We start from the raw sequence: 115,343 nt of genomic DNA on the forward strand, positions 1-115,343 counted from the left end.
TGCAATGGCTGGTCGCGGCACTGTCGGTAGGTTTGGGTTTCGGGATGCAGGAGATTTTCGCCAACTTCATCTCCGGCATCATGATCCTGTTCGAACGTCCGGTGCGGATCGGCGACACCATCACCATTGGCAACCTGTCAGGCACGGTCAGCAAGATCCGTATCCGCGCCACGACCATCACCGACTTCGACCGCAAGGACATTATTGTCCCGAACAAGACCTTCATCACCGGGCAATTGATCAACTGGTCACTGACCGACACCATCACCCGCGTCACCCTGAAACTGGGGGTCGATTACGGCTCGGACTTGGAGTTGGTGCGCAACCTGCTGCTCAAGGCCGCCCACGAAAACCCGCGGGTACTCAAAGACCCGCCGCCTATCGTGTACTTCCTGAACTTCGGCGAAAGCACCCTCGACCACGAGCTGCGCATGCACGTGCGTGACCTCGGCGACCGCAACCCGGTACTCGACGAGATCAACCGCTTTATTAATCGCGAGTTCAAGGCACACCACATCAACATCTCGTTCCGCCAGGTGGAGGTCTACCTCAAGAACATGCAGGGTCAGGAATACAAGATGGTGCCCATCGAAGCCGCAGACAAAACCAGTGCACCGGTCCCGCCAGCGCCCCCTGCCGCCAAGGACGCACCCGAGCCACCGGACATCAGACTCGACTGATACGCTTAATCCCAGCAGAATGGTCGGACATTCTGCTGGAGGTGGCCCTTGAAAGCCCTCGACGAACTGACCTTCGACAACCGCTTCGCCCGCCTGGGGGATGCGTTCTCCACTTCGGTCCTGCCCGAGCCCATCGCTGATCCGCGTCTGGTGGTGGCAAGTGCTGCAGCCATGGCGTTGCTCGATCTCGATCCGGCACAGGCCGAACTGCCGGTCTTCGCCGAAATCTTCAGTGGGCACAAACTCTGGGCCGACGCCGATGCGAGGGCCATGGTGTATTCAGGTCACCAATTCGGCTCCTACAACCCACGGCTGGGCGATGGTCGCGGCCTGTTGTTGGGCGAGGTTTACAACGACGCTGGCGAACATTGGGACTTGCACCTCAAGGGCGCCGGGCAGACCCCTTATTCACGCATGGGCGATGGCCGGGCGGTATTGCGCTCATCGATCCGAGAGTTTCTGGCCTCTGAAGCTTTGCACGCACTGGGCATCCCCAGCAGTCGAGCCGCGTGCGTGATCGGCTCAAGCACACCCGTGTGGCGGGAGAAGCAAGAACGTGCAGCCATGGTCCTGCGCCTGGCGCCGAGCCATATCCGCTTCGGCAGTTTCGAGTATTTCTTCTACACCAAGCAGCCGGAACGCCTGAAAGAGCTGGGCGAGCACGTGCTGGCGATGCATTTTCCCGACTGCCTGGAACAGCCTGAGCCGTACCTGGCGATGTTCCGGACAATCGTCGAGCGCAATGCCGAGTTGATTGCCAAGTGGCAAGCCTACGGTTTCTGCCATGGCGTCATGAACACCGACAACATGTCGATCCTGGGCATCACTTTCGACTTCGGCCCGTTCGCCTTTCTCGATGATTTCGACCAGAACTTCATCTGCAACCACTCCGATCACGAAGGTCGTTACTCCTTCAGCAATCAGGTGCCCATCGGCCAATGGAACCTCAGCGCCCTCGCTCAAGCCCTGACACCGTTCATCAGTGTCGAAGCCCTGCGTGAAGCCCTCGGTCTGTTCCTGCCGTTGTACCAGGCTCATTACCTGGACCTGATGCGCAGCAGACTGGGCCTGACCCGCGCCGAAGACGGCGATACCCAACTGATCGAACGCCTGCTCAAACTGATGCAGAACAGCGGCGTCGACTACACCCTGTTCTTCCGTCGACTGGGTGATGAGCCCGCCGCCCTGGCCTCCACCCGCCTACGCGATGACTTTGTCGACATCAAAGGCTTCGATGTCTGGGCCACTGACTACCAAGCCCGGATCGCCCGTGAAGACAATGGCACCGAGCAACAACGCCAAGCACGCATGCACGCGGTCAACCCGCTCTATATCCTGCGCAACTATCTGGCACAAAAAGCCATCGACGCCGCCGAAGACGGCAACTATGAAGAAGTGCGCCGCCTGCACACCGTGCTGAGCAACCCCTTCGAAGAACAGCCCGGCATGGCTAACTACGCAGAACGGCCGCCGGAGTGGGGGAAACATCTGGAGATAAGCTGTTCATCCTGAGGCCAGGGACGGTGGGGCCAGACTCTTTTTCAGGCAGTTGTATATTTGCCAGGACTTCGAACAGGGTGAGGAGACGGTCGTCCTCGGTGTTTTGAACACCCCCGCCCTCGCTGATCCTGCCCAGCAGGCGGGTCTCATAATCGCCCGGGTATTGAGCCTGCTCGATAGGGGGTAATGATTTGTAGTGGGACAGCACTTCAGCATAGAACTTAGGTGTGTTGACGTTACCCTCACTTTCTTGCCTTGATTGGGCAATCACCTCGACTCGCCATTTTTGTTCTATATCATTAGCGTCATATGCAGCAGCTCGCCTCTCATTCACAGTATACGAACCGCTGTCATCGTAAATGATGAGGGCGAGTTGCTCGGTTGTCAGGTCAGCAAACGGACTCTTGGTACTCCTATCGCCCGTGCTGGCAAGGTTCACATACGCCGTAGCGTGCCGAGCCCTCGCTAATAAATCAGGATCGTCAGTTTCAGGCTTTTCCGCGTCATGCCTGACTCTTTGCGCATTGTAGCTATCGCCTAAAAAATCATCTTTCAACTTTCGAGCCATATCACCGAGCTCGCCACGGCTCGTATTTTTATCACGCACCTCCGCTCGCGCCGCGCTGTCACTCAACTGGCGAGACAGCGTTGATACCTTCACCGTGTCGGTTGAAGCGATTGCAGACTGGGCCGGCGTGCTGTCACTCATTGATATAGGCTGGGTGAGTATTACCGTACTGGATGAACTTACCGGCGAAGCCTGTATATTACTAATCATGTACCACCCCTGTTAATCGATAAAAACACGCCTTACAAGACTCTGCTCTGCACGCAGATATACCTGCAGAGCACGTCCTGTAAACCTGATAACCGACGTGTTATTTCATTGCAAATTCAACAGCCCATGCGTGAGTAGCAAAATCAACGGATGTGATCTTTACGTCACACCGAGCGCCCCCACTGGCGACTGCATTTTTATTCCATTTCGGCAGTTCCACGCCGCGCACACGCGACTTGAGATACGTCGTTGTGAACTGACAAGCCTTGGAGCCTATCTGGTAATGCACAACGGCATAATTCACATCCGGCGAAAGATTGCTTTGCACTTTATAACTGTCGAAACTTCCCTTCTCTACCTTATCGCCTGGGGTGGGCGAAGCATTCGCCTTGGTGCCGGCCCCATTTTTGCCCACGGCACTGTAGATCGCCGCCGCTGTGCCGTTATTTTTAAAAGTAACACTGACCGCCGGCCCGGCCTGCGCTGCCGAGGAAACAGTGACAGCCGCCAGCATTACCGAGAAAACGATGGGATTGATAATGTGCATTGTGATAGTCCAACTTGAGTCGAGGGTATTGTTTTTATATTGAAAACCGAACACTGCTTATTTATTAATAGGGGGCGATACGGGACCTCGACACTTATACATAGACGCTTATTCAAGAAAAACAACAGATTGATTGCTGTTGCCAGGGAAACTCTGAAAAAGGTTTCCAAATCTGGTGAAATACCCTCCATCACATGAGCTGAACGGTTGAGCCCCATGAAGCAGATTTCTTTCGCTGATGCTGAGTACGCAGGTAAACGTAAGCGGACCCGCCGTGAGATTTTCCTGAGCGAGATGGACAAGGTCGTGCCCTGGAAGGGGTTTATTGCGTTGATCGAACCGCATTATCCAAAGGGTGTTGGGGGACGTCCGGCGTATCCGTTGATGGCGATGTTGCGTGTGCACCTGATGCAGAACTGGTTCGGCTACAGCGATCCGGCCATGGAAGAATCGCTGTATGAGACAACGATTCTGCGCCAGTTTGCGGGTTTGAATCTGGAGCGCATTCCCGACGAAACCACGATCCTCAACTTCCGTCGCCTGCTGGAGAAAAACCATCTTGCCAGGGGCATCATGGAGGTCGTTAATGGCTATCTGGGCGACCGAGGCTTGATGCTTCGTCAAGGCACTATCGTTGACGCCACGATCATTCATGCGCCGACCTCGACCAAGAATAAAGAGGGTAAACGCGATCCCGAGATGCATCAGACCAAGAAAGGAAATCAATATTATTTCGGGATGAAAGCGCATATCGGGGTGGACGCTGATACGGGCCTGACCCATAGCGTGGTGGGCACGGCAGCCAACGTCGCGGACGTTACCCAAGTCGATCAGTTGTTGCACGGCGAAGAGAGCCATGTCTGCGGCGACGCGGGCTACACCGGGGTGGAAAAGCGGCCGGAACATGAGGGGCGCGAGATGATCTGGTCGATCTCCGCCAGGCCCAGCAGCCGTCGCAAACATGGTGAAAAAAGCGTCATTGGCCGTGCGTTGCGCAAGATCGAATATGCTAAATCGCAAACTCGGGCCAAGGTTGAGCACCCGTTTCGGGTCATCAAACGCCAATTTGGTTACACCAAAGTGCGGTTTCGCGGACTGGTAAAAAACACCGCGCAGTTGGTAACACTGTTTGCGTTGTCGAACCTGTGGATGGCGCGCCGACATTTGCTGGAGCCTGTAGGACAGGTGCGTCCGCAGTATGGAAATTAAGGGTTAATAAGCGCCTAAAACCGGCTTATTCATCGAAAAAAGTCGATATTTCAGAAATTTCAGCGAGGTATTCTCTTTTTGAGCGTCTGACGCCCGATTTTCTGTAAAAAGAAGGCCTTACTTCAGACCTTCCCCAGAGACTATCGAGCTCGATTGCCGAGCACCACTCCCTGAACGGGTAGTTGACTATCCCACAGGGACAAGTACCTAGGCCTGTAGGAGCAGGCTTGCCTACGATCGACTGCTTATTCGCACTCAAGACTGCGCGCCCCCGGTCATCCCTACAGATTTCCGGAAACTCACCGCCTATAGTTTAATCACTTGGATCTTTTCTAATAAAAGCCGACTTGATTCTCGACGCCAGCATCACCATTTATCTCAAATGCACACACTGCCAACGGAGCCTCCCATGCCAGACCCACTCCTGATCCCCTGCCCGCACTGCAACGGGCTCAATCGCATCCCGGCCGACCGCCTTGGCGATCAGCCTAAATGTGGGCGCTGCAAGGCGCAGGTAGTGCTGAGCAAGCCTTTCGAACTGACTCAGGGCGACTACGCCAGCCAGATCAAAGGCGATCTGCCGCTGTTGGTGGACGTGTGGGCGGCGTGGTGCGGCCCGTGCAAGTCTTTTGCTCCCGTCTTCGAACAGGCGGCCAGTCAGCTGTCAGGGCGCTGCCGGCTCGCCAAGCTGGACAGTGAGGCCAACCAACAGCTGTCGGCTCAGCTAGGCATTCGTTCGATCCCCAGCTTGATCCTGTTCAAGAATGGCCAGGAAGTCGCGCGTCAAAGTGGCGCCTTCCCTTTGCCGCAGCTACTGGCCTGGTTGAAAAGCCAAGGGATTTAGACGTTTTTCAGCAGCGGCACAGGTGCTGACTTTTCTGTAGGCCGATTCCGAAACAGGGTTTTCCGGCACCTGCTGCCGCGCTTTACTACTAGCCTTCCTTACTCTACTTGAGCGATGGGTAAGGACTATCTATGACATTTGTCATCAGGGAAGGTGATCTCACTACCACGGACGGTTTTGTCATAGCGGCTTCCGCCAAGGCAATCGTGTTGCTGCGCAAACTGGCGAGGATGGGCGACCCCGTGTGGTGCCCGGCGTGCGATAGCGTCGGTTACATCGCCCAAGGCAATCCAACTTACGTTGACGAGTATGTCGCGGTGGCAACCCACGGCCAGTGGGTGCAGTGCGGCTGCATGCTGGGCAGCCATCGATTGTTGGCGACACAAGACAGCATTCAGGCCGATATGGAGGCGACGATTCCCATCCCGGCAGACCTCGCCGAAGCCGCGCGGATGGCCGCCGAACAATGGTCCCGCGCCATCCACGACGGCTCATTGCGCGAGAAGTTGTTTTCACCTCTGCGACAACCCTCCAGTGCGGTAGGTGTCAGCGCTGAGCTCCCGATTCAAGCAGGTCGTGCAGATCAACGAACTGCTGGGTCAACTTGTGCCGTGGCTCGAGATGGATCAACGGAATGTTGGCCTGATGCGACTCGCGCATTTTCACCGAACTGTTGAGGTAAACCGGCAACACCGGCAAACCTTCAGCGATCAGCTCATCGAGGATTTGCTGCGGCAGACTGGCGCGGGACTGGAATTGGTTGACGATAATGCCTTCCACTTCCAGGCCCTCGTTATGATCTTCCTTCAGCTCTTCGATTTCCTTGAGCAGGCCATACAGCGCCTGACGCGAAAAACTATCGCAGTCAAAAGGGATCAATACCCTGTCGGCAGCGATCAGCGCCGAAACCGCGTAAAAATTCAGCGCAGGCGGTGTATCCAGATAAATCCGGTCGTAATCCTCGTCCAGTTCATCAAGAAGTTTTCGCAACTTGTTGATCTTGTGTTTGGCCTCAAGCTTGGGCTGCAAGTCGGCCAGCTCTGCCGTGGCGGTTACCACGTGCAGGTTGTCGAAGGGCGTTTCATAGATATCGACCTTATTCTTCTTGGCAAACGGACCTGACGACAGGGTTTGCTTGAAGAAATCGGCGATGCCCATCGGAATATCGTCGCCGGTCAAACCGGTGAGGTACTGCGTCGAGTTGGCCTGGGCATCAAGATCGATCAAAAGCGTCCGATACCCTTCGTGAGCGCTGACTGCCGCCAGGTTGCAGGCGATACTGGACTTACCCACTCCGCCTTTCTGATTGAACACCACGCGCCGCATGAATAGACCTCCTTGGTTCTGTAAATGGCCTTGATGAATGGGCCCGAGTCTAAGCAAAGCGGGTGACAAGGGCGAGCGCTTCATCTGAAAAGACGCCGATAACGGACTTAGGCTTACATAATTAATAGCGATTTTCCTACACAGCGAAGTCGAAATTAAAAATGCATAACGAAGGAACTATTTGTCTAAATAAACTATTCGTAACAGCATTTGCTACTCATCAGCCCCATCGGGATAATGCGCGCCTCTCGGCTAAAGCGCCTCACCCGAATGGGTGCCGTTTCGGCGAACCGTGCTCAAATGGGTGTTGTCTCGGAAAACCGCAGCGAAAGGCATGCCCGCAGGGGCGGGAAGAAAACTCGTGATCACGTTCAACATCGCACAATGGCGCGCCTGGGCCCCCGGCCTGGAAACGGTCGAGGACTGGCAGCAATGGAGCCTGAGCCCTTCCCTTTTAGACAGTGGGGATATGGCGCCCGACGTCTCGTTTTTGCCCGCTATGCAGCGCAGACGCTTGAGTCGCCTGGCGCGGATGGCTTTCAGCGTTGGCTGGCCATTGGCTGAAGGTCTTGAACAGCTTCCGCTGGTGTTCGTCTCGCGCCATGGCGAAACCCCTCGGACCCTCGACATCCTCTCCGATCTGGCCGCCAATCAGCCGCTGTCGCCCACCCAGTTCAGCCTCTCAGTGCACAATGCCGTGATTGGCCTGTGGTCGATCATGCGCGGTGAAACCAGTGAGATGACGGCGCTGGCTGCAGCGGGTGACGGCCTGGAACACGGTATTATTGAAGCCGTTGCCCTGCTGGCCGAGGGCTCGCCAGCCGTGCTGCTGATCGTCACGGAAGACCAGCCACCTGCAGCTTATGCCGACTGGATCGAGGACGTGCCCTTTCCCTACGCGGTAGGGCTGCTGCTGACCCCTGGCACCGACTGGCAGTTGTGCCTGAGCACCGGCAGCGAAAACATGTCCCATACAGAGTGGCCTCACGCCCTCAACCTGTTGCGCACGTTAACGAGCGAGCAGACCACCTGCCAACATTCATGGAAAAACCGATTGTGGACCTGGCAACGGACCCGCTGAGCAAGCGCCGCGACGCCTATTATTGGCGCCTGCTGGCTACCGCCCTGAGCTTTGCCCTTTTCGGGGTGGTCGGCCTGTGCCTGCGATTGGTGTTTTTCCCTTTGTTGAGCTGCCTGCCCGGCGATGCGCAACGCCATCGGTCCCGCGCCCGACGCACGATCAGTTGGCTGCTCTGGCGGTTCATCCGATTTATGGCACGCACCGGCGTGCTGACCTATGACGTCCAGGGCGCGGAAAAACTCGGCCGCCCGGGCCAGATGATCATTGCCAACCATCCGTCGCTGATCGACGTGGTATTTCTGATCGGGTTGGTGCGCAATGCCAATTGCGTGGTCAAACAGAGCTTGTGGCAGAACCCCTTTACCCGGGGGCCGGTGCGTTCCGCCGATTACATCAGCAATGATGGCAGCATGGAGATGCTCGATGCTGCCGCAGACGCTCTACGCAGCGGGCAGACACTGATTATTTTCCCGGAAGGCACGCGCACCACGCCGGGGCAGGTGCCTGCCTTTCATCGTGGCGGAGCCTCAATCGCACTGCGAGGTGCGAAACTCATTACCCCGGTGACGATCCAAGTCAATCCCAGCACCCTGACTAAAGCCCAGCCCTGGTATCGCATCCCAAAGCGCCGGGCGCACTTCAGTTTGCGCGTTGGGGCCGATATAGATCCACAAGCCTTTGCTGTGCTTGGCCCGGCACCCATAGCCTCGCGCAAGCTCAACGATTATCTGCATCAGTACTTCATCAAGGAGCTCGCCAAAGATGAGCGATCTGCACCTGGAAATTAAACAGCTGATTATCGACGCCCTGGGCCTCGAAGACATCAGCACCCATGACATCGGCAACGATCAGATCCTGTTCGGCGAAGGCCTTGGCCTGGATTCGGTAGACGCCCTGGAGCTGGGCCTGGCGATTCAGAAACGTTACGGCATCAAGATCGACGCCGACGCCAAAGATACCCGTAATCACTTCACCAGCGTGGACAGCCTTGCGGCGTTCGTCAGCGCCAGACAAGCGGCCTGAGGAATAACAATGCAAACCCGTGAAGACATCTTCGACACCCTGCGCAGTGCGCTGGTTGAGCTGTTCGAACTTGAGCCTGAGCGAGTCAACCTGCAAGCCAACCTGTACCAGGACCTGGAAATTGACAGCATTGATGCCGTGGACCTGATCGACCACATCAAACGCAAGACCGGCAAGAAAATCGCCGCTGAAGACTTCAAAGCCGTACGCACCGTCAACGATGTGGTCGAGGCGGTTTACCGCCTGGTCAATCCGACCGCATGAGTCGGCTGATCGCCCTTGGCCTGCTGTTGGCTGGCGTGCTTTACCCCTTTGCGGTGTATTTCGGCATTGAACATTTCGCCCCTTGGCAGTTTGCCTTGCTGCTCGGAGGGCTATGGCTGGCGCGGGCGCTGACGGGAAAACGCCGTCCTGGCAGCGTGTTGACGGCCGTTGTCGCCCTGGGTTTTTGCCTGCTGCTGGGGCTGTTCAATAGCCCGTTATTACTGCGCTGGTACCCGGTGCTCGTCAGCGGATTCATGTTGAGTCTGTTCGGCCTCAGCCTGATCTATGGCCCACCCGTCATCGAGCGATTGGCACGCCTGAGCGAGCCTGACTTGCCCGTGATCGCGATCCGCTACACCCGACAGGTGACCCAGGTCTGGAGCCTGTTTTTTCTGTGTAATGGCCTGCTCGCAGCGGCGTTGACCCTGTGGGCGCCATTGAGTTGGTGGACGCTGTACAACGGCTTGATCGCTTATGGCCTGATGGGCCTGCTGTTTGCCGGTGAATGGCTGTTACGTCAACGTGTAAGAGGTCGCGCATGAATTGGATACCACTTGAGCACCTGTTGCTCGAGGCTTTGCCTGCCCGCGAACTGACGATGGCCCCCGCCCTGGACCACGCCCGTTTCTGCGAGCAGGCCCTGAGTGTTGCCGCCGGTCTCCAGGCCCGAGACGTCAAGCGCCTTGCGCTGCATCTGGAAGACGCCGGTCAGCTGGCCGTGGCCTTGTTCGGTGCATGGCGTGCCGGTGTCAGCGTGTTATTGCCCGCAGACCTGCAAGCACAAACCCGCGAGCGCTGGTCGAACGACGTCGACCTGTGGCTCAGCGATCAGGTGGGCGACACACACCTGGATGAATTACACGCCGCGCCGCTGTCGCCCACCGCGCTGGACCTCGACACCTGTCGCCTGAGCCTGTGCACGTCAGGCTCCAGTGGCGAACCGAAGCTGATCGAAAAGCGTCTGCGCCAGTTGGCCAATGAAGTCAAAGCACTGGAAGCGCTGTGGGGCGCCGACCTCGGCACGTCCTGCATCATCGGCAGCGTTGCCACCCAGCATATTTACGGCTTGCTGTTCCGGGTGCTGTGGCCGCTGTGTGCCGGGCGCCGTTTTGTGCGCAAGCAGCTGCCATTCCCCGAAGATTTACAGCGAACCAGTCGCGAACATCCGACATTCGCCTGGGTCGCCAGTCCGGCACTGCTCAAGCGCATGGGCGACAACCTCGATTGGCCGGCCTTGAGCAGCGTGCGCCGCGTATTCTCTTCGGGCGGTGCGCTGCCCGCCGAAGCCGCGCGCAGCTTGCAGCAGCGTTTGGGCCAATGGCCAACCGAAATCCTCGGCAGTTCGGAAACCGGCGGCATCGCCTGGCGTCAGGGCGACAGCCTGTGGCAGGGTTTTGAAGGAGTGCAACTGAGCCAGGACAGCGACGGCGCCCTGCTGATCGAGTCCCCTTACTTGCCTGTTGGCCATGTCGAACACACGGCCGACGCCGCGCGCTTCAGCGCTGACGGACGTTTTGAATTGCTCGGCCGGCTGGACCGCATCGTCAAGCTTGAAGAAAAGCGTATTTCCCTGCCGCAACTGGAACACGCGCTGGCGGCACATGAGTGGGTCAGCGAGGTGCGTCTGGGCGTGGTTCAAGAGAACCGGGCGTCCCTCGGCGCGTTGGTGGTTCTCAGCGAAAGCGGTCTGCATGCCTTGCGCAATCAAGGCCGACGTACGCTGACCGAGCAACTGCGCCGCCATTTGCGCCCGTATTGCGAGGCCATCGCCCTACCGAGGCGCTGGCGACTGCTGCGTCAGCTACCGCTCAACGCCCAAGGCAAACTGCCACAGGCCGAGGTCGAAGCCCTGCTGCTTGCTGCGCGTCCCAAAGAGCCGGAACTGCTCAGCCAGCAGCAAGTAGGCGGCGAGTGGCACCTTGACTTGATCATTCCCGCGGACCTGGCTTATTTCAGCGGACACTTCCCGCAAACCCCGGTACTGCCGGGCGTGGTGCAGGTCGATTGGGCGCTGAGCCTGGGCCGGCGCCTACTGGATCTGCCACCGCGATTTGCAGGCATGGAAGTGTTGAAGTTCCAGCAACTGGTGCGCCCTGGCGATCAGGTTGCGCTGACCCTGCGTTTCGATGCCGAGCGCAGCAAACTGTATTTTGCCTACCGCAACACAGAAGCTGCCTGCTCCAGTGGCCGTATCGTGCTGGAGGCTGCGCATGCATAACCCTTGCGCGGTGATCCCGGTCTATGACCACGAGCGGACGGTGTCCGCCGTCGTGCACGAACTGCTGAAGGCAGGCCTACCCTGTGTGCTGGTCGACGACGGCAGCAGCCCGAGTTGCGCGGCGGTGCTGCAAGCGTTGGCCGGAGAAGAGAACGTCTATCTGGTGCGCCTGCCGATCAACCAAGGCAAAGGTGGCGCGGTGATGACCGGTTTCCGCGAAGCTGCGCGCCTGGGCTTCAGTCATGCACTGCAAGTGGATGCCGACGGTCAACATGATCTGAACGACGTATCACTGTTTCTCGACGCCTCGCGCCGTGCTCCCCTGGCGGTGATTTGCGGCTATCCGCAGTACGACGCCAGCGTGCCCAAGGTTCGCCTGTATGCACGCTATCTGACCCACTTCTGGGTCTGGGTCAACACCCTGTCGTTTCAGATTCGCGATTCAATGTGTGGCTTCCGGCTCTACCCCCTGGCACCGACTATCAAGCTGATCGACTCGGTGCAGGTGGGCACGCGGATGGACTTCGACTCGGACATCCTAGTGCGCCTGTCCTGGCGCAATCAGCCAATGCGCTGGCTGCCGACCCGTGTTCATTACCCGCTGGACGGGGTGTCGCACTTCCGGCTGTTCCGCGACAACGTACTGATCACGAAAATGCACACCAAACTGTTCTTCGGCATGTTGGTGCGTATGCCGCTGATCCTGTGGCGTCGGTGGCGACATGAGTGAGCCGACGAACGAAGCCAAAAAACATTGGGCCGCTCATCAGGAGCGTGGCAGCTTTCTGCTGATGAAACTGATGGCCTGGGGCGTGCGTCATTTCGGGCGACGCCTGCTGACTCCCGTGCTGTACGGCATCGTCCTGTACTTCTTCGTATTTGGCCCTGGCGCCCGACAGAATGCCTGGCAATACCAGCAGTACCTGGCCAGCTGGAGCAGACAATCGGCGCTACGCCCCACCCGGCGGAGCGTGTTCAATCAGTTCATCGCCTTCGCCGATGCACTGCTGGACAAGCTCGACGTATGGAACGGCAAGCTCACGCTGGACCAGATCACGATTGTCGATCACGACTTGCTGCGCAACCAGTTGCGCAGTGGGCGCGGGCAAATGCTGGTCGGCACCCATCTGGGCAATCTCGAAGTCTGCCGCGCGCTGGCCGAACTGGGTGAACGGGTCACCATGAACGTGCTGGTGCACACCAAGCACGCCGAACGCTTCAATCGCCTGTTGGGTGAAGCGGGGGCCACTAATCTGCGCCTGATTCAGGTCAGCGAGCTGAACCCGATGATCATGCTGCAATTGAGCCAACGCCTGGATAACGGTGAATGGCTGGCCATTGCTGGCGACCGCGTCCCCCTGCATGGCGGGCGCAATGTACGGGTGGATTTCCTTGGCCACCCCGCCGCATTCCCGCAGGGCCCATGGCTGTTGGCGGGCTTGCTGCAATGCCCGATCAATTTGATTTTCTGCCTGAAGGGCGCCAGCGGTTATCGCGTCATTCTCGAACCTTTCGCCGAGCGCATTAAATGGCGGCGCAGTAATCGCGAGCAGGTGGTCGCCGGACATGTCCAGCGCTACGCCGCACGCCTCGCCCATTATTGCCTTGAGGCACCACATCAGTGGTTCAACTTCTACTCATTCTGGAAGACCGATGACGATCCAAGCGCTTGAACCGGTAACCTTCGGCGAACGGCCGTTGCGTATTGAAGAGGTGCTGCTTCTGGCCAATCGCCAAGTGCCGACGCAGCTGCAAAACGACAGCGCATTTCGCCTGCGCATCGCCAAAGGCGCGCAATTTCTTGATTCCCTGTTGGACAAGGAAGGCGTGATCTATGGCGTAACCACCGGTTATGGCGACTCCTGTGTCGTCGCGGTGCCGTTGCAGCACGTCGAAGCGCTGCCACGTCACTTGTACACGTTCCACGGCTGCGGTCTCGGTAAAATGCTCGACGCACAAGCGACCCGTGCGGTACTCGCTGCGCGGTTGCAGTCGCTGTGCATGGGCGTTTCCGGGGTGCGCGTGGAGTTGCTGGAGCGCCTTCAGGCCTTTATCGACCAAGACATCCTGCCGCAGATCCCGGAAGAAGGCTCAGTGGGCGCCAGCGGTGACCTGACGCCGCTGTCTTACGTGGCCGCGACCTTGTCAGGTGAGCGCGAAGTTATGTTCCGTGGCGAGCGCCGCGCGGCCGCTGACGTGCACCGCGAGTTGGGCTGGGAGCCGTTGGTCCTGCGCCCGAAAGAAGCGCTGGCCTTGATGAACGGCACCGCAGTCATGACCGGCATCGCCTGCCTCGCCTTCGCCCGCGCCGATTACCTGCTGCAACTGGCGACCCGCATCACCGCCATGAACGTGGTGGCCTTGCAGGGCAATCCCGAGCATTTCGATGAACGCCTGTTTGCCACCAAGCCACACCCAGGGCAGATGCAAGTCGCCGCCTGGTTGCGCCAGGACCTGGCCATCGATGCACCGACCGCGCCCTTGCACCGCTTGCAAGATCGCTATTCGCTGCGTTGCGCCCCCCATGTCCTGGGCGTGTTGGCCGACAGCCTGAACTGGCTGCGTTCATTCATCGAAATCGAGCTGAACAGCGCCAACGACAACCCGATCATCGACGCTGAAGCCGAACGCGTACTGCATGGCGGCCACTTCTATGGCGGCCACATCGCGTTCGCCATGGACAGCCTCAAGACCCTGGTAGCCAACGTCGCCGACCTGCTGGATCGGCAACTGGCATTGCTGGTGGACGTGCGTTACAGCCACGGCCTGCCAAGCAACCTGTCAGGCGCCAGCGCTGAGCGGGCAATGCTCAACCACGGGTTCAAGGCAGTGCAGATCGGCACCAGTGCCTGGACAGCCGAAGCCTTGAAAAACACCATGCCGGCCAGCGTGTTCTCGCGTTCCACCGAATGCCATAACCAGGACAAGGTCAGCATGGGCACCATCGCCGCCCGTGATGCGATCCGCGTACTGGAGCTGACCGAGCAAGTAGCCGCCGCCACCTTGCTCGCGGCCAACCAAGGTGTCTGGCTGCGCAGTCAGGCTGACGATGCTCGGCCCCTGCCGCCCGCGCTGGCAGCCATGCACGAGCAACTGAGCAAAGATTTCCCGCCCGTGATCGAAGACCGTGCGCTGGATGGCGAACTGCGGCTGTGCCTGCAGCGGATCGCCGACCGCCACTGGAGGCTGCATGCGCAGTAAGGGCCTGATCCACACTGACACCGAAATCCAGGTGCCATTTTTCGACATCGACATGATGAACGTGGTCTGGCACGGCCATTACATCAAGTACCTGGAAGTCGCCCGCTGTGCGCTGCTCGACCAACTGGACCACAACTACCAGCAGATGCTCGATTCCGGCTACGCCTGGCCGGTCATTGACCTGCAATTACGTTATATACGCGGCGCAGTTTTCGGCCAGAAGCTTAACGTTCGCGCCAGTCTGGTGGAGTGGGAGAACCGCTTGAAGATCAACTACCTGATCAGCGACGCCGTCACGGGCGAGCGCATGACCCGCGCCACCACGATTCAAGTGGCCGTGGAGATTACCAGCCACGACATGCAACTGGCATCGCCCAAAGTGTTCACCGATGCGGTACAGAGAGCGCTGCCATGAACCGCCTTTACCACCTGTTGTTCGCCGTTGCGCTGCTTGGTCTGTCATCGCTGGCCAACGCCTTTGACCTGCAACAACTGAGCACGCAACTGGGGAAACCCTCAGTGATTCATGGCGATTTCATTCAGGAAAAACACCTGCGCGCCCTGCCCCAGCCGTTGACCAGCAAGGGTAAATTCGTCCTCGCCAAGGACTATGGCCTGCTCTGGCTGCTGGCGACACCGCTGAAACAGGATTATCGAATCAGTACCGTCGGGATCGCCCGCCGCGATGCCAATGGTTGGCAATTGCTGCCGAACAAGAGCGCAGGCGCCGAGCAAAACCGGCTGTTCCTCGCCGTACTGCAAGGCGACAGCAGTGGCCTGCAACGCGATTTCGACCTGCAACTTAAAGGCGATGCACAGGCGTGGCAACTGACCCTGACCCCGCGCTCGTTGCTGCTGCAACAGGTGTTCAAACAAATCAATATTGACGGCGGCGAACTGGTTCAGCGTATCGAACTGCTTGAAACTCAGGGTGACAGCACCCTGCTACGCATGATCAACAGCAGCGCCGCTGGCACCTTGAGCGATGCGGAGCACCATGACTTTGTTGACTAGACGCCAGTCGTTTGAACGCTGGATGCCGCGCCTGTTCCTGGTACTCTTGCTGGCCATGCTGGCCCTGGCTGGCTGGCAATGGCGCAACGGTCCTCCACTGTCGGCGAACTTGATGGAGCTGGTGCCCGGCTCAACCCCGGATGCCCTGGAACTGCGCGCCGAAGAACGCATGCAAGAACCCCTCAACCGCGAGATGCTGGTGCTGGTTGGCCACGCGGATCGCCAGCACGCCATCGATCTGGCCCAACAGCTGGGCGAAAAATGGCAGGCCAGCGGGTTGTTCGAGAAGGTTCAATGGAACCTGCAAACCGACATCCCGGGGCTGCGCCAACAATTGCTCCAGGGGCGACTGGCGATGTTGTCGCCCGCCGACCGCAGCGAGTTGATCGAGCAACCGCAAGCGTTCATTCAGCAACGCGTACAGAGTCTGTTCGACCCCTTCACCGGCTTCAGTCTGGTGCCCAGCCAGGATGACTGGCTCGGCCTGACCGGGCGTATCCAAAACAGCCAGCCGCAGCATGGTTCCGTGCAGCTGGATCTCGGCAGTGGCGCGTTGATCGCCAACGCCGACGGTAAAAGCTGGGTGTTGCTGCGCGCACGAACCCGAGGCAATGCATTCGACATGCACTTGCCCCTGCAGGTCGCCGACCTGCTCAGTGCCGCGCGCGAACAAGCCCGCCAGGCTGACGCGCAATTGCTCGCCGCCAGCGGTTTGCTATACGCCGCCGAGGGCCAACGCCAAGCCTCCCGGGAAATCACCTGGGTCGGCGGCGGCGCCACGCTGGGTATTTTGTTGCTGCTGCTGCTGGCGTTTCGGCGCTGGCGCGTACTGCTGGCATTCGTGCCAGTGGTGGTGGGCATGTTATTCGGCGCGGTGGCCTGCGTGGCGCTGTTCGGCCACATGCACGTGATGACCCTGGTGCTGGGTTCCAGCCTGATCGGGGTCGCGGTGGATTACCCGCTGCATTACCTGTCGAAAAGCTGGAGCATGAAGTCCTGGCGCAGTTGGCCAGCCTTGCGCCTGACACTCTCGGGCTTGAGCCTGAGTCTGGCCACCAGTTGCATCGGCTATCTGGCCTTGGCCTGGACGCCTTTCCCGGCCCTGACCCAAATTGCGGTGTTCTCCGCTGCCGGGCTGGTCGGCGCCTATTTGACTGCGGTGTGCCTGCTGCCAGCGATGCTCAACAACATGGAGCTGCGTCCGGCCACCTGGCCGCTGCGTATCGCTGAGTGCTTGTTGAGCATGCGTGAAGCCCTGCTCGGCCGCATCGGCACGCCCGTGTTGCTGGGGCTGCTGCTCACATTCTGTGCCGCCGGGCTGTGGCAACTGACCAGCAAAAACGACATCCGCCAATGGATCAGCGCGCCGCCGCAATTGCTGGCCGAAGCCCAAACCATTGCCCGTATCACCGGCTATCAGCCAACCAGTCAGTTCTTCCTTGTGCGCGCCGCCGATCAGCAGCAATTGCTCGAACGGCAGACCAAGCTGAGCCAGCGGCTGGACCAACTGATCAGCCTCGACAAGTTGCAGGGCTACTTGGCGCTTAACCAATTGCTCAGTCCGCCCGAAGAGCAACGCCGCGTGCGCGATGCTCTGGGCAAACTGCCGTTGTATTGGCAGCCGCTGATTGAGCTGGGCGTACCGGCCAGTGCGCTGCAAGCAGAGCTGGCACGCTTGCAGGCACTACCGACTGAGGACATCGACATGGCGTTGGCCGGTCCTTTGGGCGAACCGTGGCGCGGGCTGTGGCTGGGGGCTACACCTGATGGCGTGGCCGGCATGGTCAGCCTGCAGGGCTTGAATAACCCGGCATTGTTACGCGTACAGGCGCTGGACCTTGAGGGCGTGCAACTGGTGGACCGTCTCGGCGATCTGAACAACGTGTTCGCCGCCACCCAAATCAGCGCTGCGGAGCTCAAGCTGTTGTCCTGTGGCCTGATCGTGTTGCTGTTGATTCTGCCCTTCGGTCTCAGTGGCGCCCTGCGGATCGTCGCCCTGCCACTGTTGGCGGCACTGTGCAGCCTGGCAAGCCTCGGCTGGCTGGGTCAGCCGCTGACCTTGTTCAGCCTGTTCGGGCTGCTCCTGGTCACAGCCATCAGCGTCGATTACGCGATCCTGATGCGTGAGCAGGTCGGCGGCGCGGCGGTCAGCCTGCTCGGCACCCTGCTCGCCGCCGTCACCACCTGGCTGTCGTTCGGCCTGCTGGCGGTTTCCAGCACGCCTGCGGTGAGCAACTTCGGCCTGTCCGTAAGCCTCGGCCTGGCGTTCAGCTTCATGCTCGCCCCGTGGGCCGGTCGTCAACCGCATACACCCGCCATCGCCGAGTCGGCAGCATGATGATCGCGCTGTTCTGGCTGCTGGCCTTGCTGATGTTTGCGCTGGCGACACGCCTGGGTCGCTACGTTGGCCTGATTCCCATCGTCAGCCAATTGCTCCTGGCGACGTTCGGCCTGCCGTTGCTGATGGTGTTCTGGATCGAGCCGCATTGGCAACTCAGCGGCGCACAACTGGTGGAGCCCGTTTGGTTGAAGAGCCTGTACGGCCTGGGTTTCGCCCTCGTGCTTGGGCACATCCTCAGCGACGTGATCGAGCTGGACATGGACCGGCAAAGCCTGAAAATCGCCGTGCCGAGCTTTTGCGTGCCCTTCTGCTGCGGGCTGGCGTGCGCGTTCTGGCTGCTGCCGGAGCAAGCGTGGCTAAGTTCGCTGGCGGTCGGCCTGGTGTTCGCAATCACGGCGATTCCCGTGTTGTTTTTATACCTGCACCACATCGACTACCCACCTGCGGCGACCCGACGCCTGGTACAGACTGCGATCCTGATCGACCTGACCTGCTGGAGTCTGTTCGCCATCGCCCAAGGCAGCCTGCACCTGAGCAGCCTGTTGCTACCGCTGCTGGGCGCCTGCGTACCGTTGCTCTTCAGGGCGCTGCGTCTGCGCCAGCCATGGGTCTATAGCCTGACCTTTTTCGCACTGCTGGTGGTCGCCGAGCACTACAAACTCAACGCCTTGATCCTGGGTATCGGCTACCTGTTTTGCATGGCCTGGCTCAAGCAACCCTTCGTACTGCCACTAAGCCCCGAACGGTTCAAACGCCTGCAGAACACACTGGCAATCCCCCTGATCCTGACGTTCGGGATCGTCCAGATCAACGTTCACAGCGCGGTAAGCAGCCTCAGTTGGCTGCAACTCGGCGCGCTGCTGGCGCTGCCGATTGCCAGCAAAGTGTTCGGCAACTGGCTCGGTCTGCGCTGGGCTACGCCGTCGTTTACTGGCGCAAGCCGCTGGCGTGAAAGCCTGCTGCTCAATATTCGCGGGTTGAGTGAGATCGTCTTCCTCAACCTGCTGCTGCAACAACAGCTGATCAGTCCTGCGCTGTACTTCGCGCTGATGCTGATGGGCTTGATCGCGACCCTGATGCCCGCATTCGCGGGCATGAACCGAATGATTGTCAAACCCGCCGAACAGGCAAGGAGCCCTTGTGCCAACAGCTGAAATGGAAAGACGCCAGGTCGTAGTAATTGGTGCCGGTCCCTCTGGCGCAATCGCTGCGGCACTGCTCAAGCGTCAGGGACACGACGTGCTGATCATTGAGCGCCAGCTTTTCCCACGCTTCTCCATTGGCGAGAGCCTGCTCTCGCACTGCCTGGATTTCGTCGAAGAAGCCGGCATGCTCGACGCCGTGGAGGCCGCTGGTTTTCAAGTAAAAAACGGCGCGGCCTTCGCCTGGGGCGAGCGCTACACCCATTTCGACTTTGGCGACACCTTCAGCAACGGCAAGCCGACCACGTTCCAGGTGCAACGCGCCACCTTCGACAAGTTGCTCGCCGATCAGGCTGAACTGCAAGGCGTAGAAATTCGCTATCTGGAAGAAATCACTGCAGCCAATTTCGATGGCCCGCAACCGCAGCTGCGCGCACGCCGCGAAGATGGCAGTGAGTACACCCTCGAAGCGGACTTCGTGCTGGATGCCAGCGGCTATGGCCGGGTACTGCCGCGACTGCTCGACCTGGAAGCACCGTCGAACTTTCCGATTCGCCAGGCGGTGTTTACCCACATCGAAGACCGCATTGATGACATGCAATTCGACCGCGAGAAGATCCTCGTCAGCATTCACCCCACGCATCGCGACATCTGGTTCTGGCTGATCCCGTTCAGCGATGGCCGCTGCTCGTTGGGCGTGGTCGCTTCGGCCGAGCACTTTCAACGCAAGCCAGAGGATCTGGAGGCCTGCCTGCGGGCGTTTATCGACGAAACACCAAGCCTCTCTGGCCTGCTGCAAAACGCTGTGTGGGATACCCCGGCGCGCGCCATCAATGGTTATTCGGCCAACGTCAAAACCCTGCACGGCCAGGGCTTCGCTCTGCTGGGTAACGCGGCAGAGTTTCTCGACCCGGTGTTCTCTTCCGGCGTGACCATCGCCATGCGCTCGGCAAGCATGGCTGCCGGCCTGCTGCATCGTCAGTTGCAAGGCGAAACCGTCGATTGGCACACCGAGTTCTCCGTGCCGCTCAAGCGCGGCGTCGACACGTTCCGTGCCTATGTCGAAGGCTGGTACGAAGGCACCTTCCAGGATGTGATCTTCCATTCCGACAGTCCTCCGGAAATCCGCCGCATGATCAGTGCAATCCTCGCGGGTTATGCCTGGGATGAACGCAACCCCTTTGTCAGCGAAGCCAAGCGCCGCTTGCGGGTGATCTCGGAAGTCTGCGCGAGCACAGCCCAATGAGCAGCGCCTACCTGAGCGACAGTTTCGTCGAGGAAACCCGCTTCGGCTTATGGTTCCTGCGCAGCCACACGTGGCAGCACCACGTCCTGCGCGTGGCGATCAATGATTTGCGTAGGCTCTTTGATCAAGGCGCGCCCGGCATCGCGCCACCGGCTGACGCCGTGCTCCTGGATGCGGGCTGTGGCCAGGGGAAATCCTTCCGCTACTTGCAGCAGGTGTTCGCCCCGGCGCGTTTACTGGGCGTGGATGCCGACCCGCAAAGCCTGTCCGTGAGCCGCGATGAAGCGATGCGCCAAGGCATCAATGTCGAACTGATCGGCAGCGATTGCGCGCACTTGCAACTGCCGGATGCCAGCGTCGACCTGCTGTTCTGCCACCAGACTTTTCACCATCTGGTGGAGCAAGAACAGGCCCTCGCCGAGTTCTATCGGGTGCTGAAGCCGGGCGGTTATCTGCTGTTCGCCGAATCGACCAAGGCCTACATCGATACCTGGGTGATCCGCTGGCTGTTCCGCCATCCGATGCAGGTGCAGAAGAGCGCCGGGCAATACCTCGACATGCTGCGCGGACAGGGCTTTGAGTTCGGCCCGCACACTGTTTCGTACCCGTATTTATGGTGGAGTCGTTCAAAGGATTTCGGCCTGCTGGAGCGCTTTGGACTGCGCCGCCCCGCGCCATTCGGTCAGCGCGAAGAAACCCTGGTCAACGTCGTCGCGCGCAAACCCGTGCAAGGTGGCGCAGGATGATTCGCGGCCTGCTGCTGAGCGTTTGCCTTCTTTTGCTGTGCGCCTGCGCCAGCCGGGCGCCCCTGCCCGAGACACTGCCGCACCTGCCGTTGCCGCTGCAATTGCACATCCAGCGCGAGCAAGCGGGCCAACGCCAGGATTGGTTGTTGGTGATCCAGCAAGAAGAGGCCAGTTTGCGTTGGTCGCTGCTCGACCCGCTGGGCATTCCTCTCGCCCGCCAGCGCTTGAACAACGGCACATGGCAGGCCGATGGTCTGTTGCCGCCCAATCCGGAAGCACGCGAGCTGTTCGCCGCGCTGCTGTTCGCCCTGACGCCGGCCCCTGAGTTACGCAGCCGCTATCCTGCCGCGCAATCCCAGGCCCGCCAACGCAACTTGGGCACGCGCTGGCGCGTCGATTACCGTCAACCGCAGGTCTTCAGTCTGCGGCTGGAGCAGGGCCTGAGTTACAACGTCAGCCCGTTGAATGACGAGGCCACGCCATGACCGCCTACCTCAATGCCCTGGGGTTGATTTGCGCCCTGGGCAATAACAAAACCGAGGTCGCGCGCAGGTTGTTCGCAGGCGATGACTCAGGCATGATCGACGAGAACGACTGGGTTCCGGGTCGGCGCTTGCCGGTCGGTGCCGTACACGACGTATTACCTCAGATTCCTCCCGAGTTGGGCCAGCAAAGCAGCCGCAACAATCAACTCCTGCTGGCCGCCGCCCTGCAAATCAAAGACGATATCCAGCAAGCCATTGAACGCTATGGCCGCTCGCGTATCGGCGTGATTCTCGGCACCAGCACCTCGGGGATCGATGAAGCCAGTCGTGGCATTGCGATGTATCTGCGCGAGCAGCGATTCCCCTGCGATTATGACTATCAGCAACAGGAACTCAGCGCCCCGGCGAATTTCCTCGCGGCCTGGCTGCAACTCAGCGGCCCGGCTTACGTCATTTCCACCGCCTGCACCTCCAGCGCGCGGGCGCTGCTCAGTGCGCGGCGCTTGCTGGACATGGGGGTGTGCGACGCGGTGCTGTGCGGTGGCGTAGACACCCTGTGCAAGCTGACGCTGAACGGGTTTTCCGCACTGGAAGCGGTATCGGAACAGCGCTGCAATCCATTTTCGCGCAATCGCAACGGGATCAACATCGGCGAGGCAGCGGTCTTGTACCTCATGACCCGCGAGGCCAGCGGTGCCACGTCGATTGCCCTGCTCGGTGCGGGCGCGAGCTCTGATGCCCACCATATTTCCGCACCGGAACCCAGTGGTCGCGGCGCGCGCCAAGCCATGCAAAAAGCGCTGAACAATGCCGGCCTGCATGCAGAGCAGATCGATTACCTGAACTTGCACGGCACCGCCACGCAGCACAATGACGCGATGGAAAGCTTCGCCGTGCAGGCGATTTTTCCAGACGGCGTGCCCTGTTCATCAACCAAACCCATGAGCGGCCACACCCTCGGCGCTGCCGGAGCGCTGGAAGCAGCATTCTGCTGGCTGAGCCTGGCCCCGGAAAATACGCAACAGGCATTGCCACCGCACCTCTGGGACGGCGAAGCCGATTCCCAACTGCCCGCTTTGAAATGGGTTGAGCCCGGCCAGCGCCTGCTGCACACCCGACCACGCCGACTGATGAGCAATTCCTTCGCCTTCGGCGGCAATAACGTCAGCCTGATTATAGGAGACGCCCCATGATCGATTGGCCGATTGCCGAACTGGTGCCCCACGCCGGAGACATGATCCTCATCGATCAGGTCCTGACGTTCGACGAAGAACAAATTCACACCCGTCTGAAAGTCCGCCCTGGCGGCTTGTTCAGCCGCGCCGATGGTAGCCTCCCAGCCTGGGTCGGGATCGAACTCATGGCCCAGAGCATTGCCGCCTACGCGGGTTGCAAGGCGCGCGCGCAAGGCCATAAGGTCCAACTCGGCTTTTTGTTGGGCACGCGCAAGTTCGAATGCAACGTCGAGCACTTCCCCGCAGGCAGCGAACTGACCATCCACGCCCTGCGCTCACTGCAGGATGACAACGGCATGGGCGTCTTCGAGTGCCACCTGACCGGCCCCGGCATCAAGGCCATGGCGCGGGTTAACGTGTATTGCCCACCCCTGCCCGCTGACTATCTCGCTGAAGGAGTTTGCGCATGACTGAATCAATACTGGTCACCGGCTCCAGCCGTGGCATCGGCCGTGCCATCGCCCTGCGTCTGGCCCAGGCCGGTTACGATCTGATCCTGCATTGTCGTAGCGGCCGTACTGAGGCCGAAGCGGTTCAGCGGGAAATCCAGGCCTTGGGCCGACAAGCGCGCATACTGCAATTCGACGTCGCCGACCGGGCTGCGTGCAAGGCGATTCTCGAAGCCGATGTGGACACTCACGGCGCCTATTACGGCGTTGTCTGCAATGCCGGTCTGACCCGTGACGGCGCCTTTCCGGCGTTGACCGACGAAGACTGGGACGTGGTCATGCGCACCAACCTCGATGGTTTCTACAACGTTCTGCACCCGGTAATGATGCCAATGATCAGGCGTCGCGCCGCTGGGCGGATAGTGTGCATCACATCGGTTTCGGGCTTGATCGGCAATCGTGGACAGGTAAATTACAGCGCCTCCAAGGCAGGTATCATTGGGGCTGCCAAAGCGCTCGCCATCGAACTGGGCAAACGCAAGATCACCGTCAACTGCGTCGCCCCCGGCTTGATCGATACGGCAATGCTCGACGAAAATGTGCCCGTGGATGAGCTGATGAAAATGATCCCCGCGCAACGCATGGGCACCCCCGAAGAAGTCGCCGGTGCCGTGAATTTCCTGATGTCGGCCGAAGCGTCCTACATCACCCGTCAGGTTCTGGCGGTCAACGGAGGCCTGTGCTAATGAAGCGCGTAGTTGTTACCGGCATGGCCGGTATTACATCGCTGGGCAGTGACTGGACCAGTATCGAAGCCAATTTCAACGCCAACCGCAGCGGCATTCGGCGGATGGATGAGTGGGACCGTTTTACCGAACTCAACACCCGCCTCGCCGGCCCGATCGACGATTTCGCGGTGCCTGGACACTGGTCCCGCAAACAGTTGCGCAGCATGGGTCGCGTGTCGCGGCTCGCCGTCGGCGCGGCTGAACAGGCGTTGCTCGACGCGGGCCTGCTCAACGACCCGATCATTCGCGACGGGCGCATGGGCGTTTCCTGTGGTTCGTCCACCGGCAGCACCGATGAAATCAAAGCGTTCGGCAACATGCTGATCAACTCCGTCGCCGAGGGCCTGAACGCCAACTCCTATGTGCGGATGATGCCGCACACTACGGCGGCGAACATCAGCATCTTCTTCGGCCTGACCGGGCGTTTGATACCGACCTCCAGCGCCTGCACCAGCGGCAGCCAGGGCATCGGCTATGCCTACGAATCGATCAAGTTCGGTCGCCTGCCGCTGATGCTGGCCGGTGGCGCCGAGGAGCTGTGTCCGACCGAAGCCATGGTCTTCGACGCGCTGTACGCCACCAGCCTGAAAAACGACGCCCCGCACACCAGCCCTCGCCCTTACGACAGCGACCGCGACGGCCTGGTGATCGGTGAAGGCGGCGGCATGCTGGTCCTCGAAGAACTGGAACACGCCCTGGCCCGGGGCGCGCACATCCACGCCGAGATCGTTGGCTTCGGCAGCAACGCCGATGGCGCACACGCCACGCGTCCGGAGCAGACCACCATGCGTCGCGCCATGGAGCTGGCCCTGGAGGACGCCCACCTGAGTGCCGACGCCATCGGTTACGTCAATGGTCACGGCACCGCCACCGAACAAGGCGACATTGCAGAGACCCTGGCGACCCACAGCCTGTTCGGCGCGCGGATGCCCATCAGTTCGCAGAAAAGCTTTCTCGGCCACACCCTGGGCGCCTGCGGTGCGCTGGAGTCGTGGTTCTGCATCGAGATGATGAACCGCGACCGCTACATCCACACCCTCAACCTCGATGCTGTCGATCCGCGTTGTGCCGAACTTGATTATTTACGCGGGGAATCGCGGCATATGAGCAACCAATTCGTGATGAACAATAACTTCGCGTTTGGTGGTGTGAACACTTCACTGATCTTCCGACGCTGGTAGTAGCCCCACAAATACCCTGTAGGAGCTGACTTGTCTGCGAATCGGCTGCGAAGCAGTCGCAAAATGACTGACGTCACCACCGCATGAAGGTCCTCCGGCCCTTTTCGCAGACAAGTCAGCTCCTACGCCCTCCGGGCAGAATCGAGATCCAGTTTTCTGCGCGACAGCACGGCGGCGAAGACGAGGTGGGGCCTCTTACAGCGCTACCGCCTGCTTGGTCAACAATTCGACGAATGCCTTGGCCATCGGTGAATGCTGGTCCCGGCGCTGCACTAGCCAAACCGCCGTATTGGCCTCTGCATCGAGCAACGTTCGGTAGACCACGCCGTCGATACGCATGCGCTGGTAGGACGCCGGCAACACCGTCACCCCCAACCCTGCGGCCACCAGCCCGATAATGGTCATCGCCTCGCCCGCCTCTTGGGTGATCAGCGGGCTGAACCCTGCCTGGCGCGCCAGGTTGATCAACTGCGCGTACAAGCCGCTGCCATATGAGCGCGGGAAAAACACAAAGGGTTCAGCCGCCAACGCCGACAGCTGCAGGCCTTTTTCACTGCCCACCGCCAACGGGTGATCGGCACGTATAATCGCCACCAGCGGTTCGCGGAACAACTCCACGGCGACCAACGATTCCGGCAAAGGCAAGGGACGCATGATGCCGACCTGCACCGACTCATCCACCAGCGCCTCGGCCACTTCCTTGCTGCTCATTTCCTGCAACGCCAGGTGAACCGCCGGGAAGGCCTGACGGAACGCAAAAATCACCTGCGGAATGCTTGAGTTGAAAGGCGCCGAGGAGGTGAAACCGATTTTCAGCTCGCCTAACAGCCCCAACTGCGCACGCCGCGCCACGTCGGCCGCTTTGTCGACCTGGGCCAACACCAGACGGGCTTCGGCCAGAAACAGCCGACCGGCTTCACTCAGCTCGACGCGACGATTGGTGCGCTCGAACAACCGCGCCCCTACCTCCTGTTCAAGCGCCTGAATTTGCTGGCTCAACGGCGGTTGGGAGATACCCAGTGCTTGCGCGGCCCGGCCGAAATGCAGCTCTTCGGCCACCGCAATGAAATACCGAAGATGTCGCAGTTCCATGGATTCACCATTAGGTCGTTTTAAATATCAAACAGGTCGAACAATATATTGGAAAGAATCATTAGCGAGCTATATTCTTTTTCACATTGCCCGACCCGTTGACCCATCGAGGTCCATTGTGAAAATTGCTGCTCACCCCCACGCTAACGATATCGAGTCTTCGCCTACCGGCGATGTCGCGATGGCGTTGAGCGAGATCTACATCGAAAAAGGCACGCCGATGTTCATGCGCACGGTGCTGGCGTTGTTCTCTGGCGGCTTTGCGACCTTTGCCCTGCTGTACTGCGTGCAGCCGATGATGCCGGTCCTGTCCCATGAGTTTTCAATCAACGCAGCGCAAAGCAGCCTGATTCTTTCGGTAGCCACGGGCATGCTCGCGATTGGTTTGCTGATCACCGGCCCCATTTCGGATCGGCTAGGGCGTAAACCTGTGATGGTGACGGCGCTGTTTTGCGCCGCGCTGTTTACCATGATCAGCGCACTGATGCCGACCTGGGAAGGCATCCTGTTGACACGCGCACTGGTCGGCCTGTCCCTCAGCGGCCTGGCAGCGGTCGCCATGACCTACCTCAGCGAAGAGATCCATCCGCAGCACATCGGCCTGGCCATGGGCCTGTACATCGGCGGAAACGCCATTGGCGGTATGAGCGGGCGTCTTATCACGGGGATCCTGGTCGACTTTGTCAGCTGGCATACCGCGATGCTGATCATCGGCGGTCTGGCATTGATTGCCGCTGCGGTGTTCTGGAGGATTCTCCCCGAGTCGCGCAACTTCCGCCCACGCTCGCTGCACCCACGCAGCCTGCTCAACGGCTTTACCCTGCAGTTTCGCGATGCCGGTTTGCCGTGGCTGTTTCTCGAAGCCTTCCTGCTGATGGGCGCGTTCGTCACGTTGTTCAACTACATCGGTTATCGCTTGCTGGCTGAGCCTTACCACCTGAGCCAGTCGCTGGTCGGACTGTTCTCCGTGGTGTACCTGTCCGGTATCTACAGCTCGGCGAAAATCGGCGCGTTAGCCGATAAACTCGGACGGCGCAAAGTCTTGTGGTCGGTGATTGTGCTGATGCTGGCGGGCGTCGCCCTGACGATGTTCACCCTGCTGCCAGTGGTGATCGTCGGCGTACTGATGTTCACCTTCGGCTTCTTCGGCGCCCACTCGGTCGCCAGCAGCTGGATCGGCCGCCGCGCCCTCAAGGCCAAAGGCCAGGCGTCATCGCTCTATTTGTTTAGTTACTACGCGGGCTCCAGCGTGGCCGGTACCGCAGGTGGGATGTTCTGGCACTACGCAGGCTGGAATGGCATTGGCCTGTTCATCGGCGTACTGCTGCTGATCGCCCTGGCTGTGGCGTTGCGCCTGGCCCGGTTGGCGCCGCTGGTGACTCGCAACTGAAAGCATCGCGGGCAAGCGCGCGCCTACAGGTTTGTAGGCGCGCGCTTGCCCGCGATGGGTCGCTAAGCGGCCGCAGTCAGCTTACTGGTGATACTGCGCCGAGAACTCATGCACAGCTTCCATGAAGACGCCAGCATTGACCGGGTCGACTTCAGGGGTAATGCCGTGACCGAGGTTGAAGACGTGTCCGGTGCCGCTGCCATAGCGGGCGAGGATGCGGGCGACTTCGGCGCGGATGGCTGTAGGGTTAGCGTAAAGCACGGTAGGGTCCATGTTGCCTTGCAACGCGACTTTGTTGCCGACGCGACGACGGGCTTCTCCGATGTCGCAGGTCCAGTCCAGACCCAAGGCATCAGCACCCGCATCGGCGATGCTTTCAAGCCACAGACCGCCGCCTTTGGTGAACAGGATGACCGGCACTTTGCGCCCGTCGTGTTCACGGATCAGACCGCTAACGATTTTACGCATGTAGGCCAGGGAGAACTCCTGATACGCGGCGTCTGACAGGCTGCCACCCCAACTGTCGAAGATCTGCACCGCTTGCGCACCCGCGAGGATCTGGCCGTTGAGGTACGAGGTCACCGACTGCGCCAGTTTATCCAGCAACAAGTGCATGGCTTGCGGGTTGTCGTAGAGCATGGCCTTGGACTTGCGGAAGTCTTTCGACGAGCCGCCTTCGACCATATAGGTCGCCAGGGTCCACGGGCTGCCGGAGAACCCGATCAGCGGCACACGGCCGTTGAGTTCACGGCGGATGGTGCTGACCGCGTCCATCACATAGCCCAGGTCTTTCTGCGGATCAGGAATCGGCAGGGCTTCGATATCGGCCAGGGTGGAGACGGTTTTTTTGAAGCGCGGACCTTCCCCGGTTTCGAAGTACAGGCCCAGGCCCATGGCGTCGGGGATGGTCAGAATGTCGGAGAACAGGATCGCCGCGTCCAGTTGTGGATAGCGGTCCAGCGGTTGCAGGGTGACTTCGCACGCGAACTCCGGGTTCATGCACAAGCTCATGAAATCACCGGCCTTGGCCCGACTGGCGCGGTATTCCGGCAGGTAGCGACCGGCCTGACGCATCATCCACACAGGGGTGACGTCGACGGGTTGCTTGAGCAGGGCACGAAGGAAACGGTCGTTCTTCAGGGCAGTCATGTCGGCATCCGGTTAAAAAGTGCGGGTATTTTCTCAGAGCGCAACGCAAAAGGCACGGCATGAGCCGTGCCTTTTATGTATCGAGGCGATTTGTCGCAGGAATCAGAGGTCGCGCCACCCTGTCGGGGTGATCACAGACCCAGGTAATCCAGGATTCCTTCGGCGGCATTTCGGCCTTCGAAGATCGCAGTCACCACCAAGTCAGATCCGCGAACCATATCGCCACCGGCGAAGATTTTCGGGTTGCTGGTCTGGTGCTTGAACTGCGCCTGTTCCGGAGCAATCACGCGGCCCTGGCTGTCAGTCTGGATGCTGAATTCCTCAAACCACAACGACGGGCTTGGACGGAAACCGAATGCGATGACCACGGCATCGGCCGGGATGATCTCTTCGGAGCCCGGGATTGGCTCGGGGCTGCGACGGCCACGGGCGTCTGGCTCGCCAAGACGGGTCTCGACCACCTTCACGCCTTCGACCTTGTCTTCGCCAACGATAGCGATTGGCTGACGGTTGTAGAGGAATTTCACCCCTTCTTCCTTGGCGTTCTTCACTTCTTTACGCGAGCCGGGCATGTTCGCTTCGTCGCGACGATAAGCACAGGTCACCGATTTGGCGCCTTGGCGAATCGCGGTGCGGTTGCAGTCCATCGCGGTGTCACCACCGCCGAGCACCACAATCTTCTTGCCCTTCATGTCGACGAAATCTTCCGGCGCCTTTTCGAAGCCCAGATTGCGGTTGACGTTGGCGATCAAGTAATCCAGTGCATCGTGCACGCCTGGCAGGTCTTCACCGGCAAAGCCACCCTTCATATAGGTGTAGGTGCCCATGCCCATGAACACAGCATCGTATTCTTCAAGCAGTTGATCGATGGTGACGTCCTTGCCGACTTCGGTATTGAGGCGGAACTCGATACCCATGCCGGTGAAAACTTCGCGACGATTGCTCAGCACGCTTTTTTCCAGCTTGAACTCCGGGATGCCGAAGGTCAGCAAACCGCCGATTTCCGGGTTTTTGTCGAACACCACCGGGGTCACGCCACCGCGCACCAGCACGTCGGCACACCCCAGGCCCGCAGGCCCGGCACCGATCACCGCAACACGTTTGCCGGTCGCTTTGACCTTGGACATGTCTGGGCGCCAGCCCATGGCGAACGCGGTGTCCGTGATGTACTTCTCCACCGAACCGATGGTGACCGCACCAAAACCGTCGTTGAGGGTGCAGGCACCCTCACACAGACGATCCTGAGGGCATACCCGGCCACAGACTTCCGGCAGGGTGTTGGTCTGGTGTGACAGCTCGGCAGCCGCCAGGATATTGCCTTCGGCCACCAGTTTGAGCCAGTTGGGAATGAAGTTGTGCACCGGGCACTTCCATTCGCAGTACGGGTTGCCGCAACCCAGACAGCGGTGGGCCTGATCGGCCGACTGCTGGGGTTTGAACGGTTCGTAGATTTCTACGAACTCTTTCTTGCGTTGACGCAACAGTTTCTTCTTCGGATCTTTGCGCCCGACCTCGATGAACTGGAAGTCATTATTTAGACGTTCAGCCATGTTAAAACCTCATCAAACACTTCAGGCGCATATCACTGCGGGTTGGCACGGGTGCTGGAAAGCAACGATTTCAAGCTGGCAGCCTTAGGCTTGACCAACCAGAACCGACGCAGATAGTCATCGAGGTTTTCGGTGAGGTGACGACCCCACTCGCTATTGGTTTCCTCGACGTATTCGGCCAGCACGCGTTGCAGGTGGCTGCGATAAGCCTCCATCGTTTCGCCGCTGATCCGTTGGATTTCCACCAGTTCGTGGTTGACCTTGTCAACGAAGGTGTTGTCTTGGTCCAGCACGTAGGCGAAACCACCGGTCATACCGGAGCCGAAGTTATAGCCCGTTTTACCCAGTACACAGACGAAACCGCCTGTCATGTATTCACAGCAGTGGTCGCCCGTGCCTTCAACGACGGTGTGGGCACCGGAGTTACGCACTGCAAACCGCTCGCCAGCGGTACCGGCCGCGAACAGTTTGCCGCCGGTTGCACCGTACAGACAGGTGTTGCCGATGATGGCGCTGTCCTGAGTCTTGTACGCGCTGCCGACTGGCGGAACGATGACCAGCTTGCCGCCGGTCATGCCCTTGCCGACGTAGTCGTTGGCATCGCCTTCCAGGTACATGTTCAAGCCACCGACGTTCCACACGCCGAAGCTTTGCCCGGCCGTGCCTTTGAAACGGAACGTGATCGGCGCCCTGGCCATGCCCTGGTTGCCGTGCAGCTTGGCGACTTCACCGGAAATCCGCGCGCCGATGGACCGGTCGCAGTTGCAGATATCCATGGAGAAGTCAGCGCCGCTGAGGCCGACGATTGCAGGCTTGGCCATCTCGACCATTTTCTCGGCCAGCAAGCCTTTGTCGAACGGCGGGTTGCGTTCCACCTGACAGAACTGTGGCTTGTCCGCCGGGATATAGTCGCTGCCCAGCAGCGGCGTCAAATCCAGGTGCTGCTGCTTGGCGGTTTCGCCCGGCAGGATTTCCAGCAGGTCAGTACGCCCGATCAGTTCTTCGAGGGTGCGCACGCCCAGCTTGGCCAGCCACTCGCGGGTCTCTTCGGCGACGAAGGTGAAGAAGTTCACCACCATGTCGACGGTGCCGATGTAGTGATCTTTACGCAGCTTCTCGTTCTGCGTCGCCACGCCGGTGGCGCAGTTGTTCAGGTGGCAGATGCGCAGGTATTTGCAGCCCAGGGCGATCATTGGCGCGGTGCCGAAGCCGAAGCTTTCAGCGCCGAGGATCGCCGCCTTGATCACGTCCAGACCGGTTTTCAGACCACCATCGGTCTGCACCCGGACTTTGCCGCGCAGGTCGTTGCCGCGCAGGGTCTGGTGAGTTTCAGCCAGGCCGAGTTCCCACGGAGCGCCCGCGTATTTGATCGAGGTCAGCGGCGAAGCACCGGTACCACCGTCGTAACCGGAGATGGTGATCAGGTCGGCGTAAGCCTTGGCCACACCGGCTGCGATGGTGCCTACGCCCGCTTCTGCCACCAGTTTGACCGAAACCAGCGCCGCCGGGTTGACCTGTTTCAGGTCAAAAATCAGCTGCGACAAGTCTTCAATCGAGTAGATGTCGTGGTGCGGCGGCGGTGAAATCAGGGTCACGCCAGGCACCGCATAACGCAGCTTGGCGATCAAACCGTTGACCTTGCCACCGGGCAACTGACCACCTTCGCCGGGCTTGGCGCCCTGAGCGACTTTGATCTGCAGCACTTCGGCGTTGACCAGATATTCAGCGGTAACGCCAAAACGACCGGTCGCCACCTGCTTGATCTTCGAGCTTTTCACCGTGCCATAACGCACAGGGTCTTCGCCGCCTTCACCGGAGTTAGAGCGTGCGCCCAAGCGGTTCATCGCTTCGGCCAAGGCTTCGTGCGCCTCAGGCGACAGTGCGCCGAGGGAAATCCCGGCGGAGTCGAAGCGCTTGAGAATTTTCTCCAACGGTTCGATTTCCTCAATCGCCAACGGCTGATCGAGGGTCGTGACCTTGAGCAGATCGCGAAGCATCGACACCGGACGGTTGTCGACTAACGCGGTGTACTCCTTGAACTTGCTGTAATCCCCCTGCTGCACGGCGGCTTGCAAGGTGCTGACAACGTCCGGGTTGTACGCGTGGTATTCGCCGCCATACACAAACTTGAGCAGACCGCCCTGCTGGATTGGCTTGCGCGGGCTCCAGGCTTCGAGGGCCAACAGCTTCTGTTCGGCTTCGAGGTCGACGAAGCGCGCACCCTTGATCCGGCTTGGCACGCCACGGAAGCTCAGGTTGACGATTTCATCGGCCAGGCCGATGGCTTCGAACAGCTGCGCACCACGGTAAGACGCGACGGTCGAAATGCCCATCTTCGACAGTATCTTCAGCAGCCCTTTGGAGATGCCCTTGCGGTAGAACTTGAACGCTTCGTCCAGGTCCGCAAGGACTTCACCGGTACGGATCAGGTCGGCCAGCACTTCATAAGCGAGGTACGGGTAGATCGCAGACGCACCGAAGCCCATCAACACTGCAAAGTGGTGCGGGTCACGAGCGGTGGCCGTTTCAACCAGGATGTTGCTGTCGCAACGCAGACCACACTCGGTCAGACGGTGGTGCACGGCACCCACCGCCAGCGCGGCGTGAGCAGGCAACTTGCCTGGCGCGATGTGACGGTCACTCAGCACCAGCTGAGTCTTGCCGGCACGCACGGCTTCTTCAGCCTGATCAGCGATGTTACGCACCGCAGCTTCGAGCCCGACGCTCTCGTCATAGTTGAGGTCGATGAAATGACGCTCGAAACCTGGACGATCCAGGGTCATCAACGAGCGCCATTTCGCCGGAGAAATGACCGGCGTGCTGAGGATCACGCGTGAAGCGTGCTCAGCCGATTCCTGGAAGATGTTGCGTTCGGCACCCAGACAGATCTCGAGCGACATGACGATCGCTTCACGCAGCGGGTCGATCGGCGGGTTGGTCACCTGCGCGAACTGCTGGCGGAAATAATCGTAAGGCGTACGTACACGCTGGGACAACACGGCCATTGGCGTGTCGTCGCCCATCGAGCCAACGGCTTCCTGACCCTGTTCGGCCAACGGACGCAGCACCTGATCACGCTCCTCGAAGGTGACCTGGAACATTTTCATGTATTGCTTGAGCTGGTCAGTGTCGTAGCTGGCCACGCCTTGGTCGTCGACCAGCGTCGCCTGGATACGCAAGGCGTTCTTGCGCAGCCACTGCTTGTACGGATGGCGCGACTTCAAGCGGTTGTCGATAGCGTCGGTATCAAGGATCTGACCGGTCTCGGTGTCCACCGCGAAGATCTGCCCCGGGCCGACACGACCCTTGGCGATAACGTCTTCAGGCTTGTAGTTCCACACGCCAATCTCTGACGCCAGGGTAATGAAACCATTTTTGGTGGTGACCCAGCGCGCCGGGCGCAGACCGTTACGGTCGAGCAGGCAGACCGCATGGCGACCATCGGTCATGACCACGCCAGCCGGGCCGTCCCATGGTTCCATGTGCATGGAGTTGTATTCGTAGAACGCGCGCAGTTCGGCGTCCATGGTCTCGGCGTTCTGCCAGGCAGGCGGAATAAGCATGCGCACGCCACGGAACAGGTCGATACCGCCGGTGACCATCAGCTCAAGCATGTTGTCCATGCTTGAGGAGTCGGAGCCCACGCTGTTGACCAGCGGGCCGAGCTCTTCCAGATCGGGGATCAACTCGTTGGCAAACTTGGTGCGACGGGCCTGCGCCCAGTTGCGGTTGCCAGTGATGGTGTTGATCTCGCCGTTGTGGGCAAGAAAACGGAACGGCTGAGCCAGCGGCCATTTCGGCAAAGTGTTGGTAGAGAAACGCTGGTGGAACACACAAATCGCGGTTTTCAGGCGTTCGTCACTGAGGTCCGGATAGAAGGCCGTCAGGTCCGCTGGCATCATCAAGCCTTTGTAGATGATGGTCTTGTGCGAAAAACTGCAGATGTAGTGATCGGTGTCCGCAGCGTTGGACACCGACGAACGGCGACGGGAGCTGAACAGTTTGATGGCGAACTGTTGATCGCTCAGGCCTTCGCCACCGATGAACACCTGCTCGATTTGCGGCAGGCGCTCCAGGGCCAGGCGGCCGAGTACGCTGGTGTCGATCGGCACTTTGCGCCAACCGATCAGTTGCAGGCCAGCGGCCTGGATTTCGCGATTCATGTTCGCGCGCGCAGCTTCTGCCTTGGCGGTGTCCTGGTTGAAGAACACCATGCCGACGGCGTACTGCTTGGGCAGGTCAATGCCGAAGTGTTCGCTGGCCATTGCGCGCAGGAATGCATCCGGCTTCTGTATCAGCAGGCCACAGCCGTCGCCGGTCTTGCCGTCAGCGTTGATCCCACCACGGTGGGTCATGCAGGTCAGGGCTTCGATAGCCGTTTGCAACAGGTTATGACTGGGTTCGCCTTGCATGTGCGCAATCAGGCCGAAACCACAGTTATCCTTGAATTCATCTGGATGGTACAGACCTGCTTTCATAGACACTTTCTCACCAGGCTGCCTCTTGTCGAGGCAAATTTCTTTTCAATTCAACCACTTACCAACCGCGCCGAACGTATGCCAGCTTTGCGGGGGCAAAAGGGAGGTCATTGTACACATCGACACAAAAGCTCACAAACTTAACGACCAGCAGCCGTAAATCTATGTCGCATTAATGAAAGGTTTAAGGCCAGATAATGTGCTAGTCAAAACATTTTTACGAGCCCGGCCTGCGAGCCCAAGAACATTTATGACGTCCGGGACGCAGACACCACAAGGCGCGCTGCTCGAAAGCAGCACGCACATGCGATATTCCGGGGGAGCAGTGCAGGCGGCCTGGATAAGGCCGCTGCGACTTCAGTGCGTTGCAGCCAGTTCCTGTTGGACGCTGGCGACAGTACGAGGCCAAGGTTTACCAGCCTGAACCTTGGCTGGCAATACCTTGATGGCTGCAAGGGCAGCAGCGCGGTCAGAAAAGTTACCGTAGGTCACTACATACAGTGGCTTGCCTTGCAGGTTTTTCTTGAAATACCGGTACTCGCCACCGTTCTCTTTAACGATCGCCTGAGCAGCGGCTTCCGAGCTTGTACCCACAATTTGCACGACATAATGGCCCGGCGCCTGACCGGCGTACCAGTTACCACCCGAGACTGGCGCGGAGGAGGCAGCAGGTTTTTCCGTTACTTTTTCCGCTACTTTTGGCGCTGGCTTGGCTGTCGCGACCTGAACGGGCGCTGGCTTGACGACTGGCGCTACTGGCTTGGCAGCGGCAACAGCTGCAGCCGGACGGGCTGGCGCCGGAGTCGGTGCCGGGCCTGCTGGCACACCTACTGGCGGAGCCGTGGTGGTGACTGTAGGCGGCTGACGCGAGGTGCTGCCAGCGGGACCCGGCTCATCATCCTCTGCGTTGCCAGCTGCCTCGGCCAATGGCCCACGCATGACGGGCTGCGATTTACCTACCAACGGTAAAGGCATCGGCTGCGAGTTACCGGCAAACTCAATGGCCGGACCACCCTGATTATTCGATTGCTGAGCAGTCGGCTGCCCCTGACCCAGCGGCAGTTGTGCTTGCGCATTCGCTGGCGGCGCTGCAGGCGCGGTGGCGCTGTTGTTGCTACGGCCTGGCATCAACCATGCGGCCATTATCCCGACCACGACTACTGCACCCAAAGCCAACACATGTTTTTTCGGCATCTTGAACCCCATACTTGGACGCTTGACCGCAGTGCGGCTGGCGATCATCGCTTCGATCATTGCATCGCGGGCGACCTGGTTGATCGCGCCCGGCCAACCATCGGAGCGCTCATGGATATCGGTGATCTGATCAGCCGTGAACAACTCGATGCCTTGACCTGCACCGTCCAGGCGCTGAGCCAGGTACTCGCGGGTTTCTTCTTCGGTGTACGGTTGCAACTCAATGACGTGAAAACGCTCTTCCTCGGCGCTGAGCTGCTCCAGACGGTCGATCAATGACGACTCGCCGAACAGGAACACATGCGGGCGACCTTCAGGCGTACCTGCTGCCAACCCGAGCAAAGCTTCGAGTGCGGATTCGCCGAGTTGTTCGGCGTCGTCCACCAATAAATAGACCTCCTGTCCGGTCAGCGCCAATTGCACGACCTGAGACAGGATCGCACGCATTTCCGGCTGAACCACGTTCAGGGCCTGAGCGACCTGACGCATGACACCTGCAGCGTCGCTGGCGCCACGCGCAGAAACCACCACGCTCTGCACCGATTGTTTGTTGGTGCTGGCGACCAGCGCCTGGCGCAGCAACGTTTTACCGCTGCCGTGCGGGCCTGTGACTACAAGCAGCAACTGGCTATAGCGCGCCAGGTGATGAAGCTGACCGAGCACGGGTTTGCGCTGAGCCGGGAAGAACTTGAAGCCAGGTACCCGCGTTGCAAAGGGGTCATGACTCAACTGGTAATGGCCGAGGAAGGCCTCGTCGGCGTGCAAACTAGTCATGGATTTTCATTAACCTCTAAGCTGATCCACCAAGGCGCGGTAGTCCGCCCCCAGCGTGGCCTGTAATACTTCTTTTGGATAATCGGCAGTCACAACGGCTTCGCCGATCCGCCGCAGCAGGACCAGGCGCAAGCGACCATCGATCACCTTCTTGTCAATTGCCATGTGTTCGAGGAAGTCATCCACAGTCATCTCTTCTGGCGGCACGACTGGCAGCCCGGCGCGCTGGAACAGACGAATCCCGCGATCACGTTCTTGCTGGGTGATCCAGCCGAGACGCGCAGACATCTCAAGCGCCATCACCGTACCCGCCGCCACGGCTTCACCGTGCAGCCAGACGCCATAACCCATGTGGGTTTCGATAGCGTGGCCGAAGGTGTGACCCAGGTTAAGCGTCGCGCGCACCCCCGTCTCTCGCTCATCGGCGCCCACCACCGCGGCCTTGGCCGCACAGGAGCGCTCGATTGCAACCGTCAGGGCCGCCTGATCGAGGGCCCGCAACTGATCGACATTTTCTTCCAGCCAGGTCAGGAACGGCTCATCGCAGATCAGGCCGTACTTGATGACCTCAGCCAGCCCCGCCGACAACTCGCGCGCAGGCAGGGTATTGAGCGTCGTCGTATCAATCAGCACCACATTGGGCTGATAGAACGCACCCACCATGTTCTTGCCCAACGGATGGTTGATGCCGGTCTTGCCACCCACCGACGAATCCACTTGGGACAGCAAGGTGGTGGGCACCTGGATGAAATCCACGCCGCGCTGATAGCAGGCCGCAGCAAAACCAGCCATATCGCCCACCACCCCGCCACCCAAGGCGATAACAGTGGTACGGCGGTCATGCCGAGCGGTGAGCAAGGCATCGAAAATGGTTTGCAGGGTTTCCCAGTTTTTGAAGGCTTCGCCATCGGGAAGCACTACGGGCAGCACGTTGTAAGTGCTCAGCGTGCGAGTCAATCGCTCAAGGTAGAGTGGCGCGACAGTCGCATTGGAAACAATCGCCACTTGTCGTCCGGCGATGTGCGGCGCCAGCAGATCAAGCCGATCCAACAAGCCTTCGCCAATGTGAATCGGATAGCTTCGCTCGCCAAGCTCGACCTTAAGTGTCTGCATGTGTCCCCACGTTGTTTAACAAGTGCGCGTGTCGCGCCATCGCTGAATTCTGGTTATAAAATCATGGCCTTACGCCACGCTGCGGCGCGGGCTTAATGTGCCGGAGGATAGCGCATTTCGACGCGCACATTAACGAGGAGCAAGCTCGGCCAGACGCGTAAGGATGTCCAGCACCACCATCCGCGGCGGCCGCTCATCGGTTTCCACCACAAGATCGGCGATTTCCCGGTAGAGCGGATCACGGATTGCCAGCAGATCGCGCAATACCCGTGCCGGATCGGCGTTACGCAGCAACGGCCGATTGCGATCACGGGCTGTACGTTCGACCTGCTGCTCGACCGAGGCGTGCAAATACACCACACGCCCTCCGGCATGCAGCGCCTGACGGTTTTCACTGCGCATCACTGCGCCACCACCGGTCGCCAGCACGACACCATCGGACTCGCACAGCTCAGCAATCACCGCCTGCTCGCGGTCGCGAAAGCCCGGCTCGCCTTCCTTATCGAAAATCCACGGGATATTGGCGCCGGTACGCAGCTCAATTTCCTTGTCGGAATCTTTGAACGGTAGTCGCAGCTCTTTGGCCAGCAAGCGACCGATGGTGCTTTTGCCCGCCCCCATCGGTCCAACAAGTATCAAATTTCGCACAGAATCAACGACTCACAGCAATCGCCTGGTTGTTCATGATACGCGGAGTCAGGAATACCAGCAGCTCGGATTTTTTCTCTGAAACAACGTCACGCCGGAAAAGCCGGCCAACATACGGCACATCGCCAAGAAATGGCACCTTGTCGACGATTTTACTCTGCGTATTAGAGAAAACACCGCCGATGACGATGGTTTCGCCGTCAGCCACCAGCACCTTGGCGTTGACTTCGTTTTTCTTGATTGGCGGTACACCCAGCACGGTATTGATGTAATCCGGCTCATCCTTGGTAACCTTGACCTCCATGATAATGCGGTTATCAGGGGTGATTTGCGGCGTCACCTCCAGGGACAGCGACGCCTCTTTGAAAGACACCGACGTCGCGCCACTGGAACTGGCTTCCTGATACGGGACTTCAGTCCCCTTGAGGATCTTCGCGGTCTCTTTATCGGAGGTCACGACCTTGGGTTGGGAAACGATCTCACCGTTACCGGTTTTCTCCATGGCACTCAACTCAAGGTCCAGCAGCACGTTATCGGTCACGAAAGCGATACCGATCCCGGACGTCGCGTTGGCAGCGCCCAGATCGACGAAAGGTGAGTTGGAGTTAGTGACGACACCATTGGCGCCGGTCACCGTACCTTTGCCGCCGACAGTCGCATTGTTGCTACCGCTGCGATTGCTCGAACCTCCCCAGCGCACGCCCAGCGCCTTGTCATAATCGACGTTGGCCTCGACGATGCGTGCCTCGATCATCACCTGTCGCACGGGGATATCCAGCTGCGAAACAATCCTGCGCAGCTCATCGAGACGGTCCTGAGTCTGGTAGGCAATGATGTTGTTCGTCCGGTCATCGACGGTGATCGAGCCGCGCTCATCGGCTTTGGTCTCAGCGCTGGTCACCGACTGGAACAGCTTGGCGATGTCGGCCGCCTTGGCGTAATTCACTTGCAGCAGCTCGCGGCGCAACGGCGCCAACTCGGCAATCTGCTTCATCGACTCCAGTTCCTGACGTTCGCGAGCGGCGATTTCATCCGCAGGCGCGACTAACAGGACATTGCCGATCTTGCGTTTATCCAGTCCTTTGGTTTTCAGTACCAGATCCAGCGCCTGATCCCACGGCACGTTCTGCAAGCGCAAGGTGATCCCGCCCTGCACTGTGTCGCTGGCCACCAGATTGAGGTTGGTAAAATCGGCAATCAGCTGCAAGACCGAGCGAACGTCGATGTCCTGGAAGTTCAGCGACAGCTTTTCTCCGGTGTAGATCGGCTTGTCTGCATTTCGACGATCCAGGTCTTCGGACGTCAACGGCCGCACACTGATGGTCAGTTTGTTATCGGTCTGATAGGCCGAATAATCAAACGCGCCAGTCGGCTCGATGCTGATACTGGCCTTGTCACCCGCTACGCTGGCATTGACGAACTGCACAGGCGTGGCGAAATCCTTGACATCCAACCGAACGCGCAAGGGGTCCGGGAGCTGGGTTTTCGCGAAATTGACCCGGATTTTGCCACCTTGCTCCTGAATGTCCGGGGCGATGCCTGGGTCACTCAGTTCGATGATGACGTTACCTTCCCCCAACTCACCGCGCTGGAAATCGATGTTCTTGATCGCTTTTCCCACGGCAACATAGGGCCTGGCAGGTGCTGCGGCCGGAACTGAAACCCGTGCAGACGTGGGCGCCGCGCCTGGCTTGATCCCCTGAGCAGAGGCTGCGCCCTGACCCACGACCACGAACAGGTTATTACCCTCGACCCGCGAGCTGTAGGGCGCAAGCACCGTCATATTGATAATGACCCGCGTGCGGTCTTTGGCCTCGACCACCACCACACTGCGAGCATTGCCCACGCCCAAATCACGACTTTTGGTCGCCAGTTGGCTGGTCACACCGGGCAAATCCAGAGCAATACGTGCGGGTTGCTCAGTGGTATAGCCGCGCGGCGCGGGGATTGGTCCGTCGAAGGTCAGCTTCAACTCGACCCGATCTCCTGGCAAAGCGGCGACATCCAGAGCTTTCAAGTTAGCCGCCTGGAGCATCGGCGAAACCATCGCTATCCATAGCGAAATGCCGACAACCGAGAAAATCCTAGTCATTATCAATTTCCGTTGTGCTGACCCGAGGGTGTTGTAAATGCTGGCCCCGTCCGTCACCGGACGAGTGAAAACTACTGCGCTCGGCAATACTGCGTGTTCGCACATCTCGCTCATGAGCGTTCCTTGAGGGAAATACTGCGTGGCCGTTCGAGCCATGCACCCTCGCCATCAGGCACTATTTCGACGACATCGACCTGCGAGTCGCTGATTGAAACGATGCGACCATGATTGCGCCCCAGATAATCACCGACTTTCATGCGGTACACACCAACGCCACCACCACCACCACCACCACCACCACCACCACCGCGCATCAGGGCAAAGATCCCCGAGTCGTTGGCCATCGTGCCGACCATTTCGAATTGCTCGATATTGAAGCCTTCGAGGAATTGCTTGACCCGCGTTTCATCCGGTTTGACCTGCTGCGAGCCCTTCTGCCGACGGACCAAATCAATCTTGACGAGCGGCTGGAACGGGCTACGCAGTGCAGCGGCGCTGTAGGTAAAGGCTTCGTAAGGGCGGAACTTTGGCAATGGCTCGATAACGCCCGTCGGGCGTGCCCGCACTTCATCCATATAGGTCTGCAAGTCGCCAAACTGATTGCCATTGTCGCAACCGGACAGCCCGATCAAAGCCACACTCATGCACAACAGTCGAGCGGCCCTCATTGCTGCTGCCCTTTATCGTTATAACGGTAGGTCTTGGCCAGAATGCTCATGCGCAGCTTTTGCGTACTGCCAGGCTCCACGGGTTTGATCTCGAAATCATGCAAGGTCACGATGCGCGGCAGACTGGCCACGCCGCTGACAAAGGTCGCAAGGTCGTGATAGGCACCGACCACCGTGATCTGGATCGGCAATTCGATATAGAACTGCTGAGCCGCTTCCGGCAGCAATTTGATCTCTTCGAACTCAAGGCCACTGCCCAGACCGGTGCGGGTGATGTCTTCGAGCAACCCAGGGACTTCAGTGTCGCTGGGCAATTGCCGCAATAATGCGCCGAAGGACGTCTGCATTTCCGTCATCTGCGCTTTGTAGGCCTCCAGGTTTGCAGCCTTGAAAGCCTTCGTGGCAAATTGCTCTTTGAGCGCGACTTCGGTCGCTCGCGACTGGTCGAGCTGATCCAGCAAGTCTTTGAGGTAAAAGTTGTAGCCCAGCGCCAGGACCACGATCAACACCATCGCCCCGGCGATGGATTTGACTGCCGCTGGCCATGAGCCAAGGTTGTTCAGGTCCAGATCGTTGAAGTCGATCTTGCGCAGGCTGTCCAGCCATTCCTTTGGATTCATGGCTTGACCCCTTTAATCGCAGGCTGAGTCTGACGCACCGTTAACTGGAAGGTGTTTGTCTGGTCGACCGCACCCGCCGGGTTGGCCTTGACCTCGTTGAGACTAGGCGCCTCAAGCCAATCAGAGGCGTCGAGATTACGCATCAGGTCCGAAACACGGTTGTTCGATTCAGCGGCACCGCTGATGCTAATAATCTTGCCGGTCATTTTTACATCAGAGAAATACACGCCATCAGGCAAGGTACGCGCCAACTGATCGAAAATTCGTCCGATGATCGGGCGATTGCCTTGCAGGTCCTGAATGATTTTCATCCGCTCCAGCAATTGCTTGCGCCGCGCCTTCAACTCGCTGATTTCTTTAATCCGGTCATCGAGCAGGGTAATTTCTTTCTGCACATACCCATTGCGCGCCACTTGGTGGTCGACCGCATTGCTGATGTATTGATCGCCAAAGAAGATCACGCCGACGGCAATGACCAACACCCCGACAAGCGCCGTCAGGAAACGCTTCTTTCGCTCTTCGCGCAGTTGTTCGCGCCACGGTAACAGGTTGATCCGCGCCATCAGTCAAAGCTCCTTAACGCCAGACCACAGGCAATCATCAAGGCCGGAGCATCACTGGCCAGCGCCCCCGCGTTGACCTTGCTACTTAGCGCCATGTCGGCGAACGGATTGGCCACCAGCGTGGGCGTGCCCAGACGTTGCTGAATCAAATGGTCCAGGCCTGCAAGCGAAGAGGTACCACCCGCCAGCATGATGTAATCCACGGTGTTGTACTGACCGGCCGCAAAAAAGAACTGCAACGAGCGGGTAACTTGCTGAACCACGGCATCCTTGAACGGCTGCAGCACCTCGCTGACATAGTCATCCGGCAGACCGCCCTGTTTTTTCGCCAGGCCCGCTTCTTCTACCGCCAGACCATAACGACGCTGAATTTCTTCAGTCAGTTGCCGGCCGCCGAACAATTGTTCGCGGGTATAAATAATCCGACCGTTGTGCAGCACGCTCAAAGTAGTCATGGTGGCGCCGATGTCGACCACCGCCACGGTCAGCTGCTCGTGATCGTTGCCCAACTGCGCAGCAAGCAGGCCGAAGGCGCGCTCCAACGCATACGCTTCGACATCCACGACCTTGGCATTGAGGCCCGCCAGCGCCAGGGCGGCTTCGCGAACCTCTACGTTTTCCTTGCGGCAGGCGGCGAGCAGGACTTCAACGCGCTCGGGGTTGCGCGCCGAGTAACCCTGCACTTCAAAATCGATGGCGACTTCTTCAAGGGGATACGGAATGTACTGATCAGCTTCAATCTTGAGCTGACTTTCCATGTCATCGTCCGACAGGCCAGCGTCCATCTCGATGGTCTTGGTGATCACGGCAGAGCCGGCCACTGCCACGGCGACGCTTTTGACATGAGTCTTGGCCTTGACCAACACCCGTGACAATGCCTGACCGACCCCGTCGAGATCGGCGATATTTTTTTCGACTACAGCGTTGGCGGGTAGCGGTTCGACCGCGTAGGACTCAACTTTGTAGCGAGTGCCGGAACGACTCAATTCAAGGAGTTTTACCGAGGTGGAGCTAATATCGATCCCTAGAAGGGTATTGGCCTTCTTACTGAAGAGTTCGAACACAACCGATTCCCTATGAGTTTCCGTCACTTACGGATTATTGAGTGTCCAATGCCTGTGCCAGCCGCCTTGACAGTAGCGCAAATCACGCTCCGACACGAAAAATGCTTATAATGCCCAAGCGTTTTTTCGTAAAGCCAAGCTTCAAACCGTGTTCATTTGTAGATGCCTGCGCTTAACCCATTCTTTTATCTGGAAATCCAAAAGCCTTGATACGCCTGCTGAAGTTTTTCTGGTGGTCATTCGTCGCTGTGTTCTGCGGGCTGCTGCTCGTTTTGAGCGGTGCATTTTTGTACCTCAGCCCGGGCCTGCCTTCCGTCGAGTCGCTGAGAAGCATCCAATTGCAAATTCCGCTGCGGGTTTTCAGCAGCGACGGCAAATTGATTGCAGAGTTCGGCGAAATGCGCCGCTCCCCTATTCGCTTCGCCGACATTCCACCCAATTTCATTAACGCCCTGTTATCGGCAGAAGATGACAACTTCGCCAATCACTACGGCGTTGACCCCAGCAGCCTGATGCGCGCCGCCTCCCAATTGGTGAAGAGCGGCCATATCCAGTCCGGCGGCAGCACGATCACCATGCAAGTCGCGAAAAACTTCTTTTTGACCAGCGAAAGAAGCTTTTCCCGAAAAACCAACGAAATCCTTCTGGCCCTGCAGATCGAGCGCGAACTGAGCAAGGACGAAATCCTTGAGCTGTACGTCAACAAAATCTACCTGGGCAACCGCGCTTACGGCATCGAAGCTGCGGCGCAAGTGTATTACGGTAAATCGATCCGCGACCTGAGCATTGCACAGATGGCGATGATCGCCGGCCTGCCCAAAGCACCTTCGCGCTTCAACCCGTTGGCCAACCCCGTGCGGGCCAAAGAGCGTCGCGACTGGATTCTGGGGCGCATGCACAAATTGGGCAAGATCGATCAGAGCGCCTATGAAATCGCCCTGGCCGAACCCATCAATGCCAGCTACCACGTCCAGAGCCCGGAAGTAAACGCGCCCTATATCGCCGAAATGGCCCGCGCCGAAATGGTCGGCCGTTATGGCAGCGAAGCGTACACGGAAGGTTTCCGCGTCACCACCACGGTACCCAGCAATCTTCAGGAAAATGCAAACACCGCCGTTCAGGAAGGATTGATCAGCTATGACCAACGTCACGGCTATCGTGGTCCGGAAAGCCGTCTGCCCGGCAAAACCCGTGATGCATGGGCACTGGAGCTGACCAAACAGCGTTCCATCAGCGGCCTCGAGCCGGCGATTGTCACTCAAGTCGATAAAGCCGGCCTGCATGTGCTGTCCCGCAACGGCGAAAAAGAAGAAGCCGTCTCCTGGGACAGCATGAAGTGGGCACGACCGTTCCTTAATACAAACAGCTTGGGTGCACGCCCACAACAACCATCCGATGTCGCGCAAGTGGGCGATCTGATCCGGGTGCAGCGTCAAGTGGACGGAAGCCTGAAGTTCAGCCAGACCCCGGCAGTGCAAAGCGCACTGGTGTCGCTGGACCCCCAAAATGGTGCGATTCGCGCGCTGGTCGGCGGCTTTGCTTTCGAACAGAGCAATTACAACCGCGCCATGCAGGCCAAGCGTCAACCGGGCTCGAGCTTCAAGCCGTTCCTGTATAGCGCCGCGCTGGACAACGGCTACACCGCCGCCAGCCTGGTCAACGACGCGCCTATCGTGTTCGTCGATGAGTACCTGGACAAAGTCTGGCGGCCGAAAAACGATACCAACACGTTCCTCGGCCCGATCCGTTTGCGCGAAGCGTTGTACAAGTCACGCAACCTGGTGTCCATCCGCCTGCTGCAAGGCCTTGGCATCGACACCGCGATCAACTACATCACCCGCTTCGGCTTCAACAAGCAGGATCTGCCACGCAACCTGTCGCTGGCCCTGGGGACTGCAACGCTGACGCCGATGGAAGTCGCCACTGGCTGGAGCACCTTCGCCAACGGCGGTTACAAAATCAGCCCGTACCTGATACAGCGCATCGAAAACCGTGACGGCGCAACCCTGTTCGTCGCCAATCCGCCGAGCGTACCGGCCAATGACGCCAAGCCCGCGGCCAACACCGCCACCTTTGCCGTCAATGACAACCCGAGCATGGTGCCCGCCTCGTCGACCTCAACGACCAACGAGCCACAAGCGCCAGCCGTCGCCGAGCGCATCGTCGATGGCCGCACCACCTACATCCTCAACAGCATGCTGCAGGACGTGATCAAGCGCGGTACCGGCCGCCGCGCCCTGTCGATGAACCGTCCGGACATCGCCGGCAAAACCGGTACGACCAACGAGTCTAAGGACGCCTGGTTCACCGGTTACAACGCGGACTACATCACCAGCGTCTGGACCGGGTTCGATCAGCCGGAAAGCCTGGGTCGCCAGGAATTCGGCGGCACGGTCGCCCTGCCGATCTGGATGAGCTACATGAGCGCCGCCTTGAAAGATAAACCACCGCATGTTCAGGCCGAACCGGAAGGCATCCTCAGCCTGCGAGTCGACCCGGTCAGTGGCCGTGCCGCAACGCCGAGCACGCCCAACGCGTATTTCGAGCTGTTCAAAAGCGAAGATACGCCACCCAGCGTGAACGAAGTGGGCGGCGGCAATGCACCCAACAGCCCGCTACCTGCGGATGAATCGGCGCCAATCGATCTGTTCTGATGCCCTTGCCTTCCATAAGGAATCTGTTGATCACAACAGACTCCTTGTGGAAGCACCCTGATTGGCACCCACAAAAAAACCCTGCATCGCTGCAGGGTTTTTTGTGTATCGCAACCAGGACTTAGCCGTTGAAAACGTCATCGACGCTCTTGAGCGGGTAGTTCTTCGGATACGGCAGGGTGGCTACGCCGGTTTCGATGGCGGCTTTAGCCACGGCATCGGAGATCACACCCAGGAGGCGCGCATCCATTGGCTTCGGAATGATGTATTCGCGACCGAATTCCAGCTTGATACCACCGTACGCATCGCAGACTTCCTGAGGAACCGGTAGCTTGGCCAGTTTACGCAGGGCGTGGGCGGCAGCGATTTTCATCTCTTCGTTGATACGCTTAGCACGAACATCCAGTGCGCCACGGAAGATGAACGGGAAACCCAATACGTTATTGACCTGGTTCGGGTAGTCCGAACGGCCAGTGGCCATGATCACGTCATTGCGAGTGGCGTGAGCCAACTCTGGGGCGATTTCCGGATCCGGGTTCGAGCACGCGAACACGATCGGGTTAGCCGCCATCAAGCTCAGGTTTTCAGCGCTCAGCAGGTTCGGGCCGGACAGCCCCACGAACACATCAGCACCTTTCAAGGCATCGGACAGTGTGCGTTTTTCAGTCGCATGGGCGAACACGGCTTTGTACTGATTCAGATCGTTACGGCCAGAATGAATCACGCCAGTACGGTCGACCATGAAAATGTTTTCGATCTTCGCCCCCATGCTCACCAGCAACTTCATGCAGGAGATGGCTGCTGCGCCTGCACCCAGGCAAACGATTTGGGCGCTGTCCAGGCTTTTGCCTACGATTTCCAATGCGTTGATCATGCCGGCCGCAGTAACAATCGCCGTGCCGTGTTGATCATCGTGGAACACCGGAATGTCACATTGTTCAATCAGCGCTTTCTCGATCTCAAAGCACTCTGGCGCCTTGATGTCTTCAAGGTTGATGCCGCCAAAGGTGATGGAGATGCGCTTAACGGTGTCGATGAACGCTTGCGGGCTTTCTGCATCGACTTCGATATCGAAAACGTCAATCCCTGCGAAACGTTTGAACAGCAAGCCTTTACCTTCCATCACTGGCTTGGAAGCCAATGGACCAAGGTCACCCAAGCCAAGAATAGCGGTGCCGTTGGAAATGACCGCTACCAGATTACCCTTGCCGGTGTACTTATAAGCAAGCTCAGGATCACGGGCAATTTCGCGCACCGGCTCGGCAACGCCCGGGCTGTATGCCAGGGCCAGGTCACGCGCAGTGGCGGTAGGTTTGGTTATCTCGACACTCAGTTTCCCGGGGCGAGGCTTGGCATGATATTCGAGAGCGGCAGTTTTCAAATCTGACATGTGGGCATTCCGCTTTTTTACTGTTGGACTGACGGACCGCCGAGGATACGCAAGAAGGAAAGTCCTCACAAGACTGACTAGTCACTTCTGTCAAGGCCCGGCCTCTACGACTTTACGCCAAGGGGGACGGAACACAAGACCAGGACTGTCTACAACTCAAAAAGCAAACTGCCTACACTTTTTATTGATCGAGAAAACTCAGCATCGCGGGATGAGTAATGGGCAACATCCAGCGCGCCTGCCCTGACTTGAGCCCGCCACGACGCGAACGATCAATCACCCAACCACGCGCTTCGATGCTCCGGCCTTTAAGGCGCTCCAGTCGAGAGACGTCGAACTGACTCACTAACTTCGGCGCGATCCGCAACACCAGCGAGCCCTGCAACTCAATCCACACGCCGCCAGCATTGCGCTGCACGTCGCTGACCTGCCCGGAGATCAGGGCAAAACCGCCGCTATTGATTTTCCCGACCGGCTGTACCGGCGACGTACGCCACACCCCCAACCCGGCTTGGCGCGCACTGCGCTCTGCCCGCTGCAGGCAGTCGAGCAGGGCGACATTGGGGGCGATCACCACTTGATAGGCCAAACCCTCGGCCAACAACTGCGCCTCAAGGTTTTCGCCCTGACGACCATAGACGTTGGCCAGCGTACGACCGTAATGATCCTTGGGCTCCTGGCCCACCTGCAGACTGACCCGGCCGTCGTTTTCGTCGACCAGACTTTGCAGGCGGCGCCTGGCGGCATCAGCGAAAGGCTCGGCGGAACGGCCTTTCTTGCCGGTCTCTGGCGCATTCAGTCCAATCATCCGCACACTGCGGCCATCGCTCAGGCGCAGGGTATCGCCATCCACGACCCGCTGGACCGCGAATACAGGCAGGGAGTCGGGCGCCGGGCACAAGGCCTGGGCTGCCGTCAGCCAAATCGCGGACATAAAAAAGGCGCCCGCGAGGGACGCCTTTTTAAGCAGCCTGGAGTAGTCCAATGGACCTTCCAGAACGGCCAGCCTTACTCTGCAGCAGCTTCAGGAGCTTTGGCTGCGCCGAAAGCACCGAAACGCGATTTGAACTTGTCGACACGGCCGCCGATATCAAGAGTCTTCTGCTTGCCGGTGTAGAACGGGTGGCACTCGTTGCACACGTCAAGGCTCAATGGCTTGGCGAGGTTGGAGCGAGTGTGGATCACGTTGCCGCAGCTGCAAGTCGCGACAATGGCTTCGTAAACTGGATGAATGTCAGCTTTCATGGGTACTTCTCCGGGCTAGCGTGCCGCCGCGCAACACTATTGTTGAACACCGCACGTAATTAGGCTGCGGATACTACCAGACATCGCCAACGACGCAAGCGAACGTTAAAACCGGCCGTCTGCTAAGATCGCCGCTTCGTCACAGACCGTTACAGAGAACCCTCCGCGTGCCCGACGCCATTTTGCGCCTCGCTCTGCCCTCGCCGCTCAGACGCTTATTCGACTACCGCGCCCCCACCGGGGTGTTGCGCAGTGCGTTACAGCCGGGCATGCGCGTACGCGTGCCGTTCGGTCGGCGCGAGATGATTGGCATTCTGGTGGAGATCACTGACCACAGTGACGTCCCGGCTGAAAAGCTCAAACCGGCCGTGGCCATCCTCGATGAGCATCCGCCGCTGCCGCCTTCGCTGTTCAAACTGTGCCTGTGGACATCGCAGTATTACCAGCACAGCCTCGGCGACACCTTGAGCTGGGCCTTGCCGGTACTGCTGCGCCAGGGCGAACCCGCCGAAGCGCGGCAAGAACGATTCTGGCAAGTGGCTCCCGGCGCCAGACTCGATGACCCGCGCATCGCCCGCGCACCGAAACAGCGTGAGGCCCTGACCACCCTCGCCCAGCATCCGCATGGCGTGGCCAATCAGTTACTCAGCAAACTGATGCTCAACCGGGAAAGCCTGAACCTGTTGCTGGCCAAGGACATGGTCAAGGCCGAAGTGCGCCGCCATGCGCCGAGCGAACGTCATGAGCGCTGGCTGGCGCAACCTGAGCTGCCACTCAACCCCGAGCAACGCGCCGCATACGAAGCCATTCGTGCCGGCTTCGACACCTTTCATGCATTTCTGCTGGCAGGCGTCACCGGCAGTGGCAAAACCGAAGTCTATTTACAGCTGATCCGCGAAACCCTGGAAGCCGGCAAGCAGGCGCTGGTGTTGATCCCGGAGATCAACCTCGGCCCGCAAACCCTGGCGCGCTTCGAACAACGTTTCAACGCACGCATCGCGCTGGTGCACTCGGCGGTCAATGACCGGGATCGCCTGGATGCCTGGCTGGCGGCGCGCGACGGCGAGGCCGACATTATTATCGGCACCCGCTCCGCGCTGTTCACGCCAATGAAGAACCCCGGCCTGATCATTATTGATGAAGAGCACGACGGCTCCTATAAACAGCAGGAAGGTCTGCGCTACCACGCCCGCGATCTGGCGTTGGTGCGGGCCCGGCAGGAAAACATTCCGATTGTCCTCGGATCCGCCACGCCATCACTGGAAAGCCTGCACAACGCCTACACCGGACGCTACGGCCTGCTGCGCCTGAACCAACGCGCAGGCGGTGCGCAACAACCGCGCTTCCTGCGGCTGGATGTGAAGAGCCGGCCACTGGACAGCGGTATTTCCGGACCGATGCAGCAAGCCATCGCTCAGACTCTGGCTGCAGGCCAGCAGGTCCTGGTGTTCCTCAACCGTCGCGGCTTTGCGCCGACCTTGCTTTGCCACGACTGCAGCTGGCTCTCGGAATGCCCGCGCTGCGACGCGCGCATGACTGTGCACCAGCGTTCCGGCGAATTGCGCTGCCACCATTGCGGCCATGTCGAGCGTGTCCCTCGACACTGTCCGGCATGCGGCAAGGTCGACCTGCGCCCTGTGGGTGCGGGCACCGAGCGTGCAGAAGAGCGCCTGGGTATTTTGTTCCCGGACTTCCCCGTGCTGCGGGTCGACCGCGACAGCACCTCGCGCAAAGACGCAATGAACCAGCTGTTCGCCACCATTCAGCGCGGTCAGCCGTGCATTCTGGTCGGCACCCAAATGCTCGCCAAAGGGCACCACTTCCCCCGTGTGACCCTGGTGTCGATTCTGGATGCCGACGGCGGTTTGTTTTCCGGCGACTTCCGCGCCAGCGAGCGCATGGCGCAGTTGATCGTTCAGGTCGCAGGGCGTGCAGGACGGGCCGAAGAACCAGGCAAAGTGATCATCCAAACGCATCTGGCCGACCACCCCCTGTTAATTCAGCTGACCGAGCAAGGCTACTTCGCCTTCGCCGAACAAGCGTTGAGCGAACGCCGGGCCGCTGGCCTGCCACCGTTCTCGCACCTGGCGCTGCTGCGCGCCGAAGCGCACAAGCCGGGGCAGGCCGAAGGCTTTCTCGACAACGCCTGCGCCGAAGCCGAACGCTTGCTGGCTGAAATGAATCTGGGCGCCATTGAGTTACTGGGCCCGGTCCCGGCGCCGATGGAGCGGCGCGCCGGCCGCTACCGCGCGCAATTGCTACTGCAAGCCAGCGCCCGCGCGCCCCTGCATCGCTTGCTCAGCGCATGGCTGCTGGTGCTTGAAAACATGCCCAGCGGGCGTCAGGTGCGCTGGTCGCTGGACGTGGACCCGGTTGATTTGTATTAAGGGCCAAAGCCGGCATATTTAAGACCGCATGTCCATCATGGTTGGCAAGCCTGCCCTCGCAACGGATAATGCCCAGTTTTTCCACCAGCGCATCCAGGCGCCGCCGCGCTTGCGGTCGAAAGAGAAGACCATGAAAGACACCATTCGCCAGCTGATCCAACAAGCCCTGACCCAACTCGTCAACGAAGGCGTCCTGCCGGAAGGGCTGACACCGGCGATCCAGGTGGAAAACGTGCGGGACAAAACCCACGGTGACTTCGCCAGCAACATCGCGATGATGCTGGCGAAGCCTGCCGGTTTGAAACCCCGCGATCTGGCGGAAAAACTGGTTGCCGCGCTGCCCGCCGACGCACAGGTCAGCAAGGTCGAAATCGCCGGCCCCGGCTTTCTCAACTTCTTCCAGAACACCCAGGCTCTGGCAGCACGTCTCGATGCCGCGCTGATCGACCCACAACTGTCAGTCCGCAAGGTCGGTCCCGTACAACGCGTGGTGGTCGACTTGTCCGCGCCCAACCTGGCCAAAGAGATGCACGTCGGCCACCTGCGCTCGACTGTTATCGGCGATGGCGTGGCCAATGTGCTGGCGTTCCTGGGCGACACTGTGATTCGTCAGAACCACGTGGGAGACTGGGGCACTCAATTCGGCATGCTCCTGGCGTACCTGCAGGAAAAACCGACGACCAGCGATGAGTTGTCGGACCTGGAAAACTTCTACCGTGCGGCCAAGCATCGCTTCGACGAATCCGAAGAGTTCGCCGAGCGCGCCCGAGGCCTGGTGGTCAAACTGCAAGCCGGTGACCCGGAATGCCTGACGTTGTGGGAACGCTTCAAAAACATATCGTTGTCTCACTGCCAAACAATTTACGACCGTTTGAACGTCAACCTGACCCCGGCTGACGTCAGGGGCGAAAGCGCCTACAACGATGACCTGGCCAACGTGGTCAGCGACCTCAAGGCTGCAGGCCTGCTGGTCGAGAGCAACGGCGCCCAGTGCGTGTTCCTCGAAGAGTTCAGGACCGCTGAAGACACGCCTCTGCCGGTGATCGTGCAAAAGGCGGGCGGCGGTTATCTGTACGCCACCACCGACCTGGCCGCGATCCGCTACCGCAGTAATGTGTTGAAGGCCGACCGCGCGCTGTACTTCGTCGATCAACGTCAGGCCCTGCACTTCCAGCAGGTGTTCGAAGTCGCCCGCCGCGCCGGTTTCGTGACCAATGGCATGCACATGGAACACATGGGCTTCGGCACCATGAACGGCGCCGATGGCCGTCCGTTCAAGACCCGTGACGGTGGCACCGTCAAGCTGGTAGACCTGCTCGACGAAGCCCAGGAGCGCGCCTACACCCTGGTGAAAGAAAAGAACCCGGAAGTCGCTGAAGCCGAATTGCGCAGCATCGCCAATGCAGTAGGGATCAGCGCGGTGAAATACGCCGACCTGTCCAAGCATCGCACCAGCGACTACAGCTTCAACTTCGATCAGATGCTCAGCTTCGAAGGCAACACCGCGCCGTACCTGCTCTACGCTTACACCCGCGTCGCCGGTGTGTTCCGCAAGTTGGGCAAGCCGTTCGACATCAACCAGGGGCATATCGTGCTTGAGGCGCCTCAAGAGCAGGAGCTGGCGGCCCGCCTGGCGCAGTTTGGCGAAACGTTGAACAACGTCGCGGAAAAAGGCACGCCGCATGTACTGTGTGCCTACATCTATGAGCTCGCCGGTCTGTTCTCCAGTTTCTACGAGAACTGCCCGATCCTCGGTGCCGAGAACCCGGAACAACAGCAAAGCCGTCTGCGTCTCACCGCACTGACTGGCCGCACCCTCAAGCAAGGCCTGGAACTCTTGGGTCTGGAAACTCTGGAGCGTATGTAAGTTGGCTGCGAAAAAAAAACCTGCTCCCAAGCGCGGCGCCAGCCGTTATCAGGCACCCGCGAAGAAGCCGATTCCAGGATGGTTGTGGCTGGCGATTGGCCTGTCGGTGGGTGCTTTCATCGTGTTTTTGATGAAACTCGAACCAGGCGGTACTGACGTCAAGCGGGTTAAAGAAGACGCCAAGGCCGCGAAAATCGCCGAGGCGAACAAGACGGCACCCAGCCCGCAGGCACCGGCGAAGCCGAAGTACGACTTCTATACCTTGCTGCCGGAGTCCGAAGTCATCGTGCCGAACGAAGCCGTGCCCGAAAAAACACTGCCCGCGGTCGTAGCGCCGGTTGCACCGGTCACGCCTGCGCAAGCGGCGAAGATTGACACCGCCCGCGCCCAAGCTGCACTCAGCGGCCTGACGCCCCCGCCAGCGCCACCGGTGGCCAAACCGGCTGCGGTGACGAAGTTCTTCTTGCAGGCCGGTTCGTTCCGCAAGCAAGCCGACGCGGACAAGGTCCGGGCGCAGATCATTCTGCTGGGGCAAACAGTGCAGGTTGAATCCGGCACCGTGAAGGACGAAATTTGGTATCGGGTGCTCGTCGGTCCTTACAGCAATCGTGAGCAACTGACCATCGCGCAGAAACAACTGGCGGGCAGCGGCTTCAGCAATCTGCTGTTACAACAGCGTCAGGGTAAGTGATCCACCTGTAGTCCAGGTCAAAGCGGCGTGTCGGATACGCCGCTTTGACGAATAGATTCACTCCCCCAGTGGATCATCCGCGCTCCGTGGGGGCGAGTTCCTGCGCAAAAGCGATCTGCCCAGACAGCCCGTATCCAGATATTTCCATTCACCCCATGACATACCCCATGGTTGAAATGTCAGCCACCACCCCCATATGAGTTTCCATTAGGGCATTTTCGCCCCGCTGCGTGGAGACGCTCCTTTGACCACCATCGTTTCAGTGCGCCGTAACGGCAAAGTCGTCATGGCTGGCGACGGCCAGGTTTCTCTCGGCAATACCGTCATGAAAGGCAACGCGAAAAAAGTTCGCCGCCTGTACCACGGCGAAGTCATTGCCGGTTTCGCCGGAGCCACCGCCGACGCCTTCACCCTTTTCGAACGTTTCGAAGGCCAACTTGAAAAACACCAGGGCCATCTGGTCCGCGCGGCCGTTGAACTGGCTAAAGAATGGCGCACCGACCGCTCCCTGAGCCGCCTGGAAGCCATGCTGGCGGTCGCCAACAAAGATGCATCGCTGATCATCACGGGTAACGGCGATGTCGTTGAACCTGAAGACGGTCTGATTGCCATGGGCTCCGGTGGCCCCTACGCTCAAGCTGCCGCGCGCGCCCTGCTGATGAAAACCGAACTCTCAGCCCGCGAAATTGCCGAAACCGCACTGGGCATCGCTGCCGATATCTGCGTGTTCACCAACCACAACATCACCATTGAGGAGCAGGACCTCGCCGAATAAGCCGTTTCCCATGCCGTTTGCATAAACAGCCATGCGCGCTTTTTTCAGCTAGAGGACCGCCACTACCATGTCTATGACTCCCCGTGAAATCGTCCACGAACTCAATCGCCACATCATTGGCCAGGACGATGCCAAACGCGCCGTCGCCATCGCTTTGCGTAACCGCTGGCGCCGGATGCAGTTGCCTGAAGAACTGCGCGTCGAAGTCACGCCAAAAAACATTCTGATGATCGGCCCGACCGGTGTCGGTAAAACCGAAATCGCCCGTCGCCTGGCCAAACTGGCCAACGCGCCGTTCATCAAGGTCGAAGCGACCAAATTCACCGAAGTCGGCTATGTCGGCCGCGATGTCGAATCGATCATTCGCGATCTGGCCGACGCCGCGATCAAGCTCCTGCGCGAACAGGAAATGACCAAGGTCCGCCATCGCGCCGAAGACGCTGCCGAAGAACGCATCCTCGACGCCCTGCTGCCGCCCGCACGCGCTGGCTTCAACGAAGATGCCGCACCGAGCACCGATTCCAATACCCGTCAGCTGTTCCGCAAGCGCCTGCGTGAAGGCCAGCTGGATGACAAGGACATCGAGATCGAAGTCTCCGAGTCCGTCGGTGTCGATATTTCCGCGCCGCCAGGCATGGAAGAGATGACCAGCCAGCTGCAAAACCTGTTCGCCAACATGGGCAAGGGCAAAAAGAAAAGCCGCAAGCTCAAGGTCAAGGACGCACTGAAGCTGGTCCGCGACGAAGAAGCCGGGCGCCTGGTCAATGAAGAAGAACTGAAAGCCAAGGCGCTGGAAGCGGTTGAGCAGCACGGCATCGTGTTTATCGATGAAATCGACAAGGTCGCCAGACGCGGCAATTCCGGTGGCGTCGACGTGTCCCGCGAAGGCGTGCAACGTGACCTGCTGCCGCTGATCGAAGGCTGCACCGTGAACACCAAGCTGGGCATGGTCAAGACCGACCACATCCTGTTCATTGCTTCCGGGGCGTTCCACCTGAGCAAGCCGAGCGATCTGGTGCCTGAGCTGCAAGGCCGTCTGCCTATCCGCGTTGAACTCAAGGCCCTGACACCGCAGGATTTCGAGCGCATCCTCAGCGAGCCGCATGCGTCGCTGACCGAGCAATACCGCGAACTGCTCAAGACCGAAGGCCTGAACATCGAGTTCTTGCCCGACGGCATCAAGCGCATCGCCGAGATTGCCTGGCAGGTCAACGAGAAGACCGAAAACATCGGCGCGCGTCGTTTGCACACGTTGCTTGAGCGCCTGCTCGAAGAGGTGTCCTTTAGTGCTGCCGACCTGGCCAGCGCGCAAGATGCAGAAACCATCCTGATCAATGCCGACTACGTCAACAGTCACTTGGGCGAACTGGCCAAGGACGAAGACCTCTCGCGGTATATCCTTTAACACGCACTTAACTGGAACCGGCAGGGCCGCTCGCGGCCCTGAACCTCATGGCCAATACCAAGCTCCCCAGCGCAATCAATCTGCACAAAGCTTCGAAAACCCTGACGCTGAAATACGCGCCCGACGAGGAATACCACTTGAGCGCCGAGTTCTTGCGGGTGCACTCACCATCGGCCGAGGTTCAGGGTCATGGCAAACCGATCCTGCAATTTGGCAAGCTCGGCGTGGGCTTGAGCAAAATCGAACCGGCCGGGCAGTACGCACTAAAATTGACCTTCGACGACGGTCATGACAGCGGATTGTTCACCTGGGACTACCTGTACCAATTGGCGCAACGCCAGGAACAGCTGTGGACCGATTATCTTGCCGAGCTGAAAACAGCTGGTAAATCCCGCGACCCCTCCGAGCAAATCATCAAGCTGATGCTCTAGCCCAACCGTCTGACCTTTTAGGGCGACGTTTCTAATTCTGTTTGCTTCAATATTCCTCGCAGAGGCCAACGACTGGCCCTGCTTGCGATTTTTTGAAATCTCGGGTAACCAATAGATCTGGCAAGTTCCCTGCATCCAATCCGTGCAGAGCTGGCGCGTGCGATGACGCAACAGATGAGATCCGGCTGCCGCGAAAAAGACAGGACTCATCTTTGCGCAAACACCTGCCGGGAGCATGTGGTTTAGCCATCATCGGTCACCCGAGCAGTAGTACCGGCAGGCGCCTGTGTCACTGATCCACAGCGATGTCCGGTACTCGTCTCAGGACAATGGAGCGTCGTAGATGAGTATCAAGAACAACGATGACTTGCAGCGCCAAGCCTCGGAAAACACTCTGGGGCTAAACCCCGTGGTCGGCTTGCGGAGTAAAGATTTGCTGACCACTGCTCGGATGGTTCTAACCCAAGCCCTCAGGCAACCTTTCCACAGCGTCAAGCATGTCGCTCATTTCGGTGTCGAACTGAAGAATGTTTTGCTAGGGAAATCCAGTTTGCAACCTGCCAGCGACGACCGTCGATTCGCTGACCCTGCCTGGAGCCAGAACCCGCTGTATCGCCGTTATCTACAAACCTACCTGGCCTGGCGCAAGGAGTTGCACGACTGGATCAGTGACAGCAATCTGTCAGAACAAAACATTAATCGTGGTCACTTTGTAATCAATCTGATGACCGAAGCCATGTCGCCAACCAACAGCGCCGCCAACCCGGCTGCGGTCAAACGGTTTTTCGAAACCGGTGGCAAAAGCCTTCTCGACGGGTTGTCACACTTGGCCAAGGACTTGGTGCATAACGGCGGCATGCCGAGCCAGGTCAATATGGACGCCTTCGAAGTCGGCAAGAGCCTCGGCACCACCGAAGGCTCGGTGGTCTTTCGCAATGACGTGCTTGAACTGATCCAGTACAAACCGATGACCGAACAGGTGCTTGAGCGGCCGTTATTGGTCGTTCCACCGCAGATCAACAAGTTCTATGTGTTCGACCTGAACCCGGATAAAAGCCTGGCACGCTTCTGCCTGCGCGGTGGCGTGCAGACGTTTATCGTCAGTTGGCGCAACCCGACCAAGGCACAGCGGGAGTGGGGCCTGTCGACCTACATCGACGCGCTCAAAGAAGCGGTTGACGTGGTCCGCGCTATCACCGGCAGCAAAGACATCAACATGCTGGGCGCTTGCTCCGGCGGCATCACCTGCACCGCGCTGCTGGGTCACTACGCCGCGCTGGGCGAGCAGAAGGTCCATGCCCTGACCTTGTTGGTCAGCGTGCTGGATACCACCCTCGACAGCGAGGTCGCGCTGTTTGTCGACGAAAAGACCCTGGAATCGGCCAAGCGCCACTCCTATCAAGCGGGCGTACTGGAAGGCCGTGACATGGCCAAGATTTTCGCCTGGATGCGCCCCAATGACCTGATCTGGAATTACTGGGTCAACAATTACCTGTTGGGCAACGAACCGCCAGTCTTCGACATCCTGTTCTGGAACAACGACACCACCCGCCTACCCGCCGCGTTCCATGGCGACCTGATCGAGATGTTCAAGACCAACCCGCTGATCCGCGCCAACGCCCTTGAAGTGTGTGGCACACCGATCGACCTGAAAAAGGTGACCAGCGATGTGTTTAGCCTGGCAGGCACCAACGACCACATCACGCCATGGGGCTCGTGCTACAAATCGGCCCGTCTATTCGGCGGAAAGACTGAATTCGTACTGTCCAGCAGCGGCCATATTCAAAGCATTCTCAACCCGCCGGGCAACCCCAAGTCACGCTACATGACCAACCCCGAGCTGCCGGTCGATGCCAAAGAGTGGCAAGAGAACTCGACCAAGCACACCGATTCCTGGTGGCTTTACTGGCAAAGCTGGCAAGCAGAGCGCTCAGGTAAATTGAAAAAGGCGCCGAGCGTGCTCGGCAACAAAGCACACCCGGCTGGCGAAGCTGCACCGGGCACTTACGTACACGAACGCTAAACAACAAAACAGGGTGCTGATGGATATCTGGAAGTGCCATCAGCCTCCGACGCGCGGTCACGTGACGAGCAGTAATACGAGGATCACCTCAACCCGTCTGGAAAAGCGCAGGACGGCTTAGCCAGCGGTTTAACCCATAGGGCCCGCGCATGTCGAAACCGTTTGTTTTTCGTACCATCGACCTGGATGGTCACACCATCCGCACGGCCGTCCGCCCAGGCAAGGGTGATATGACACCGTTGCTGATTTTCAATGGCATCGGCGCCAACCTGGAGCTGGTATTTCCGTTCGTCGACGCGCTTGACCCGGACATGGAAGTGATCGCCTTCGATGTGCCGGGTGTCGGCGGCTCTTCCACGCCCAGTCGCCCCTTTCGCTTTCCCGGGCTGGCCAAGCTGACCGCGAGGATGCTCGACTACCTGAATTACGGCCAGGTCAATGTGATCGGGGTGTCGTGGGGCGGCGCGTTGGCGCAACAGTTCGCCTACGACTATCCAGAACGCTGCAAAAAACTGGTGCTCGCCGCGACAGCCGCCGGCGCAGTCATGGTGCCGGGCAAGCCTCGTGTGCTGTGGTTGATGGCCAGCCCACGGCGATATATTCAGCCGTCCCATGTGATACGCATCGCGCCGGAAATCTACGGTGGCGCCTTTCGTCGGGACCCTCACCTGGCCGCCAATCACGCCGCCAAGGTCCGATCGTCGGGCAAGCTGGGTTATTACTGGCAGCTGTTTGCCGGGATGGGCTGGACCAGCATCCATTGGCTGCACAAGATTCGTCAGCCTACATTGATCCTCGCGGGCGACGACGATCCGCTCATTCCTTTGATAAATATGCGCATGCTGGCTTGGCGGATACCCAATGCCCAGCTACACATAATCGATGACGGTCATTTATTTTTGATCACCCGTGCCGAAGCGGTGGCGCCCATCATCATGAAATTCCTACTGGAGGAGCGGCAGCGCGCGGTCATGCATCCGCACCCGACCCCGATTCATCGATAGGTAAAGGGCTTTAGTCATGGCCTGACGAAGGAGTGTTGCCCCATGCGAGACAAGCCAGCGAAGGAATCTGTGCCCACCCCGGCCACATTCATCAATGCGCAAAGCGTCATCAGTGGTTTGCGCGGGCGAGATGTGTTTTCCACGCTGCGTAGCGTGGCCGTCCAAAGCCTGCGTCACCCGGTCCACAGCGCACGTCATGTGCTGGCCCTGGGTGGTCAGTTGGGTCGCGTCATACTGGGTGACAACCTGCACACGCCCAACCCTCGTGACAGCCGCTTCGCGGACCCGACGTGGCTGCAAAACCCCCTCTATCGACGCGGGCTGCAGGCCTATCTGAGCTGGCAGCATCAGCTCAAGAGCTGGATCGATGATAGCGAGATGTCCGAGGATGATCGCGCCCGTGCGCACTTCATCCTGTCCTTGCTCAGCGATGCCCTGTCACCCTCCAACACCCTGCTCAACCCGCTGGCGGTCAAGGAGCTGTTCAACTCCGGCGGCAGCAGCGTATTCAAGGGCATCAGCCACCTGGTCGATGACCTGATGCACAACAATGGCCTGCCCAGCCAGATCACCAAAGATGCATTCGAGGTCGGCAAGACCGTCGCCACCACCCCCGGTGCAGTCGTGTTTCGCAACGAGCTGCTGGAGCTGATGCAGTACAAGCCGATGAGCGAAAAGCAGTACGCTCGGCCTCTGCTGATCGTTCCGCCGCAAATTAACAAGTACTACATTTTCGACCTCAGCCCGGCCAACAGCTTCGTCCAGTACGCACTGAAAAACGGCCTGCAAGTGTTCATGATCAGCTGGCGCAACCCGGATGTGCGTCATCGCGAATGGGGGTTGTCCAGCTACGTCGAAGCTGTCGAAGAAGCGATGAACGTATGCCGCGCCATTACTGGCAGCCGCGAAGTGAACCTGTTGGGTGCCTGCGCCGGCGGCCTGACCATGGCCGCACTGCAAGGCCATCTCCAGGCCAAGCGACAAATGCGCCGGGTCTCCAGCGCAACCTACCTGGTCAGCCTGCTGGACAGCCAGATCGACAGCGCAGCAACCTTGTTCGTCGATGAAGAGACCCTGGAAGCCGCTAAGCGCCGCTCTTACCAGCAAGGTGTGCTTGATGGCCGCGACATGGCCAAAATCTTCGCCTGGATGCGCCCCAACGATTTGATCTGGAATTACTGGGTCAATAACTACCTGCTGGGCAAGGCGCCGCCGCCCTTCGACATCCTCTACTGGAACAACGACAGCACACGCCTGCCGGCCGCCCTGCATGGCGACTTGCTGGACTTTTTCAAATACAACCCACTCAGCCACCCCGGCGGTCTGGAGGTATGCGGCACGCCCGTTGACCTGCAGAAAGTCACCGTCGACAGCTTCAGCGTGGCAGGGATCAATGACCACATCACACCGTGGGACGCGGTCTATCGCTCGACCTTGCTGCTCGGCGGCGACCGGCGCTTCTTGCTGGCCAACAGCGGTCACGTACAAAGCATCCTCAACCCGCCAGGCAACCCCAAATCGAGCTACATCGAAAACGGCAAACTCAGCAGCGACCCCCGGGCCTGGTACTACGATGGAGAAACCGTCGAAGGCAGCTGGTGGCCGAACTGGTTGAACTGGATTCAGCAGCGCTCCGGCGCACAACGAGAAACCCTCATGGCCCTCGGCAACCAGAACTACCCACCGATGGAGGCCGCGCCTGGAACCTATGTGCGTGTGCGCTGAGATGCAAATCCTCTGTGGCGCCGCGAACACACACTGCGTGCATTCCTGATTAACCCACACAAGAAGACCGGATGAAAACACGCGACCGTATCCTTGAATGCGCCTTGCACTTGTTCAACCAACAGGGCGAACCTAACGTCTCGACACTGGAAATCGCTAACGAACTGGGGATCAGCCCCGGCAATCTCTACTACCACTTTCACGGCAAAGAGCCGCTGGTCATGGGCTTGTTCGAGCGTTTCCAGACAGAACTGTCGCCGCTACTCAATCCCCCGGCCAACGCACAGCTCGCGCCGGAAGACTACTGGGTGTTTCTGCACCTGATCGTCGAGCGCCTGTCGTATTACCGCTTCCTGTTCCAGGACCTGTCCAACCTCGCGGGCCGTCTGCCAAAACTGGCACGCGGTATCCGCAACCTGCTCAACGCACTAAAACGCACCCTGGCATCGTTACTGGCACAGCTGAAAGCACAGAGGCAACTGGTCAGCGACACACAAGCGCTGGGGCAACTGGTGGAACAGATCAGCATGACCCTGCTGTTCTCCCTGGACTACCAACGCATCCTCGGCAAAGAAGGCGAAGTACGCGTCGTTGTCTACCAGATCATGATGCTGGTCGCGCCCCACCTGATCCCCGACTCGCGGCAGGGGGTGGAGAAGCTGGCGATGCATTATCTGGAGGAGTAGTTGAAACCGACCACTCCATCACGCAACGACTCGTCACGTGCTGCACTTATGTCTCTCTAACAGGTAACGCACAAACGAAAAAGCCCGACCTTGCAGCCGGGCTTTTGGCAGTCCGTAAAAATCAGGACTGGCTGGCGGGCGTCGACGCAGCGGTCGTTGCTGGCGCAGGGGTTGCCGCTGAAGCAGCAACGGCAGTTGGCGTTGCTGCTACTGCAGGTTTGGCCGCAGCGGGCTTGGGTGCTGCTGCTTTTTTCACTGCGGGTGCTTTCGCTGCTGCGGGCTTGGTGGCGGCTGGTTTAGCTACCGATTTCGCGGCAACAGGCTTGGCAACCGGTTTCGCGGCTGGCTTGGCGGCTGCCGTTTTGGCCGGCGCTTTAGCCGCGGGTTTGGCCACTGCCTTGGCCGTTGCCTTGGCTACGGGTTTAGCCGCAGGTTTTGCAGCGGCTTTGGAGGACACAGGCGTCACCGACGCGCCGGTCAGTTTCTCGATTTGCCTGGTCAGGAGATCGACCTTGCTGTGCAGTGCCTTGACTTCGTTGCGGCTTGGGACACCGAGGCGCGAGATGGCGCTGTTCAGGCGTTTGTCGAAAGCACCTTCGAGCTCGCTCCACTTACCCAGCGCAAGGTCCTTGACGTCGCCCACTCGGGATTTTGCCGATTGCGCTGTTGCCTTCGCTGCATCGACTTGCTTGTCGACGCCGCTCTTGGTCTGCTTTTCGGCCTTCTCGCCGTCTTTGACCAGGGTTTCGAAAAGCTTACTGCCGTCATTGCTGATTTTTGAGTAAGCGCCTAAACCAGCCAGCCAGATTTGACGGGAGTATTTTTCAACCTCGCCAATCCAGGAGCTGCCTTCTTTTTCAATCTTCTTTTTGCCAGCCATCCCGATCTCCTTATTGTTTATGCGCGACACGTTCAAGCAATGCCGTCAGCCCATCGAGCTTAGCAGAGAGTGTCTCAACATCATGTTTAGACGCAATGCCAAACCGATTCAAGGCGCGGCCAACACGGCGGTCAAAAGCCTTCTCGACTTTATGAAGTTGCACTTCGAACTTGCCCTTGACGCCTGCCACGTCGTCTTTGATCGTGTCGATCTCGCTGTTGGCCGCATCGAGCTGCTTGTCGACGATTTTCTTACCCTTTTTTTCAACTTCTTCGCCGGTCTTGATCAAGTCTTTTACATACTCGGCGCCTTCTTGACCGGCCTTGGAGTAGGCACCCAAGCCAGCCAGCCAGATTTTGCGGGCATACAGTTTTACTTCGGAAAGGGCCGTAGCTTGCTCGGCATCAACTTTCTTCTTCAGGGCTACTTTGGCCATGGTGCACCTCACGCTCAAAAAGGTTGGAGGAACTGCCCACGGGTTGATGGGCATGAGCACAAAATAATCAGAAAAATTAGAATGCTCACCCTAGGTTGGTGGCTATTTTGCGGGGGGGGGCGGGCTGTGGAGCGGTAACGCGTTTAATCGATAAACATCACACAGCCGCGAGGGGATTCAGGAATTCAAGCCAGCAGTTCTTTGTCCAGGACCCTCTCCACCTCGGATTTGATCGCGCCGCTCATTGCCGAGAGGAAAAAGTTCAGCTCGATGCTGACCCTGATCAATGTGTCTTCGACCTCGATTTTCCCCTTGGCGCCCTTGCCCTCGAGCTCCACTACATCGCCTGACCATGTCGGTTTCAGCGCATATTTATCCGCCAGCTTGAGCACCAGATGCTCGGCCTTTTCCCGCGCAGCTTCGCGGCCAAGGGCGTGTTCACGTTCAACAGTTATTTGGGCCATGCAAGGACTCCTTGGTCGGTTTCGAGCCACATTCTATATCGCGCCACCATGAGCAGCGAGACCAAGAGGAGATGTCAACCATGAGCCTTGTCAAGACAAAGGCTGCCCCGACGATTAGAATGGCCCCACTTTATTCCGGTGACAGCGATATGAACGATCCGCGCAAAGGCAGCGATGCCGAACCCACCACTCACTTCGGCTACAAAAACGTACCGGAAAGCCAGAAAGCCGAGAAAGTCGCTGAGGTTTTCCACTCCGTTGCGGCCAAGTACGACTTGATGAACGACCTGCTGTCCGGTGGCATGCACCGGTTGTGGAAGCGCTTTGCTATCGAGTTGTCTGGCGTACGCACGGGCAATCGCGTGCTGGACATCGCTGGCGGCACTGGCGATCTGGCAAGAAAGTTTTCGCATCTGGTCGGTCCGACCGGCGAAGTCGTACTGGCGGACATCAACGCCTCGATGTTGAAAGTCGGCCGCGACCGTCTGCTGGACCTGGGTGTGGCTGGCAACGTCAAGTTCGTTCAGGCCGACGCGGAAAAGCTGCCGTTCCCGGACAACCATTTCGACTGCGTGACCATCGCCTTCGGCCTGCGCAACGTGACGCATAAAGAAGACGCCCTGCGCTCGATGCTGCGTGTCCTCAAGCCCGGCGGGCGCTTGTTGGTCCTGGAGTTTTCCAAACCGACCAACGCGCTGATGTCCAAGGCCTACGACGCTTACTCATTCGCGTTCATGCCGCTGATGGGCAAACTGATTACCAATGACTCGGAAAGCTACCGCTATCTGGCGGAGTCGATCCGCATGCACCCGAATCAGGAAACCCTCAAGTCGATGATGGTAGAAGCCGGTTTCGACCGTGTGACCTATCACAACATGACCGCAGGCATCGTTGCCCTGCATCGCGGCATCAAGCCCTGATGTTACTCAGCGGCTTGCTCGCCAGCGTCGAGCTCGGCATCAACCGTGTGCTGCGCATGGACAGCACCGCCCTGCCACGCCTCGAACGCCTGGCAGGCAAGATGATTGCAGTCGATTGCCGTAACCCGGCCTTTCAGCTGTTCATTTTGCCCAGCGATGAAGGCTTGCTGTTGGCGGCACACTGGGCCGCTGAGGCCGACTGTACCCTGCGTGCGCCAGCCTCGAGTTTGCTGCGTCTAGCCCTGAGCCAGGACAAAACCGCCGTACTGCATGGCCCTGAAGTCGAGCTTGAAGGCGACAGCGCCGTATTGCTGGAACTGGTCGGCGTGCTGCAAGACCTTGAGCTGGACTGGGAGTACGAACTCTCGCGCTGGCTCGGTCCGGTCGCCAGTCCTTTGCTCGGGGGCCAACTGCGCAGCAGCGCCCGCTGGACCCGCGACAGCCTGACCAACCTCACGCACAACCTCGCCGACTACCTCAGTGAGGAATCGCGCACCCTGGTCGGCCAACGTGAAGCCGAAGCCCGCTTCGCCGAGCTGGACCAGACCAGGCTCGACCTTGAACGTCTCGAGGCGCGCTTCGAGCGCCTTGCCCTCTCCCTCAAATCCAGCGATAACGCATGAAGCTGCTTGCCGTCCGCCGTCTGTTTCGCATCCAACGCGTCGTGATCCGCTACCGTCTCGATGACTTGTTGTTTGCCCTGCCGCTGCCCTGGTGGATGCTCGCCCTGCGTTATGCCATGCCGTGGCGCTGGTTCCCGCGTAAACCCCTGGAGCTGAGCCGTGGCGCACGCTTGCGCATGGCGCTGCAGGACCTCGGGCCGATTTTCATAAAATTCGGCCAGCTGCTCTCCACCCGCCGCGATCTGCTCCCCGAGGACATCGCCGACGAGTTGATGCACTTGCAGGACCGCGTACCGCCGTTCGATTCGCAGCAGGCCATCGGCCTGATCGAAGAGCAGCTCGGCGCAAAAATCAGTGCCGTGTTCAGCCGCTTCGATGTCGCACCGCTGGCCTCTGCCTCGGTCGCGCAGGTGCATGCCGCGCAGTTGAAAACCGGCGAAGAGGTGGTGGTCAAAGTCGTGCGCCCCGGCCTCAAACCGATCATCAGCCAGGATCTGGCGTGGTTGTTCATACTGGCCCGCGTGGCCGAACGGCTCTCGGCCGATGCACGTCTGCTGCATCCGGTAGAGGTGGTCAGCGATTACGAAAAGACCATCTACGACGAACTCGATTTGTTGCGCGAGGCCGCCAACTCCAGCCAGCTGCGACGCAACTTCGAAGGCTCGCCGCTGCTCTACGTGCCTCAAGTCTATTGGGACTGGTGCCGCCCCAAAGTACTGGTGATGGAGCGCATCTACGGCATTCAGGTCACGGACCTCGCGACCCTGGCCGATCAGCGCACCGACATGAAAATGCTCGCCGAGCGCGGCGTGGAGATTTTCTTCACCCAAGTATTTCGTGACAGCTTCTTTCATGCCGACATGCATCCCGGCAACATTTTCGTCAGCACCGTGCAGCCTTGGAGCCCGCAGTACATCGCCATCGACTGCGGCATCGTCGGCAGCCTGACGCCCGAAGACCAGGACTATCTGGCGCGCAACCTGTTTGCGTTCTTCAAGCGTGACTATCGTCGCGTGGCCCAGTTGCACATCGACTCGGGCTGGGTGCCGGCGCATACCAAGCTCAACGAATTCGAAGCCGCGATCCGCACTGTTTGCGAACCGATTTTCGAGAAGCCGCTTAAAGACATTTCGTTCGGCCAGGTGCTGATGCGTTTGTTCCAGACCGCACGCCGCTTCAACATGGAAGTCCAGCCACAATTGGTGCTGTTACAAAAAACCCTGCTCAACATTGAGGGTCTGGGGCGCCAACTGTACCCGGAACTTGACCTGTGGAGCACCGCTCAACCGTTTTTGGAGCGCTGGATGCGCGAGCGCGTCAGCCCGAAAACCCTGCTGCACAACCTGCACACGCAGGTTGAACAGATACCCCACCTGGCCAACATGACCCGCGACCTGCTGGAGCGCATGTCCAAGCCCCACGCCTCCGCACCGCAGCCCGCGTGGCGTGAGCGTGGCGACGGCTGGGCGTTGCGTCTGACTGGCGCAGGTTTACTGGCAGGCGGCGCGGTACTGGGCTCGACCCTGGCTGCCAGCGGCACGGCCCTGGTCGCGCTGGCAGCATGGCCAGCCTGGGTCATGTTGGTGGCAGGTCTGTATCTGGTCGTGCGCCGATAGCCAGCAGCGCAGGTCGCTGGCACACTATTCAATCGCCGAGGCCTCAAGGCCCGGCTTGCGGAGTCGACGATGAAAGACTGGCTGGACGAGATTCACTGGAACAGCGATGGTTTGGTGCCTGCGATTGCCCAGGACCATGAAACCGGACGCGTGCTGATGATGGCCTGGATGAATCGCGAAGCGCTGAGCTTGACCGCGACCGAGAACCGGGCCATTTATTGGTCGCGTTCCCGTGGCAAACTCTGGCGCAAAGGTGAAGAATCCGGGCATGTGCAGAAGCTTCACGAATTGCGCCTGGACTGCGATGCCGACGTGATTATCCTGAAGGTCGAACAGATCGGCGGGATTGCCTGCCACACGGGTCGTGAAAGCTGCTTCTACCGGGTGTACGACGATGCCGGCTGGAAGGTTGTCGACCCGGTGCTCAAAGACCCGCACGCTATCTATCAGGCAGGACACACACATGACTGACACCCTGGCCCGTCTGGCCGAAGTGCTTGAAGCACGCAAGGGCGCCGCTGCCGACAGTTCTTATGTCGCCAGCCTGTACCACAAGGGTTTGAACAAGATTCTGGAAAAGGTCGGTGAAGAATCGGTCGAAACCATCATCGCTGCCAAGGATGCCGCCATCAGCGGTGATTGCAGTGATGTCATCTATGAGACCGCGGACCTGTGGTTTCACAGCATGGTGATGCTTGCAGCTTTGGGTCAGCATCCGCAAGCTGTACTCGATGAACTGGATCGGCGCTTCGGGCTGTCCGGGCACGCTGAAAAAGCCGCACGCTCTGCCGACTAAACACGCACCTCGAGGAGGAAAGTTTCATGGGTATTTTTGACTGGAAACACTGGCTCATCATTTTGGTTGTCGTCGTATTGGTGTTCGGCACCAAGAAACTCAAAGGCTTGGGTACGGATGTTGGCGAATCAATCAAAGGCTTCCGCAAAGCCATGAACGATGAAGAGAAACCTGCTGAACAGCAGCCGCCGATGCAACCGCAGCAGGCGCCTCAGGGTTCGACCCTGCATGAGCCACAGACCATCGACGCGCAAGCACATAAAGTCGAAGAGCCAATCCGCAAAGACTAGGTCGTGTTGAATGTTTGGTATCAGCTTCTCTGAACTGCTGCTCGTCGGCCTCGTTGCCCTGCTGGTGCTTGGCCCCGAGCGCCTGCCGGGTGCTGCACGTACTGCTGGCCTTTGGGTCGGGCGGCTGAAGCGCAGCTTCAATGCGATCAAACAGGAAGTCGAGCGCGAAATCGGTGCCGATGAAATTCGTCGGCAGCTGCACAACGAGCACATTCTGTCGTTAGAGCAGGAAGCCAAAAAGATTTTCGCGCCGCAACAGGCACCGGTCGAGCCCGTCGCGACGGTCAGCCCGCCAGTCGAGGCACAGACCATCGCGCCGCCGACACCGGCATCGCAGCCGGAAACGCCCGTCGTCGCGACTGAACCGGTTGCCGTTGTCCCGGTCCCCGTTGCTCCAGCAGCTCCAGCAGCTCCAGCAGCTCCAGCCGAGGCTGCCCCGGTCGCACACGTCAGCCCGGTGCCAAGCGCACCGCCCGTCAACGATTCTTCTTTGCCACCGCGAGCCCCATGAGCGCTGATATCCCGGAAAACGATCAGCAAATGCCGCTGATCTCGCACCTCACCGAGCTGCGCACACGCCTGTTGCGTTGCGTTGTGGCAATTTTCCTGATCTTTGCCGGGTTGTTTTACTTCACCCAAAAGATCTACACCCTGGTTTCCGCACCTCTGCGGGTGTATTTGCCCGAAGGCGCGACGATGATCGCCACCGACGTGGCCTCGCCGTTCCTGACACCGTTCAAGCTGACCATGATGTGCTCGCTGTTTCTGGCGATGCCGGTGATCCTGCACCAGATATGGGGCTTTATTGCACCCGGTCTGTACAAGCATGAAAAGCGCGTCGCCGTGCCGCTGCTGGTTTCGAGCATTATCCTGTTCTATTCAGGCATGGCCTTCGCGTACTTTTTGGTGTTCCCGCTGATTTTCCACTTCTTCGCCAGCGTGACCCCGGAAGGCGTTTCGATGATGACTGACATCGCCAGTTACCTGGACTTTGTCATGACCTTGTTCTTCGCCTTCGGTGTCGCTTTCGAGATCCCGGTAGCGGTGGTGTTGCTGGTATGGATTGGCATCGTCGATGTCAAATACTTGAAAAAAATGCGCCCGTACGTGGTCATTGGCTGCTTCGTGGTCGGCATGATTCTGACACCGCCGGACATCTTTTCGCAGACGTTGCTTGCGGTGCCAATGTGGCTGCTGTTCGAGATCGGCGTGTTGTGCAGCGGCTTGATCGTCAAGCGTGGCGATCACCCGGATGACCAGACGGATGAGGACTCTGACAAACACGACCAGCCGCCTGCGACCCAGCCGTGAACCTGCTGCTGCTCGAAAAAGCTGACTTTATCGCAGCTGACAGAGTCATCCTGCGCGACCGCCGCCTGAAGCACATGCAAGAGGTGCATCGCGCAGTCGTTGGCGACAGCCTGCGTGTAGGCCGCATCGGTGGTTTGCTAGGCACTGGCGAATTGCTGCGCCTGGAAAGCCATGAAGCCGAATTGCAGATCAGCCTTGATCGCGCGCCACCGGCCAAACTGCCCCTGACCCTGCTGCTGGCCTTGCCCAGGCCGAAGATGCTGCGCCGGGTGTTTCAGACAATCGCAACCATGGGCGTGCCCAGAGTGATTCTACTCAACAGCTATCGGGTGGAAAAAAGCTTCTGGCAAACACCGTTTCTGGAGCCCGAAGCCATCCGTGAACAGCTTGTATTGGGTCTGGAACAGGCACGCGATTGCGTACTGCCAGAGATTCTGATCGAAAAACGCTTCAAGCCGTTCGTCGAAGACCGTCTGCCTCAGCTGGTTGAAGGCAGCCTGGGTCTGGTCGGTCATCCGGGTGACTACCCTGCCTGCCCGCGCGGCACCGATCAGTCCGTCACATTGGCCATCGGCCCGGAAGGGGGCTGGATCCCCTACGAAATCGACTTGTTGAGCAAGGCTGGCCTCCAGCCGGTCCAGCTCGGCGAACGCATCCTGCGGGTCGAAACCGCTGTCACGGCCCTGCTCGCCCGCCTGTTCTAAAGAAGATTCCCACATCGATCTTCAAGACTCGATTTACGACGCAGCATGGAGCAATGGTCGAAATCTCCTACGCAATTAGTCCGACTTTATCGACCAACGCGCTTCAGTTCCGATCCCTGCAGCCGATGCAGGAGGACGCTATAACAAGTTCACCTTAGGGAGCCGTCATGTACAGTTGGTTAGTCCGAAGCCTCGGAAATATAAGTGTCAGCCTGAAACTGGGTATCGGCTTCGGTCTGGTGCTGTTGCTCACAATCGTTATCACCCTTACGGGCTGGCTGAGCATGACCTCGCTGATTGATCGGGGTGACAAGCTGGCGTCGATCACCCAACTCAATGACTTGAACAGGGACCTGCGTGTCGCCCGACAACATTACGAAGCACAACCTAGCGCCGAGTCCGCAGCCGCGGTAACTGGCGTTCTCGATAAGGTCGAGCAAAATCTGCGCACTGCAACAACCAAGATTCAGAACAAGGCTGATCAGGACATGCTTGATCAGCAGAGCCAGGCCAGCGCAAGCTACCGTCGCGCTTTCGCCGACATGACCCAAGCCATTCAAACCCGGGAAGCGAGTCGCGTGAATCTGGGCGCTACCGCTGACCGTGCCGTGGAGCATGTCTCCGGCATCGAAGAATCGTTGCTCAAGGGCGATAGCATTCTGGCGTTCAACGGTGTTGTGGAACTGAGCAAGCTGATCCAGCAGGCACGCTTTGAGGTGCGCAGCTACACCTACAGTGGCAAGCCTGAGTTCGAGCAAAACGCCAACACCGCTATCGACGCCGCGCTGACCGGGCTTAACACGCTGCCGGGCTCGATACCGTCCGAGTATCTGGGCAAACTCAAAGACGCCAGCGATGCCCTCAAGGCCTATCGCGGTGCCGTGGGCCAATACCGTGATGCCCAACTGCTGAACCAGCAAGCGCTGGCAAAAATGTCGGGGCTGGGTGATAGCCTGCTGACACTCAGCAGCCAACTGTCTGCTTCACAAAACCTCAAGCGCGATGCTGATAGCGCTCAAGCTCGCTCCATGCTCGGCATCGCAACGGCCCTGGCACTGCTGTTCGGTGTCATTGCGGCTTGGGCTATCACCCGCCAGATCGTCACCCCGCTGCTGCACACGCTCCACGTCGTGGAACGTGTCGCTTCAGGTGATTTGAGCCAGGATTTACACGTCGAGCGCAAAGACGAGATAGGCCAGTTGCAGAACAGTATTCAGCGCATGACCGTCAACTTGCGTGCCTTGATTGGGGGCATCAGCGACAGTGTGACGCAAATAGCCAGCGCCGCTGAAGAGTTGTCCGCTGTGACCGAACAAACCAGTGCCGGGGTTAACAGCCAGAAGGTCGAAACCGATCAGGTGGCCACGGCCATGCACGAAATGACGGCCACTGTTCAGGAGGTCGCGCGCAATGCCGAAGAAGCGTCTGAAGCCGCCGTTGCCGCTGATCAACAGGCGCGTGAAGGCGACCGGGTGGTCAAGGAGGCCATCACCCAAATCGAACGTCTGGCCAGTGAAGTCGGCAACTCCACCGACGCGATGACTGAACTCAAGCGTGAAAGCGACAAGATTGGCAGTGTGCTCGACGTGATCAAATCGGTTGCGCAACAGACCAACCTCCTGGCGCTCAACGCCGCCATTGAAGCCGCGCGAGCAGGGGAAGCCGGTCGTGGTTTCGCCGTGGTGGCCGATGAAGTGCGCAGCCTTGCCCAGCGCACGCAAAAATCCACCGAAGAGATCGAGGCGCTGATCGCCGGCCTGCAAAAAGGCACCCAGCACGTGGCGACCATCATGGACAACAGCCGCAGCCTGACCGTCAGCAGTGTCGAACTGACGCGCCGAGCCGGCAGCTCGCTGGAGAATATTGCTCGCACCGTGTCAGCGATCCAGGGCATGAACCAGCAAATCGCCGCCGCAGCCGAACAACAAAGCGCTACCGCCGAAGAGATCAACCGCAGCGTATTGAACGTACGCGACGTCTCCGAGCAAACCTCCGCAGCCAGTGAAGAAACCGCAGCATCCAGTGTCGAACTGGCGCGACTGGGCAACCATCTACAAATGTTGGTGGGCAAGTTCAGGGTGTAAAACAACACATATCTGTAGGAGCAGACTTGTCTGCGAAGACCAGACAACCAGGTCGGCCAGACACCGCGCTGCTGGGCCTTCGCAGACAAGACGGTCCAGTCCCTCCTACAGCGCATGTGACATCTATCAGTTATTTTCAGACTTTTCCTACGACCTGTTCAGGTCGAGCGACCCCTTCCCCTGCCGATGCGTTAACCAGGCACAACGATGTTTTGCCTTCTTTTCGCATCCCTTGCAGGAGAACTCTCATGTTCCGAACCCTGACCCAGGCTCTGGGTAATACAAGCGTCAAGCTTAAACTCGCACTGGGCTTCGGCCTGGTCTTACTGCTGACTCTGGCGATCACCGTGACGGGCTGGCATGCGCTCGACACCATGATCGACCGCTCCGAAAAGCTGACGGGCATCGGCCAGTTGACCAACGCGAGCAAGGACCTGCGGATTGAGCGGATCACCTTTCGCGTTGAAAATACACCGGAGAGTGCCGCCACAGTGCTAAAGCGCCTTAACGAACTCCAAGTACAGCTCAATGCGTTACGCAGCACCATGGACGACCCGGTCAGCCTCGCGTTGCTATCGAACCAGAGTGAGACGGTACGCAGCTTTGAAAGGACCTTCACCGAACTTGGGCAGACATTGAAGGCACGCGGCAACATCCGCGAACTGCTTGAGCAACAATCCGTGCAGGCCATGAAAACGGTGGCACAAGTGGAAACCGAGGTACTGAAGGCCGTCAGCCAAGAGCAGGACAGCAACGAACGGCTGGGCGAATTTACCAACATCTCTCAGCTGCGGCAGCAGATCGAGGCTGCGCGCTATCAAGTGCAGGCTTATACCTTCAGCGGTCAGGAGCGATATGAACTTGCGGCGATTGCAGCCATCAATGAAGCACTCAAAGAGGTTAGCCAGATATCCGAGGATCAAGCCGACGCCAATGTCTCCGGGCTGCAACAAGCCAATCAGACTTTACATAACTATCGCGACAAACTAAGCCAATTCAAAGACATTCAGATCAAGGCCGAGGCCGCACAAGAGAGCATGGAAGCGCTGGGTAACACGTTGCTCGCCTCCAGCGCCGAGCTGAGTAACCGCCAGACCGCTCAGCGCGATAACGAGGCGGCGCGGGCGCGCACCACCTTGATCAGCGTTGCCTCTATGGCGCTGCTGTTCGGGCTCTTTGCTGCTTGGCTAATAACACGACAGATCATCGTCCCCCTGCAACAAACACTGACTGCGGCCGGACGCATTGCTCAAGGCGACTTGAGCAAAGACCTGGTCATCGAGCGCCGCGATGAAATGGGCCAACTGCAGGCCAGCATGCAGCAAATGACCCTGAGCCTGCGTGAGCTGATCGGCGGAATTGGCGACGGTGTTTCGCAAATCGCCAGCGCCGCAGAGCAGTTGTCTGCGGTGACGGCGCAGACCAGTGTCGGCGTGAACAGCCAAAAAGATGAAACCGATCAGGTCGCCACCGCCATGAACGAGATGACAGCAACTGTACGGGAGGTCGCCCGCAATGCCGAGGAAGCGTCGAACGCCGCAGTCCAGGCCGATCAGCAGGCCCGCGAGGGCGACAAAGTGGTAGCTGAAGCCATTACCCTGATTGAGAGTCTGGCCGTTGAGGTCGGCAACTCAACCGTGGCGATGAACCAACTCAAGCTGGAAAGCGATAAAATTGGCAGCGTGCTCGACGTGATCAAATCAGTGTCGCAGCAAACCAATCTGCTGGCCCTGAACGCCGCCATTGAAGCCGCACGCGCCGGTGAAGCGGGCCGTGGTTTCGCAGTGGTTGCGGACGAGGTGCGCAGCCTGGCGCAACGCACCCAGCAATCCACCGAAGAGATCGAAGAGCTGATCGCCGCCTTGCAGAACGGCACCCAGCAGGTGGTAACCACCTTGGACAACAGCCGCACCCTGTCGGACAGCAGCGTCGAATTGAGCCGTCGGGCCGGCGGCGCCCTGGAACACATCACGCTCACTGTCTCGACCATCCAGAGCATGAACCAGCAGATCGCGACCGCAGGGGAGGAACAAAGCGCCGTCGCCGAGGAAATCACCCGCAGCGTACTGAACGTGCGTGATATCGCCGAACAGACGGCAGCGGCCAGCGAGGAAACGGCAGCGTCAAGTGTCGAACTGGCGCGATTGGGGACTCATTTGCAGGGGCTGGTGGGGCGGTTTCGGGTGTAGGTGCAGCGTCGAAAACGGAGCGAAATCGTCTACACGCTGTTTATTCCATTCCAAAAAAACGCCCTTGAGGAGTGACCTCAAGGGCGCTTTTTTACCGCGCTATCAGGCGTTAGCCAGTTGGTGCGGGGCAACATGGGTGGCAGGTTGCAACGGCAGCAGAGGCGCATGCGGATCGGCTTCGATCGACTGACGCCACGCGGCGAGCCACTCAGGATGACCTTCGCTCCAGACCTGTTCATGCAGTCGCGCCAAGGCTACCGGGTCACTCAACAGCATCAGGCGTTCCTGGTTGCTGAGTTTATCCGGCCCGACTTTCATCGCCTGACGAACCCGCTCGATGCGCGTCCATTCAATCGGCTCGGACTGCGTGTGCCGCGACGTCGCCAAGGCGCATGCCAGTGCGTTCTGCTGTGGATCGACCACGGCCCGAATGAAGCCCTGTTTCAACGCATGCCAACGGTTTTCATGGGTGTAATGATCGGTCGCGACCAGCTCTTTTGGCGGCGCGTACTCTTCAGGGATCAGGAAGAGTTTCTCGTCCCGCGCCTTGAGGCCCAAACCGACCCGGCTGGAAATCACCGAAACCGGAATCGACAGCATCAACGAGCCGACAATCGGGGCCAGCCACCATAGGAAGCTTGGGTTCAGCGAGGCGACCAGCAGACCCCAGCACAAACCCAAAAGCGTTTGCGGACCGTGGCGCTTGACCGCTTCGCTCCATGGCGTGGAGTCATCGTCACGCTGCGGCGAGTTCCAGGTCGCGGCCCAACCGAGGAACGCGGCCAGTACGAAGCGCGTGTGGAACAGCATGCGGACCGGTGCCAACAGCACCGAAAACAGCATTTCCATCAGCATCGACAGGGTCACTTTGATCCGACCGCCAAAACCTACCGAACCCTTGGCCCAGATCAGAATAATGCTGAGCAGTTTGGGCAGGAACAGCAACACGATGGTGGTCGAGAACAGCGCGACAGCTTTGTCCGGGTGCCATTGTGGCCACAACGGATACAGCTGACGTGGCTCCATGAAGTACTGCGGCTCCATGAGCGTGTTAACCGCCAACAAGGCAGTCGACAGCACAAGGAAGAAAAACCATAACGGTGCCGACAGGTACGACATCACCCCGGTCAGGAACACCGCACGGTGTACCGGGTGCATACCTTTGACCAAGAACAGCCGGAAGTTCATCAAGTTACCGTGACACCAACGGCGGTCACGCTTGAGTTCATCCAACAGGTTAGGCGGCAACTCTTCGTAACTGCCGGGCAAATCATAAGCAATCCACACGCCCCAACCGGCACGGCGCATCAGCGCGGCTTCGACGAAGTCGTGAGACAGAATAGCCCCGGCGAAAGCCCCTTTACCGGGCAACGGCGCCAAGGCGCAGTGCTCGATGAACGGCTTCATGCGGATGATCGCGTTGTGCCCCCAGTAGTGGGATTCGCCCAACTGCCAGAAGTGCAAACCGGCGGTAAACAGCGGCCCGTACACACGGGTAGCGAACTGCTGCATGCGCGCATACAGCGTGTCCATGCCCGACGCGCGTGGCGCGGTCTGGATAATGCCGGCGTCCGGGGTGGCTTCCATCAAACGCACCAGACTGGTCAGGCATTCACCGCTCATGACGCTGTCGGCATCGAGCACGACCATGTAGCGGTATTCACCGCCCCAGCGACGGCAGAAGTCATCGAGGTTGCCGCTTTTGCGTTTTACCCGACGACGACGGCGACGATAGAAGATCTTGCCGAAGCCTTCGCTTTCACGGCAGACCTCAAGCCAGGCCTGCTGTTCGGCGACGGCGATATCGGAGTCGTTGGTATCACTGAGGACGAAAAAGTCAAAGCGGTCCAGGTCGCCCGTGGCGGCTACCGATTCAAAAGTAGCGCGCAGACCGGCGAACACACGAGGAACGTCTTCATTACAGATCGGCATCACGATGGCGGTACGAGCACCGGCTTCGATGGGTTCGTTACCTGCGCTGGCCCCGGAAATGCGGTATTTGTCATGCCCGGTGAGCAACTCGAGAAAGCCCATCAACGCCGTCCAGAAGCCGGCCGAGACCCAACAGAACAAAATCCCGAACAGCAATAGAATGCTGGTCTGCAAGGCATAGGGCAGCACTTGCACCGCAGTCTGGAACAATGTCTGGCGAGTGATTTCATCCAGTGACACGAAGGACCAGCCTTGGTAAGGCATGATCCCTTTCATGTACCAAGTGGCAACGACGGTTTGACCCAGCATCAGCACCAGCAAGATGTAACGGCGCAATGAGCCGACAAAACGCCAGCGTGCCGAAGGCAGCTCGCGCTGGGGCGGTGAGGGAAGATTCTTGCGACCCATCAGACGGCGCCAGCCACGCACCAGGATATTGGTGCGCCATGGCTCAGGGATGACTTTGGTACGACGAATCGGCGGCGTGGCTTTCAGGCAGACCCGACCACTGGCGTCGAGGACGAGCATTTCAGCTTCTTCCAGCTCGTCAGCGGTGGTCAATGTCAAACGACGGCCAACCGAAGCCTGAGCGGCCTCGGCGCTATCGGTGAATGGCTGCGTTGAAAGACGCTGGTGCAGCTCGGTGAACGAGGTGCAGCTGGCGAGTTCCGCCCGCTGCTCATCGCTCATCGGCAAATGTGCCAGGTACTCGGTCAGAGACTCTGGCACAGACTGGACATTACTCATCGGCAGGCAACTGATAGCTCCAGGTCTCGGTCAAGATTTGTACATTCTTGGCCGGTTCCGGATTAGTGGGGGCAGTCTCGGCTTCAGGCTGCGGGATCTGTTTGCCATCTTTGTCTTTCGCGACATCGGCCTTCGCTACTTCTGCTTTTGCAGCGTCTGCTTTTGTCGAGTCGGCCTTCGCTACGTCTGCTTTTGTGGAGTCGCCTTTCGCCTCGGCGGGCTTAGCCGTGTCAGCCTTGACTATGACGGTTTTCTCTTCTTTCGGAGCCACTTTGCTCTCGACCTTCTTCTCTACTTTCTTATCTGCTTTGTCAGCAACAATTGCCGCAGGTTCCTTACCAGGCTCGGCAGGAACTTCACGAAGCAGATAAGCGCGCATGTCGATCGACTTGCCCGAATCTTTGGCTTTCAGGCGCAACGTCAGACGCCAGCCTTTGGTCACCGGGTTGTAGCGCAGATTGTTTTCTACCAACTCAGTGTTGTCGTCAGTGGTCACTTGGCTGCGGATCGCCGGGTCTTCACCCAGTTTTGCGAGCACCGGGCCTTCGAAGTCGACCAGGAAAGCCACACTGCCGTCAGGCTGACGGATCAGATTGGACTGTTTGACGTCACCGGTAGAGCGCAGGGTCTGCTTGACCCAGCCCAGATCAGGGGAATGGATGGAGCTTTCGTCCATGGTCCAGTGCAGGCGATAGTTGAACTCCATCGGCTGGCCTGGCTCAGGAATGACTTCCGGCTTCCAGAACGCAACGATGTTGTCGTTGGTTTCGTCGGCAGTCGGGATTTCTACCAGATCAACGGTGCCTTTGCCCCAGTCGCCTTTCGGTTCGATCCAGGCACTTGGGCGTTTGTCATAACGATCATCCAGGTCTTCGTAGTGGCTGAAGTTACGGCCACGCTGAAGCAGACCGAAGCCACGCGGGTTTTCCACCGAGAAGCTGCTGACCGCGAGGTGTTTCGGGTTGTTCAACGGACGCCAGATCCACTCGCCATTGGCGGCCTGAATCGACAGACCGCTGGAGTCATGCAGTTCGCGGCGATAGTTCAGTACTTTGGACGGCTGATTGGCGCCAAACAGGTACATGCTGGTCAGTGGAGCGACGCCCAGTTTGCCAACTTTATCGCGCAGGAACATGCGCGACTTGACGTCGACGAGGGTGTTGGTGCCCGGACGCAAGGTCAGTTGATAGGCGCCTGTCGCACGTGGAGAGTCCAGCAGTGCAAAGATCACCAAATGGTTGTCGTCCGGTTGTGGACGCTCGATCCAGAACTCGGTGAAACGCGGGAACTCCTCACCCGATGGCATTGCGGTGTCGATAGCCATACCGCGCGCAGACAAGCCGTAGACCTGACCTTTGCCAATCACGCGGAAGTAGCTCGCGCCCAGCATCGTCATGATCTCGTCGTTCTTATCATCTTTATTGATCGGGTAAAGCACGCGAAAGCCTGCGTAACCGAGTTTTTCGGTGGCTTTCGGGTCGAACTTCATGTCGCCAAAATCGAACCGGCCAGGGTCGTACTTGAATTCCTGTACATCGGTCGCCGTGACTTCATTGATTTTGACCGGCGTGTCGAAGTGCATGCCCTGGTGATAAAAGGACAGCTTGAAGGGTGTCTTTTCCCCAGCCCACACGCCCTTTTCTTGAAGAAAACGGATTTTTTGATAATCCGCGAACTTCATGTCGCGAAATTCGTTCGGCAGATTGCTCTTCGGAGCTTCGTACTTCTGCCCGGCCATGTCTTTGGCCTTGGCCGCAACATCGTCCAGGCTGAACGCCCAAAGCTGGCCTGCGCTGAACAGACAGATCAGTGCAGAACCTGCCAACAGGGCACTACGTAACCGTTTACCGGGTTTCATTGGAGCAATACAGGGACTAACAATCACGAGCAACCCTCGCCGAAAAACAGATCATAAAACCAACGGCCAGCTATCAAGTGCCGGGTTGGCGAGCATTGTTCCGACTCCGAAAGGACCTAATGATTCCCTAAACGGCGACGGACCAGCCTCTGGCTATATCAATCGGGTCAACGAACGCTGATCCCCGTAGCGCGCGATTATCTAGCAGGCCGCGTTACAACGCATCAGGTCCGATGAAGTATTTATTGCTTTTTCACCTGATAAATCAGGGCGGCCCAGGGCAATCGCCTGTTTAGCTCTCAAGTAAAAATGTCACAGGGCCATCATTGACCAGATGAACCTGCATGTCCGCACCAAATTGGCCTGCTGCAACCTTATCGTGCACGCCTCTCGCCTGCTCTAACAAATAGCTGAATAACTCGGCGCCAAGCGCGGGCGGTGCGGCTTTTGAAAAGCTCGGCCGCAGGCCGCTTTTGGTGTCAGCAGCCAAGGTGAACTGCGACACTAACAGCAAACCGCCACCGACATCCCTGAGCGACAGGTTCATTTTGCCTTCGGCGTCGCTGAACACCCGATAGTTCAGCAGTTTGCTCAGCAACTTATCGGCGCTGGCGCGCGTATCTTGCGGCTCGACGCCGATCAATACCAACAAGCCCTGATCAATGGCACCTACGATCTCACCCGCCACTTCGACGTGCGCGCCACTCACGCGCTGGAGCAGACCTTTCATACCAGGCCTTTCACGCTTCTTCGGGCGGCAGATCGAGCAACCGACGGGCAATCTGGCTGGCTGCGCGCACCAACGCATCGGTAATGCCCGGCTCGGATGCCGCATGACCTGCATCGCGGATCACCTGCAGTTCACTGTTGGGCCAGGCTTGATGCAGCTCCCAGGCGTTGTCCAGTGGGCAGATCACATCGTAGCGGCCATGCACGATGATGCCCGGCAAATGAGCAATCCTGGGCATATCGCGAATCAACTGATTCTCTTCGAGGAACGCGTTGTTGGTGAAGTAATGGCATTCGATGCGGGCGATAGACAACGCGCGCTGCGGTTCCGAGAAGCGATCCACCACCATCGGATTCGGCCGTAGCGTTGCCGTGCGCCCTTCCCAGGTGGACCAGGCTTTGGCGGCGTGCATCTGGGCGATCTGATCGCTGCCCGTCAGGCGTTTGTGGAAGGCGCCCAGCAAGTCATGGCGCTCATCCAGCGGAATCGGCGCCAGGTAGTCCTGCCAATAATCGGGAAACAAGCGGCTGGCACCCGCCTGGTAGAACCAGTTGATTTCCTGTGGCCGGCACAAAAAGATGCCCCGCAGGATCAAGGCATGGACGCGTTCCGGATGGGTCTGAGCGTAAGCCAATGCCAGGGTCGAACCCCAGGAGCCGCCGAACAGCACCCATTTTTCGATCCCCAGGTGCAGACGAATACGTTCCAGGTCTTCGACCAAATGCCAAGTGGTATTGTTTTCCAGGCTGGCGTGGGGGGTGGAGCGCCCACAACCGCGCTGATCGAAGGTAATAATGCGGTACATATTCGGGTCAAAAAACCGACGGCTCTGGGCATCGCAACCCGCACCCGGCCCGCCGTGGATGAAAACCACTGGCAAACCTTCGGGCGAACCGCTTTCATCGACGTACAGCACATGAGGCTTTTCCACGGCCAGATCGTGCCGGGCGTAAGGTTTGATCTGCGGGTACAAAGTCTGCATAGGTGCTCCAAAGGGGCGGTCAGGGGCTTCTATTTATTTTGCCGTGGAGCATCATAAACCCGAATCGAAGAATGATCATGCCCCCAGAGAGAGAAGGGTTGCTCGCGATGGAACGATCAATGCAGGGTTTTCATCAATTGCAATTACCCGCGAACCAGAAAGACAGACCCGTGTCGAACCATCTAGAGTTAATCATCCAGCTTCCTATTCGTCTGCTCGTTAGAGGTCGTATTGATGTCAGAGGAACCGCTTGTTCGTGACGCCGAGGTGGCCGCTTTCCGTGCCGCTGTACTCGAAAAACTCACTTATGCGGTGGGTAAAGATCCAGATCACGCGTTTGACCATGACTGGTTCGAAGCAATCGCCCTGGCCGCCCGCGACCATATGGTCGAGCATTGGATGGACCACACCCGACAGATTTACCGTAAAGGCCAGAAACGGGTTTATTACCTGTCTCTCGAGTTCCTGATCGGCCGACTGCTCTACGACAGCCTGAGCAACCTTGGCCTGCTGGACATCGCTCGTGAAGCCATGACTGAGCTGGGCGTGGACATCGAGCGCATTCGCTTGCTCGAACCGGATGCCGCGCTGGGCAACGGCGGTCTCGGTCGTCTGGCTGCCTGCTTCATGGAGAGCATGTCGACCCTCGGTGTCGCGTCCCATGGTTACGGTATTCGTTACGAGCATGGCTTGTTCCGTCAAGCCGTGGTCGATGGCTGGCAACAAGAGCAAACCGAGAACTGGCTGGACTTCGGTAACCCTTGGGAGTTCGAGCGTGCCGAGGTGATTTACCCGATCGGCTTCGGCGGCAGCGTCGAGACGCTGGTCAATGAAGCGGGCGAGCAACGCCAGGTCTGGCGTCCGGCGGAAGTTGTGCGCGCCGTTGCTTACGACACCCCGGTGGTCGGCTGGCGCGGATCGAGCGTCAATACTCTGCGCTTGTGGCGGGCACGGGCGGTCGAGGACCTGCACCTTGAACGCTTCAATGCCGGCGATCACTTTGGTGCGGTAGCCGAAGTCGTTCGCGCAGAAAGTATTTCCCGTGTGCTGTACCCCAACGACAGCACCGAAGCCGGTCAGGAACTACGCCTGCGCCAGGAATACTTCTTCGTTTCCGCGTCGCTGCAGGATTTGCTGCGACGCCACCTGAACATGCACGAATCCCTACACTCGCTGGCCGATCACGCCGCGATCCAGATGAACGACACGCACCCTTCGATCGCCGTTGCCGAGTTGATGCGTTTGTTGATCGATACCCACGGCATCCCATGGGATTCGGCCTGGAAGATCACCGTCGACACCCTGGCCTACACCAACCACACCTTGCTTCCCGAGGCGCTGGAGACTTGGTCGGTTGGCCTGATGGAGCGGATGCTGCCGCGGCACATGCAGATCATTTACCTGATCAACGCCCTGCACATCGACGAATTGCGGGCCAAAGGCATTCACGACTTTGAAGTGCTGCGCGCAGTCTCGCTGATCGAAGAGGACAACGGCCGCCGCGTGCGCATGGGTAACCTGGCGTTTCTGGGTTCGCACAGTGTGAATGGCGTGTCGGCGCTGCACACCCAATTGATGCGCAAGACCGTGTTCGCCGAATTGCACAAGCTATATCCCGAGCGGATCAACAACAAAACCAACGGCATCACCTTTAGGCGCTGGCTGCATCAGGCCAACCCGCCATTGACCCGCATGCTGGTCGAGGCCCTGGGTGCAGACGTTCTGGATAATGCTGAATCACGCCTGATCGAGTTAGAGCCGTTCGCCGAGAAGGAAGCGTTCCGCCAACAATTTGCCGCTCAGCGCCTGAAGAGCAAGCAAGCCCTGGCGACCCTCATTCATGAGCGGCTGGGAATCATGGTCGACCCAACGGCGATGTTCGACGTTCAGGTCAAACGCATCCACGAATACAAACGCCAACTGTTGAACCTGTTCCACACCATCGCGCTGTATCAGGCAATGCGGGCCGAACCGGAGATTAACTGGGTGCCGCGGGTGAAAATTTTTGCCGGCAAGGCAGCCGCCAGTTATCACACGGCCAAGTTGATCATCAAACTGACCAATGACATCGCTCGCACCGTAAACAACGACCCCACCGTGCGCGGCTTGCTCAAAGTGGTGTTCATACCCAACTACAACGTCAGCCTGGCAGAAAGTATTATCCCGGCCGCCGACCTCTCGGAGCAGATCTCCACCGCAGGCCTGGAGGCCTCGGGCACCAGCAACATGAAATTCGGCCTCAATGGCGCACTGACCATCGGCACCCTTGATGGTGCCAACGTGGAAATGAGCGAGCGAATCGGACTTGAGCACATGTTCATCTTCGGCCTGACGTCGCAGCAGGTCGAAGCACGAAAACGCGCCGGCGATTACAGTGCCACTGGCGATATCGCGAGTTCACCGCGGCTCAATGATGTGCTGGAAGCGATCCGGGGCGGGGTATTCTCACCGGATGATCCAAACCGCTATGTCGGCCTGATCGATCAATTGATCGCTTACGACCGCTTTTTGGTGTGCGCCGACTTCGAGTCCTATTGGGAGGCTCAAGGCAAGGTCCAGACACTGTGGCACGACCCTAAACAGTGGTGGCGCTCAGCGGTGCTCAATACTTCACGGATGGGCTGGTTCTCGTCGGACCGAACCATTCGCGAATATTCGAACGACATCTGGAAAGCGTTGGAGGAATAAATCTGTGGGTGAACTCACTCGCGAATGGCCTGACACGGATTACCCGGCGTGCCGTCTTCGCGAGTGAATTCATCGCCGACCTCCGCTACAAATCATGTCCCCGACGGCCTGGACCGATATACTCCAGGCAAGCCGCATAAAGGGATGTCAACGCGTGCAATGGATTCTCCTGCTGGTCGGTCTCGTGCTGGGTGGTTACCTGGACGAGTCTTTCGTGGGTGCTGCAATCGGCGCACTCGCCGGGCTTGGTCTTGGACAGGCCATTTGTATGACCCTGCTTGGCCGTCAGCTCGAGGCGGTTCAGCAACGCCTTACCCTCCTCGAATCTGCTCCTGGCAACGCTGAAATCCCGGCGCCTGCGGCTCAGCCACTTGTCAGTGTGCCCCCCGCCCTTGAAGCAGCCACCGAATTGACTTGGGATCTGCCCGTCGACGACGAATGGACCCAGCCAACAGCAACGCCGAACCCGGTTTCTACGCCGGCAACCCCAAACATGATCGAGCGCGCATTGGCCGGCGTACGTAACTGGCTGCTGGGCGGTAATACCGTGCTGCGGGTCGGGGTGCTGCTGCTGTTCCTCGGGCTGGCCTTTTTGCTGCGCTACGCCACTGAAGGTGTGGTCATTCCACTGGAAGCCCGCTACGCCGCCGTTGCCGCCTGCGCCTTGGCATTGCTGGCGCTGGGCTGGTGGCTACGACAACGCAACCGCAATTACGCATTGATCCTGCAGGGCGCGGGGGTCGGCGTGCTGTACCTGACGGTATTTGCCGCCATGCGTTTGAATGCGTTGCTCGACCCGAACATGGCGTTCGGCCTGCTGGTGGTGGTGACGGTGTTCTCGGCGATCCTCGCGGTAAAACAGGACGCACTGGGTCTGGCTGCGGCGGCGGCACTCGGAGGATTCGCCGCACCGCTGCTGACGTCTACCGGCGCTGGCAGCCATGTAGCCCTGTTCAGTTACTTCGCACTGCTCAATGCCGGGATTTTTGCCATCGCCTGGTTCAAGGCCTGGCGCCTACTGAACCTGATCGGTTTTGTCGGCACCTTCGGCATCGGTTTCGTCTGGGGCCTGCAGGCATACACGCCCGCACTGTTCTGGAGCACCGAGCCGTTTCTGATCGTGTTTTTCCTGATGTATCTGGCGATTGGTCTGCTGTTCGCTCGACGCAAACTGCAAGAGCTGAGCACCGCGCCCGAAGACAATAGCCGCGAAGCGATATTGCGCTGGTCAGCTCGCCAGGGTGACTACGTCGACGGCAGCATCTTGTTCGGCCCACCGATTGTCGGTTTCGGCCTGCAGTTCGCGCTGGTCCAACACATGGAGTTCGCTCCCGCCTACAGCGCGCTGGTAATGGGAATGCTCTATATAGGCCTGGCGCGCCTGCTGTCCGGCCGGGCGCCGGGACGCGCCTTACTGTTAGTGGAGACCTGCCTGGCACTGGGTGTGGTATTCGCGTCATTGGCGATACCCCTCGGGCTGGATGCACGCTGGACCTCGGCCGCGTGGGCCCTGGAAGGCGCGGCCGTTTTCTGGCTGGGCTTGCGTCAGCAACGAGTGCTGGCACGCGCTTTCGGCCTGCTGTTGCAGCTGGGAGCAGGCCTCGCGCTGTTCGGCGACCTACAGGGCGACCTGTATCGAACCGACACCACTTTACTGGCCCATCGCGATGCCTGGACGCCGATGGTCCTCGCGCTGGCCGCGATGCTCAGCGCGTGGCTCCAGCAACGCCTGAGCCCAGTCAATGCAATCCCCATGAAAACCATGAATCTGCAGCGTCTGAGCGCATTGCTGCTGGCGTGGGGAGTGGGTTGGTGGGCTGTGGCACTGGTCAACGGCGCACAACGATTCGCACCGACCGAATTGCAAATACCCACGTTGCTATGCCTCGCGGCTGTCAGCGTCGCGCTATGGACGGTCCTCGCCCTGCGACTGCACTGGTCGGCACTGGCAGTGCTTTGTACTCTGCTGACCCCGGCCTGCACCTTGCTATTGCTGCTCGCGCTGAACGCCAGCTATCACCCGGCAGCCTACTGGGGTTGGCTGGCGTGGGGCGCGGTGTTCGTCGTACATCTGCTGTCGCTGCGGCACCTGGCGGGCACACTGCCGAGCTGGGTGGTCAGCGCGGCACATGTCTTGGGTTGCTGGCTGATCATCGGCGTGTTGGCGCTGGAGTTGCGCTTCGGCTTGATGACATTGTCCGAACACTACAACGCATGGCGCTGGCTGGGCTGGGCGTTGCTGCCGAGCACCTATTTGCTATTGATGGCTGCGCCCCGCGCACTGCCGTGGCCCATCGAGGCCTATCCCCGTGAATACCGGGTCTGGGCCGCTGCCCCCTTGGCGCTGCTGATGTTGATCTGGTTCTGGCTGGCGAACATCGTCAGCGACGGTGCCGCCGCACCGCTGGCCTATCTGCCACTGCTCAATCCGCTGGAATTGGGCCTGTTGCTCGCATTGGCCGGGGTATTCGTCTGGGCGCGCAGCCGATTGCCTCAACTCGGTATCGCCCATGATCGCGCGCAGCGAGTGGCACAGGTGGTAGCAGGGGCTAGCTTATTCGCCCTGTTCACTGGGATGGTCATGCGCACGGCCCATCATTGGAGTGGCGTGCCCTATCAGTTGGATGAATTGCTGGATTCGATGAGGGTGCAAGCCGGTCTGTCGATTGTCTGGACCTTGATGGCCTTAGCACTGATGGTTGGCGGACACCTGCGCGGCCGACGTGATATCTGGATCGTTGGCGCCACACTGATCGGTGTGGTGGTCGCCAAGCTGTTCTTCGTCGAACTGAGCAACCGCGGTGGACTGGCGCGTATCGTGTCGTTCATCGGGGTTGGCGTGTTGCTATTGGTAGTGGGATATTTCTCTCCCTTGCCGCCCGGACCTTCGTCGCCGATGCCTTTGCCCTCTAAAAAATCTACGCCCGATCCGACTAGGACCATCGTATGAGGAACTCATTCTTGAGCTGTCAGTCAACCTTCATCCGCGCCGTATTTGGCGCGGCGTTATGTGCGGCCCTCTTCGCAACGATGTCCGCCCATGCGCAGGAAAAACCGGCTGATTTCGCTAGTCAGGTACCGTTGACCTTGAGCGGTAATGGCCCGTGGTATCGCCTTGAACTACCGCTGGCGGTACAACTGGGTGCGCGTCAGGCCGGTCTGGGTGACGTTCGCGTTTTCAACGCTGAGGGCCAGGCACTGGCGTACTCACTGACCCATAGCGACGTTCAGCGCCGGGAAAACCAGACGCCGATCCCGGTTAAGTGGTTTGCCCTCTATGACGCCGCCGATGCCAGTGATGCAGTGCCTACGATTCGGGTCGAGCGCACCGCCAGCGGCACGCTGGTTGAAGTGCAACCACAAGGCGAAATCGAAGCCGGCGAAGAAGTACTGCGCGGTTGGCTGCTCGACACCAGCGAGATCAAGGCCCCGCTGGAGCAGTTGATTCTTGACTGGAACACCGAACGGGAAGGTTTTCAGCGCTTCAGTATCGAGGCCAGTAACGATCTGCAGCACTGGCAATCCTGGGGCGAGGGCCAGGTTGCACGACTGTCGTTTGCCGATGAAGTGATCGAGCAACGCGAAGTCACTCTACCCGGCCAACCGGCGCGCTACCTGCGTTTGCTGTGGAACACCCCGAACTCCGCACCGACACTGACCTCCGCGCAATTGATCAGCGCCAGCCCCGACCACCTGCCGCAGCCTTTGGTCTGGTCACAACCGCTGGCGGGCAGCACCGTCAAACCGGGCGAATACAGCTGGCAATTGCCCATTGATCTAGCCGTGGAGCGCGTAAAGGTCGACATCAGCCAGGCCAACAGTCTGGCACCGGCCACCCTGTCGGCGCGCCTCGACAGCAACGCCCCGTGGCAAATCGTGGGCGGCGGCTTGTTGTATCGACTGACACAGAATGGTCAGGACGTGCTGCAGGATGAGTTACAGCTGGCTGGCCGTACCGTGCAGCAATTCAAGCTCGATGTGGATGAGCGTGGCGGCGGTCTGGGCACTGCGGCCCCACAACTGCGTTTCGCAGTCCGCGCCACGCAACTGGTGTTCCTGGCCAAAGGTGCAGGGCCGTATACTCTCGCCATTGGTAACACGGCGGCGCGGGCGGCAGACTTGCCGCTGTCCACGCTGATCCCCGATTATCAACCGCAGGTGCTCGCATCACTGGGCATTGCGCAACCGGCGGCCTCACCCGTGGTCATCGCACGCACGCCAACACCGGCCGTGAAAGGCACGGACTGGAAGCGCACCGGTTTATGGGCAGTGTTGTTGCTGGGCGTCGTTTTCCTTGGCTGGATGGCAGTGAGCCTGTTGCGCACGCCCTCGGCAAAATCTTGAGCAGGGTCACCTGCTTGTTGCCGTTTTGAGGCTACTCTCAACCGACATGTGAACTCTATGGGCCAGAACCCGGTCTGACTGGAGTATTACGTGTCCACTCGCGCTAAACTGTGCGGGTTTTTATCCCCCACTTCGGAGCTCTCCATGTCCCGCGTTACCCTAAGTCGCTATTTGATTGAGCAGACCCGCAGCAACAACACTCCTGCCGATCTGCGCTTCCTTATCGAAGTGGTAGCACGCGCATGCAAGGAAATCAGCCACGCCGTCTCCAAAGGCGCGCTGGGCGGTGTGCTCGGCAGCATGAACACTGAAAACGTACAGGGCGAAGTGCAGAAAAAGCTCGACGTGATCTCCAACGACATTCTGCTCGAAGCCAACGAATGGGGCGGTCACCTGGCCGGCATGGCGTCCGAAGAAATGGACAATGCCTACCAGATTCCCGGCAAGTACCCAAAAGGCGCGTACCTGCTGGTATTCGACCCATTGGACGGTTCCTCGAACATTGACGTCAACGTGTCGGTCGGCACCATCTTCTCGGTGCTGCGTTGCCCGAGCGGTCACCTGAGCCAGAACGACAACCTGAGCGAGAAAGCTTTCCTGCAACCGGGCACCCAGCAAGTTGCTGCCGGTTACGCGATCTACGGCCCGCAAACCATGTTGGTCCTGACCCTGGGCGACGGCGTCAAAGGCTTCACCCTCGATCGCGAGCTGGGCAGCTTCGTGCTGACCCACGAAGACATGCGGATCCCTGAGACCACCCAGGAATTTGCCATCAACATGTCCAACGCGCGTCACTGGGAAGCTCCGGTCAAACGCTACGTCGACGAACTGCTGGCTGGCGAAGACGGCCCGCTGAAAAAGAACTACAACATGCGCTGGATCGCAGCCATGGTTGCCGACGTGCATCGCATCCTGACCCGTGGCGGCATGTTCATGTACCCACGTGACAGCCGTGACCCGTCCAAGCCAGGCAAGCTGCGCCTGATGTACGAAGCCAACCCGATGTCGTTCATCGTAGAACAGGCGGGCGGCATGTCCACCGACGGCCATCAGCGCATCCTCGACATCCAGCCTGAAGGCCTGCACCAGCGTGTCGCGGTCTTCCTGGGTTCCAAGGAAGAAGTCGAGCGCGCCACGTCTTATCACAACGTCTAAGCCATGTACGCGCCCTGGCATCCGCTGCTTGAATGGTGGTTCGGTTCAGCCGAATCACCAACCAACGTGGTAAAGGCCAAGGGCCCGCTTTGGTTCGGCAAGAAGAAAAGCCAGGACAGCGATGCGCGCGAACGTTTCGCTGTACAGGTCGAACACGCATTGGCGGGAGGGCTGTCCGAATGGGCCGAATCCCCTCAAGGCTGGCTTGCACTGGTACTGCTCCTCGATCAACTCCCGCGCATGATTTATCGCGATACGCCCAAGGCGTTTGCAGGCGATCAACGCGCCCAGGCATTGGTCGAACACGGCCTGAAACTGGGCCGCGACCAGCATTTGCTGCCGATCCAGCGATCATTCATCTACCTGGTGCTGGAACACAGTGAAGACCTGGAGATGCAGGATCAAGCCGTTGCCCACTTTACCGAACTGTTCCACCAGCAATCGGCCACGGATCATGACGTCTTCGCCGACCAACTTGATTACGCCAAAAAGCATCAAAGGGTCATTGCCCGTTTCTCGCGTTTCCCCCACCGCAATCAAATCCTTGGACGTACATCAACAGCTGAAGAACGGGTGTTTTTGAAAGAGCCTGGGTCGCGATTTTAAGCGAGATATAAATCCCTGCCGCCCACGGGAACCAGATCGCGTATTTCTCTTCTAACCTATTGGCAATTCGCCAGCGTCCTACACGCTGTAGCGCCGCCCCCTACTGTTCAGGAGCTTCACTCATGTCTCTGCGTACCCTCGCGTTGTTGTCGTTTTGTGTGCTGTTGGCTGCGTGCAGTAAAGTCACTCAGGAAAATTATTCGAAAATCTCCTCAGGGATGCCCAAGGCCGAAGTCGAAAAGCTGCTGGGCAGCCCGACTGATTGCTCCGGCGCGCTGGGCATGTCTAGCTGCACATGGGGCGATCAGAAGACCTTTATCAGCGTGCAATACGCAGGCGACAAGGTGCTGATGTTTTCCGGCCAGGGCCTGAAGTAAGCCTGAAAGGAGAGCCTTATGCGTTTATGGATAGGGATGCTGGCGGGTCTATTGCTGGCAGGGTGCGCCAACTCCTCGATCGAGCTGATCGAACCCAAGACGGTCGATCATGTTGACCTCAAGCGTTACCAGGGGACCTGGTATGAGTTGGCGCGGATGCCGATGTTTTTCCAACGCAATTGTGCGCAATCCGAAGCCCATTACATCCTTGAAGACGATGGCAACGTGGGCGTGACCAACCGCTGTCGGACACTTGAGGGTAAGTGGGAAGAAGTGCACGGCACAGCGTCGCCGCAAGTCCCTGATAAAACCGACAAGCTCTGGGTGGAGTTCGATACCTGGTTTTCCCGGTTGCTACCGGGCGTCGCCAAGGGTGGTTACTGGGTGCTGTATGTCAGCGATGACTACAAAACTGCGGTGGTAGGTAACCCGAACCGCAAATACCTGTGGCTACTGTCGCGCAACACGCGGGTGTCCGATGCAACGCGCGAGGAGCTGCTGGCCAAAGCACGTCAGCAGGGTTACGACACCAGTAAGCTGATCTGGCGCGTTGATGATTCGAAAATCGCCAAACCTGTCGGAAAATAGACCGTATGAACCGCTTCGCGGATAAATCAGCTCCCGCAGAAAACTGAGCCGGGGGAGCAGATTTATTCGCGAAGGCGACATGTCAGGCGCATAAGATCCGCCTGACTACCCCAGCAATTCCCGCAATACCTGGGCAAACGCCCTGCTGCTTTCTTCCTCGCCCGCATGACGCCCAGCTCGCACTACCCAGCGACCATTGACCATCACATCGCGGATCTGCCGATCGCCCCCAGCGAACAGCCAACGATTGAGAATCGCGTCGCCACTGGCCGTCGCCAGATAGGGATCGTTGCCATCCAACACCAGCCAGTCCGCGCGCTGCCCCACCTGGAGCGAGCCAATCGCCTGCCCCAAGGCCTGCGCCCCGCCACCAAGCGCCGCATCGTACAAGGTTCGCCCAACCATTGGCTGATCGCTGCGATGCAACCGATTACGTCGCTGATCACGCAGACGCTGGCCATATTCCAGCCAACGCAATTCTTCGACCACGCTCAGTGACACATGGCTGTCCGAACCGATCCCCCAGCGTCCACCCTGCGCGATGAAGTCCACCGCAGGGAAGATTCCGTCGCCAAGATTTGCTTCGGTGGTCAGGCACAAACCGGCCACTGCGCGACTTTCAGCCATCAGTGCAACTTCATCGGGGTCGGCATGGGTGGCATGTACCAGGCACCAACGTGAGTCCACAGCGACATTTTCGTACAGCCATTGCAGCGGACGAAGCCCGCTCCAGCTCAGGCAGTCTTCGACTTCTTTCTGCTGCTCGGCGATATGAATGTGCGCTGGACACTGCTTGTCGCTGGCGGCCAACACGTCACGGATCTGTTGCGGAGTGACGGCGCGCAACGAGTGGAAACACAGACCCAATGCCTGCGCGGGCTGCCGAGCCAGAATCGGGCCCAAGCGCGCCTGTAGATCCAGATAACTGTCGGTGCTGTGGATAAAGCGACGCTGCCCCTCGTCAGGCGCCTGGCCACCGAAACCGGAATGGCTGTACAGCACCGGCAGCAGGGTCAGGCCAATGCCCGCGAAGCTGGCAGCCTGGCTGATTTGCAGGGCCAACTCAGCGGGGTCGGCGTAGGGTTTGCCGGACGTGTCCTGGTGCACGTAATGGAATTCAGCGACCGAGGTAAAACCGCCCTTGAGCATTTCAATGTACAGCTGGCGAGCAATGACGCCGAGCTGTTCCGGGCTGATCTTCCCGACCAGACGGTACATCAGGTCGCGCCAGGTCCAGAAACTGTCGTTCGGGTTACCTGCCACTTCGGCCAAACCGGCCATGGCGCGCTGAAAGGCATGCGAATGCAGATTAGGCATACCCGGCAACAACGGCCCCTTGATAAACTCGGCACCCTGCGCATCGGTATCGACCTGGACACCGGTGAGCAGGCCATCGGCGCTGACGTCGAAACGAACATTGTTGGCCCAACCACTGGGCAATAATGCGCGCTCGGCAAAGAAGGCGGACATGGCTCTACACTCCATCGTGTTTATTTGTATATACATATACAGACGTTTGCCTGCTCGGTAAACTCCAGCAAGCTTGTCGTCGGTCGGATCAATGGTTAGCTTGAGCGCATCTGCGCCATGGACCCACTTCCCGAATCATCACCCATCGAACAAGGATTTCACTGTGCCGACTCCGCCTGCCGTCTCTTCGCTGGCTGCCCAAATGGGCGACAGTCCGGCGCCTCTGTACGCCCGCGTCAAGCATATGATCGCCCAGCAGATCCAGAACGGAACCTGGGCGCCACATCATCGCGTGCCGTCAGAAAGCGAACTGGTGACCCAGCTGGGCTTCAGCCGCATGACCATCAACCGGGCCTTGCGCGAACTGACCGCCGAAGGGTTATTGGTGCGCATGCAGGGCGTGGGCACTTTCGTCGCCGAGCCCAAGAGCCAGTCGGCGCTGTTCGAAGTGCACAACATTGCCGATGAGATCGCCTCGCGAGGCCATCGTCACACCTGCAAGGTCATCATCCTCAATGAAGAGGCCGCAGGCTCCGAGCGCGCCCTGGCACTGGACATGCGTGAAGGTCAGCGGGTGTTTCATTCGCTGATCGTGCACTTCGAAAACGATATTCCCGTGCAAATCGAAGACCGCTTCGTCAACGCTCTGGTCGCGCCCGACTACCTCAAGCAGGACTTCACCCTGCAAACGCCCTACGCCTACCTGTCGCAAGTCGCACCGCTGACCGAGGGCGAGCACGTGGTCGAAGCGATTCTGGCCGAACCGCTGGAATGCAAACTGCTGCAAATAGAACCTGGCGAGCCCTGCCTGCTGATTCGCCGCCGGACCTGGTCCGGGCGCCAGCCAGTGACAGCCGCGCGCCTTATCCACCCAGGCTCCAGGCATCGACTGGAAGGACGTTTCAGCAAATGAGTCAGCTCACTGTTTTGCGCGCAGCCAGCTACCCGCGCATGCCGTGGAAAAATGGCGGGGGCAGTACGGAGGAAATCACTCGCGATGCGGGTGTTGGCCTCGACGGCTTCGGCTGGCGCCTGTCGATTGCCGACATCGCCGAGTCGGGCGGTTTCTCCACCTTCGCCGGCTATCAGCGAATCATTACCGTGCTCCAAGGCGCGGGCATGACTCTGCACGTGGACGGTCAAACGACTCGGCCCCTGCTGCCATTGGACCCCTTCGCTTTCAGCGGCGAAAGCCAGGTGGCCTGCACGCTGCTCGGTGGCGCCATTCGTGATTTCAACCTGATCTATGCGCCGGATCGTTACACCGCTCGCTTGCAATGGATCGACAGCAAGCAGCGGTTTTTTACCTCGGCAGGCACCGTGCTGGTCTTCAGCGTGGCTGAGGGCTTGAGGGTCAGCGTAGGGACCACCACCGAAACGCTCGGCAAACATGACTGCCTGCAACTGAACGGTAACCGTGAACTGCTGGAAATCTCCGTCAGCGGTTCGTGCTGTTTGATTGAACTGACTGCGATCTGATTCGAAACGGCGTTGCCTTCTTCACGAAAGGGCCGACGCGACTCATGTCGCCCTCCCCCTAGCAGCCGAATCGGCTGTAGCGCCGCCTTTTTCGGCCATCCCCGCTGGGCAACCCAGCCAGGTCAGCAAGAATTACAACGATGTCGGGCACAAGATGGACGCATAACCAACCCTTGGATGCGCGCTCCATGCAAACCACCAACAGCGTCTTGATGATCCGCCCGGCGCGGTTCGCCTTCAACCCGGACACCGCCATCAACAACCGCTTTCAGCGGGCGCCGCGCGACCCTGAACAGGCACAGCATAAAGCGCTGGAAGAGTTCGACGGTTATGTCGAGACCTTGCGTCAATACGGTGTCGACGTGCTGGTGGTGCAAGACACGCCAGCGCCGCATACCCCGGATTCGATCTTCCCGAACAACTGGTGGAGTAGCCATGCCGACGGCAGTCTCGTGCTCTACCCCATGGAAGGCCAGAATCGACGTCTGGAGCGGCAAAAAGGGGTATTGAAAGCACTCGACCAGCATTACGCCATTCGCGAAACCATCGACTTCAGCCCGCTGGAGCAGCAGAACATTTTCCTTGAGGGCACCGGCAGCATGGTGCTTGATCGCGAACATCGAATTAGCTATGCCTGCCATTCTGGACGAACACACGCGGATGCCCTGCGCCAATTTGCCGAGCGCCTGAACTACACGTTGTGCCTGTTCCATGCCGTCGACCGCCATCAATCACCTGTCTATCACAGCAACGTGATGATGAGTGTCGGCCGCCACCTTTCGGTGGTCTGCCTGCAAGCACTGCCCAACCTCAAAGAACGCACAGCGCTGCAAAACTCCCTGCATGACACCGGCAAAGAGATCCTCACGTTGAACTGGGATCAGTTGGAGTCCTTCGCCGGCAACATGCTTGAACTGCACGACAAGAACGGTCAAGCGTTGCTGGTAATGTCCCGCAGTGCCTGGCGATCGCTCGAACCCGCCCAGCAACAGCACATCGAACGACACACCCAGCCAGTGGTGGTGAACATCGACCATATCGAAAGCATTGGTGGCGGCAGCGCTCGCTGCATGCTCGCCGAAATTCATCTGCCTACACTGATAGCCAAAAAAAAAAGCGCCTGATCCTTGCCCTCCTACCACACAGCGGCGTGTAGGCGAGGTCCTCAGGTCATACAGACGCTGGCTGAGGAAGGTCGTACCATAGTGATGGTCACCCGAACAGCGAACGACTTACGCAGTTTCTGTCCAGCCGATTGAAGTGAAAAAAACCAATGGTTACGAAGGATAACGAACCTCCTGGCACAGCCCCTCTGGATCGCATCGATGAAGCCATTCTCGACGTCTTGCGGCATAACGGACGAATCACCTACGAGAAGCTTTCATCGCTGGTTCACCTGACCCCCAGGCCTTGTCTGGAACGGGTACGCAAGCTTGAAAGGCGCGGTGTGATTCGTGGCTATAGCGCCATCATCAATGTCAAAGCCGTTTCGCCGGGCCTGTCACTGCTGGTGCTGGTTGCCCTGTCCAATCAGAGCGGGCGGGCCGCCCAGAAAGCCTTCGAAGCGTGCGTCAAAGCATGCTCGCATGTGTTCGAATGCCAACTCATCAGCGGTCCGTTCGACTACAGCTTGCGCATGCGCTGCAGAGACATGGAGCACTACCGGGTACTCACCGAAACCTGGCTGAACAACGACGAACTGCACATCGACAAACTGGTCGCCCACCCAGAGCTGGCTGACGTGAAGAACACCGCCAGTCACTACGATTAGTCATCGCCAAAGCGCAATGGAGGACACAAGGTCCTCCATTGCAACGCAGCGGCGAGAACACGGTGCAAACGCTACGACTGACCTGTAGAGCCCCTCTCTCCAAACCGTTTCTCCTCGCGCACCCTCCTCTCGCAAACTGTTACCAAACGCCCCAATACCGCGCAAAACTACCTCGTCACAACAGGCCCACGTCCTGACAGAAAAAATCTCATCTTTTTTGGTATCCGCCCAGCCCTTCTATTTCGAGGCTCACAGCGGGTTTAAAGATTTATTGCCGACCCGCAAAGCGAGTTGGTCTTCTGATTGCATATGCTTGTATGTACAAGTAAAGATGTGTGCGTAAGAGAGAGTAGGTAACCACCCCAACCCCGATGCACATGCCTTGCCCCATTTACTTGCTAAACCTGTTTCGCCTGTTTCGAGATGCTCGACACAGGCCGGCTTGCCCACTGCCTGGGCTGGTTTGGATTGATCGCTGAGGAGTTTTTTCGTGACTGAGAATACCCAACACTGGACCCCGGAAACCTGGACCAAGCACCGTGACGTCGAAGTCCGCGCTGCCCGTGGCACCAAACTGACGGCTAAAAGCTGGATGACCGAAGCACCGCTGCGGATGTTGATGAACAACCTCGACCCCGAAGTCGCCGAAAACCCGAAAGAACTGGTGGTTTACGGTGGCATCGGTCGCGCCGCGCGCAACTGGGAGTGCTACGACAAGATCGTCGAAAGCCTGACCAACCTGAATGACGACGAAACCCTGCTGATTCAATCCGGCAAACCGGTCGGCGTGTTCAAGACCCACAGCAACGCCCCACGCGTCCTGATCGCCAACTCCAACCTGGTGCCGCACTGGGCCAGCTGGGAACACTTCAATGAACTGGATGCCAAGGGCCTGGCCATGTACGGCCAGATGACCGCCGGCAGCTGGATCTACATCGGCAGCCAAGGCATCGTTCAAGGCACCTATGAAACCTTCGTCGAAGCCGGTCGCCAGCACTACAACGACAACCTGACAGGTCGCTGGGTACTGACTGCAGGGCTGGGCGGCATGGGTGGCGCTCAACCACTGGCAGCGACGCTGGCTGGTGCCTGCTCGCTGAACATCGAATGCCAGCAGATCAGCATCGATTTTCGCCTCAAAACCCGCTACGTCGACGAGCAGGCTACTGACCTCGACGACGCACTGGCACGCATCGCCAAATACACCGCCGAAGGCAAGGCGATCTCCATCGCCCTGTGCGGTAACGCCGCTGAAATCCTCCCGGAAATGGTCCGTCGCGGTGTGCGTCCCGACATGGTCACTGACCAGACCAGCGCCCACGATCCACTCAACGGCTACCTTCCAATAGGCTGGACCTGGGACGAATACCGCGCTCGCGCCAAGACCGAGCCAGCGGCCGTCGTGAAGGCTGCCAAGCAATCCATGGCCGTTCACGTCAACGCCATGCTGGACTTCCAGAAAATGGGCGTGCCGACCTTCGATTACGGCAACAACATCCGTCAGATGGCTCAAGAAGAAGGCGTAGAAAACGCATTCGACTTCCCAGGTTTCGTACCGGCCTATATCCGTCCGCTGTTCTGCCGTGGCATCGGTCCGTTCCGTTGGGCTGCGCTGTCGGGCGATCCGCAAGACATCTACAAGACTGACGCCAAGGTCAAGGAACTGATCCCGGACGATGCCCACCTGCACAACTGGCTGGAAATGGCCCGTGAGCGCATCGCCTTCCAGGGTCTGCCGGCACGTATCTGCTGGGTCGGGCTGGGCCAGCGCGCCAAGCTTGGTCTGGCGTTCAACGAAATGGTCCGCAGCGGCGAGCTATCGGCACCGATCGTGATTGGCCGTGACCACCTGGACTCCGGCTCGGTCGCCAGCCCGAACCGTGAAACCGAATCCATGCAGGATGGCTCCGATGCCGTGTCTGACTGGCCATTGCTCAATGCCTTGCTCAACACCGCCAGCGGCGCGACCTGGGTGTCCTTGCACCACGGCGGCGGCGTCGGCATGGGCTTCTCTCAGCATTCGGGCATGGTGATTGTTTGCGACGGCACCGATGAAGCAGCCGAACGCATCGCCCGCGTACTGCACAACGACCCGGCCACCGGCGTCATGCGCCACGCGGATGCGGGCTATCAGATCGCTATCGACTGTGCCAAAGAACAGGGCCTGAACCTGCCAATGGTTAACCGCTGATCGCATAAACCTGTGGGGGCAGGCGTGCAACTAAGCGTCCAGCTGCGAAGGCGTCTGGCCTGATACACCGAGCCGCCCCATTCGCAGGCAAGCCGGCTCCTACAGAGTTCTTCGCATTCCCCCATAGAAGGTGGTCGCATGGCTGTTCCAAATGATCGTGTTGCAAACAAATCAATGATCGAAAGGCGTTCGATCGATTACATCCCCGACGGGGAAAGACATGGTCGTCTGTTCAGTCAATTTACGCTGTGGTTGGGTGCCAACCTGCAAATCACTGCGATTGTCACCGGGGCATTGGCCGTGGTGCTGGGCGGTGATGTGTTCTGGTCGTTGATTGGCTTGCTGGTCGGGCAACTGCTGGGCGGCGGGGTTATGGCGTTGCACGCGGCGCAAGGTCCGAAACTGGGCTTGCCACAAATGATCTCCAGCCGCGTGCAGTTCGGCGTGTATGGCGCGGTGATCCCGCTGGTGTTGGTGTGCCTGATGTACATCGGTTTCTCGGCCAGTGGTTCGTTACTGGCGGGACAGGCGCTGGCGCAGTTGCTTCATGTGCAGGACTGGCAAGGCATCGTTATCTTCGCGGGGTTGATCGTGGTAGCGACCATCTTCGGTTACCGGGCCATTCACGCGATTGGCCGCGTGGCGAGCGTGATTGGGGTGATCGCGTTCATCTACCTGTTTGGCGCCTTGCTGGAAGGCAATGATGTTGGCGCGCTGCTGGGCAACAAGCACTTCTCATTGAGCAGCTTTCTGTTGGCGATTTCGCTGTCGGCCTCCTGGCAGATCGCGTTCGGCCCGTACGTGGCGGACTACTCAAGGTACTTGCCGCGCAGCATATCGGCAGTCAAAACGTTCTGGGCAGTCGGCCTGGGTTCGATCATTGGTGCACAAGCATCGATGGTGTTCGGTGTGTTCGCAGCCGCATTGGCGGGTAAGCAATTCGCCCACCACGAGGTGTCGTTCATCGTCAGCCTCGGCGGCACTGGCGTTGTCGCAGCCCTGCTGTATTTTAGCGTGGCATTCGGCAAAGTCACCATCACGACCCTCAACGCCTACGGCAGCTTCATGTCGATCGCAACCATCGTCAGTGGCTTTCGTGGCAACCGGCATATCTCCAGTGGTCTGCGACTGACGTACATCTTCGCCATGGTCGGCGTAGCAACGTTGCTGGCCTTGCTGGGCAAGGACTCGTTCCTCAAGGACTTTTCGGCGTTTATCCTGTTCCTGCTGGCGTTTTTCACGCCATGGAGCGCGATCAACCTGGTGGACTTCTACTGCGTTACCAAAGAGCGCTACGACATCCCGGCGCTGTCGAACCCGGATGGCCGCTATGGTCGCTGGAACTGGATCGGTATCAGCGTCTATGTCTTGGGCGTATTGATTCAAATGCCGTTCATTTCCACCCACTTCTACACCGGCCCCTTGGTCGAGCCCCTGGGCGATACCGATATATCCTGGATCATTGGTCTGGTGGTGCCTGCCGTCGCGTACTACCTGATCGCCAAAAAATGGCACAGCGCAATTCCAGATCGCCTGATTTTGCCGGTAGACAACGACACGACCGAAGGAATGCCATCGGATTTGCGATCCCAGGCCGCACTGAACTGACGGTCGCCAATGCACTCGTTAGTGGGAGAGACCGTGAAAACTGAAGCGCGGCGATCCTCAAGAACAATGAATACCTACAGCCGATGTTCGCGAACTTATTGTGAACACCGCCTTTCCAAGATAGCCGATGCACACGCCCACAAGGCCCAGCCGACAAGCGTTGGCTTCAAGCAGCCGGCATTAATCAACACCCACAAGGGAGTATGAATGTGACTGAGTTAAACCTGACCCCCGGCCAACTGTCCCTGGCGCAATTGCGAGCGATTTACCACCACCCGGTAACCCTTCGCCTGCATGAAAGTGCCTCGCAACAAATTGAAAACAGCGTGGCCTGCGTCGAGCAGATTCTCGCCGAGAACCGTACCGCCTACGGTATCAACACGGGGTTCGGTCTTTTGGCATCGACGCGCATTGCCAGCGAAGACTTGGAAAACCTCCAGCGCTCGCTGGTGCTGTCCCACGCAGCCGGGATCGGTCAGCCGATCAGCGATGAACTGGTGCGCCTGATCATGGTGCTCAAGGTCAACAGCCTGAGCCGTGGTTTTTCGGGTATTCGCCGTCAGGTGATCGACGCCTTGATCGCGCTGATCAATGCCGAGGTTTACCCTCACATTCCGCTCAAAGGCTCGGTCGGCGCGTCCGGTGACCTCGCGCCATTGGCGCACATGTCCCTGGTATTGCTCGGCGAAGGCAAAGCCCGTCACAAAGGCGAATGGCTGCAAGCGACTGACGCCCTGGCCATTGCTGGTCTGAAACCCCTGACCCTGGCGGCCAAGGAAGGCCTGGCGCTGCTCAACGGCACTCAGGTCTCCACTGCGTTTGCCCTGCGCGGCCTGTTCGAAGGCGAAGACCTGTTCGCCGCAGCGCTGTCCTGTGGCTCGCTGACGGTCGAAGCCGTGCTGGGTTCGCGCGCACCGTTCGATGCCCGGATTCATACCGCTCGCGGTCAACGCGGACAAATCGACGCCGCTGCCTGCTACCGCGACCTGTTGGGTGAAAGCAGCCAGATCTCTAACTCCCACATCGACTGCGACAAGGTTCAAGACCCGTACTCGCTGCGCTGCCAGCCACAAGTCATGGGCGCATGCCTGACCCAGCTGCGTCAGGCCGCTGAAGTGCTGGCCGTCGAATCCAATGCCGTTTCCGACAACCCGCTGGTGTTCGCCGCTGAAGGCGAAGTGATCTCGGGCGGTAACTTCCACGCTGAACCGGTCGCCATGGCGGCGGATAACCTGGCCCTCGCCCTGGCGGAAATCGGTGCCCTCAGCGAGCGTCGCATCTCGTTGATGATGGACAAGCACATGTCGCAATTGCCACCGTTCCTGGTGGCCAATGGCGGCGTGAACTCCGGTTTCATGATCGCGCAAGTGACTGCAGCCGCGTTGGCCAGCGAGAACAAGGCGTTGGCCCACCCGCACAGCGTCGACAGCATCCCGACCTCTGCCAACCAGGAAGACCATGTGTCCATGGCTCCTGCTGCCGGCAAGCGTCTGTGGGAAATGGCTGAGAACGTTCGGGGCATTCTCGCCGTAGAATGGCTGGCGGCCTGTCAGGGTCTGGATTTCCGCGATGGCTTGAAAACCTCGCCAAAACTCGAACAAGCCCGCGCCGCTCTGCGCAGCAAAGTGCCGTTCTACGATAAGGACCGCTTCTTCGCACCGGACATCGAAGCCGCCTGCCAATTGCTGGCATCCAACTGCTTGAACACGCTGGTGCCCGCCAATCTGTTGCCAAGCCTGTAAATCACTGCCGAACCTGGACCGGTTCGTTATGGGAGAAGTGCTGCGAACCCGGAGGCCAGGATTCGCAGCACTTCTCGCCATACAACAAAAATAAGGGATGCGATATGAAGCCACACCCAACCGGCCTGAAGCGTGGACTCTCCGCTCGGCACATTCGATTCATGGCCCTTGGCTCAGCTATCGGCACCGGCTTGTTCTACGGTTCCGCGTCGGCGATCCAGATGGCGGGGCCGGCCGTGTTGCTGGCCTATCTGATCGGTGGCGCAGCGGTGTTCATGGTCATGCGTGCCCTTGGCGAAATGGCCGTGCATAACCCTGTGTCTGGCTCGTTCGGCCAATACGCCAGCACGTATCTCGGGCCCATGGCAGGCTTTGTCCTGGGCTGGACCTACGCCTTTGAAATGATCATCGTCTGCCTCGCCGACGTGACCGCATTCGGTATTTATATGGGGTTCTGGTTCCCCGATGTGCCGCGCTGGATCTGGGTGCTGAGCATCGTATTCCTGATCGGCGCGCTCAATCTGTGCAGCGTCAAAGTCTTCGGTGAAACAGAGTTCTGGCTGTCCCTGCTCAAGGTCAGCGCCATCGTCGCAATGATCCTCGGCGGCCTGGGCATCATGCTGTTTGGCATCAGCTCGTCCGGCGCTTCTACTCCTGAAACGGTCGCAGGCATCAGTAATCTCTGGGCCCATGGCGGCTTCATGCCCAACGGGATCGGCGGCCTGATCGCTTCGTTCGCGGTGGTGATGTTCGCCTTCGGCGGCATCGAAATCATCGGCATCACGGCCGGTGAAGCCAAAGACCCACAGCACGTGATCCCCCGTGCGATCAATGCCGTGCCATTGCGCATTCTGTTGTTCTACGTGCTGACGTTGTTCGTGCTGATGTCGATCTACCCTTGGCCACAGATCGGCACCCAAGGCAGTCCATTCGTGCAGATTTTCGACAAACTGGGCATTTCCTCGGCCGCGACCATTCTCAATATCGTGGTGATTTCAGCGGCGGTATCGGCGATCAACAGCGACATTTTCGGTGCCGGACGCATGATGTATGGCCTCGCCGAGCAAGGCCAGGCGCCGAAAAGCTTTGCCCGACTGTCGCGCCAGGGTGTGCCATGGATGAGCGTGCTGATCATGGGTGCATCCCTGCTTGGCGGCGTGGTTCTCAACTATGTGATCCCGGAAAACGTGTTCCTCGTGATAGCGTCCATCGCGACGTTCGCCACGGTCTGGGTCTGGCTGATGATCCTGTTTACGCAGGTCGCCATGCGTCGTTCAATGGACAGCACAGAGGTCGCGCAACTGAAATTCCCGGTGCCGTTCTGGCCCTATGCCCCGGCGGCGGCGATCGTGTTCATGCTGTTCATATTTGGCGTGCTGGGTTATTTCCCGGACAGCCGGGCGGCACTGATCGTCGGTGCGATATGGATCGTGCTGCTGGTGATTGCCTACCGGATCTGGGTCAAACCGGGCACACCAAAGGCGCGATTGGTGTCTGAACCTTCTCTTTTCTCACCTCACTGACCTCGGAGGCCGCAGATGAAAACGCTCTGGCAACACTGTCACGTTGCGACCATGGCGCAAGGTAAGTACTCGATCATCGAGGATGCCGCGATCGTGACGTCAGGCGAGCACATCGAGTGGATCGGCCCGCAGGCTGAACAACCCGCGTACGACCATACCAACGTCGTCGACCTGGGCGGTGCCTGGGTCACGCCAGGCCTGATCGACTGTCACACGCACACGGTTTTTGGCGGTAACCGCAGCGGCGAATTCGAGCAGCGCTTGCAAGGCGTGAGCTACGCAGAGATCGCGGCGGCCGGTGGCGGCATCGCCAGTACCGTACGCGCCACCCGCGCCGCCAGCGAAGATCAACTCTTCGCCAGTGCAGAGCAGCGTCTCAAGCGCTTGCTCCGCGACGGTGTGACCACGGTGGAAATCAAATCCGGCTACGGCCTGGACCTGGCCAGTGAGCGCAAAATTCTGCGAGTGATCCGTCGGCTGGGTGCAGTGCTCCCGGTCACGGTACGCAGTACGTGCCTGGCCGCCCACGCCTTGCCGCCGGAATACGCCAACCGCGCCGACGACTACATCGACCATATCTGCCACGAGATGCTCCCGGCACTGGCGGCGGAAGGTCTGGTGGACGCGGTGGATGCGTTCTGCGAATACCTGGCGTTCTCGCCCGCGCAGGTTGAGCAGGTGTTTATCACTGCGGCTCAATTGGGCCTGCCGGTGAAACTGCACGCCGAGCAGCTGTCATCCCTGGGCGGCTCCAGCCTCGCGGCGCGCTATCACGCGTTGTCGGCGGATCATCTGGAGTTCATGACCGAAGACGATGCCATCGCCATGGCCGCGTCTGGCACCGTCGCAGTGCTGCTGCCGGGAGCCTTCTACTTTCTTCGGGAAACCCGATTGCCACCCATGGACGCGCTGCGTAAATACGGGGTCAACATCGCGATAGCCACCGACCTGAACCCCGGCACTTCGCCGGCCCTGTCGTTGCGCTTGATGCTGAACATGGCGTGTACGCTGTTCCGCATGACCCCGGAAGAGGCCCTGGCGGGCGTCACCCTCAACGCCGCCAAAGCGCTGGGGCTGGGCGATACCCATGGTTCGCTGGAAGTGGGCAAAATCGCCGACTTCGTGGCGTGGAAGATTGAACGGCCAGCGGACCTGGCTTACTGGCTGGGCGGCGATCTGGACAAGCGGATCGTGCGTCACGGCGCCGAATCACTGGTGTGATACTCAGGAGGTAGGTGTGAATAAGGTTCTGGATTTCAAACGTGGCCGGCTGCCCTTGCTGGTCAGCATGCCCCATGCTGGATTGCGCCTGACCCCGGCGGTCGAAGCGGGCCTGGTGGACGCAGCGCAAAGCCTGCCAGACACCGACTGGCACATCCCGCAGCTGTATGATTTCGCCAGCGAACTCGGCGCCAGCACCCTGGCGGCCGAGTATTCGCGTTTCGTCATTGACCTCAATCGCCCGGCCGATGACAAGCCGTTGTATGTCGGCGCGACCACTGGGCTGTTCCCGGCGACGCTGTTTGACGGCTCGCCGCTGTTCCGCGAAGGCCTGGCACCCAGCGCGGAAGAGCGCGCCCGCTACCTGGCGCTGATTTGGACCCCGTATCACCAAAGGTTGCAGCACGAACTGGCGCGGCTGCGTGACGAATTCGGCTATGCGCTGCTGTTCGATGCGCATTCCATTCGGGGCGAGATTGCGCACCTGTTCGAAGGCCGCCTGCCGGACTTCAACCTCGGTACGTTCAACGGCGCCAGCTGCGACACAACACTGGCCCGCGAGCTGGAAGCGACCTGCGCATCAGCCACCGATTACACCCATGTCCTCAACGGACGCTTCAAGGGCGGCCACATCACCCGCCATTACGGTGACCCTGCCAACAACATCCATGCCGTGCAGCTGGAACTGGTGCAAAACACCTACATGGAAGAGTTCGAACCCTTCAAGTACCGCCCAGACCTGGCCGAGCCCACACAAGAGGTGCTGCAAAACCTGCTGCAAACGCTGATCGACTGGGGACAGAAGCGCTATCCAGGCTGACATCGCGAAAGCATCATGTCAGACGACCGCTATTTCCTGAGCAACCGCAACCCGTTGAACACCACCAGCAGGCTGACGCCCATGTCGGCAAACACGGCCATCCACATGGTTGCCATGCCGGCGAAGGTGACGATCAGGAACACCGCCTTGATCACCAAAGCGAGGACAATATTCTGCTTGAGAATCGCCGACGTCTGACGTGACAGGCGAATAAAGGCCGGAATCTTGCGCAGATCATCGTCCATCAAGGCGACATCGGCGGTTTCGATTGCAGTGTCAGTCCCCGCCGCCGCCATCGCGAAACCAATCTCGGCGCGAGCCAGGGCTGGCGCATCGTTGATGCCGTCTCCGACCATGCCCACGCGATGACCCCGCGCATAAAGCGCTTCGATGGCCTGCAGTTTGTCTGCTGGCAACAGGTTGCCCTGCGCCTGATCGATACCGACCACATCAGCAATCGCCTTCGCGGTATGCGGATTGTCGCCGGTCAGCATCATGGTTTTGATGCCCAGCGCGTGCAATTCGCGAATCGCCTCACGGCTGCTTTCCTTGACCGTATCGGCAACCGCGAACAGTGCTATCGGGCCGAGGGAATCACACAGCAGCACCACGGATTTCCCCTGGCGCTCCATTGCGTCGAGCTTTAGCTCCAACTCCGGCGAACACAGGCCAAGTTCTTCTACCAACCGGTGATTGCCCAAGTGATAAAGCTGACCACCCACCTCACCGCGCACACCACGACCGGCCAGGGCTTCGAACGCCTGGACCTCATGCAGGGTCAATGACTGCTCAGCCGAGGCTTTGGCAATGGCCTGCGACACAGGGTGATCGGAGCGGCTGGCCAGACTGGCAGCGATGCTCCGCGTGATGTCGCTGATCCCCGGGGCATCGGGGCCTAACGCCAGGTAATCAGTCTGCACGGGCTTGCCGTGGGTAATGGTCCCGGTTTTATCCAGCGCGAGGTAATCGAGCTTGTGCCCGTTTTCCAGGTACACCCCGCCCTTGACCAGAATGCCCTTGCGCGCGGCTGCCGCCAGCCCGCTGACGATGGTCACCGGGGTGGAAATCACCAGCGCACAGGGGCAAGCTACCACCAGCAGCACCAGCGCACGGTAGATCCAGTCGAACCAGACAGCGCCCATCAATAGCGGAGGGATCAGCGCCACAGCCAAGGCCAGCAGGAAGACCGCCGGGGTGTAGATTCTAGAGAAGCTGTCGACAAACCGTTGAGTCGGCGCACGCGCACTTTGAGCCGCTTCGACTGCATGAATGATCCGCGCCAGCGTTGAGTCATTCGCCGCTGCAGTCACCCGATATTCCAGCGAGCCCGCCTGATTGATGGTGCCCGCGAAGACTTTGTCCCCAGCGGCTTTTTCTACCGGCAGGCTTTCTCCGGTGATCGGTGCCTGGTCGATGGTCGAGTTGCCCGAGACCACTTCACCGTCCAGCCCGATTCGCTCGCCCGGCCGCACGCGCAACAGCGCACCCAACTCGACGGTTTTCACCTCTTGCTTGAGCCATGTACCGTCGGCCTGCTGCACGGTGGCCGACTCGGGGGTCAGCTGCATTAAGCCACCGATAGCGTTACGCGCCCGATCCAGAGACTTGGCTTCGATCAACTCAGCCACGGTAAACAGGAACATCACCATGGCCGCTTCTGGCCATTGACCAATCAACAACGCACCGGTCACGGCGATGCTCATCAACGCATTAATGTTCAGGTTGAAGTTTTTCAGGGCAATCCAGCCCCTTTTGTAGGTGCTCAGGCCACCACTCACAATCGCGACCAACGCCACCAGCGCTACCACCCAGTTGGGTGCCAACTGGGCAAAATGGATCACTTCAGACGCCAACGCGGCCACGCCCGACAACGCCAGCGGCCACCACGGTTTTTTCACCGGCGCAGGAGCAGTCGCATCGGCACTGGCACCCTTCTCAACGGGCTCGGCGTGCATGCCCAGCGAGCTGATCGCTTCGCAGATTGGATCGGTAGACGGCAACTCGTGCCAGACGCCCAGCAGGCGATTGATCAAATTGAACTCGAGCTTGTGCACCCCCGCCAGCTTGCCCAGCTTGTTCTGGATCAGCGTCTGCTCGGTCGGACAATCCATTTGCTCGATACGAAAGCTGCTGAACTGCGCCGAGGACGAAGCGGATTCGTTGAACTGGACGACCGCAGGTGTGGCGGCTGACGAACAGCAGGTGTGCGCATGATCAGCCGCCGCATGGGGCTTGGCGTGGTGATGTTCAGAATGGTCGTGTTCGGAATGCGGATGTTCAGAGCGGCTCATCATCGAGTCCTTGAAGGTGCTTGTTGCCAAGTGAACACCCTGTAGCCACTATAGGGTCAAGCGCGTAAACGAGATTAATCCCCATGAAGATTGGCGAGCTGGCAAAACTGACGGATTGCCAGGTAGAAACCATCCGCTATTACGAACGCGAAGGCCTGCTGCCGCCGCCCGCACGCAGCGATGGCAACTATCGGCTCTACACCCAGGCGCATGTCGAACGGCTGACGTTCATCCGCAACTGTCGCAGCCTGGACATGACCCTCGAAGAAATTCGCAGCCTGCTAAGCCTGCGCGACAGCCCGCAAGACCAGTGCGAGAACGTCAATGCGCTGATCGACGAGCACATCCAGCATGTCAACGCCCGGGTGGCGAGCCTGCAAGCGTTGCAGGCACAGCTACTGGAGCTGCGTCAGCGCTGCATCGATGGCACCCTGGAGCATTGCGGGATATTGCAGCAGCTGGAAGCCAGCGGAGGGGTTGTGGCGGCAGAGAGTGAACACTCTCATGTGGGAAGAAGCCACGGGCATTGATCGCGTTGCATCAAGACACACCGCGTCGAGACATTTGCCAATGCATTCGCTCCCACAAAGATCTCGAAAGTCCTGTGAGAGCGATCAGCCACAACGCATCACACCGCCATCGGTGCCGTCATCGCCGGATGGTGCTCGTACCCTTCCAGCGTAAAATCGCCTGGTTCGATCAGCTCCAGCCACTCAGGCTGATACACACCGGTCTGGGCGAACGCGGGCACACGCTCGGAGATCACCAATTGCGGTGCCGGGAATGGCTCGCGCTTGAGCTGTTCGTTGAGCATGTCCAGGTGGTTTTCATAGACGTGGGCATCACCGATGAAATAGGTGAACCAGCGCGGCGTGTAACCGGTCAGGCGACCAATCAACGACAGCAACGCCGCGCCTTCGGTCAGGTTGAACGGCGTGCCCAGTCCGAGATCGTTGGAGCGTATGTACAGCGTCAGGGAGATCTCGCGAGTCTCCTGGTTCGGGTGGAACTGGTAGAGCAGGTGGCACGGCGGCAACGCCATTTCATCGAGCTGAGCGCAGTTCCAGCCGTGGAACAGAATCCGGCGGCTGCCAGGGTCTTTCATAATGGTGTCAACGCACTGGCGAATCTGGTCGATGGCCTTATACAGCACGACGTAGGCCTGGCCGTCTTCTTCGGACTGAGCGATCTGCTGATAACCCTGACTGATTGCCAGTTCGATGGCCGCAGGATTGCTGCTCTCAATCCTTTTGTAGGCTGGCCATTTACGCCATTGCACACCGTAGATTTCGCCCAGATCGTCTTCGCCCTTGCGGAACGGATTGTCCAGCCACTGCGCGTTTTCGTTGGCGTTCTGGTCCCAGACTTTACAGCCCAGCGCACGGAATTCGGCGGCGTTGTTCACACCACGCAGGAAGCCGACCATTTCGCCGATGGCCGATTTGAAGGCCATGCGCCGGGTGGTGATCGCCGGGAAACCTTCCTTCAGGTCGTAACGCAACATCGCGCCGGGGAAGCTGATGGTTTTCACCCCGGTACGGTTGGCCTGCAAGGTCCCGTTCTTGATCACATGGGCGACTAAATCCAGATATTGCTTCATAAATTACCTGTATCGGTGAACTCGCCGGGCAGTATCCCCGGCGTTTCAGTGTTAAACCGCAGCGTTGTTGGCCGAGGGAGCGCGGCGATAAGCCAACCAGATCAACAACAGACCACCGATGATCATCGGCAGGCTAAGGATCTGACCCATGGTGACCCAGCCCCAGGCCAGATAGCCCAGTTGCACATCCGGCACGCGAACGAACTCGACGACAAAACGGAAAATCCCGTAAAACAGGGCGAACATCCCCGAAACGGCCATCGTTGGGCGCGGTTTACGCGAGAACAGCCAGAGAATCAGGAACAGCGCCACGCCTTCCAGTGCGAACTGATACAGCTGCGACGGGTGACGCGCCAACTGTGCGGGATCGCTGAACGGCGGGAAGACCATCGCCCACGGCACATCGCTCGGCTTGCCCCACAACTCGGCGTTGATGAAGTTACCAATGCGCCCGGCCCCCAAACCAATCGGCACCATCGGCGCGACAAAATCCATCAACTCGAAGAACGACTTGCCGTTGCGTTTGCCGAACCACCAGGCCGCCAGCATCACGCCGATAAACCCGCCGTGGAACGCCATGCCGCCTTTCCAGACTTCGAAAATCAACAGTGGATTGGCGATATACGCGCTCAAATCGTAGAACAGTACGTAACCCAGTCGACCGCCGACGATCACGCCCATGGCGAGCCAAAAGATCAGATCGGAAAGCTTTTCCTTGGTCCAGGTCGGGTCGAAACGGTTCAGACGGCGTGAAGCGAGTAACCACGCACCGCCAATACCAACCAGGTACATCAAGCCGTACCAATGGATTTTCAGCGGGCCAATGGCCAATGCAACCGGATCAATCTGCGGGTAAGGCAGCATTGCGACTCCTCAAATAAAACGCTCTAGTCACTAGAGCTACTGAACCAGAAAGCTTATACCCACGCACAGCAGCAGCGCGGCGAACATTCGTTTCAACAAGCGTGGCGACAGTGTATGCGCCAGTCGGGCGCCGAAGCGCGCAAAAATCATACTGGTCAAGGCGATACCCAGCAGCGCCGGCAAGTAGATGAACCCCAGGCTGTGCGCAGGCAACCGCGGGTCATGCCAGCCCAGGATCATGAAGCTCAAGGCGCTGGCCACCGCAATCGGGAAGCCACAGGCCGACGAGGTTGCGACTGCCTGCCGCATCGGCACGCTGCGCCAGACCAGAAACGGCACGGTCAGCGAGCCGCCACCGATGCCAAAGATGGCCGAGGCCCAGCCGAGAACAGTGCCCGCGAGTGTCAGACCCACCTTGCCCGGCACGCCGCGACTGGCCTTGGGCTTGAACTCGGCAAATAACTGCAAGGCCACCAACACGGCGAACACGCCAATGATCTTTTGCAGGTGCGGGCCGGCGATGGCTTTTGCCGTCAGCGCGCCAAACCCGGCCCCCACGAGGATACCCACGGTCATCCAGATAAAAATTGCCCAGCGCACCGCGCCGAGACGGTGATGCTCGCGCACCGCGTTGATCGAGGTAAAAATGATGGTTGCCAGCGATGTGCCAACTGCCAGGTGGGTCAATATCGACGGATCGAAGCCTTGCAGGGTGAAACTGTAGACCAACACCGGAACGATGATGATCCCGCCACCCACACCAAACAGCCCCGCCAGCACGCCGGCGCCGGCGCCCAATAGCAAATAGAGCAGGAATTCCATGGGTGTCCCTCAAATCAGTCAGGCATGGTAACGGAAGCACGGCACTCAGCTCTAGCGGTGAGCGATGTGATGTACGCTTGATCCGTAAGGTAGAGTGAAGAAAAAAGGAGTCCCGCATGTGCCTGATTGTCTTCGCCTGGCGCCCTGCTCATCGCCAGCCATTGGTCGTCGCCGCCAATCGCGATGAGTTTTATGCGCGCCCGACCGTGCCGCTGGCCCAGTGGCCAGAGGCACCCGACGTATATGCCGGACGTGACCTTGAGGCGGGTGGAACCTGGCTGGGTATCGGCGCTGATGGGCGCTTTGCCGCCTTGACCAATATCCGCAACCCGAATCAGCCGCTGGGGCGTCGCTCTCGAGGCGAGCTGGTGGCGCAATTTCTGTGTGGCGAGCAATCGATGGAGGACTATCTGGCCGAAGTGGTGGGCCGCTCCGATGAGTACGCGGGCTTCAATCTGTTGCTCGGGAATGCCGAAGCGCTGTATTACCTGAGCGCCGTGAATCCGCACCCGCAACGCCTGGAGGAAGGCGTCTATGGCGTGTCGAACGCAAGCCTGGATACGCCGTGGCCGAAACTGCTGAAGGCCAAGGCCGCCCTGGTCGCGCAGCTGGACGACCCGCAGCCGTCGGGGCTTCTGACCTTGCTGCGAGATCCGGCGACAGCGCCGTTCGCTGAATTGCCCGATACCGGCGTGGGCCTGGCCACCGAGAGCTTACTGTCGAGCGTATTCATCGCCAGCCCCAGCTACGGCACCCGCGCCAGCAGCGCGCTGATCGTCAACGCCGACGGCAGCCGCCACTTCGTCGAGCACAGTTTCGGGCCCTATGGCGGGCACTTGGGTGAGGTTGAGTTGCGGGTTTAGGGCGTTGGCGTCACTCCCTTGCAGGCGCTGCCGAAGGCTGCGAATCGGGCCGGGGTCCGACCGAAGACCCCGGCCTTTCGCAGACAAGTCTGCTCCTACGGCATAGCGGCCAGAAGCTGAGACCGTGTGGGCACAATGCTTTTGATAGGTAGGAGCTGACTTGTCTGCGAATAAGCCCGGCACGGGCTTCCGGCAGGTTTGGGTTTGACCCTAAACTGGCGGACGGTATCTACAGTAAGCCGCAGCACCTTGTAAGAGCGTGGGGACACCCTGTGCTTGCCCGCGATGGCTGAGTGTCAGGCGCTAAAGGTCAATGCCCTTTCACCGATGCCGGGTTGATCATCCGCGACAGGCCCAGGTTTTTCAGGGCCAGTTGCAGGGAGCTGTGGATCACTTGCGGGTTGTCGATGGTCATCAACTGCGCCAGCAGTTCCTTGGCTTTGCTCAGGTTGATCTGACGCAACATCCACTTCACTTTCGGCAGGTTGGTGGCGTTCATCGACAGGCTGTCGAAGCCCATCGCCATCAACAGCACGGCCGCCGCCGGGTCGCCAGCCATTTCACCGCAGATGCTGACCGGCTTGCCTTCGGCGTGAGCATCGCGCACTACATTTTGCAGGGCTTGCAGCACGGCCGGGTGCAGGTAGTCATACAGGTCGGCTACACGCGGGTTGTTGCGGTCGACCGCCAACAAATATTGAGTCAAGTCGTTGGAGCCCACTGACAGGAAGTCCACCTGACGCGCCAGTTCGCGCGTCTGGTAAACCGCTGCCGGGATTTCGATCATCACGCCAATCGGCGGCATCGGCACGTCGGTGCCTTCGTCGCGCACTTCACCCCAGGCGCGGTGGATCAGGTGCAGCGCCTCTTCCAGCTCATGGGTGCCCGAAATCATGGGCAGCAGGATCTTCAGGTTGTTCAAGCCTTCGCTGGCCTTGAGCATCGCCCGGGTCTGCACCAGGAAGATTTCCGGGTGATCGAGGGTAACGCGAATCCCGCGCCAGCCGAGGAACGGGTTGTCTTCCTTGATCGGGAAGTACGAGAGCGATTTGTCGCCACCAATGTCCAGGCTGCGCATGGTGACTGGCAGCGGATGAAAGGCCGCCAGTTGTTCGCGATAAATCGCCAGCTGTTCTTTTTCGCTCGGGAAGCGCTGATTGATCATGAACGGCACTTCGGTGCGGTACAGGCCCACCCCTTCGGCGCCACGCTGCTGAGCACGGGCGACATCGGCCAGCAGGCCGGTGTTGACCCACAATGGCATGCGATGCCCGTCCAGGGTCACACACGGCAGCTCACGCAGGGCATCGAGGCCCTGGGACAGTTGCCGTTCTTCTTCAACCACCTCGGCGTACTGCTTGCGCATGATCTCGCTGGGGTTGGTGAAGACTTCGCCGTGGTAGCCGTCGACGATCAACTGAATGCCATCGACCTTGGAGTACGGCAGATCAACCACGCCCATGACCGTGGGGATACCCATGGCCCGAGCCAGAATCGCGACGTGGGAGTTGCCGGAACCGAGTACCGAGATCAAGCCGACCAGCTTGCCTTCCGGCACTTCGCCGAGCATGGCCGGTGACAGCTCTTCGCTGACCAGAATAGTGTTATCGGGGTAGACCAGCGTCTGCTGGCGCGCCTCCTGGAGATAGGCCAACAGGCGGCGGCCCAGGTCTTTGACGTCGGACGCCCGCTCACGCAGGTAAGCGTCGTCCATCAATTCGAAACGTTTGACGTGCTCGCTGACCACTTGGCGCAACGCGCCTTGTGCCCACTGCCCGGTCTTGATTACGTCGGTCACTTCGCTGCCCAGCGAAGCGTCGTCGAGCATCATCAGGTAAACGTCGAACAATGCGCGCTCTTCGGGGCGCAACTGGGTGGCAAGCTTGGCCGACAGCGAGCGCATGTCGCCGCGCACGCCTTCCAGGGCATTCTGGAACAAGGCCAGTTCGGCTTTGATGTCGCTGACGGTTTTGTCCGGCACGACTTCAAGATCAGCCGGCGGCAACATGACGAAAGCCGTACCCACTGCTGCGCCCGGCGAACCCGGCACACCGACGAATCGGGCTTCCTGAATGCCTTTGCCCTGACGGCCCAGCCCACGGATCGAGCCGGTGGCCTCAGCGTGGGCGATAACACCCGCCAACTGGGCGCTCATGGTCACGAGGAAGGCTTCTTCGCCCTCGTCGAACTGACGCCGCTCCTTTTGCTGGATGACCAATACGCCGACCACACGACGGTGGTGGATGATCGGCGCACCCAGGAAGGACGCGTAGCGCTCTTCGCCCGTCTCGGCAAAGTAGCGATAACGCGGGTGATCAGCAGCGTTTTCGAGGTTCAGCGGTTCTTCGCGGGTGCCCACGAGGCCAACCAGGCCTTCGTTGGGCGCCATGCTGACCTTGCCGATAGAGCGCTTGTTCAGGCCCTCGGTGGCCATCAACACGAAGCGGTTGGATTCAGGGTCGAGCAAATAGACCGAGCAGACTTGGCTGCCCATGGCCTCTTTGACGCGTAACACAATAATCCCCAACGCCGCCTTGAGATCCTTGGCGGAGTTAACTTCCTGGACGATCTTGCGCAGCGTATTGAGCATGGCTCGGGGTCGAACTCCGTCGTCAGTCGCGCGCTAGCAGGCGCGGGGCAAGCTCTTTAAGGGCGCGTCGATACACCTCGCGCTTGAATGTCACCACCTGGCCCAACGGATACCAATAACTGACCCAACGCCAGCCATCAAATTCCGGTTTACCGGTCAAATCCATCCGCACCCGCTGCTCGTTGGAGATCAGGCGCAGGAGAAACCACTTCTGTTTCTGGCCGATGCACAGCGGTTGACTGTGGGTACGGACCAAACGTTGCGGCAAACGATAACGCAACCAGCCCCGGGTGCAGGCGAGAATTTGCACATCATGCCGTTCCAGCCCGACTTCTTCATTCAATTCGCGGTACAAAGCGTCTTCCGGCGTCTCCTGAGGGTTGATTCCACCTTGAGGAAACTGCCAGGCATCTTGGTTGATTCGCCGAGCCCATAAGACCTGGCCAGCATCATTTGTCAGAATAATCCCGACATTAGGGCGAAAACCATCGGGGTCGATCACGGCAACAACCTCGTAAACGCATGTTGCCGCATTGTTCCACAAAGATTATGAAAGCAGCAACGAGGCTGCGCAGCTTATGTGCACTCTTGTGAAAACGCCGTATTCTGGTGGCCTTTTTTCAGCTATTTCAGTGAGTAACTCCATGCGCCTGGCTTTATTCGACCTTGATAACACACTTCTGGGTGGCGACAGCGACCACGCTTGGGGCGATTACCTATGCGAACGCGGCATTCTTGACGCCATCGCCTACAAGGCGCGCAACGACGCGTTTTACCAGGATTACCTGGCGGGCACCCTGAACCTGAACGATTACCTGAACTTCAGCCTGGAAATCCTCGGCCGTACCGAGATGGCTCAGCTGGATCAATGGCACCGCGAGTTCATGCGCGACTGCATTGAGCCGATCATTCTGCCCAAAGCCGAAGCGTTGCTGGCCAAACACCGTGAAGCAGGCGACAAACTGGTGATCATCACCGCCACCAACCGATTTGTTACGGCACCGATAGTGACGCGCCTCGGTGTGGATACCCTGCTTGCCACCGAATGCGAAATCATCGACGGGCGCTACAGCGGCCGCACCATCCATATACCCTGCTTTCGTGAAGGCAAAGTGACGCGCCTGAACCTCTGGCTTGAGGAAACCGGCTTGAACCTGGACGACAGCTATTTCTACAGCGACTCGATGAACGATCTGCCACTGCTGGAGCAAGTCGCCAACCCGGTAGCGGTCGACCCCGACTCACAACTGCGCGCCGAAGCCAAACGTCGCGGCTGGCCGGTGATTACGCTGCGTAAGTGACCCTCATTGCGACCCTTCGCGGTCAGGCCTGCGAATAAGGTCCGAAGGACCTTAACGGGTCATCGGTCAGACCGGCTTGGCGCCCATCAACCCGGCAATCGCGATAAAACACAGACCGCTGAACACGGCGAGCACCACGGTGAGTTTCGGGTTACCTGTTGCGCCCGGTACGCGCAGGCGGTTCAGTCTCACCAGCAGCCACAACCAGCTCAGGCTGCCGAACAGATACAGCACTTCTGCGGTCAACAGCCAAGTCTGACTGAGCGGCCAGCCGCCGTAATGCACCAGCCACCAGCCGCTGACGGGCAAGGTCAGCAGGCATAGGCCCATCAAGGCCCAAACGAGCACCCAAGGCAGTTGCAACGTACGGTTCTGGACCAGTGCGTCGCCCGCAAAACGGCCGCGAATGACCCAGCCCGCAAGTCCCAAGGCACTGAGTACAAACAGCACCGTTGCCACGCTGTGCACGATTTTTAGGGCGGTGAAAGTTTCCATATTCTTTGAATCCCTGTCAGATCATTGTCGTCAGCGTAGCAGCGCGCCCCTCATCCCAGCGTTTTATCCCAGGAAGAGCTTGTACGCCGGGTTATCCGTTTCATCCCAGTATGGATAACCGATCTCGGCCAGTGCCGCAGGGATCAGGTGACGCTCCTCTTCCGGCACCACCAGCCCCGCCATAACGCGGCCATCTGCAGCGCCGTGGTTGCGGTAGTGGAACATCGAGATATTCCACTGGCCGCCGAGCTTGTTCAGGAAGTTGAACAGCGCGCCGGGACGCTCGGGGAATTCGAAGCGGAACACCACTTCATCGCTGACCCTTGGCGCATGGCCACCGACCATGTGCCGAATATGCAGCTTCGCCAGTTCGTTGTGGGTCAGGTCCAGCACCGGGAAGCCCTGTTCGGTCAGGCTGCTGAGCAGCGCGGCGCGCGGGTCGTTTTCCGGGTGGGT

Annotated in this window: 101 protein-coding genes and 2 pseudogenes (2 of these 103 cut by a window edge); 69 read left to right on the plus strand and 34 right to left on the minus strand. The window is 59.2% G+C overall.

The annotated features are described in order from the left end of the window. Together mscK and selO are read left to right on the plus strand one after the other, a co-directional pair. Window positions 1–680 carry the 3' portion of a mechanosensitive channel MscK gene (gene mscK, locus ACVBEG_RS22325; RefSeq protein ID WP_447108317.1) on the plus strand. Its footprint begins 2,683 nt before the window's first position, so the window shows 680 of its 3,363 coding nt (coding positions 2,684–3,363); the start codon falls outside the window, past its left edge; it ends in the stop codon at window positions 678–680. 48 nt (window positions 681–728) lie between these two features. Beyond that, window positions 729–2,192: a protein adenylyltransferase SelO gene (gene selO, locus ACVBEG_RS22330; protein WP_322177483.1), complete on the plus strand. Its 1,464-nt coding sequence runs from the start codon at window positions 729–731 to the stop codon at window positions 2,190–2,192. Here selO and ACVBEG_RS22335 read toward each other — a convergent pair. Both ACVBEG_RS22335 and ACVBEG_RS22340 read right to left on the minus strand, forming a co-directional pair. Next, window positions 2,131–2,958, minus strand: coding sequence for a hypothetical protein (locus ACVBEG_RS22335; RefSeq protein ID WP_322277916.1), 828 nt, complete (start codon window positions 2,956–2,958; stop codon window positions 2,131–2,133). The two genes, selO and ACVBEG_RS22335, sit on opposite strands and share 62 nt — an antisense overlap. A gap of 100 nt (window positions 2,959–3,058) precedes the next feature. Then, a complete protein-coding gene (locus ACVBEG_RS22340; RefSeq protein ID WP_322177481.1) occupies window positions 3,059–3,505 on the minus strand; it encodes a hypothetical protein in 447 nt (148 codons plus the stop codon). Between the two features lie 216 nt (window positions 3,506–3,721). On the opposite strand from ACVBEG_RS22340, the gene ACVBEG_RS22345 reads away from it, so the two are divergent. The 3 genes and pseudogenes from ACVBEG_RS22345 to ACVBEG_RS22355 all read left to right on the plus strand — a co-directional run. Continuing rightward, window positions 3,722–4,714 (plus strand): IS5 family transposase, encoded by a 993-nt coding sequence (locus ACVBEG_RS22345; protein WP_447107587.1) that lies wholly within the window; start codon window positions 3,722–3,724, stop codon window positions 4,712–4,714. A gap of 409 nt (window positions 4,715–5,123) precedes the next feature. Further along, window positions 5,124–5,558, plus strand: coding sequence for a thioredoxin TrxC (gene trxC, locus ACVBEG_RS22350; protein WP_219064475.1), 435 nt, complete (start codon window positions 5,124–5,126; stop codon window positions 5,556–5,558). Window positions 5,559–5,689: 131 nt separating this feature from the next. Then, window positions 5,690–6,076: pseudogene (locus tag ACVBEG_RS22355) on the plus strand (PAAR domain-containing protein); the annotation flags it as partial. A gap of 28 nt (window positions 6,077–6,104) precedes the next feature. Here the strand turns inward: ACVBEG_RS22355 and ACVBEG_RS22360 are convergent. After that, on the minus strand, window positions 6,105–6,884 hold the full coding sequence (locus ACVBEG_RS22360; protein ID WP_219064476.1) for a ParA family protein: 780 nt from the start codon (window positions 6,882–6,884) through the stop codon (window positions 6,105–6,107). Window positions 6,885–7,218: 334 nt separating this feature from the next. Here ACVBEG_RS22360 and ACVBEG_RS22365 point away from each other — a divergent pair, with 334 nt between their 5' ends. From ACVBEG_RS22365 to ACVBEG_RS22460, 20 genes are read left to right on the plus strand one after another with little or no spacing between them, the layout of a single operon-like run. After that, window positions 7,219–7,965 carry a beta-ketoacyl synthase chain length factor gene (locus tag ACVBEG_RS22365; protein ID WP_323569462.1) on the plus strand — a complete coding sequence of 249 codons (747 nt, stop codon included), beginning with the start codon at window positions 7,219–7,221 and terminating at the stop codon, window positions 7,963–7,965. Beyond that, complete coding sequence (locus ACVBEG_RS22370; RefSeq protein WP_322182993.1) at window positions 7,941–8,753, plus strand: lysophospholipid acyltransferase family protein; 813 nt, start codon at window positions 7,941–7,943, stop codon at window positions 8,751–8,753. The genes ACVBEG_RS22365 and ACVBEG_RS22370 overlap by 25 nt, the downstream gene beginning before the upstream one ends. Beyond that, complete coding sequence (locus ACVBEG_RS22375; protein ID WP_219064478.1) at window positions 8,728–8,988, plus strand: phosphopantetheine-binding protein; 261 nt, start codon at window positions 8,728–8,730, stop codon at window positions 8,986–8,988. Before ACVBEG_RS22370 ends, ACVBEG_RS22375 begins: the two co-directional genes overlap by 26 nt. Window positions 8,989–8,997: 9 nt before the next feature. Further along, the gene (locus ACVBEG_RS22380) at window positions 8,998–9,252 is read left to right on the plus strand and encodes an acyl carrier protein (RefSeq protein ID WP_322177479.1); all 255 of its coding nucleotides are present in this window, start codon (window positions 8,998–9,000) and stop codon (window positions 9,250–9,252) included. After that, window positions 9,249–9,794, plus strand: a complete 546-nt coding sequence (locus ACVBEG_RS22385) for a COG4648 family protein (RefSeq protein WP_322177478.1) — start codon at window positions 9,249–9,251, stop codon at window positions 9,792–9,794. The genes ACVBEG_RS22380 and ACVBEG_RS22385 overlap by 4 nt, the downstream gene beginning before the upstream one ends. After that, window positions 9,791–11,470, plus strand: coding sequence for an AMP-binding protein (locus tag ACVBEG_RS22390; RefSeq protein WP_447108318.1), 1,680 nt, complete (start codon window positions 9,791–9,793; stop codon window positions 11,468–11,470). The genes ACVBEG_RS22385 and ACVBEG_RS22390 overlap by 4 nt, the downstream gene beginning before the upstream one ends. Then, a complete protein-coding gene (locus ACVBEG_RS22395) occupies window positions 11,463–12,200 on the plus strand; it encodes a glycosyltransferase family 2 protein (RefSeq protein ID WP_447108319.1) in 738 nt (245 codons plus the stop codon). Before ACVBEG_RS22390 ends, ACVBEG_RS22395 begins: the two co-directional genes overlap by 8 nt. Next, the gene (locus ACVBEG_RS22400; protein WP_447108320.1) at window positions 12,193–13,143 is read left to right on the plus strand and encodes an LpxL/LpxP family acyltransferase; all 951 of its coding nucleotides are present in this window, start codon (window positions 12,193–12,195) and stop codon (window positions 13,141–13,143) included. The genes ACVBEG_RS22395 and ACVBEG_RS22400 overlap by 8 nt, the downstream gene beginning before the upstream one ends. Next, window positions 13,124–14,671, plus strand: coding sequence for an HAL/PAL/TAL family ammonia-lyase (locus ACVBEG_RS22405; RefSeq protein ID WP_322177474.1), 1,548 nt, complete (start codon window positions 13,124–13,126; stop codon window positions 14,669–14,671). The genes ACVBEG_RS22400 and ACVBEG_RS22405 overlap by 20 nt, the downstream gene beginning before the upstream one ends. Then, entirely contained in the window at window positions 14,661–15,086 is a 426-nt protein-coding gene (locus ACVBEG_RS22410; RefSeq protein WP_322177473.1) for an acyl-CoA thioesterase, read from the plus strand. Before ACVBEG_RS22405 ends, ACVBEG_RS22410 begins: the two co-directional genes overlap by 11 nt. Beyond that, window positions 15,083–15,685: an outer membrane lipoprotein carrier protein LolA gene (locus ACVBEG_RS22415; RefSeq protein WP_322177472.1), complete on the plus strand. Its 603-nt coding sequence runs from the start codon at window positions 15,083–15,085 to the stop codon at window positions 15,683–15,685. Before ACVBEG_RS22410 ends, ACVBEG_RS22415 begins: the two co-directional genes overlap by 4 nt. Next, entirely contained in the window at window positions 15,669–18,023 is a 2,355-nt protein-coding gene (locus ACVBEG_RS22420) for an MMPL family transporter (protein WP_323565999.1), read from the plus strand. The genes ACVBEG_RS22415 and ACVBEG_RS22420 overlap by 17 nt, the downstream gene beginning before the upstream one ends. Further along, complete coding sequence (locus tag ACVBEG_RS22425; RefSeq protein ID WP_330200563.1) at window positions 18,020–19,180, plus strand: sodium:proton antiporter; 1,161 nt, start codon at window positions 18,020–18,022, stop codon at window positions 19,178–19,180. Before ACVBEG_RS22420 ends, ACVBEG_RS22425 begins: the two co-directional genes overlap by 4 nt. A gap of 1 nt (window position 19,181) precedes the next feature. Continuing rightward, window positions 19,182–20,414 (plus strand): NAD(P)/FAD-dependent oxidoreductase, encoded by a 1,233-nt coding sequence (locus ACVBEG_RS22430; RefSeq protein WP_407074655.1) that lies wholly within the window; start codon window positions 19,182–19,184, stop codon window positions 20,412–20,414. After that, a complete protein-coding gene (locus ACVBEG_RS22435; RefSeq protein ID WP_322177468.1) occupies window positions 20,411–21,160 on the plus strand; it encodes a class I SAM-dependent methyltransferase in 750 nt (249 codons plus the stop codon). The genes ACVBEG_RS22430 and ACVBEG_RS22435 overlap by 4 nt, the downstream gene beginning before the upstream one ends. Next, entirely contained in the window at window positions 21,157–21,645 is a 489-nt protein-coding gene (locus ACVBEG_RS22440; RefSeq protein ID WP_322177467.1) for a DUF3261 domain-containing protein, read from the plus strand. Before ACVBEG_RS22435 ends, ACVBEG_RS22440 begins: the two co-directional genes overlap by 4 nt. Beyond that, a complete protein-coding gene (locus tag ACVBEG_RS22445; RefSeq protein ID WP_322177466.1) occupies window positions 21,642–22,838 on the plus strand; it encodes a beta-ketoacyl-[acyl-carrier-protein] synthase family protein in 1,197 nt (398 codons plus the stop codon). Before ACVBEG_RS22440 ends, ACVBEG_RS22445 begins: the two co-directional genes overlap by 4 nt. Next, window positions 22,835–23,290 carry a hotdog family protein gene (locus tag ACVBEG_RS22450; protein ID WP_322177465.1) on the plus strand — a complete coding sequence of 152 codons (456 nt, stop codon included), beginning with the start codon at window positions 22,835–22,837 and terminating at the stop codon, window positions 23,288–23,290. Before ACVBEG_RS22445 ends, ACVBEG_RS22450 begins: the two co-directional genes overlap by 4 nt. Next, window positions 23,287–24,015 carry a 3-oxoacyl-ACP reductase FabG gene (gene fabG / locus ACVBEG_RS22455; RefSeq protein ID WP_322177464.1) on the plus strand — a complete coding sequence of 243 codons (729 nt, stop codon included), beginning with the start codon at window positions 23,287–23,289 and terminating at the stop codon, window positions 24,013–24,015. Before ACVBEG_RS22450 ends, fabG begins: the two co-directional genes overlap by 4 nt. Continuing rightward, window positions 24,015–25,238, plus strand: a complete 1,224-nt coding sequence (locus tag ACVBEG_RS22460; protein ID WP_322177463.1) for a beta-ketoacyl-ACP synthase — start codon at window positions 24,015–24,017, stop codon at window positions 25,236–25,238. Before fabG ends, ACVBEG_RS22460 begins: the two co-directional genes overlap by 1 nt. A gap of 195 nt (window positions 25,239–25,433) precedes the next feature. Here the strand turns inward: ACVBEG_RS22460 and ACVBEG_RS22465 are convergent, their stop codons facing one another. Then, window positions 25,434–26,330: a LysR family transcriptional regulator gene (locus ACVBEG_RS22465; protein WP_322177462.1), complete on the minus strand. Its 897-nt coding sequence runs from the start codon at window positions 26,328–26,330 to the stop codon at window positions 25,434–25,436. Window positions 26,331–26,448: 118 nt separating this feature from the next. Between ACVBEG_RS22465 and ACVBEG_RS22470 the strand changes: the two genes are divergently transcribed. Continuing rightward, on the plus strand, window positions 26,449–27,720 hold the full coding sequence (locus tag ACVBEG_RS22470; RefSeq protein ID WP_322177461.1) for an MFS transporter: 1,272 nt from the start codon (window positions 26,449–26,451) through the stop codon (window positions 27,718–27,720). An 81-nt stretch (window positions 27,721–27,801) separates the two neighbouring features. Here ACVBEG_RS22470 and hemE read toward each other — a convergent pair whose 3' ends face one another. The 11 genes from hemE to ACVBEG_RS22525 all read right to left on the minus strand — a co-directional run bounded on the left by hemE (window position 27,802) and on the right by ACVBEG_RS22525 (window position 43,633). After that, complete coding sequence (hemE, locus tag ACVBEG_RS22475) at window positions 27,802–28,869, minus strand: uroporphyrinogen decarboxylase (RefSeq protein ID WP_219063558.1); 1,068 nt, start codon at window positions 28,867–28,869, stop codon at window positions 27,802–27,804. Window positions 28,870–29,000: 131 nt separating this feature from the next. Continuing rightward, entirely contained in the window at window positions 29,001–30,419 is a 1,419-nt protein-coding gene (locus ACVBEG_RS22480) for an FAD-dependent oxidoreductase (RefSeq protein WP_219063559.1), read from the minus strand. Between the two features lie 32 nt (window positions 30,420–30,451). Beyond that, on the minus strand, window positions 30,452–34,897 hold the full coding sequence (gene gltB, locus ACVBEG_RS22485; protein WP_322177460.1) for a glutamate synthase large subunit: 4,446 nt from the start codon (window positions 34,895–34,897) through the stop codon (window positions 30,452–30,454). 357 nt (window positions 34,898–35,254) lie between these two features. Continuing rightward, complete coding sequence (locus ACVBEG_RS22490) at window positions 35,255–36,865, minus strand: AAA family ATPase (protein ID WP_447108321.1); 1,611 nt, start codon at window positions 36,863–36,865, stop codon at window positions 35,255–35,257. Between the two features lie 9 nt (window positions 36,866–36,874). Then, window positions 36,875–37,978 carry a 3-dehydroquinate synthase gene (gene aroB, locus ACVBEG_RS22495; RefSeq protein WP_322177458.1) on the minus strand — a complete coding sequence of 368 codons (1,104 nt, stop codon included), beginning with the start codon at window positions 37,976–37,978 and terminating at the stop codon, window positions 36,875–36,877. A gap of 129 nt (window positions 37,979–38,107) precedes the next feature. Next, window positions 38,108–38,626 carry a shikimate kinase AroK gene (gene aroK, locus ACVBEG_RS22500; RefSeq protein ID WP_322177457.1) on the minus strand — a complete coding sequence of 173 codons (519 nt, stop codon included), beginning with the start codon at window positions 38,624–38,626 and terminating at the stop codon, window positions 38,108–38,110. 4 nt (window positions 38,627–38,630) lie between these two features. Further along, the gene (pilQ, locus tag ACVBEG_RS22505; protein WP_322277904.1) at window positions 38,631–40,718 is read right to left on the minus strand and encodes a type IV pilus secretin PilQ; all 2,088 of its coding nucleotides are present in this window, start codon (window positions 40,716–40,718) and stop codon (window positions 38,631–38,633) included. A gap of 110 nt (window positions 40,719–40,828) precedes the next feature. Further along, window positions 40,829–41,386, minus strand: a complete 558-nt coding sequence (locus ACVBEG_RS22510; protein WP_447108322.1) for a pilus assembly protein PilP — start codon at window positions 41,384–41,386, stop codon at window positions 40,829–40,831. Then, window positions 41,383–42,006, minus strand: coding sequence for a type 4a pilus biogenesis protein PilO (gene pilO / locus ACVBEG_RS22515; protein WP_322177454.1), 624 nt, complete (start codon window positions 42,004–42,006; stop codon window positions 41,383–41,385). Before pilO ends, ACVBEG_RS22510 begins: the two co-directional genes overlap by 4 nt. After that, window positions 42,003–42,569: a PilN domain-containing protein gene (locus ACVBEG_RS22520; RefSeq protein WP_322177453.1), complete on the minus strand. Its 567-nt coding sequence runs from the start codon at window positions 42,567–42,569 to the stop codon at window positions 42,003–42,005. Before ACVBEG_RS22520 ends, pilO begins: the two co-directional genes overlap by 4 nt. Beyond that, window positions 42,569–43,633 carry a pilus assembly protein PilM gene (locus ACVBEG_RS22525; protein ID WP_322177452.1) on the minus strand — a complete coding sequence of 355 codons (1,065 nt, stop codon included), beginning with the start codon at window positions 43,631–43,633 and terminating at the stop codon, window positions 42,569–42,571. The genes ACVBEG_RS22520 and ACVBEG_RS22525 overlap by 1 nt, the downstream gene beginning before the upstream one ends. Window positions 43,634–43,842: 209 nt before the next feature. On the opposite strand from ACVBEG_RS22525, the gene ACVBEG_RS22530 reads away from it, so the two are divergent. Next, window positions 43,843–46,287 carry a penicillin-binding protein 1A gene (locus ACVBEG_RS22530; RefSeq protein ID WP_407074652.1) on the plus strand — a complete coding sequence of 815 codons (2,445 nt, stop codon included), beginning with the start codon at window positions 43,843–43,845 and terminating at the stop codon, window positions 46,285–46,287. A gap of 121 nt (window positions 46,288–46,408) precedes the next feature. On the opposite strand, the gene ACVBEG_RS22535 is transcribed toward ACVBEG_RS22530, so the two are convergent. The 3 genes from ACVBEG_RS22535 to rpmE all read right to left on the minus strand — a co-directional run bounded on the left by ACVBEG_RS22535 (window position 46,409) and on the right by rpmE (window position 48,922). Further along, the gene (locus tag ACVBEG_RS22535; protein WP_322177450.1) at window positions 46,409–47,677 is read right to left on the minus strand and encodes a malic enzyme-like NAD(P)-binding protein; all 1,269 of its coding nucleotides are present in this window, start codon (window positions 47,675–47,677) and stop codon (window positions 46,409–46,411) included. 181 nt (window positions 47,678–47,858) lie between these two features. After that, window positions 47,859–48,662 (minus strand): thermonuclease family protein, encoded by an 804-nt coding sequence (locus tag ACVBEG_RS22540; RefSeq protein WP_322177449.1) that lies wholly within the window; start codon window positions 48,660–48,662, stop codon window positions 47,859–47,861. A gap of 23 nt (window positions 48,663–48,685) precedes the next feature. After that, on the minus strand, window positions 48,686–48,922 hold the full coding sequence (gene rpmE / locus ACVBEG_RS22545; protein ID WP_219063572.1) for a 50S ribosomal protein L31: 237 nt from the start codon (window positions 48,920–48,922) through the stop codon (window positions 48,686–48,688). Window positions 48,923–49,089: 167 nt separating this feature from the next. On the opposite strand from rpmE, the gene ACVBEG_RS22550 reads away from it, so the two are divergent. The 10 genes from ACVBEG_RS22550 (at window position 49,090) to ACVBEG_RS22595 (ending at window position 61,916) form a co-directional block, all read left to right on the plus strand. Further along, the gene (locus ACVBEG_RS22550; RefSeq protein ID WP_322177448.1) at window positions 49,090–51,309 is read left to right on the plus strand and encodes a primosomal protein N'; all 2,220 of its coding nucleotides are present in this window, start codon (window positions 49,090–49,092) and stop codon (window positions 51,307–51,309) included. 130 nt (window positions 51,310–51,439) lie between these two features. Further along, window positions 51,440–53,176: an arginine--tRNA ligase gene (gene argS / locus ACVBEG_RS22555; protein WP_322177447.1), complete on the plus strand. Its 1,737-nt coding sequence runs from the start codon at window positions 51,440–51,442 to the stop codon at window positions 53,174–53,176. A 1-nt stretch (window position 53,177) separates the two neighbouring features. Continuing rightward, window positions 53,178–53,867, plus strand: a complete 690-nt coding sequence (locus tag ACVBEG_RS22560) for an SPOR domain-containing protein (RefSeq protein ID WP_322177446.1) — start codon at window positions 53,178–53,180, stop codon at window positions 53,865–53,867. Between the two features lie 244 nt (window positions 53,868–54,111). After that, window positions 54,112–54,642 (plus strand): ATP-dependent protease subunit HslV, encoded by a 531-nt coding sequence (hslV, locus tag ACVBEG_RS22565; RefSeq protein WP_219063576.1) that lies wholly within the window; start codon window positions 54,112–54,114, stop codon window positions 54,640–54,642. Window positions 54,643–54,709: 67 nt separating this feature from the next. Further along, window positions 54,710–56,047 (plus strand): ATP-dependent protease ATPase subunit HslU, encoded by a 1,338-nt coding sequence (gene hslU / locus ACVBEG_RS22570; RefSeq protein ID WP_322177445.1) that lies wholly within the window; start codon window positions 54,710–54,712, stop codon window positions 56,045–56,047. Window positions 56,048–56,094: 47 nt separating this feature from the next. Continuing rightward, complete coding sequence (locus ACVBEG_RS22575; protein ID WP_322177444.1) at window positions 56,095–56,478, plus strand: DUF971 domain-containing protein; 384 nt, start codon at window positions 56,095–56,097, stop codon at window positions 56,476–56,478. Between the two features lie 343 nt (window positions 56,479–56,821). Beyond that, entirely contained in the window at window positions 56,822–58,501 is a 1,680-nt protein-coding gene (gene phaC, locus ACVBEG_RS22580; RefSeq protein ID WP_322177443.1) for a class II poly(R)-hydroxyalkanoic acid synthase, read from the plus strand. 149 nt (window positions 58,502–58,650) lie between these two features. Beyond that, a complete protein-coding gene (gene phaZ, locus ACVBEG_RS22585; RefSeq protein ID WP_219063580.1) occupies window positions 58,651–59,505 on the plus strand; it encodes a poly(3-hydroxyalkanoate) depolymerase in 855 nt (284 codons plus the stop codon). 42 nt (window positions 59,506–59,547) lie between these two features. Next, on the plus strand, window positions 59,548–61,230 hold the full coding sequence (phaC, locus tag ACVBEG_RS22590) for a class II poly(R)-hydroxyalkanoic acid synthase (protein ID WP_322177442.1): 1,683 nt from the start codon (window positions 59,548–59,550) through the stop codon (window positions 61,228–61,230). Between the two features lie 71 nt (window positions 61,231–61,301). Next, window positions 61,302–61,916 (plus strand): TetR/AcrR family transcriptional regulator, encoded by a 615-nt coding sequence (locus tag ACVBEG_RS22595; RefSeq protein ID WP_322177441.1) that lies wholly within the window; start codon window positions 61,302–61,304, stop codon window positions 61,914–61,916. 121 nt (window positions 61,917–62,037) lie between these two features. On the opposite strand, the gene ACVBEG_RS22600 is transcribed toward ACVBEG_RS22595, so the two are convergent. The 3 genes from ACVBEG_RS22600 to ACVBEG_RS22610 form a co-directional block, all read right to left on the minus strand. Next, window positions 62,038–62,796 carry a phasin family protein gene (locus ACVBEG_RS22600; RefSeq protein ID WP_322177440.1) on the minus strand — a complete coding sequence of 253 codons (759 nt, stop codon included), beginning with the start codon at window positions 62,794–62,796 and terminating at the stop codon, window positions 62,038–62,040. 10 nt (window positions 62,797–62,806) lie between these two features. After that, entirely contained in the window at window positions 62,807–63,232 is a 426-nt protein-coding gene (locus ACVBEG_RS22605; protein WP_322177439.1) for a phasin family protein, read from the minus strand. A 185-nt stretch (window positions 63,233–63,417) separates the two neighbouring features. Next, window positions 63,418–63,696 (minus strand): polyhydroxyalkanoic acid system family protein, encoded by a 279-nt coding sequence (locus ACVBEG_RS22610; protein WP_322177438.1) that lies wholly within the window; start codon window positions 63,694–63,696, stop codon window positions 63,418–63,420. Window positions 63,697–63,845: 149 nt separating this feature from the next. Between ACVBEG_RS22610 and ubiE the strand changes: the two genes are divergently transcribed. From ubiE to ACVBEG_RS22670, 12 genes and pseudogenes are all read left to right on the plus strand, one after another. Next, the gene (ubiE, locus tag ACVBEG_RS22615) at window positions 63,846–64,616 is read left to right on the plus strand and encodes a bifunctional demethylmenaquinone methyltransferase/2-methoxy-6-polyprenyl-1,4-benzoquinol methylase UbiE (protein WP_219063685.1); all 771 of its coding nucleotides are present in this window, start codon (window positions 63,846–63,848) and stop codon (window positions 64,614–64,616) included. Continuing rightward, window positions 64,616–65,239 (plus strand): ubiquinone biosynthesis accessory factor UbiJ, encoded by a 624-nt coding sequence (locus ACVBEG_RS22620; RefSeq protein WP_322177437.1) that lies wholly within the window; start codon window positions 64,616–64,618, stop codon window positions 65,237–65,239. Before ubiE ends, ACVBEG_RS22620 begins: the two co-directional genes overlap by 1 nt. Continuing rightward, window positions 65,236–66,855, plus strand: coding sequence for a ubiquinone biosynthesis regulatory protein kinase UbiB (ubiB, locus tag ACVBEG_RS22625; protein WP_322177436.1), 1,620 nt, complete (start codon window positions 65,236–65,238; stop codon window positions 66,853–66,855). Before ACVBEG_RS22620 ends, ubiB begins: the two co-directional genes overlap by 4 nt. Before the next feature lie 69 nt (window positions 66,856–66,924). After that, on the plus strand, window positions 66,925–67,326 hold the full coding sequence (hisI, locus tag ACVBEG_RS22630) for a phosphoribosyl-AMP cyclohydrolase (protein WP_322177435.1): 402 nt from the start codon (window positions 66,925–66,927) through the stop codon (window positions 67,324–67,326). Next, on the plus strand, window positions 67,319–67,651 hold the full coding sequence (locus ACVBEG_RS22635) for a phosphoribosyl-ATP diphosphatase (protein ID WP_219063589.1): 333 nt from the start codon (window positions 67,319–67,321) through the stop codon (window positions 67,649–67,651). The genes hisI and ACVBEG_RS22635 overlap by 8 nt, the downstream gene beginning before the upstream one ends. A gap of 26 nt (window positions 67,652–67,677) precedes the next feature. Next, window positions 67,678–67,941 carry a twin-arginine translocase TatA/TatE family subunit gene (locus ACVBEG_RS22640; RefSeq protein ID WP_219063590.1) on the plus strand — a complete coding sequence of 88 codons (264 nt, stop codon included), beginning with the start codon at window positions 67,678–67,680 and terminating at the stop codon, window positions 67,939–67,941. A gap of 10 nt (window positions 67,942–67,951) precedes the next feature. Further along, window positions 67,952–68,452 (plus strand): Sec-independent protein translocase protein TatB, encoded by a 501-nt coding sequence (gene tatB / locus ACVBEG_RS22645; protein WP_447108324.1) that lies wholly within the window; start codon window positions 67,952–67,954, stop codon window positions 68,450–68,452. Beyond that, on the plus strand, window positions 68,449–69,252 hold the full coding sequence (tatC, locus tag ACVBEG_RS22650) for a twin-arginine translocase subunit TatC (protein WP_322177433.1): 804 nt from the start codon (window positions 68,449–68,451) through the stop codon (window positions 69,250–69,252). The genes tatB and tatC overlap by 4 nt, the downstream gene beginning before the upstream one ends. Continuing rightward, window positions 69,249–69,956, plus strand: a complete 708-nt coding sequence (locus ACVBEG_RS22655; protein ID WP_322177432.1) for a 16S rRNA (uracil(1498)-N(3))-methyltransferase — start codon at window positions 69,249–69,251, stop codon at window positions 69,954–69,956. The genes tatC and ACVBEG_RS22655 overlap by 4 nt, the downstream gene beginning before the upstream one ends. Before the next feature lie 284 nt (window positions 69,957–70,240). Beyond that, window positions 70,241–71,185: pseudogene (locus ACVBEG_RS22660) on the plus strand (methyl-accepting chemotaxis protein); the annotation flags it as partial. 141 nt (window positions 71,186–71,326) lie between these two features. Next, complete coding sequence (locus tag ACVBEG_RS22665) at window positions 71,327–72,040, plus strand: methyl-accepting chemotaxis protein (RefSeq protein WP_443691830.1); 714 nt, start codon at window positions 71,327–71,329, stop codon at window positions 72,038–72,040. 248 nt (window positions 72,041–72,288) lie between these two features. Then, entirely contained in the window at window positions 72,289–74,229 is a 1,941-nt protein-coding gene (locus ACVBEG_RS22670) for a HAMP domain-containing methyl-accepting chemotaxis protein (protein WP_447108325.1), read from the plus strand. Between the two features lie 102 nt (window positions 74,230–74,331). Here the strand turns inward: ACVBEG_RS22670 and mdoH are convergent, their stop codons facing one another. From mdoH to pip, 4 genes are all read right to left on the minus strand, one after another. Further along, the gene (mdoH, locus tag ACVBEG_RS22675; RefSeq protein WP_322277894.1) at window positions 74,332–76,908 is read right to left on the minus strand and encodes a glucans biosynthesis glucosyltransferase MdoH; all 2,577 of its coding nucleotides are present in this window, start codon (window positions 76,906–76,908) and stop codon (window positions 74,332–74,334) included. Next, a complete protein-coding gene (locus ACVBEG_RS22680) occupies window positions 76,901–78,793 on the minus strand; it encodes a glucan biosynthesis protein G (RefSeq protein WP_322177428.1) in 1,893 nt (630 codons plus the stop codon). The genes mdoH and ACVBEG_RS22680 overlap by 8 nt, the downstream gene beginning before the upstream one ends. 265 nt (window positions 78,794–79,058) lie before the next feature. After that, the gene (gene dtd, locus ACVBEG_RS22685) at window positions 79,059–79,496 is read right to left on the minus strand and encodes a D-aminoacyl-tRNA deacylase (RefSeq protein ID WP_322277893.1); all 438 of its coding nucleotides are present in this window, start codon (window positions 79,494–79,496) and stop codon (window positions 79,059–79,061) included. Window positions 79,497–79,506: 10 nt separating this feature from the next. Continuing rightward, complete coding sequence (gene pip, locus ACVBEG_RS22690) at window positions 79,507–80,478, minus strand: prolyl aminopeptidase (RefSeq protein WP_322177426.1); 972 nt, start codon at window positions 80,476–80,478, stop codon at window positions 79,507–79,509. A 234-nt stretch (window positions 80,479–80,712) separates the two neighbouring features. Between pip and ACVBEG_RS22695 the strand changes: the two genes are divergently transcribed. The 7 genes from ACVBEG_RS22695 (at window position 80,713) to ACVBEG_RS22725 (ending at window position 90,236) form a co-directional block, all read left to right on the plus strand. Further along, on the plus strand, window positions 80,713–83,166 hold the full coding sequence (locus tag ACVBEG_RS22695; RefSeq protein WP_322177425.1) for a glycogen/starch/alpha-glucan phosphorylase: 2,454 nt from the start codon (window positions 80,713–80,715) through the stop codon (window positions 83,164–83,166). A 154-nt stretch (window positions 83,167–83,320) separates the two neighbouring features. Beyond that, entirely contained in the window at window positions 83,321–86,116 is a 2,796-nt protein-coding gene (locus ACVBEG_RS22700; RefSeq protein WP_323569278.1) for a DUF2339 domain-containing protein, read from the plus strand. Window positions 86,117–86,196: 80 nt separating this feature from the next. Beyond that, window positions 86,197–87,510, plus strand: coding sequence for a DUF3999 domain-containing protein (locus tag ACVBEG_RS22705; RefSeq protein ID WP_322278487.1), 1,314 nt, complete (start codon window positions 86,197–86,199; stop codon window positions 87,508–87,510). Between the two features lie 144 nt (window positions 87,511–87,654). Further along, window positions 87,655–88,665: a class 1 fructose-bisphosphatase gene (locus tag ACVBEG_RS22710; RefSeq protein WP_322177423.1), complete on the plus strand. Its 1,011-nt coding sequence runs from the start codon at window positions 87,655–87,657 to the stop codon at window positions 88,663–88,665. A 3-nt stretch (window positions 88,666–88,668) separates the two neighbouring features. Continuing rightward, window positions 88,669–89,271 carry a DUF924 family protein gene (locus tag ACVBEG_RS22715; RefSeq protein WP_322177422.1) on the plus strand — a complete coding sequence of 201 codons (603 nt, stop codon included), beginning with the start codon at window positions 88,669–88,671 and terminating at the stop codon, window positions 89,269–89,271. A 122-nt stretch (window positions 89,272–89,393) separates the two neighbouring features. Next, window positions 89,394–89,648 (plus strand): hypothetical protein, encoded by a 255-nt coding sequence (locus ACVBEG_RS22720; RefSeq protein ID WP_322177421.1) that lies wholly within the window; start codon window positions 89,394–89,396, stop codon window positions 89,646–89,648. Between the two features lie 18 nt (window positions 89,649–89,666). After that, complete coding sequence (locus tag ACVBEG_RS22725; RefSeq protein WP_322177420.1) at window positions 89,667–90,236, plus strand: lipocalin family protein; 570 nt, start codon at window positions 89,667–89,669, stop codon at window positions 90,234–90,236. A 105-nt stretch (window positions 90,237–90,341) separates the two neighbouring features. Here the strand turns inward: ACVBEG_RS22725 and ACVBEG_RS22730 are convergent, their stop codons facing one another. Beyond that, on the minus strand, window positions 90,342–91,706 hold the full coding sequence (locus ACVBEG_RS22730; protein ID WP_322177419.1) for a formimidoylglutamate deiminase: 1,365 nt from the start codon (window positions 91,704–91,706) through the stop codon (window positions 90,342–90,344). Between the two features lie 202 nt (window positions 91,707–91,908). Between ACVBEG_RS22730 and hutC the strand changes: the two genes are divergently transcribed. From hutC to hutG, 10 genes are all read left to right on the plus strand, one after another. Beyond that, on the plus strand, window positions 91,909–92,619 hold the full coding sequence (gene hutC / locus ACVBEG_RS22735) for a histidine utilization repressor (protein ID WP_322182988.1): 711 nt from the start codon (window positions 91,909–91,911) through the stop codon (window positions 92,617–92,619). Next, on the plus strand, window positions 92,616–93,185 hold the full coding sequence (locus tag ACVBEG_RS22740; RefSeq protein WP_322177418.1) for a HutD/Ves family protein: 570 nt from the start codon (window positions 92,616–92,618) through the stop codon (window positions 93,183–93,185). The genes hutC and ACVBEG_RS22740 overlap by 4 nt, the downstream gene beginning before the upstream one ends. Window positions 93,186–93,373: 188 nt before the next feature. Then, complete coding sequence (gene ctlX / locus ACVBEG_RS22745) at window positions 93,374–94,309, plus strand: citrulline utilization hydrolase CtlX (RefSeq protein ID WP_447108326.1); 936 nt, start codon at window positions 93,374–93,376, stop codon at window positions 94,307–94,309. A gap of 149 nt (window positions 94,310–94,458) precedes the next feature. Beyond that, entirely contained in the window at window positions 94,459–94,956 is a 498-nt protein-coding gene (locus ACVBEG_RS22750; protein WP_323566193.1) for an Lrp/AsnC family transcriptional regulator, read from the plus strand. 490 nt (window positions 94,957–95,446) lie between these two features. Beyond that, on the plus strand, window positions 95,447–97,147 hold the full coding sequence (hutU, locus tag ACVBEG_RS22755; protein ID WP_322177416.1) for a urocanate hydratase: 1,701 nt from the start codon (window positions 95,447–95,449) through the stop codon (window positions 97,145–97,147). Window positions 97,148–97,285: 138 nt separating this feature from the next. Further along, window positions 97,286–98,755 carry a purine-cytosine permease family protein gene (locus ACVBEG_RS22760; RefSeq protein ID WP_322177415.1) on the plus strand — a complete coding sequence of 490 codons (1,470 nt, stop codon included), beginning with the start codon at window positions 97,286–97,288 and terminating at the stop codon, window positions 98,753–98,755. 203 nt (window positions 98,756–98,958) lie between these two features. Next, entirely contained in the window at window positions 98,959–100,497 is a 1,539-nt protein-coding gene (hutH, locus tag ACVBEG_RS22765; protein ID WP_322277888.1) for a histidine ammonia-lyase, read from the plus strand. Window positions 100,498–100,601: 104 nt separating this feature from the next. Beyond that, entirely contained in the window at window positions 100,602–102,020 is a 1,419-nt protein-coding gene (locus ACVBEG_RS22770; protein ID WP_447108327.1) for an amino acid permease, read from the plus strand. A 15-nt stretch (window positions 102,021–102,035) separates the two neighbouring features. Then, on the plus strand, window positions 102,036–103,241 hold the full coding sequence (hutI, locus tag ACVBEG_RS22775) for an imidazolonepropionase (protein WP_322277886.1): 1,206 nt from the start codon (window positions 102,036–102,038) through the stop codon (window positions 103,239–103,241). A gap of 16 nt (window positions 103,242–103,257) precedes the next feature. Next, on the plus strand, window positions 103,258–104,061 hold the full coding sequence (gene hutG / locus ACVBEG_RS22780; protein ID WP_323566190.1) for an N-formylglutamate deformylase: 804 nt from the start codon (window positions 103,258–103,260) through the stop codon (window positions 104,059–104,061). Between the two features lie 29 nt (window positions 104,062–104,090). On the opposite strand, the gene ACVBEG_RS22785 is transcribed toward hutG, so the two are convergent. Continuing rightward, window positions 104,091–106,352, minus strand: coding sequence for a heavy metal translocating P-type ATPase (locus ACVBEG_RS22785; protein ID WP_447108328.1), 2,262 nt, complete (start codon window positions 106,350–106,352; stop codon window positions 104,091–104,093). A gap of 83 nt (window positions 106,353–106,435) precedes the next feature. Here ACVBEG_RS22785 and cadR point away from each other — a divergent pair, with 83 nt between their 5' ends. Continuing rightward, window positions 106,436–106,882 (plus strand): Cd(II)/Pb(II)-responsive transcriptional regulator, encoded by a 447-nt coding sequence (gene cadR, locus ACVBEG_RS22790; RefSeq protein WP_322177409.1) that lies wholly within the window; start codon window positions 106,436–106,438, stop codon window positions 106,880–106,882. Between the two features lie 98 nt (window positions 106,883–106,980). On the opposite strand, the gene ACVBEG_RS22795 is transcribed toward cadR, so the two are convergent. From ACVBEG_RS22795 to ACVBEG_RS22805, 3 genes are read right to left on the minus strand one after another with little or no spacing between them, the layout of a single operon-like run. Continuing rightward, window positions 106,981–107,952: a thymidylate synthase gene (locus ACVBEG_RS22795; RefSeq protein WP_323566188.1), complete on the minus strand. Its 972-nt coding sequence runs from the start codon at window positions 107,950–107,952 to the stop codon at window positions 106,981–106,983. 51 nt (window positions 107,953–108,003) lie between these two features. After that, window positions 108,004–108,816 carry a prolipoprotein diacylglyceryl transferase gene (gene lgt / locus ACVBEG_RS22800; RefSeq protein ID WP_323566187.1) on the minus strand — a complete coding sequence of 271 codons (813 nt, stop codon included), beginning with the start codon at window positions 108,814–108,816 and terminating at the stop codon, window positions 108,004–108,006. 36 nt (window positions 108,817–108,852) lie between these two features. Further along, window positions 108,853–109,638, minus strand: a complete 786-nt coding sequence (locus ACVBEG_RS22805) for a sulfite exporter TauE/SafE family protein (protein ID WP_322177406.1) — start codon at window positions 109,636–109,638, stop codon at window positions 108,853–108,855. A 116-nt stretch (window positions 109,639–109,754) separates the two neighbouring features. Between ACVBEG_RS22805 and ACVBEG_RS22810 the strand changes: the two genes are divergently transcribed. Beyond that, window positions 109,755–110,501 carry an NRDE family protein gene (locus ACVBEG_RS22810; protein ID WP_322177405.1) on the plus strand — a complete coding sequence of 249 codons (747 nt, stop codon included), beginning with the start codon at window positions 109,755–109,757 and terminating at the stop codon, window positions 110,499–110,501. A 310-nt stretch (window positions 110,502–110,811) separates the two neighbouring features. On the opposite strand, the gene ptsP is transcribed toward ACVBEG_RS22810, so the two are convergent. Together ptsP and ACVBEG_RS22820 are read right to left on the minus strand one after the other, a co-directional pair. Further along, the gene (gene ptsP / locus ACVBEG_RS22815; RefSeq protein WP_219063619.1) at window positions 110,812–113,091 is read right to left on the minus strand and encodes a phosphoenolpyruvate--protein phosphotransferase; all 2,280 of its coding nucleotides are present in this window, start codon (window positions 113,089–113,091) and stop codon (window positions 110,812–110,814) included. A gap of 22 nt (window positions 113,092–113,113) precedes the next feature. Beyond that, a complete protein-coding gene (locus tag ACVBEG_RS22820) occupies window positions 113,114–113,593 on the minus strand; it encodes an RNA pyrophosphohydrolase (RefSeq protein ID WP_219063620.1) in 480 nt (159 codons plus the stop codon). Window positions 113,594–113,735: 142 nt separating this feature from the next. Here ACVBEG_RS22820 and ACVBEG_RS22825 point away from each other — a divergent pair, with 142 nt between their 5' ends. Next, on the plus strand, window positions 113,736–114,392 hold the full coding sequence (locus ACVBEG_RS22825) for a histidinol-phosphatase (protein ID WP_322177403.1): 657 nt from the start codon (window positions 113,736–113,738) through the stop codon (window positions 114,390–114,392). Window positions 114,393–114,458: 66 nt separating this feature from the next. Here ACVBEG_RS22825 and ACVBEG_RS22830 read toward each other — a convergent pair whose 3' ends face one another. Continuing rightward, window positions 114,459–114,887, minus strand: coding sequence for a DUF2269 family protein (locus ACVBEG_RS22830; protein ID WP_322277882.1), 429 nt, complete (start codon window positions 114,885–114,887; stop codon window positions 114,459–114,461). 63 nt (window positions 114,888–114,950) lie between these two features. Next, window positions 114,951–115,343: the 3' end of a threonine ammonia-lyase, biosynthetic gene (gene ilvA, locus ACVBEG_RS22835; RefSeq protein WP_447108329.1), read on the minus strand. 1,122 nt of this gene lie beyond the right edge of the window; only the last 393 of its 1,515 coding nucleotides appear in the window; its start codon lies beyond the right edge, outside the window; the stop codon is at window positions 114,951–114,953.

The organism is Pseudomonas sp. GG8 (assembly GCF_052976945.1).

What these genes read in the sequence shown, in the direction of transcription:
- ACVBEG_RS22440 (WP_322177467.1), top strand. Translation starts at nt 21,157, where the DNA reads ATGATTCGCGGCCTGCTGCTGAGCGTTTGCCTTCTTTTGCTGTGCGCC.
- pip (WP_322177426.1), bottom strand. Translation starts at nt 80,478, where the DNA reads ATGCAGACTTTGTACCCGCAGATCAAACCTTACGCCCGGCACGATCTG.
- ACVBEG_RS22830 (WP_322277882.1), bottom strand. Translation starts at nt 114,887, where the DNA reads ATGGAAACTTTCACCGCCCTAAAAATCGTGCACAGCGTGGCAACGGTG.
- ptsP (WP_219063619.1), bottom strand. Translation starts at nt 113,091, where the DNA reads ATGCTCAATACGCTGCGCAAGATCGTCCAGGAAGTTAACTCCGCCAAG.
- ACVBEG_RS22715 (WP_322177422.1), top strand. Translation starts at nt 88,669, where the DNA reads ATGTACGCGCCCTGGCATCCGCTGCTTGAATGGTGGTTCGGTTCAGCC.
- ACVBEG_RS22810 (WP_322177405.1), top strand. Translation starts at nt 109,755, where the DNA reads ATGTGCCTGATTGTCTTCGCCTGGCGCCCTGCTCATCGCCAGCCATTG.
- pilQ (WP_322277904.1), bottom strand. Translation starts at nt 40,718, where the DNA reads ATGACTAGGATTTTCTCGGTTGTCGGCATTTCGCTATGGATAGCGATG.
- ACVBEG_RS22750 (WP_323566193.1), top strand. Translation starts at nt 94,459, where the DNA reads ATGGTTACGAAGGATAACGAACCTCCTGGCACAGCCCCTCTGGATCGC.
- ACVBEG_RS22490 (WP_447108321.1), bottom strand. Translation starts at nt 36,865, where the DNA reads ATGACTAGTTTGCACGCCGACGAGGCCTTCCTCGGCCATTACCAGTTG.
- ACVBEG_RS22665 (WP_443691830.1), top strand. Translation starts at nt 71,327, where the DNA reads ATGCACGAAATGACGGCCACTGTTCAGGAGGTCGCGCGCAATGCCGAA.
- ACVBEG_RS22360 (WP_219064476.1), bottom strand. Translation starts at nt 6,884, where the DNA reads ATGCGGCGCGTGGTGTTCAATCAGAAAGGCGGAGTGGGTAAGTCCAGT.
- hslU (WP_322177445.1), top strand. Translation starts at nt 54,710, where the DNA reads ATGTCTATGACTCCCCGTGAAATCGTCCACGAACTCAATCGCCACATC.
- ACVBEG_RS22400 (WP_447108320.1), top strand. Translation starts at nt 12,193, where the DNA reads ATGAGTGAGCCGACGAACGAAGCCAAAAAACATTGGGCCGCTCATCAG.
- ACVBEG_RS22620 (WP_322177437.1), top strand. Translation starts at nt 64,616, where the DNA reads ATGTTACTCAGCGGCTTGCTCGCCAGCGTCGAGCTCGGCATCAACCGT.
- ACVBEG_RS22595 (WP_322177441.1), top strand. Translation starts at nt 61,302, where the DNA reads ATGAAAACACGCGACCGTATCCTTGAATGCGCCTTGCACTTGTTCAAC.
- phaC (WP_322177443.1), top strand. Translation starts at nt 56,822, where the DNA reads ATGAGTATCAAGAACAACGATGACTTGCAGCGCCAAGCCTCGGAAAAC.
- ACVBEG_RS22365 (WP_323569462.1), top strand. Translation starts at nt 7,219, where the DNA reads ATGCCCGCAGGGGCGGGAAGAAAACTCGTGATCACGTTCAACATCGCA.
- phaZ (WP_219063580.1), top strand. Translation starts at nt 58,651, where the DNA reads ATGTCGAAACCGTTTGTTTTTCGTACCATCGACCTGGATGGTCACACC.
- rpmE (WP_219063572.1), bottom strand. Translation starts at nt 48,922, where the DNA reads ATGAAAGCTGACATTCATCCAGTTTACGAAGCCATTGTCGCGACTTGC.
- ACVBEG_RS22435 (WP_322177468.1), top strand. Translation starts at nt 20,411, where the DNA reads ATGAGCAGCGCCTACCTGAGCGACAGTTTCGTCGAGGAAACCCGCTTC.
- phaC (WP_322177442.1), top strand. Translation starts at nt 59,548, where the DNA reads ATGCGAGACAAGCCAGCGAAGGAATCTGTGCCCACCCCGGCCACATTC.
- ACVBEG_RS22695 (WP_322177425.1), top strand. Translation starts at nt 80,713, where the DNA reads ATGTCAGAGGAACCGCTTGTTCGTGACGCCGAGGTGGCCGCTTTCCGT.
- ACVBEG_RS22445 (WP_322177466.1), top strand. Translation starts at nt 21,642, where the DNA reads ATGACCGCCTACCTCAATGCCCTGGGGTTGATTTGCGCCCTGGGCAAT.
- ACVBEG_RS22480 (WP_219063559.1), bottom strand. Translation starts at nt 30,419, where the DNA reads ATGGCTGAACGTCTAAATAATGACTTCCAGTTCATCGAGGTCGGGCGC.
- ACVBEG_RS22415 (WP_322177472.1), top strand. Translation starts at nt 15,083, where the DNA reads ATGAACCGCCTTTACCACCTGTTGTTCGCCGTTGCGCTGCTTGGTCTG.
- ACVBEG_RS22430 (WP_407074655.1), top strand. Translation starts at nt 19,182, where the DNA reads ATGGAAAGACGCCAGGTCGTAGTAATTGGTGCCGGTCCCTCTGGCGCA.
- ACVBEG_RS22805 (WP_322177406.1), bottom strand. Translation starts at nt 109,638, where the DNA reads ATGGAATTCCTGCTCTATTTGCTATTGGGCGCCGGCGCCGGCGTGCTG.
- ACVBEG_RS22450 (WP_322177465.1), top strand. Translation starts at nt 22,835, where the DNA reads ATGATCGATTGGCCGATTGCCGAACTGGTGCCCCACGCCGGAGACATG.
- fabG (WP_322177464.1), top strand. Translation starts at nt 23,287, where the DNA reads ATGACTGAATCAATACTGGTCACCGGCTCCAGCCGTGGCATCGGCCGT.
- tatB (WP_447108324.1), top strand. Translation starts at nt 67,952, where the DNA reads ATGTTTGGTATCAGCTTCTCTGAACTGCTGCTCGTCGGCCTCGTTGCC.
- ACVBEG_RS22725 (WP_322177420.1), top strand. Translation starts at nt 89,667, where the DNA reads ATGCGTTTATGGATAGGGATGCTGGCGGGTCTATTGCTGGCAGGGTGC.
- aroB (WP_322177458.1), bottom strand. Translation starts at nt 37,978, where the DNA reads ATGCAGACACTTAAGGTCGAGCTTGGCGAGCGAAGCTATCCGATTCAC.
- ACVBEG_RS22385 (WP_322177478.1), top strand. Translation starts at nt 9,249, where the DNA reads ATGAGTCGGCTGATCGCCCTTGGCCTGCTGTTGGCTGGCGTGCTTTAC.
- pilO (WP_322177454.1), bottom strand. Translation starts at nt 42,006, where the DNA reads ATGAATCCAAAGGAATGGCTGGACAGCCTGCGCAAGATCGACTTCAAC.
- hisI (WP_322177435.1), top strand. Translation starts at nt 66,925, where the DNA reads ATGAAAGACTGGCTGGACGAGATTCACTGGAACAGCGATGGTTTGGTG.
- ACVBEG_RS22730 (WP_322177419.1), bottom strand. Translation starts at nt 91,706, where the DNA reads ATGTCCGCCTTCTTTGCCGAGCGCGCATTATTGCCCAGTGGTTGGGCC.
- trxC (WP_219064475.1), top strand. Translation starts at nt 5,124, where the DNA reads ATGCCAGACCCACTCCTGATCCCCTGCCCGCACTGCAACGGGCTCAAT.
- ACVBEG_RS22740 (WP_322177418.1), top strand. Translation starts at nt 92,616, where the DNA reads ATGAGTCAGCTCACTGTTTTGCGCGCAGCCAGCTACCCGCGCATGCCG.
- gltB (WP_322177460.1), bottom strand. Translation starts at nt 34,897, where the DNA reads ATGAAAGCAGGTCTGTACCATCCAGATGAATTCAAGGATAACTGTGGT.
- ACVBEG_RS22375 (WP_219064478.1), top strand. Translation starts at nt 8,728, where the DNA reads ATGAGCGATCTGCACCTGGAAATTAAACAGCTGATTATCGACGCCCTG.
- ACVBEG_RS22710 (WP_322177423.1), top strand. Translation starts at nt 87,655, where the DNA reads ATGTCCCGCGTTACCCTAAGTCGCTATTTGATTGAGCAGACCCGCAGC.
- ACVBEG_RS22770 (WP_447108327.1), top strand. Translation starts at nt 100,602, where the DNA reads ATGAAGCCACACCCAACCGGCCTGAAGCGTGGACTCTCCGCTCGGCAC.
- ACVBEG_RS22335 (WP_322277916.1), bottom strand. Translation starts at nt 2,958, where the DNA reads ATGATTAGTAATATACAGGCTTCGCCGGTAAGTTCATCCAGTACGGTA.
- ACVBEG_RS22340 (WP_322177481.1), bottom strand. Translation starts at nt 3,505, where the DNA reads ATGCACATTATCAATCCCATCGTTTTCTCGGTAATGCTGGCGGCTGTC.
- ACVBEG_RS22520 (WP_322177453.1), bottom strand. Translation starts at nt 42,569, where the DNA reads ATGGCGCGGATCAACCTGTTACCGTGGCGCGAACAACTGCGCGAAGAG.
- ACVBEG_RS22785 (WP_447108328.1), bottom strand. Translation starts at nt 106,352, where the DNA reads ATGAGCCGCTCTGAACATCCGCATTCCGAACACGACCATTCTGAACAT.
- ACVBEG_RS22760 (WP_322177415.1), top strand. Translation starts at nt 97,286, where the DNA reads ATGGCTGTTCCAAATGATCGTGTTGCAAACAAATCAATGATCGAAAGG.
- ACVBEG_RS22425 (WP_330200563.1), top strand. Translation starts at nt 18,020, where the DNA reads ATGATGATCGCGCTGTTCTGGCTGCTGGCCTTGCTGATGTTTGCGCTG.
- ACVBEG_RS22705 (WP_322278487.1), top strand. Translation starts at nt 86,197, where the DNA reads ATGTCCGCCCATGCGCAGGAAAAACCGGCTGATTTCGCTAGTCAGGTA.
- ACVBEG_RS22720 (WP_322177421.1), top strand. Translation starts at nt 89,394, where the DNA reads ATGTCTCTGCGTACCCTCGCGTTGTTGTCGTTTTGTGTGCTGTTGGCT.
- argS (WP_322177447.1), top strand. Translation starts at nt 51,440, where the DNA reads ATGAAAGACACCATTCGCCAGCTGATCCAACAAGCCCTGACCCAACTC.
- hutH (WP_322277888.1), top strand. Translation starts at nt 98,959, where the DNA reads ATGAATGTGACTGAGTTAAACCTGACCCCCGGCCAACTGTCCCTGGCG.
- cadR (WP_322177409.1), top strand. Translation starts at nt 106,436, where the DNA reads ATGAAGATTGGCGAGCTGGCAAAACTGACGGATTGCCAGGTAGAAACC.
- ACVBEG_RS22795 (WP_323566188.1), bottom strand. Translation starts at nt 107,952, where the DNA reads ATGAAGCAATATCTGGATTTAGTCGCCCATGTGATCAAGAACGGGACC.
- hutI (WP_322277886.1), top strand. Translation starts at nt 102,036, where the DNA reads ATGAAAACGCTCTGGCAACACTGTCACGTTGCGACCATGGCGCAAGGT.
- hutC (WP_322182988.1), top strand. Translation starts at nt 91,909, where the DNA reads ATGGGCGACAGTCCGGCGCCTCTGTACGCCCGCGTCAAGCATATGATC.
- ACVBEG_RS22345 (WP_447107587.1), top strand. Translation starts at nt 3,722, where the DNA reads ATGAAGCAGATTTCTTTCGCTGATGCTGAGTACGCAGGTAAACGTAAG.
- ctlX (WP_447108326.1), top strand. Translation starts at nt 93,374, where the DNA reads ATGCAAACCACCAACAGCGTCTTGATGATCCGCCCGGCGCGGTTCGCC.
- ACVBEG_RS22605 (WP_322177439.1), bottom strand. Translation starts at nt 63,232, where the DNA reads ATGGCCAAAGTAGCCCTGAAGAAGAAAGTTGATGCCGAGCAAGCTACG.
- tatC (WP_322177433.1), top strand. Translation starts at nt 68,449, where the DNA reads ATGAGCGCTGATATCCCGGAAAACGATCAGCAAATGCCGCTGATCTCG.
- ACVBEG_RS22460 (WP_322177463.1), top strand. Translation starts at nt 24,015, where the DNA reads ATGAAGCGCGTAGTTGTTACCGGCATGGCCGGTATTACATCGCTGGGC.
- ACVBEG_RS22380 (WP_322177479.1), top strand. Translation starts at nt 8,998, where the DNA reads ATGCAAACCCGTGAAGACATCTTCGACACCCTGCGCAGTGCGCTGGTT.
- ACVBEG_RS22825 (WP_322177403.1), top strand. Translation starts at nt 113,736, where the DNA reads ATGCGCCTGGCTTTATTCGACCTTGATAACACACTTCTGGGTGGCGAC.
- ACVBEG_RS22420 (WP_323565999.1), top strand. Translation starts at nt 15,669, where the DNA reads ATGACTTTGTTGACTAGACGCCAGTCGTTTGAACGCTGGATGCCGCGC.
- hemE (WP_219063558.1), bottom strand. Translation starts at nt 28,869, where the DNA reads ATGACTGCCCTGAAGAACGACCGTTTCCTTCGTGCCCTGCTCAAGCAA.
- ACVBEG_RS22510 (WP_447108322.1), bottom strand. Translation starts at nt 41,386, where the DNA reads ATGAGGGCCGCTCGACTGTTGTGCATGAGTGTGGCTTTGATCGGGCTG.
- ACVBEG_RS22535 (WP_322177450.1), bottom strand. Translation starts at nt 47,677, where the DNA reads ATGTCAGATTTGAAAACTGCCGCTCTCGAATATCATGCCAAGCCTCGC.
- lgt (WP_323566187.1), bottom strand. Translation starts at nt 108,816, where the DNA reads ATGCTGCCTTACCCGCAGATTGATCCGGTTGCATTGGCCATTGGCCCG.
- ACVBEG_RS22410 (WP_322177473.1), top strand. Translation starts at nt 14,661, where the DNA reads ATGCGCAGTAAGGGCCTGATCCACACTGACACCGAAATCCAGGTGCCA.
- dtd (WP_322277893.1), bottom strand. Translation starts at nt 79,496, where the DNA reads ATGAAAGGTCTGCTCCAGCGCGTGAGTGGCGCGCACGTCGAAGTGGCG.
- ACVBEG_RS22575 (WP_322177444.1), top strand. Translation starts at nt 56,095, where the DNA reads ATGGCCAATACCAAGCTCCCCAGCGCAATCAATCTGCACAAAGCTTCG.
- ACVBEG_RS22405 (WP_322177474.1), top strand. Translation starts at nt 13,124, where the DNA reads ATGACGATCCAAGCGCTTGAACCGGTAACCTTCGGCGAACGGCCGTTG.
- ACVBEG_RS22395 (WP_447108319.1), top strand. Translation starts at nt 11,463, where the DNA reads ATGCATAACCCTTGCGCGGTGATCCCGGTCTATGACCACGAGCGGACG.
- ACVBEG_RS22390 (WP_447108318.1), top strand. Translation starts at nt 9,791, where the DNA reads ATGAATTGGATACCACTTGAGCACCTGTTGCTCGAGGCTTTGCCTGCC.
- ACVBEG_RS22670 (WP_447108325.1), top strand. Translation starts at nt 72,289, where the DNA reads ATGTTCCGAACCCTGACCCAGGCTCTGGGTAATACAAGCGTCAAGCTT.
- mdoH (WP_322277894.1), bottom strand. Translation starts at nt 76,908, where the DNA reads ATGAGTAATGTCCAGTCTGTGCCAGAGTCTCTGACCGAGTACCTGGCA.
- ACVBEG_RS22640 (WP_219063590.1), top strand. Translation starts at nt 67,678, where the DNA reads ATGGGTATTTTTGACTGGAAACACTGGCTCATCATTTTGGTTGTCGTC.
- ACVBEG_RS22635 (WP_219063589.1), top strand. Translation starts at nt 67,319, where the DNA reads ATGACTGACACCCTGGCCCGTCTGGCCGAAGTGCTTGAAGCACGCAAG.
- ACVBEG_RS22610 (WP_322177438.1), bottom strand. Translation starts at nt 63,696, where the DNA reads ATGGCCCAAATAACTGTTGAACGTGAACACGCCCTTGGCCGCGAAGCT.
- ACVBEG_RS22600 (WP_322177440.1), bottom strand. Translation starts at nt 62,796, where the DNA reads ATGGCTGGCAAAAAGAAGATTGAAAAAGAAGGCAGCTCCTGGATTGGC.
- ubiE (WP_219063685.1), top strand. Translation starts at nt 63,846, where the DNA reads ATGAACGATCCGCGCAAAGGCAGCGATGCCGAACCCACCACTCACTTC.
- ACVBEG_RS22465 (WP_322177462.1), bottom strand. Translation starts at nt 26,330, where the DNA reads ATGGAACTGCGACATCTTCGGTATTTCATTGCGGTGGCCGAAGAGCTG.
- ubiB (WP_322177436.1), top strand. Translation starts at nt 65,236, where the DNA reads ATGAAGCTGCTTGCCGTCCGCCGTCTGTTTCGCATCCAACGCGTCGTG.